Raw genomic sequence first — 112,760 nt, 5'->3', positions numbered from 1 at the left:
AGTGGCATGACGTGTTGAGAACTTCGATTGCGGCGCGGGCAATTCGGCGTAGCCGATGCCTTGCGGGCCATGGGTCTCCTCGGTCGTCATCAGTGGCGCCAGCAGTGGCACCTCGGCGCCCAAGGCCACCTCGATGCCACTGCGTCCGCACAATTCCAGCCAGGCGAGATTATTGATCCCCACCTGCCGGGCTGGAACATTGCCGGCGGTGCAACTGATGCCCAGGATCTCGGCGTCTTCGCTCGCCAGCAGGTAGATCAAGGCCAGGGAATCGTCGATTCCAGTGTCCACGTCCATCAACAACGGTGTTGTGGAAGTGGCGGCGCGGGTGAATGTCATGCTTCAGTTCTAGCAGGCCGCGGACGCTCAGGCCTGCTCGTTGCCCTGGGCCTGCTTCGCTGCGGAGTAATCGGGGAGCTCCTGCAGGGCCCAGCTATTGCCATCCGGGTCGGAGAAGTAGATGAATCGTCCCCAGTCCATATCGATGATCTCGCTGGTCTCTACGCCGCGGCTGCGCAGATCGGCGAAGGTCTCCTCGACGCTGTCGATCACCATCATGACGCCCTTCTGGGTTCCCGGAGGCATCTCGACGACACCCTCACCGAGCACGATGGAACAGGCCGACCCAGGGGGAGTGAGCTGCACGAAGCGAAGCTGATCGTTCACCCGATGGTCGTGATCGGCGATGAAACCGACCTGATCAACATAAAAAGCTTTCGCTCGATCCACGTCAGTGACCGGGATCGGAACAACTTCGATTTTCATTGTCAGTGCCATGAGAGGCTGCCTTTCTTAGTTGGTACTCCCAGCTTAAAATCCATTCCGGCCAGTTTCTGACCTAAAGAAAAATAATCAGGACAATTTTCTGGACAGGTCATCTTCCGGTCAAAATCGCGCCACAGAGTTCATCGCGTTACGGTAGATACATGCCTTCCGAAGCCTATGGCGATACCGGTTTGTCCGGCCAAGCCAATCCACTGACCTCCCCTTTGCCCCGCATTCGAAATGTGCCCGCGGATATTGCCCGCTCCTGGCTGCTGGTCCCAGCGACTCAGCCCGAGACCTTCGATGCGGCGCTCACCTCGCGCGCTGATGCCGTGGTGCTCGACATCGAGGACGCCGTTGACCCCTCGCATAAGTCGTCAGCGCGTCACGACGTGCTGAGCTGGTTGCATCGCGGTGGCCGGGCATGGGTGCGGATCAACGATGTGAGCAGTGAGTTCTGGGCTGAGGACGTCGCGGAACTGCGCAACACTCCCGGCTTGCTCGGCGTCATGCTGGCCAAGACCGAGAGCGCTGAACAGGTCAAGGAGACCTACCACCGGTTGGATGGCAACACCAAGGTGCTGGCACTGGTGGAATCAGCGGTGGGAATCGAGGAAGCGAATAATATCGCCCGGGCTGAAGGGGTCTTCCGCTTAGCGTTCGGGTCCGGTGACTTCCGCCGGGACACCGGTATGTCGGCGGATCGTGAAGCGATGGCCTATCCCCGCGCCAAGCTCGTGGTGGCCAGCCGGGTGGGCAATCTACCCGGGCCGATCGACGGTCCGACGGTGGGCACCAATCATCCGGTGCTGCGTGAGCAGTCGGCGGTGACCGTCTCCATGGGGATGACCGGCAAGCTCTGCCTGCAAGCGGATCAAGCCACGGTGATCAACGAAGTCATCTCACCGGCTCCCTCCGATGTCGCCTGGGCCACCGATTTCATGGCGGACTTCGATGCTCGTGGTGGCGTGATCAGGGATGGTTCTGACCTGCCTCGTCTGGGCCGGGCACAGAAGATCATGAAGCTCGCGGTGGCTTTCGGCGTGCAGCCCGCCAGCTAATGCTGGTGCGCGGCGTCGACTGGAGTTCTGGTCGGCCGTTTTTGCGAGGTGCGGAGGGCGAAAGCTCTCTCGAGCCGGGAACCACTCTTCGCTTCCGGGTACTTGACGGGCGGCGTCATTGCCTGGGGTTCTCTCGGATCGAGATCTCTGTGAAGAACTCGAGTGGGCCGGCCGCTCCAGCTCCGGGCCCGACCTCTGCTCAGCAGATCCCCTGCCCGCAGGGAGCGCTCGCCGAGCGCGGGTATCAGTGCGGCTCTTGCTTCTCGCGCGATGACTTTCGCTTCATGCATGATTTCCACCGCAGCGGGACCGCGCCGGAGGGGCTGCGGATTTATCTGTCGCAACCCCACTGGCTCTACATCGCGAGTTTCGCCAACGGGGCCTCTAAAGTGGGCACCGCTTCGCAGCTGCGCAAGGCGATCAGGCTCTCCGAGCAGGGCGCGGTGGCCGCGCAGTATGTGGCGCACGCCGATGACGGTCGCATTGTGCGAATCCTTGAGGATTCGGTGAGCGAGGGCCTGGGCCTAGCTCAGCTGGTGCGTTCGGCCAATAAACTCGGTTCGCTCACTGAGGCCTGGTCTTTCGACGCCGTCAGCCGCGCCAATCGAGAACTCGCCGATCAAGTGCGCGAGTATTTGAGCGCGATCACCATCGATGGCTTCCGAGTGGTCCAGCAGGACTGGCAACTGCCCGCCCCCTCCGCTGCTTTTCTGCCGGGCCCGTCGGATTCCGCTCCGCAGAGCTACCCGCTGCCGCTCGATTCGGGAGAGCACGGTCTGCCGATCACCGCCGTCCTCGGCTCTTTTGCGTTGCTCGAGCTGGAAGGTCAGCGCTTCGTCGCTCATCTGGGCGAGCTGAAGGGCAAGCTGATTGAGCTCGGAGACTTCAGCAGCGAACTCCCGGCGCTGCAGAATTCGCTGTTCTAACGCCGCTGCTCTGCCGCTCCGGTGCGGGGCAGTCGCGGCAGCCACTAAACTTGGACCGTGCTCAATGAATTCTGGGAATCCTCCGGCCTGGCCTACCGGGTCATCGTCTTTTCTGCGATGGGTCTGCTCGCGGTCGGCCTGCTGCTGACGATTCTCGGCGCGAACCTCGGCAATTCCGGCCTGATGTGGGCCGGAATGCCCTTCCTGGGGCTGGGTGCTCTGCTGCACGTCGTCGGCATTGGAGTGCGTGGCCGCGAAGTGCGCCGCAGGGTCAAAGCAGCCCAGCCCAAGAAGGGCTGAACGAAGGGGTCGCCTCCAAGAGCAGGCGGCGCAGCGGGCTCAGCCGATTTTCGCACGACGCAGCGTGAACACCGCGAGTACCGCTGCGGCGAGCATCAGAACACCGCCGACGACGGCGATCACCGAGGCACCGTGATCAAAGGCCGCCATGGCGGAATTCCGCAGCGCCTCGGCTGAGCCATCCCCCATTTTTCCAGCTATTTCAAGGGCTCCGCCTAAGGTGCCCTCGGCTTTGTGCTGTGCTTCGGTTGCCAGGCCTGCCGGTAATTGCAGATTCTGGCGGTAGACCGCGGCGAGAATCGAACCCAGGATGGCGGTGCCCAGCACCGAGCCCAGTTCATAAGCCGTTTCGGAGATCGCTGAGGCGGCTCCCGCCTTATTCGCTGGAGCCGAGCTGAGGATCAGATCGTTGGAGATGGTCTCGGCGGCACCGATACCAGCCCCCAGAATGGCGAAGGCCAGCAGCACCACCGTGATGGGTGGTGGGTCGATCAGCGCTACCAGGCCGTAGCCGAGGGCGTTCAGCAGCAGTCCAGCGGTCACCAGCCATACCGGTCTGACCCGCCGGGCGAGTGGCACCACGGCGAGACCCGCGAGTACGGTCACCGCGAGACCCGGCAGCAGAGCCAAACCGGCCTGTGGCGGAGTCAGCCCCTCAACCAATTGCAGGTGTTGTGAAATGAAGAACAAGAACCCGACGAGTGAGAAGACGCTCAGCAGATTCGCCAATACGGCTCCGGTGAAAACCGGATTCTTGAAGAGTTGCACTTCCAGCATGGGGTCTTTTCGGCGCAGCTGACGCCGCACGAACAGCCAGGCGCTGAGCAAGCCAATAGTGGCCGGAGCGATTGAGGCGATGCCAAAACCTTCGGTGGCATAAGACTTGATCCCGAAGACCAGGGGAACCATCGCGGTGAAGGAGAGTGCAATGCTCACCGGATCGACGCGGCCGGGCTTGGGGTCGCGGGACTCAGGGATGAAGATCGGCCCGAAGACGAGTAACGGGATCAGCACCGGAACGGCGAGTAGGAAGACTGACCCCCACCAGAAGTGCTCCAGCAAGAAGCCGCCGACAATCGGTCCGAGTGCCGCACCTCCGGAGAAACCGGCCGCCCAGATCGCGATCGCTGTCCTGCGTTGCCGTGGGTCCAGGAAGATATTGCGGATCAGGGACAGCGTGGAGGGCATTAACATAGCGCCGAAGAAACCCAGCAGAGCCCGGGCAGCGATCAACCAGGCCGCGTTCGGCGCGAAGGCCGCGAGAGCTGAAACCACAGTAAAACCGGCGCCGCCGATGAGCAGCAGGCGCTTACGGCCGATCCGATCGGCGAAGGACCCCATGGAGACCAAGAGCCCAGCCAGGACGAGCGGGTAGATATCAACGATCCAGAGCAGTTCCGGAGCGGACGGCGAAAGGCTGGTGGAGATTTCTGGGATGGCAAAGGAAAGCACCGTGTTGTCAACCGCGACCAGTAAGACGGGAAGCATCAGCACGGTGAGCGCGAACCAGTGACGGGCTGTGGCGCGAGGCTGCTGTGCTGCGCCGGAAAGCTGGGGAGAGGGTGCTGAAGCGGACATCAAGAGCTCCTGGTAGGGTTCAGATAAGATTACTATACCGTCCAGACGGTACAGTAATCAACTGAGGTTGAAATCCTCTAGTGTTCTGTTCAGGAATTTGGCTGAGGAGCTGGTGTCTGTGGTTGAGTCGCGGAAGGGAGAGAATGGAACAATGTCCCGAACATCTACCGTCAAGGATCGAGTCCTGCATGCCTTTGAGACCCTGATTCTCAGGGACGGTGAGCGAGCGGCGACCCTTGAAGCGGTTGCCGCGGAGGCCGGAGTCTCAAAAGGCGGTTTGCTCTACCATTTCGGCAGCCGTGAAGCACTCGGTGAGGGGCTGATCGAGCGCCTGAAGACCCTGGCTCAGGAAGATCTGGAGTTGATGGCTCAAGCCTCTGAGGGAGCGGCCCAGTACTACGTGAGAACGTCCGGGCAAGCCGATATGGAACTGGATCGCACCATCGTCGCGGCGCTCAGATTAGCTCACGGGCAGGAAGCGCGGGTGCGCACGGTCTTTGCCGAAATTCAGCTCCGCTGGTTCGAGCTGATCCGCGAAGAAGTCGGTGATCCGGCGATTGCGCAGACCATTATCTTGATCGGTGATGGCCTGTACTATAACTCCTCGCTGCATGGGCAGGGCCTGGGGGTGGCGGACACTGCTTACCCGGAGAGACTGGAATCCTTGCAGCGGGTGGTGGAGGGGCTCAAGGGATTAGCTCAAAGCAAGCTCGGCGCAGGTAAATAGCGGAGGGTCAGAGGAATCTCCCTGAAGCTATCCCCGCTGAATCCCGGTTCTGCTGGGCAGGGCTGACTTATCCCACTGAAACCCGCTTTCAGTGGGGAATAGTGCAGTTCGCTCGGGGCCCCTCGGGCTATAGCGCCTATCCTCCTCCCAACAAACGCTGGCGCGTTTGCCGGGTCCCTCGGAGGATAACGCCTCTAGCCCTCCCCACCCTCACAAGTTCGGTTGGGGCCCCTCGGGCTATAGGCTTAGACATATCGTTGTCTTTGTCTAGGAGAACCATGTCCCTCAATCCTGATCTGCTGGGCCGGGTCTATCCGGCGGCAGCAGTTTATGACGTCGGCCGGGAGAAAATCCGTGAGTTCGCCGCAGCGGTCAAGGCGAGCCATCCCGCCCATTACGACGTCGCAGCAGCTCAAGCGCTAGGCTATTCCGATCTCCTGGCACCAGCGACCTTCGCCATCATCGTGGCCCAGAAGGCGGATTCCCAATTGATCCTGGATCCGGATTCCGGAATCGACTTTTCCCGTGTGGTGCATGCCGAGCAGCGCTTTACCCACCACCGGCCGATCGTCGCCGGGGACGCCTTAGTCGCCGAACTTCACGTCGATTCGGTCCGCGCCATGGGCGGTGGCGCGATGATCAGCACTCGGGCTGAAATCACCACCACGGACGGCGAAGCGGTAGCGACCACTCGCTCCGCGATCCTGGTGCGCGGTCAAGAGGAGGATGCTGAATGAGTGCCGATTTTTCCGAACTCAGTGTCGGCCACCAGATCGGTGAGCGCAGCATAGAGGTGAGTCGGGCCGATCTGGTTCGCTATGCGGGTGCTTCGGGCGACTTCAACCCAATTCACTGGAACGAGCGCTTCGCACGTGAAGTTGAGTTGCCCGGCGTGATTGCGCACGGCATGTTCACCATGGGCTCGGCGGTTCAGCTGGTTTCCGATTGGGCCGGAGACCCCGGTGCGATCATCGACTATCAGACCCGTTTCACCAAGCCGGTTCCGGTCCCGGATGACGAGGCCGGAGCGGTCATTGAAGTGATCGGTGTGGTGGGTGCCCTGGATCAGGACGCTCGCACGGCACGTATTGACCTGACTGTGAGTACCGGAGGACAGAAGGTGCTGGTCAAAGCGCAAGTGCTAGTTCAAATGAAGTGACTGAATCCCCAGAGCAGCGGGCCGCCCGGCTCAGGCAATGGCGCAACGGCGTCATGCTCGCCTACTTTATGTCCGGAGTGGGTGCTGCTTCCTGGGTCGGTCGGATTCCAGCGATCCGTGATGGTCTCTCGCTCACCCCGGCGTCGATCGGCGGGTTGCTGCTCTGCCTCAGCGCTGGTTCTTTCATCTCGGTTTCCCTCTCCGGTCTGGTGGTCGCCAGGCTGGGACCCCGCCGTTCCACCATTCTCGGCTCGCTGCTGATGTCACTCGGACTCGTGGTGACCGGGCTCGGTGTAACAGCTTTCCAAAGCCCGCTGCTGACCGGCATCGGACTCGCCACCATCGGAATCGGCGTCTCACCGTGGAACACCGCCTCCAATGTTGAAGGGGCCTCTTTAGAACGAGCCCTTGACCGGCATATCATGCCCAGACTGCACGGCGGCTTCAGCGCCGGGACGGTCGTCGGTGCCGCGCTCAGCGCCGTGGCGGCGGGAGTGCGGCTGCCGGTGCTCTGGCATCTATCGGTCACCGCGGTTTTGGTGGCCAGTTTGGTGTGGTGGGCAACCCGAAGCTTCCAGGCCGGGATAATTCACCCGGCTCCGGTCTCCAGCAGCCGGACGATCGAGCTCACCAGGGATCCGGTGACCGGCCCCATTCCGGTGGTGCAGCCCGGTCAGAAACTTGATGCGAAGAGCCAGGTCGGCGCTGCCTGGCGGGAACCACGGACGTTACTGATCGGCGTTCTCGTGCTCGGGCTGGCGCTTGCCGAAGGAGCGGCGGGGGACTGGGTGCCCCTGGCGCTAGCCGATGGCTACGGACTCAATAACGCAATGGGTGCGCTCGGCTACGGGGTCTTCGTGACCGCGATGACGATCGGTCGATTCAGCGGCACCTTGCTCCTGGATCGTTGGGGTCGCGTGGTGGTGCTGCGGATCTGCGCCACTGCCGCCGCAGCGGGGCTGCTGCTCTTCGTCTTTGCACCAGCCCCGGCCTGGGCCTTTGCCGGCTTGGTGCTCTGGGGCCTGGGCTCTTCACTGGGATTCCCGGTGGGCATGTCAGCGGCGGCAGACGATCCGGTGCGCGCAGCCGCCCGGGTATCCGTGGTGTCCACCATCGGCTACGGTGCTTTTCTCGCCGGGCCCCCACTGCTCGGTCTGCTCGCCGAGCACATTGGCATCCTGCACTCCTTGCTCGCCGTTCTGGTCCTGATCGTAGTGAGTTTCGTGCTCACACCGGTCACCCGCAAGCCGGGCGCTGCTGTGCGCGAGGTGTAGCCATGGCTCCCTTCTGGCGGAGTGAGGGGCCGCCGTCGAGTCACCACCCCGCTCCCGTCCCTTCCTTTTCCAGCCGTCCCATCGAATGTTGACGGTGTGAAGGGTGTGACCGTTGTAGAGATACTTCCGCCTCATCAGTAACACTCAGTGGGACGGCTGGAAAAAATAGAGGGCCCCTCGGGAAGTAGGATTGAGCCTATGAGATTGGCAGAATTGACCACTTCGGGGGTCGGCGGCGAAGCCGGGGAATTCATCCGGGCGGAGTCTGAGGCGGAGCTGATTGAAGCAGTCCAAGCCACGGATGCCGCGGGAGAGGAGCTGCTCATCATCGGTGGCGGTTCCAATCTCCTGGTGGCCGATCAAGGCTTCCACGGCACCGTGCTGCAGATCGCCTCTCAGGGATACACCGTCTCTTCGCAAGATCGCTGCGGCGGTGCCTCCGTCGTCGTGCAGGCCGGCCATCCCTGGGACGAGTTAGTGAAAGAAACCGTGCTGCACGCCTGGAGCGGCCTCGAAGCTCTTTCCGGTATTCCCGGTCTGACCGGTGCGACGCCGGTGCAGAACGTGGGAGCCTACGGTGCCGAGGTGGCGCAGACCATTGCGGCTATCCGAGTCTGGGACCGTCAGCTCGGTCGGATCACCACCTTCAGCCACTCCGAGATCGGCTTCGCGTACCGGGATTCCCTGTTGAAGAGGGCCACCACCGGCGGATCGCCGCGCTATGTCGTGCTCACCGTCGAATTTCAGCTGGCTTTGGGGCGGATGAGCGCTCCGGTGCGTTACGCCGAGCTTGCCGGTAAGCTCGGCGTCGCCATCGGTGAACGGGCGTATGCGACAGATGTGCGCAAGGCGGTGCTGGAGTTGCGTGCCGCCAAGGGTATGGTGCTTGACCCGGAGGATCGGGACACCTATTCAACGGGCTCGTTCTTCACCAACCCGATTGTGCCGCGCGCCTGGGGTGAGAAATTGCCCGCCGCGGCTCCGAGGTACCCGGTGGAGAACCCCGGAGGTGAGGGAGTGGTGAAGCTCAGCGCTGCCTGGCTCATTTCACACTCCGGCTTCGACAAAGGGTTCGGAAGCGAGCTGACCGAGGGGCGGGCCAGTCTGTCCACCAAACATTCCCTTGCCGTGACGAACCGCGGAGCCGCCCGGACCGAAGATCTGCTCGCCGTGGCTCGTGCGGTTCGGGACGGGGTGCAGCGAGAATTCGGCATCACCCTGGAACCGGAACCCCTGCTGATTGGCTGTGCGCTCTAACCCCGGTTGAGGAATTCAGTGGTATTCGGTTTGCTCGACTCTGCGATAACCGAGCACGGCGACCGTTCCGCAGATCAGGAAATAGCAGCCCAGGATGATCATCGCTGCAATATTTAGCGAACCCGTCAACGCCGTCCCAATCAGGTCCGTCCAGGCTCCTGTCGGACTGAAAGTATGCAGAAATTGCAGAGGTCCGAGGTGCACAGGGCCGAAGAGCCCGCCCACGAAGGACAAGGGGAAATAGATCAGATTGGTGATCGGCACAGCTCCCTTGACCGGTAGCCAATACCCTAGAGCCAAGCCCAGGCAGCCATGGACGATGCCGCCGAGCAGCAGGGCTAAACCACCGAAGCCAAGCTCGCCAGCACTCGCGGAGAACAGCGCCCCATTGATCAAGCCGATGAGCAGCAAGGGCAGGGCGAAGACCACGGAGAAGATCAAGGCCGTGAGCAATTGCGCCAGAATGCGCAGCCGCGAACTGGCCGAAAGAGTCAATAGATAGAGGTTCCAGGGCTCATTCCGGTTGGCCGCAATGCCCACTCCGAATTGGAACATCACGGTGCCCAGCATGGCGAAAGCCAAATAGTTGAAAAGCGCCTGAGCCGGGGGTAGATCGCTGTGCGAACCGGCCATCAGGTAGAACAGAGCCGGCAACGCAGCCAGCGGTAAGAAGAAAGCGGGCAACCGGAACAGTTCCAGGAACTGGATCCGAATGTACTCGAAAAGGTATTTCACTTCTGCTCTCCGTTCAGCAGAACGCTCACGGCGTCCTCGAGTGAGGCCTTCACGATTTGCAATTGCGGGTCAGCGATCGTCTCGACGATCAGTCGCCCGGCGCGATCCGGCTGCGGCGTCACGAGCCGGTACCTTCCGTGACCGAGTGGCTGCAGCGTACCGAAGTTCTTCAGCCCTGATGGAGGGCCGTCCGCGCTGAAGAAGCTGAGATAGTGGGTGTTCAAGGTGCTGCGAATAGCCTCCGTGCTATCGCTGAGCAGAGCACTGCCGTCCTTGATCAGCGTGACGGTATCCGCAGTGGCTTCGATCTCGCCGTAATCGTGGGAAGCCATAATGACGCAACGGCCCTGCTGTTTGAGGTCCAGCAGTAAAGCGCGCACCTGGGCGCGGCCATCGATATCCAGCCCAGCCAGTGGTTCATCGAGAACCAGCACCGGAGCGTTCGACATCAGGGCTGCCGCGATGCCTAAGCGGCGCAACTGACCGCCGGAGAGGCTGCCGCACTGGGTCTTCCGGATTCCGCGCAGTTGCAGCTTTTCCTCGACCACGGAAAAATCCAGAGGTTCTGGGTAATGAATGGCGATGAACCTCAGCACTTCAGCCACCGTGAGGGTAGGTGGGAAGGACAGCGCCTGGGGCACGCAGCCCAGTAAGCTGGCCTGCGGCCCGCCGCGCCGAACTCGCTGGCCGAGCACGGTGACCTCACCGGAACTGGCGGTGCGGACGCCGCACAGAATATTCAAGGCCGTCGACTTACCCGCCCCGTTCGCGCCCAGCAGGCAGTGCACCCCGGCGCCGAGGTCGAGGGAAAAATCCTGGAGCGCGGTTTTGCGGGGATAGCGTTTGGTGACCCGCTGCCAGGAAACGATTGCTTCGCTCATGCGGCAGTCCTTCCGGGAAAGTCCGGCTGGCCGAAAGCAACGCTGTAGAGCACGGACTGTTCGACGCCGTCCAAGCAGAGCAGATCATCGATCTTCTGATCGATGAAACCACCCACCGCGCAACTGGCCAGCCCGCTTTCCTGGGCGCACATGATCATGGCCTGAGCCAGATGACCGGTCTCAATCAGGGCGAAACGATACGAACGCTGCCCGTACTTGACACGCAACCGCGGCATCGAGGCGATGAAGAACACATGGAAGGCGGAATGCTCGGCGAGATTCTGGAAGACCAGGGATTCCTGGAGGAACTTTCGGGGATCCTGTTCGAGCGGTAAGCGGTGAACCTCCGCCGTGGCGGGGGCCAGAGCATAGAAACCTTTCGGCAGCCCCTGCACGTTATTGACGCAGAGGTAGCAGTCAATCGGGTAGAGACCTCCAGCCGAGGGCGCACCGCGACCGTAGCTCGTGGTGACGCACGCCGATTCCCGCAGCACGGTGCTGAAGTCCTGGAAGCTCACCGGTGCATCGGAGAACGACGGCGCGGAATGTCGGTTACGCAGCACCTCGGAGACCCTCGACCCCCACCGCGAGCTGCCCAGAGCATACCGTTCAATGCCCGGATAATTGGCGCTGGGAACGCCGAAACTCGCCAGCGCTTCAGGATCGTTGATCAAATCGTGGGCGTACATCGCCGAGGACGAATCACTGATCCAGCGGTACAGCTTCGAGGCCAGATGAAAGTTCTCAGCCGGATCGTCTAAAGACATCCAGGGCAGGATCTTTTCCGATGACGCGCTCATGCTTTTCCTACTTTCAGAGAAGTTTCAGGGAAAGGGGTGGGGATGATGATGCCGGGCAGCAGGGTGCTGACCGAGGTGTGGCTGATTGACATCGAGGGTGGCTGCTTGAGGGCTCAGTGCCCGAATCACATGCCAGCCATTGGCGGCGACGTCGGAAGAGCGCAGATCAGCCAGGAAGATCTCCCAGCCGGCCCGCTCAGCAGCGGCCAAGGCCTCGGGCAGGCCCATTTCGCCATTGCGAACGAACTCTGATTCACTCACCCTGGGGCCGGAGTCCAGGAACAGGTTGAATTCGCGATTGACCAGTTGGGCGTGGAAGCCGATGTGCTCTTCCAGGGTCTGCACCGAACTGGCCGGGAGCGGGCGTTGCGGGATCTGGCGTGCCCAATTATGGGTATGCACCGATTCAATGAAGGCCGCCACCATGGCCTCCTTGATACTGGCCTTGGCAGAGCATCCTACGGCCAGGCCCACTTCGGCAGAACGCGCGCAGGAGAGCACTACCGGGGTGCCCCCGACGCCGCTCAACCGCACCAGGGTGACTTTCACTCCGAGGATCGTGAGCTGCCGGCAGATGCCTCTGAGTTCTGGGGAGAAATGCTGTGGGATGTTCTCCGGGATCTCCAGGCATTCACCCTGGATTTCCTGGTACCAGGAGCGCATGAAGGCATCTCGTTCAATGAGTTCGAAGACGGCGGCTCGAGCCGCCATGCCATAGTTCCGCCCCGAGGCCAAGCCGCTTGAGGTGATGGTGCACCAGGGGATCTCGCCACTCGGGCTGAGATAGACCAGGTCTGCGGGCACCGCGACCGCGGAGTTATCAGTGCTGCGGTAGGCGGTGACATAGCGCAGTTCTTCCAGGGAATCGGGGTGAACATAGGGGAAGTCCGGCGATGCGTATTGGGCTTCGCTGAATTGCCTGAATTCTCGGGCCGGGATGCGCGCTGAGCTCGGCGGATCGTCGTGGTATTCGGGGGCCACCCCGGCTGAGTACCTTTCGATGAACTCTCCGGTGGCGGAGCCGAAGAGCTTGGCGGAACCCAGGCCGAAACCGGTCGATGACTGATCCGGTAAGCGGATCCTCATGAAGCTCGGTAGGTGCGGTTGATGAATCACCAAGGCCGGTGCATTGATCGCACCGGGGCGGACCCTGACCGCCTGGACCGCGGGAACCAGGCCGACGTCGGGCCCGATCAGCCCGCTGCGGAGTGGATTGGGCTGAGCCATGGATAGCTGGTCGACAACTTCCCGTATTTTGAACATGTCGGGCAACGCGGAACACTCCAAACTCTTGAGCTGTAGGTGGTGAGGGACGCGGGATCGAAAATCGTGCACGCCCCAATGAGCTCACCGCGTTGCTGGTAAAAAGCTCCAAGGGCCAGGCGCACCGCCAGGTTGAGGCCCAGGGCGAGGTCGGCCGGGTTGAATTCTCCCGCGGAACTGCTGCTGTGAAAACGCAGATATTCATCTGGCCAGTCGGTGAGCGCGGCCTTTCGGGCGATCAGACATTCGAAACAAGCGGTGAGGCCCGGGACGACGGCGGGCCCGATGATGATTTTCTCGCCGTCGGAAGGAACCACTGGCACGAAGCAGGTTCCCGAATCGAAGAGCTCCCGGCACTCGCGAATCATCTCCGGAACTGTGCTCCTGACCAGGATTACCGGGCTCAGCCTCCGCGCGTCGGCGGTACTCAGCCGGATCACCTCCGGGAAATTCGCGGCCGCTGCCCTCACCTGAGCTTCCTGGCTTTCCGGAGTATCGAAGCACAGTCGCTGCGGGGCCCCTGCTAACTCTTTCAAACCGTCAATTTCTCCCAAAAGACCCGAGGAGCGCCGGACCACTCCAGCCGCGGTCAGAGCACCCAGCAGGTGTTCCGGATCTTTCAGACCCGGAACACCCAAGGCCACCTCCTCGGCCGTGCGGTGCTGGCGCAGGAAGCCGAAGAGCAGCTTTGCAAACTCCTGATTCTCGCGGAACCGCACGATCGAGCTTCCGCACACCAGCACGAAGGAGTCTTCGAAATCTGATAGCTGAGTTCCCTCGGTGAGCAGATAGGTGGTGGTGCTCATGGCTACGGCTTCAGTGGCTTCTGCCAGGCGGTGCAGGAAGAGGACAGCGTGATGGTGGTGTCGCCGTCACCCATGGTCGCCGGGGTGACTGCGGGGCCGCTGAGCTGGAAGTCGAGCTCGATCAGCGCCTCAGGCATGATCTTGCCGGGCTGAGTTTCCATTACTTCTGGCATTGCGAGCGAGTTATTCATGGTGCTCCTTATCTACATCGGGTGTTCCGGCGGCTGCCGGAAGTCTTCGCTGCTGAAGACTTGGGTTGAGCGTAAATAGGTAACCGACGGAGTGTCAATCGGTGATATACGAAATGTGGATAAGGGAATGAGTTCGCTGGTTCAGCGAGCTCATCGGCGATATTTCAGGGTTCCGCTGAATCCCGGAAGGAATCGGCGATATTTCTAGATTTGATGCAGTAATAGTGGATCCAGGTCTGACTGCTTTGGCCGCCGCGGTGGTAGACGCCGGGGAGCCGCACCATGGGTATCGGAGCTATTTCCACGACCTCGTTGAGCCACGACCTCGTTGAGCCACGACCTCGTTGAGCCATGACCCCGTTGGGCCAGCGCAGCGGTGGAATCACCGCACCCTACCCCGGTAGGGGGTGGAACGGTTCCCACGGGGGATGCATCCCCTCAAACCAGCCGGTTAGCTTGAAAGCCTCCACACATAAAGCGGAAGGCTTCAATTCATGTCCACGGCAGCGTTAGACCGGGATTCACGTCCCCACCGGAATCGGCAAGCGACCGAGTTTATCGAGCTTGCAGATCAGGTCCGTGCCGCGGGGCTGATGGAGCGAGATATCGCCTGGTACATCGGCCGGATGATTCGGCTGGGGCTGGGCTTTGCAGCAACAGGAGTGATGTTATGGTCCTTTGGCGAGTCATGGTGGCAGTTATTGACAGCTGTCGTCTTCAGTTTCTTCTGCGCGCAGGCCGGGTTCCTGGCGCACGACGCCGCACATCGCCAGATCTTCGCCTCCGCTAAGGCGAATGAATGGACCGGCCGCGTGGTCGGCAACCTCTTTGTCGGCTTGAGCTACGGCTGGTGGATGTATAAGCACGGCAAGCACCACGCCAATCCGAACAAGATCGGCGTGGACCTGGATATCGCCGCGGGCACAGTGGTCTTCGATCCGGACGACGCACTCAAGCGCACCGGCCTGGCGCGCTGGTTCGCGGCACGTCAAGGGTATTTCTTCTTCCCCTTGCTCACCCTGGTCGGCCTGGGTCTGCACGTTGACGCCATTAAGCGGATCTTCGACAGGCGGGAGATTGTGCCGCAGCGACGCTGGGAAATCATCTTCCTGATGGTCCGGCTGCTCGGCGTGCCACTCGCCGTCGGGTTGGTCTGCGGGCCCTGGATCGCGCTGGCCTTCATGGGCGTTCACCTGGCGACTTTCGGCCTCTACATGGGCGGTTCCTTTGCGCCGAACCACAAGGGGATGCCCTTGGTGCCCAAGGACGTCAAAATAGATTTTCTCCGCAGACAGACCCTGATGAGTCGCAATATCTCCGGCGGCTGGTGGGTCGACGCCGGAATGGGCGGTTTGAATTACCAGATCGAGCATCACCTCTTCCCCACCATGTCCTCGCGAAATCTGCGCAAGGTCCAGCCGATCGTCAGGGCTTTCTGCGCCGAGCGGAAGATCACCTATACCGAGACCACGCTCGGGCGCTCCTACTTGATCGTGATGAAGTACCTGAACCGGGTCGGCCTGGGCCAGCGAGACCCCTTCGAATGCCCGGTCACCGCGCAACTGCGCAGCGCCCGCTAGCGGGAATCCGCTGCCCCTTCCTCTCGCGGGCTCGAGGTGGGGGCCCCTGCGGATTCCCTTATTCCCGTAGGGGTTTTTGTGGGAGGGTTCTTTCGGTTCGGCTGTCCCTTTCTCTCGCGGGCTCGAGGTGGGGGCCCCTGCGGATTCCCTTATTCCCGTAGGGGTTTTTGTGGGAGGGTTCTTTCGGTTCGGCTGTCCCTTTCTCTCGCGGGCTCGAGGTGGGGGCCCCTGCGGATTCCCTTATTCCCGTAGGGGTTTTTGTGGGAGGGTTCTTTCGGTTCGGCTGCCCCTTCCTCTCGCGGGCTCGAGGTGGGGGCCGCTGCGGATTCCCCTATTCTGTTTAACCCATCCCCACTGAATCATGGGTTTCGCTGGGCTAAGCTAGCTCTCCCCAGTCAAACCTGTGATTCGGTGGGGGTGGATTCGGCCAGTACTTCGAAGGGGGATTCCACGTCTCCGCGCCAGGCTTCGATACCTTCGCGAACGGCCAGCGCGGCCACGATCAGTGCGGCCACCGAGTCGGCCCAGCCCCAGCCGAAGAGCGAGTTCAGCAGCAGCCCGATCAGTACGGTACCGGAGAGGTAGCTGCACAGCACGAGTTGCTTGGCATCCGCTTGCACGCTCTTGGAGCCGAGTTCCTTTCCGGTGCGGAATTCGAACCAGGCGAGTGCCGGCATCACAATCAGGCTGAGCGCAGCGATCGCTATTCCGAGCGGGCTGCGCTCAGCTTCTTGAAGGCCGCCGAGAGCGAGCGCGGCATTGATGATCACGTACAGCGCGAGCGCGAAGAAGGCGATACTGATCGCTCGTACCGTTGGCTTCTCCCAGCGCTCCGGATCTCGTCGACTGAATTGCCAGGCGATCGCCGCAGCGGATAGCACTTCGATGATCGAGTCCAGTCCGAAGCCGATTAGCGCGGCAGAGGAAGCCAGTGTGCCCGCGGTGACCGCGATGATCGCCTCAAGCACGTTGTAAGCGATGGTGAATCCGACGATGAACCTGACTCTCCGGTGAAGCCGACGCCGCCGAGCTTGGCTGAGCGTCGCGCTCATCGGGCGTCCGAATCGCAGCAACCGGGTATCGGGCAGCTCGGGTCCAGGCACGCCGTGTTTTCGTCCACAGCCAGCGTCACCTCGACCAAGGCGGTCAGCGCCCGCGACAGATGGGGGTCGGAGATCTCGTAACGGGTCTGACGCCCTTCCGGTTCGGCGACGACAATCCCGCAATCGCGTAAGCAGCTCAGGTGGTTCGACACATTGGATCTGGTGAGTTCGAGTTTTCTGGCGAGAACCGCCGGATAGCTCGGTCCCTCAAGCAGTTCCATCAGAATCCTGGAACGAGTGGGGTCGGCCATTGCCCTGCCTAATCGGTTCATCACATCGAGTCGAGAAGTAATGGTCAGCATGTACTGACCATACAGTGAATGCTGACCATTTGAAAGAGGGGGAAGCGGATTCTCTCGGTCTCCCAACGAACGGGTGATTCAATAGGGTGATGAAGGCTCCGACGTCGTCGCTCGCCCGACTGCGCCTGCTCAGCCAGGCCCTGTTGGCCAGCTCCCTGAGCAGCCCCGTCGAGGCCGTGCGCTGGATGCTCGCCCTGCAGGCCCAGGATCTGCCGGGGGCGCTGTATTCAATCGGCCTGCGAATGCCGCGCCCGGCGCTCTCACAGGTCAGGGCGGCTCTTGATACGGGGGAAGTGGTCCGGTCCTGGCCGATGCGCGGTACGCTGCATCTATGCGCTGCCGAAGACCTCGGCTGGATGCTGTCTCTGACCGGGCCGCGAGTGATTGCCTCGATGGCAAGCCGGAATCGGCAACTGGGGATTTCGGACGCCGACCTTGGCCAGGTTCGTGATCTGGCGTTGGCCGCCGTCACCGGTGGTGGTGCAAGCAGAGAAGAGCTGCTGGCCGCGTTCAGCGCTGCCGGCCAACCGGTAGAGCAGCAACGCGGGATTCACCTGATCGGTGTGCTCTGCATGCAAGGTCATTTGGTCCAAGGGCCGATGAGAGGGGCCAAGCAACTCTTCATGGCCAGCCAGGAGTGGATTTCCCAACCCAGGGAACTGGATCGGGAGGAAGCGCTCACGGAGTATGTGCGCAGGTATTTTCGCTCGCACGGCCCGGCCACTGTGAAAGACTTTTGCTGGTGGAGCAAACTGCCGCTGCGGGACGCTCGCCTAGGCCTCGCTGCGGTGCGGCAGGAACTCGCGGTTCTCGACGTCGACAGTGAGGAGCGCTTCCTGGCCCCCGAGACTCTCGAACTGCCGCCCGCCAGTGCGAGGAGTCTGCTGCTCCTGCCCGGGTTCGACGAGTTCTTACTGGGTTACGCGGATCGCTCGCATACCCTCGCCGTCGAGCACGCATCGCGCATCGTGCCGGGCAATAATGGCATGTTCATGCCGACCATCGTCTACGGCGGTCGAGTGGTGGGTACCTGGCGGAAACCGAGCAGCCCCAAGGGGCGGGTCGAGTTGCTGCCTTTCGAGCCGCTGAGCCCCGCCGTTCAGCGTTCAGCCGAGATCGCCGCGGAACGATACCAGCGGTTTCTACGAGGATGAGTGTTGAGTAGTCCGCCCCACTGAATCCAGAGCTTGGGTGGGGAGGGATAGCTTGCCCCACTGAATCACCGATTCGCTGGGACGGGGTGCGTGAGGCAGAGCCCGGCAGCGGGAACTAGAGCTCGCCGATGGCGATCTTGAGCATCCGGCGCAAGGGCTCGGCAGCGCCCCAGAGCAGCTGATCGCCAACCGTGAAGGCGCTGAGGTATTCCGGACCCATTTCCAGGGTACGAAGTCGTCCCACCGGAATGCTGAGCTGCCCCGAGGCGGCTACCGGAGTCAGTGTCGACATCGAGGCTTCCTTGGTATTGGGTACCACCGTGGCCCATTCATTGTCTGCGTCGATGAGCCGTTCGATCTCGGCGATCGGCAGTTCCTCTTTGAGCTTCATGGTCAGCGCCTGAGAATGCGCGCGCATGGCACCGATCCGGACGCACAATCCGTCCATGGTGACCCGCTCAGAGCCCGAAAAGCCGAGGATTTTATTCGTTTCGGCGCCGTTCTTCCATTCTTCCTTGGACTGTCCATTGCCCAGGTCGGCATCGATCCAGGGGATCAGCGAACCGCCCAGAGGGGCGCCGAACTGGCTGGCATCTACCTCGTGCTGCGCGGACAGTACGCTCCGGTCGATGTTCAGAATAGCCGAGGAGGGATCCGCCAGTTCGGTGGCGACCGCACCGTGGATCTCGCCGAACTGCGTGAGCAGTTCGCGCATATGCTTCGCCCCGCCGCCGGAGGCCGCCTGGTAAGTCATGGAAGTGGCCCATTCGACCAGGCCGTTGCGGAAGAGACCTCCCAGGCCCATCAGCATGCAGGAAACCGTGCAATTGCCACCGATGAAATCTTTGACGCCGGAGGCCAGGGCTTGATCGATCACTGCACGGTTCACCGGGTCCAGCACGATCACTGAATCGTCGTTCATCCGCAATGTTGAGGCGGCATCGATCCACAGCCCGTTCCAGCCGCGAGCCCTCAGCTGGGGGTGCACTTTTGAGGTGTAGTCCCCGCCCTGAGCGGTCACGATAATGGGGAGTTTCTCCAGAGAGTCCAGGTCATGAGCATCGGCCAGCAGACCCGGATCGCCCTCGGCGAATTGCGGGGCGGCGCCTCCGGCGTTCGAGGTGGAGAAGAAGACCGGGGAGATTTTCGAGAAATCACCTTCCTGCTGCATCCGTTGCAGCAGAACCGAACCGACCATGCCCCGCCAACCAACGAAGCCCACACTGTGCACGGAAGAACTCATTTCTCCATGGTACGGGGCGATGAAGCTCAGGAAAATTTCATGACTGGCCGCTTCGGTGGTTGCTTGAGCAGGGGATCTGGGGATCGGGGTGCGTCAGCGAGTCCACCAGGTGAAACGGTAATCTGCTCCGGACCGGGACGTGGACCAGCCCTCTAATGGTTCGGTTCTGCCCAGGACCCACTCTGGTCCGAGTTCAGGAGCATAGGTGTCGCCCTCCACCGCAAGGTCGATTATGGTGATCACCGCGAGATCAGCGAGGGGGAGCGCCTGCGCATAGACCTGCCCGCCACCCACGATCCAGATCTCTTCGCTTCCGGCGGCGCTGGAAGCGGCTCGCAGCGCCTCTTCCAGCGTGGCCACTGCTATCGCACCGCTGGCCTCCGACGTCCTAGACCACGCTGGATCCGAGGTCAGTACGATATTGGTCCGGTCCGGTAGCGGGCGGTACTTCGCCGGGAAAGAGAGCCAGGTGCGCCGCCCCATGATCACCGGATGACCGGAGGTCACCTCTCTGAAATGGGCCATATCCTCCGGCACATGCCAGGGCATCGTCCCCGCAGAACCGATCACGCCGCTCGGAGTCTGCGCCCAGATCAAGCCGATCGCCGGGTTCGCTTCGCTGCCCGGCGTCGTCCCTGTCCTTTCGCTCATACCGCGACAGTGGCCTTGATCGTGGGGTGGTGCTGGTAGTTGACGACCTCGAAGTCCTCGAAATTGTAATCGAAGATGGACTCCGGTTTCCGCGTGATCCGCAGCTGCGGGTAAGGGTAGGGTGCCCGGCTGAGCTGCTCTTCGACCTGTTCCAGGTGGTCATCGTAGATATGCACATCACCACCGGTCCAGACGAACTCCCCGGGTTCCAGCCCCACTTGCTGGGCGATCATCAGGGTTAGCAGCGCATAGGAGGCGATATTGAAGGGCACGCCGAGGAACATATCCGCGCTGCGCTGGTACAACTGGCAGGAGAGTTTTCCATCGGCTACGTAGAACTGGAAGAAGGTGTGGCACGGTGGCAGCGCCATCTTGGAGATCTCTGCGACGTTCCAGGCCGAGACCAGGTGCCGGCGTGAGTCCGGATTGCTCTTGAGACCCTCCATGAGCTGGGCGATCTGGTCGATGTGCTGCCCATCTGGGGTGGGCCAAGAGCGCCACTGCACGCCGTAGACCGGGCCGAGCTCGCCGTCTTCATCGGCCCATTCGTTCCAGATTCGAACGCCGTTCTCCTGCAACCAGCGGACATTCGAATCCCCGCGCAAGAACCAGAGCAGTTCCATCGCCACTGATTTGAAATGCACTCGCTTGGTGGTGATCAGCGGAAAGGAATCCGCCAGATCAAAGCGAATCTGCCGCCCGAAGACGCTGCGCGTGCCGGTGCCGGTGCGGTCGGATTTCGAAGTGCCATGAGCGAGCACTTCACGTAATAAATCCTCGTAGGGAGTCACCGGAGGTGCCTGATCCGCGGATGCTGCTGAGGGCAGAACTTCATTGGAGGCGGTGGAGATGCTCATAACCCCATCGTAGCGCGCGCCAACGACAGCGGAGCGGGCAGCATCAGTACCATGTTGCGGGTAGTTTCCTGGTCAGTCCTCAAAGGGCCTGAACTGCTCGACGGAAACCACGCGTTCTCCGGAGACCTGGCAGACCAGAATCTCACCGGCCGCCAAATAGGGATCCTCGGTTGGCAAGGTAGTCCTCAACCGGGAACTCATATGGCTGGCGAGCTGTTTGAAGGCCGAGGGCAGAATGGGACGATGAGTGCAGAGCACCACTGAACGTCCCTTATCGAAAAGTCCCTCAACTGTGCTCTGGGAGCGTCTCGGCTTCCGTTCGTGGCTCGCCTCGGTGAGTGACTCCGAAAGCTTGACCTTGGCCTTGGTGGCTTTGACGTAAGGGGAGACCGTTGCCAGGCAGCGCGCCCACGGGCTGCTCACCACCCGGTCCGGACGCCAGGCCATCAGCAGTCGTTTCACGGCTGCGGCCTGTCGCTGTCCGGTGGCGGCCAGCGGACGGTCTCCTTCGGCACGGGTCCAGGAAGAGCGCGGCTTGGCTTTGGCATGCCGCAGCACCAGCAGCGCCCAGGTGCGCAGTTCCTTGCGCCGATGGGCCTCGATCAGGGCGTCCAGAGGCTCGACGTCGGAGGGGTTGCTCAGCAACTCGCGCGCCTGTTCCGCGGTGCACCAGAGCACTTCATCCACTTCTTTGCCGTCTGGCCGGGGCTTTTGCTCCTCCAACTCGGCAGCCCAGTAGTACACCCGTTTCAGTCCCGAGGAAATGCGGTAGTCAAGGGTGGGCAGCGGAATCCCTAATGAAACCGTGACGCCGATTTCCTCACGGACTTCGCGCACCGCCGTTTCCGGAATGGTCTCACCCGGATCTTGTTTTCCTTTAGGCCAAGACCAGTCGTCGTAGCGAGGGCGGTGAATCAAAAGAACCCATAGCTGTTTCTTCCTGACCCGCCAGCACAGCGCGCCAGCGGCTAGCACCCTGGGAACCGGGGTCGGGGCGGCTGTGCTGGAGGCTTCGCGCTGCTCTGCCGAAACAGGGAGCTCCGTCATCACCGGTTAGAAGCCGATCGCTGGCGGGAACGGCTTGCCAAGAGCCAGGACTGGACGTCGGAGAGTTCTGAACCGTCCTCGGCGAGGTGATGACGAGTCCAGATGCCCTCATTATTCAGATGCCAGCTTGAGGTACCGCTATCCACATAGCGTTCCAGCAGGGAAACCACGGTGCTGATGTCCTCCTGATTCGACAACTGCACCAACGCTTCGACCCGGCGATCCAGATTGCGATGCATCATATCGGCGGAACCGATGTAGACCACGGGATCTCCACCATTGGCGAAGCTGAACACCCGGGAGTGCTCCAAGAATCTGCCCAGAATGGAGCGTACCGTGATGTTCTCGCTGAGTCCCGGCACCCCAGGGCGCAGCGAGCAGATGCCACGGACGATCACATCGACCTTCACCCCGGCCTGGGAAGCCCGGTACAGCGAATCGATGATGGCTTCGTCGACGATCGAGTTGACCTTGATCTGAACCCTGGCGGCCAGACCGGCCCTGGCGTTCGAGATCTCCCTCTCAATCCGGTCGATCAGCCCGGAGCGCACCGAACGCGGTGCCACCAGCAAGCGCTTGAAGGTTGACTTGGGAGCATAGCCGGAGAGCTGGTTGAACAGCCTGGTGAGATCCTCGCCGACCTTGTCATCAGCGGTGAGTAGTCCGAGATCCTCGTAGTACCGTGCGGTCCGCGGGTGGTAGTTCCCGGTGCCGATATGGCAGTAACGGCGCAGGCCGTCCTGCTCCTGCCTGACCACCAGAGAGAGCTTGCAGTGCGTTTTCAGGCCGACGATGCCGTAGACCACGTGCACTCCGGCCTGCTCCAGCTTGCGAGCCCAGGAGATGTTCGCCTGTTCGTCGAAGCGCGCCTTGATCTCCACCAGCGCGAGCACTTGCTTGCCCGCTTCGGCGGCATCCACCAGGGCATCCACGATGGGTGAGTCGCCTGAGGTGCGGTACAGCGTCTGCTTGATCGCCTGTACCTTCGGATCGGCCGCAGCCTGCTCCAGAAAGGCCTGCACCGAAGTCGAGAACGAGTCGTAAGGGTGGTGCAGCAAGATGTCCCGGCGCCGCATCGCGGCGAACACGTTGGCGGCCTTGGAGGTCTCCGACTCGTTCAAGAAGCGTGAGGTGTGCGGCACTCGTTTGGGATAATGCAGATCGGCCCGGTCGATATTGCCGATCACGCTCAGGCCGCGCAGGTCCAGCGGAGCCGGGACGGCGTAAACCTCCGACTCCTCAACGTCCAGTTCACGAACCAGTAACGCCCGGATATTCGGATTGATATCGGTGGTCACTTCGAGCCGCACCGGCGGTCCGAAACGACGGCGCAGCAGCTCCTTTTCGAGAGCTTGCAGGAGGTTCTCGGCGTCGTCCTCTTCGACTTCCAGATCCTCATTACGGGTGACTCGGAAGGTGTGGTGCTCCAGCACCTCCATACCCGGGAAGAGCTGGTCCAAGTGCTGAGCGATCACTTCTTCGAGTGGGATGAAGCGAGCGACTCGGCCGGGGACCGATCCAGCGCGCGGGCCGTCCACCGAGACCATGCGCGGCAACTGATCGGGAACTTTGACGCGAGCGAACAGTTCTTTATCGCTCACCGGGTTGCGCACCACGACGGCGAGATTGAGTGATAGTCCGGAGATGTAAGGGAAGGGGTGGGCAGGGTCCACGGCGAGCGGGGTCAGAATCGGGAAGACCTTCTCGGCGAACATCTTGCTCAATTGCGTTTTAGCTGTTTCGTCCAGTTCGTCCCAGCGCACCAGGTGAATGTGCTCATAAGCCAGTGCGGGGCGGATCTGATCGGCGAAAGTGTGAGCGTGCCGGGCTTGCAGGCGATGCGCCTCCTCGCTGATCTGCTCCAGCACTTCAATCGGGCTCAGACCGGCCGGTGAGGGCACCGCCAGGCCGGTGGCGATCCGGCGCTTCAGGCCGGCGACCCGGACCATGAAGAACTCGTCAAGGTTGGAGGCGAAGATGGAGAGAAAGTTCACCCGCTCCAGCAGATGAAGCTCCGGGTCCTCGGCCAATTCGAGAACACGAGCGTTGAAGGCCAGCCAGCTCAGTTCGCGGTCTAGGAACCGATCCGGGCTGATCTCGCCGTCCGGAATCAGATTCGGTGCGAACTCCGGGATGTCAATGCGATCCTGGGTGGCTCTGGCAGCCGGGACTTCGGAACTGGCGAAACGGTCGACCTTGCCCACCGTACCCGTTGATTCAGTCTGCATCTCTGAACTGCCTCCTTCTCCCGTAGCTCAGTTGCTCTGGATCAAGCCTACAAGTCGCGCGGGCACTATTTCACCGTTTTGCGGTGGCAGCTCCCCGGAAGGTGTACATCACATCGGTGTCCCATACCGTGAAACCCAATTTTCGGTAGAGCGAGACGGCCGCGGTATTGTCGGCGTCGACGTAGAGCATGATCGTCTCGAGACCCTTTTGGCGCAGATATTCGATGCCGGCCTGGGTTAGTGCCTTACCCAGGCCCAGGCCCTGGGCGCGCGGGGCGATGCCGACGGCGTAGACCTCACCCAGGTCACCTGGTTCGTTCGATTCATTGAGTTCGCTTCGCTGCGCTGAACCGCTGCCTTCGACGGCTCGGTGGATCTTGGTCCAGTGGAAGCCGGCAATCCGGTCTTGGGTGTCCACGGCGAGCAAGAAGCCGCTGGGGTCGAACCAATCCTCGGAGATCCTGGCCTGTAAATCCGCCATCGTCATATTCCCCTGTTCCGGATGGTGCTCAAAAGCAGCCGCGTTGACCTCCAGCCAGCCGGCTTCGTCCTGACCGGGCAGGAAGGAACGCAAACGGAGGCCTTCGGGAAGCGTGAGCTCCACCGCAGCTCCGCCCTGGGTTTTGGTTTCCAGCCGCATTTGCCACAGTTCACGGCTGACCGCGAAACGATAGCGATCAGCCAATTCGACGGCGGCCGGGTGATTGCCGTGCGACCAAGCCTGCAATTTATCGAATTCAAGCTGACCAAGAGCCTGTTCGATGAGGCCAACCAGCGAAATGCCCGCGCCTTGAGCGCGGTAAACCGGGTCAACCACGAGTTCCAGGAGGGAATGCTCCTGGTTCGGAATGACGACGGCGGCCCCCGCCAGTGCGACGTCGTTCGGGTTCAGTTCGCTGGTGCTGGAGTCGGGCTTGAAATCATTGGTTGAGAGCCGAGCGGCAAAAACTCGAGGGGTGATCGCATTGCTTCCTGTGACGGCATCGTTGGCAGTGGCAGTGGCAGTGGCAGTGGCAGTGGCAGTGGCAGTGGCAGTGCGTAGCTCGACCCAGCTCTGGTCGGAGAAAGGCGGATGCTGGTCTGCTTGCTCGGCGGTTTCGGCAAGGCGGCCGAGCCGAGAGAGTAGCTCCTGACTCAGCGGAAGTTCGACTAACTGCAAGGATTCCCAACCGCTTTCCGTCGATTCGCTCATGATCCAAGCGTATCCTTGTGGCTCCAAGACCCGGCACCCTTTCCCACTGAATCCAGCTTTCGATGGGGAGGGGTTAGCTTAGCCCACTCAAACCTCGTTTCAGTGGGCAGGGGCATTGGCAGGGCGGACCAAGTACAGGGAAGTGAGTCGGCAGGGTAGGGCGCCAGTAGTGAAGAGTGTTAGTGGGTCCATAGCACTTCCAGGTAGGGATAACCGATTTCAGCTTCCGCTCCGAACCGGGTAGAGTTATATCCCGGCCCAAGAGGGTCATAAGGGGGATGCACCAGTGGGGTGCCCACGATACGTTCGACCCGTATGTCCTCCACCAAAGCGAGGGGAACCCAATCCGCAGATTGGGTTCCCCTCGCTTTAACGTTCTCCCCGCTCTGCTGCCGCTCCGCCGAGGCTGCCGCTAACCCTCGAATTCGTTGCTAAGTCTCGAATTCGCTGGTAATACCCTACGAATCCGAGACTAAACCGCGAACTCGCACAGTGGTGCGGTTTTGTGGCAGTGGGTTTTATGCAATGAGTAGGTTTGTGCAGGGGTGCAAGCTGGCCCTAAAAGTCGCTGAGCTCCTCATTGGGCAGCCGGATCGGCGTTAGCCGGTACCCGACATTGCGCACCGTGCCGATCAGATTCTCGTGGTCCGAACCGAGCTTGGCGCGCAATCGTCGAACATGTACATCGACGGTGCGAGTGCCCCCGTAGTAGTCGTAGCCCCAGACCTCGTGCAGCAGCTGAGCGCGGGTGAAGACCCTTCCCGGGTGCTGCGCCAGGTACTTGAGCAACTCGAATTCCTTGTAGGTCAGGTTGAGCGCGTCACCATTGACCCGCGCCGTATAAGAGGTCTCATCGATCACTACGCCTGCGGCGCGGATCTCACTGACCACTTCGGTCTCCTCGTCCTGAGTGCGAGCCAATGAGAGTCTCAGTCGAGCCTCCACCTCGGCCGGACCAGCGGTGTTGAGCACGATGTCATCAGCCGCCCAATGCGCCGAAATGGCCGCCATGCCGCCCTCGGTGAGCACCAGGATGAGCGGTGCCCCGGCCCCGGTGGCGCGGAGCAGTTGGGTGAGCGAGCGTGCTCCGACGAGATCTTTGCGGGCGTCAAGAAGAATGATGTCTGCCGGGCCCGCATTCACCAGGGCTGAGGGCTCAGCCGGAAGAATATGCACTCGGTGGTTGAGCAACTCGAGGGCGGGCAGAATATCCACCGATGAATCGGCGCTATTGGTTAATATCAGAATGTGTGACATCAGTTCCTCCAAGGTGCTGAGGATGCACATCTTCGGGCGTCCACCGGAGCGAGTTACCGTTGTCAGCCTCAAACCGGTTGGATAGAAGTATAGCCGAAGGCGGATCTCTGCCCGATGGGCGGATGGCGCGGGGCACACTCAGCGACGGCTAATCGGGCTTTTCCTCCGCCGATGAGGCAGGATAAGTATGTGAAAAGTTGGAGCGTCGGGCTGACCGGGCTACTTGGCCTCGTGGCGATCCTGGCTGTCTCCTACGCGGATTCGGGCCTGGAAGTAGCGGTCGGTATCGTGATCGCCGCGCTGTTCGGGTTCGGCTGGCCGCATTATCTGGCTATCCCCGCTAGGAAGACCCTAGGGCTGGTGATCTCGATCGCGGGGGCGCTCTCCGCGATCGCCGCGAATTTCAGCAACGGGCCCAGTTACTTACTCTGGCTGGCCCCCATCATCGCTGTCGGGGTGGGAGCCATCTTCGCGGTTCAGCTGATCCGCGGCACCGGGCAGAGTCATCGTCTCGAATCAACCTTCGGCGGCGTCGTCGGGGTGCTCATCTCCGCCGTCGGTTCCGGCTGGATCGCGGCTCATCGCTTCACCGGCGACGGCGCGCTGACACTGATCACCGGAGCCAGCGCCGTCGTCGTACTGCTCCTGGGCATGATCCGCTGGCCGGATCGCATCATCGCCCCGCTCGGGCTCGTGCTGGGCGCTTTGGCGGGACCCTTGGTGGCCATCGCCTTCTCGGATTTGCATATCCTGCCCGCCGCGGTGATCGGCGTCGTGGTGGCCGCCATTCTGCTGAGCTTCCGTCGGCTGAACAGCATCGTCCCGGCGCTGCACAGCATCCCCGGCGGCATAGCAATGGGCTTGGCTCCGGTGCTCTCACTCGGCGGAGTGGTCTATTTCATCGATAAGATGCTGATCTTCTAGCACCCCTCAAGCCGCGATAGGATAAAACCATGTCGACACTCGGTCTGGAAATTTTCTTCATTGTCTTGCTGGTGGTTGCCGGCCTTTCAATGGCCTGGTTCGCTGGGCTCGTGGTCTGGCGGTTGTTCAAAGGCCAGAAGTAAACCGTGCCTATTGACATCCCTACCGACCTGACCCCTGAACTGGTGCCGCTGTCCTGGTTGATCGGCGAATGGGAGGGCCGGGGGCGGCTAGGCACCGGCGAATCCGATTCCGAGCATTTCTCTCAGCACGTCAGCTTCGTCTCCAACGGCCTGCCGTATTTGCAATACGTCGCGCAGAGCTGGCTGACGGATGAGGACGGGCAGAAGCTGCGTCCGCTCAGCATCGAACTGGGCTTCTGGGCGCTGGACCGCAAACTCGGCGACGCCGACGGCGGGCCCGGGCTGATCCCCGCCGATATCGTCCCGGCTTTGCGGGACGCCGACGCCGTCGAGGAACTTCGAAACGATACCGGTGGCTTCGATATCACCGCCACCATCGTGCACCCCGGAGGAATTTCCGAGCTCTACTACGGCACCATCAAAGGCCCGCAGATCCAGCTTTCCACGGATGCCGTGATGCGGGGCGCCGGGTCGAAGGACTACACCGCAGCAACCCGCATTTTCGGCCTGGTCAACGGTGATCTTTTCTGGCGCTGGGATGTGGCCGCCGAGGGGAATTCGTTGGAAGCCCACGCTTCAGCGATCCTCAAGAAACTGACTCCGGCTGAACCTTCGGAATAGCCGCGCTCCAGCCTCCGTTGGGATTGATATGACGCCGTTCCGCAGTTCCCTGTTATCCCGAGCCGGTGCCGTTGAAGCCAGCGGCTTGGACGCCGGAGTCGCTGCGCACTATGGCGACCCCTTCCGTGAGCAGCGGTCCTTGGCGGCTGGCGAGGCTTTTGTCGATCAGTCGCAGCGCGGTGTGGTGACGGTGAGCGGGCCGGATCGGCTGAGCTGGCTCACCACATTGTCTTCACAGGACGTCTCGCGTCTCAGCCCCGGAGATTCCGCTGAATTGCTGCTGCTCAGTGTGCAAGGGCGCATTGAATACGACGCGCACATCGCTGATGACGGCGAAATCGCCTGGCTGATCGTGGAGGCTCCCGAAGCGGCTTCGCTCGCCGAATGGCTCAATTCCATGAAGTTCATGTTGCGGGTCGACGTCAGCGACGTGAGCGCTGACTGGGGTGTTCTGGCGGCCGCCGTCCCCTTGCAGATCACCGAACCGCGAGCGCGCTGGCAGGATCCTTGGCCCGGAGTGGTGCCGGGAGGCTTCGCTTATTCGGACTCACAGGGCCATCCAGGCGCTGAGCGACCCTGGTTCGAGTATCTGGTGCCGATCACTGAGCTGGAAGCCATCAGCGCTGAACTCTCTACCGACGGGATGACCCTGGCGGGCAGCCTGGCCGCAGAAGCCCTCCGAATAGCTGCCTGGCGGCCGCGCTGGGGAGCGGAAACGGATGAGAAGACCATTCCGCATGAACTGGATTTGATCCGCACCGCGGTGCACCTCTCAAAGGGTTGTTATAAGGGTCAGGAGACAGTAGCTCGGGTGCACAATTTGGGGCACCCTCCGCGACGTCTGGTGTTTTTGCAGCTGGACGGCTCACAGCACACGCTGCCCGCCGCTGGTTCAGCCGTTTTGCTGGGGGAGCGCCAGATTGGCATCCTCACCTCGGTGGCCCAGCACTACGAGGCCGGGCCGATCGGCCTGGCCGTGGTGAAGCGGAACGTCGATCCTGAGGCTGATCTCACCGTGCAAGACGGTGACGAGGCCTATGTAGCGGCCCAGGAGATCATTGTGGCCACCGATGCAGGACAAGTGGTGGGTCGGCAGAGCGGCTTTCTCAAGCCCTCTCGTTCCTAAACCTCGCCGAGTGTGCAGATCTACACCTTTTGAGCCTGGTTTAAGGTGCAGATCTGCACACTCGGTGGCTAGTTTTTAGCCAAAGAGGATCGCGGCCTCGTCGTAACGACTCTGCGGAACTGTTTTCAGATTGCCTAGTGCCGCTTCAAAGGGGACGTGCACGATCTCGGTGCCGGAGAGCGCCACCATGGTTCCCCAGGTTCCCTCCACCACGGAGTCAATCGCTGCCATGCCCAGTCGAGTGGCGAGCACCCGATCATAGGCGGTGGGCACACCGCCGCGCTGGATGTGGCCCAGGATCGTCGCCCGGGTCTCGATGCCGGTGATCTCCTCGATCTGAGCGCACAGCTGTTCACCGATACCGCCGAGTCTGGGGCGACCGAAAGTGTCCAGCCCGCGCTCCGAATGCGGGGTTTCCAGATGTTCTGGAACAAAGCCTTCGGCCACCACGACGAGTGGAGCCCGACCCCGCTCGTGAGCGTCGCTGACCCATTCGGCGATCTGCTCGACGCTGACCTTCTGCTCTGGAATCAGAATGGCGTGCGCACCGGAGGCCATTCCGGCGTGCAGGGCGATCCAGCCGACGTGCCGGCCCATCACCTCGGCGATCATGCAGCGGTGATGGGATTCGCCGGTGGTGCGCAGCCTGTCAATGGCCTCGGTGGCGATCTCCACTGCGGTATCGAAGCCGAAGGTGTAGTCAGTGGCATCCAGATCGTTGTCCACCGTCTTGGGAACACCGACGATCTTCAGACCGACGTCGGTCAGCCGCTTGGCAGCAGCCAGCGTGCCTTCGCCGCCGATCGCGATGATCGCATCGATGCCGAGGCGATCCATATGAGCCTTGATGACTTCGGGGCCGCCGCCGTCGAAGGGGTTGGTCCGAGAGGTGCCCAGAATGGTGCCGCCCTGCTTGGAGATACCGCGCACGCTCTGCCGAGGCAGTTCTATGATGTCGCCCTCGACGACTCCACGCCAGCCATCTCGGAACCCGACGAACTCCTGACCGTGGATTTTGATGCCCTTCAGCACAGCGCCTCTAATAACGGCGTTGAGTCCGGGGCAATCGCCACCGCTGGTCAGGATTCCGATCTTCATGCAGGCTCAATCCTTGGAATAAATGTTGTTGGACGAGCGCCCCGTCGAGCTCTGAATAGATTCTAGACAATTCTGCAGCAGAATGTGACCTGAGCAACTTGATGACGGTCTGCAGGCCGGGACTGCTCAGACCTTTCGCTTACTGAGTAGCTGCTCCAGCACGATCGTGCCGCTCTGGTCCGGCACGATCAACCAGGCCGCCAGATAGCAGAAGAAGGCGGGGCCTGGCAGCAGGCAGAACACCAGATAACCGATCCGAACCCAGGCCACGTCGATCTTGAAACCCGCCGCAATACCGCCGAGCACCCCGCCGAACCAGCGCTCAGGGCCCCGGCGCCAGGGGATCTTCCGCATCGTCCGATAGAAACCGTTCATGCTTCCACCGTATCCGCTGATTCACGACGTTTCTTCCTGGCCCGGCCCAAGGCCGAAACAACGCCGCCGATCAGCAGGGCGATCCCGGCCAGTAGGAGGATGCCGATCACGACTGCTCGCGGGTCGAGCCGAACAGCTGTCAGCTGGGCCACCGAGAGCAGTACGCCGATCAGGATGAGCACCGACCCCCAGACCAGGGTGCCGATCCGGACAGCCGGTCTTTGCACTGGATTGCGATCGTTGATGTTCACTTATTCTCCTCGCGATAGCTGATGACGCTGAGCTTTCCCAGCCCGCTGACTTTGATAATGAGAGCCGGGCCGCTGGCCCCGGAATTCAGCTGATAAGCCTGGTTGCCGTACGCCATTTTGTGCTTATTAGCCTGAGTTCCGTCTGACGCGGCGTCCCATGACTCGACGTCGCCCGCCAGCATGTCGTTCTCGATCCGTACCGGCAGGCTCTTCGGAACCGAGATCTCCACCGAGCCTGCATTGATCAGCACCGGGACGGTCACGCTTTGCTGGGGCGCTCTGAGCTGCCGCACATCGATGAGGCCAGATCCTGCGGTGACGACAAAGCCCTGCTGAATCTCCGAGGCATCGTTCGCGGTCCAGCTGGCGGTGCGGGCGAAGGTCCAGGCGGCATTCGACGGAATGCTCGGCACCATCGCCATCACCGCGGCCACTAGTAAAGAACAGACAGCGAAGAAACCCAGTCCGCCGGAACGACGACCACGCAATGCGGCCACCACAATGCCGATTCCGCAGACCACCCCGGCAGCAGACCAGGCCACCACGGCGATCGGGCCATGGATGAATCCCAGGAGCTCTGCCAGGAAGAGGCCGCCGGCCAGCAGGATCGCCAGGCCGAGCGTGATGCAGAGGATGATCGGGCCGGCACCGGGGGAGCGCGGCACTCGCGGCTGCCGGGCAAAATCAGCCATCGAGAAGGGAGCCGTTGACAGCGGTTGCGTGGAGGGGGGCGAAACCGAAGAGGAGAAGGCAGGCTGTGCTTCGGTGACAGCTGATTCGCCGAGGCTCTGAGCAGCCGATGATTGAGTGAAGCTCTGATAGGGCTGGGTCGGCCCGGTAGCCGTGCTCCCGTTAGCCGCTTGCCCAGTGGTGGCCGTGGGTCGGTAGGGCGTGGGTCGGTAGGTGTCGGACTGCGATGAGCGGGGGCGCGAGGTCTTGCCACGGTTCACCGCCCAGATGATGACGCCGACTATGCCAGCTAACCAGATCAGCGGCCAGGGAAACCACCAACCGGAATCGAAGATGTTGAAGAAGATCAGGCCGCGCCAGAACGGCAGAATGCCGAGCAGCGCGAAGATCGTCGCCCCGGTCATTCCGCTGCTCCAGGTTCCCTTACCGACTTCCTGAACGTGGATCCGGCCATCCGGTTCCGGAAGCAGGGCCCAGGCGAGACCATAAGCGAGCAGTCCGATGCCGAAGAAGATCGAGGCCACCACGATGATGCCTCGGACGATGATCGGATCGATGCCCCAACGAGCGGCCACACCGCTGGCTACCCCGCCGATCCAGCGATCACTGCCTCGCACGATGCCCAGGCTGCGAAGCCAGCCGAAGAAGTTATTCGCCGCAGCGGCCGTTCCGCCCGGTGATGCGGTGCGGCTCGTGAAGCCAGAGGAATCAGCACCGGGGCCCGGTGAGGAGGATTCATCGGATTTATCGGGTTGCGGATAGGGATTGGTTGGTGTTTCGCTCATGCTTCAATCCTTCCGCCGATCCTGCCGACACACTATCGGGTGTTCCCCTGAATGAACCCTGATTCAACCCCTACTGAGCCGAATCGGGACCCTGAACGTGCTTGAATCGATGCATGAGTCCAAGACCTCCGCTGATTCGCAGCACCGATCGGGTGATTGCCGGTGTGTGCTCTGGGCTGGCGGAACACCTCGGCTGGCCGGTGTCGACCGTGCGGTTGGTGATGGCGCTTTCCAGTTTTCTCTTCGGCTCAGGCCTGTTGCTCTACTTCTGGCTCTGGGCTCTGGTCCCGGAGGCTTCGGCCACTCAGCGCACTGCCTCAGGGCCCGCTCAGCTATTGGACAGTGGCCGGGAACTCTGGCGCCGCCGTGGGGTCAAAGAAGCCATCATCGGCATCGTCCTAGTGCTTGCCGCTGTGTTCTTCCTGGCTCAGTCCCTCGGGGCGAATCTGCAACTGGGGGCGGTGGGCCCGTTCCTGGTGATCGGTGCGGGCGCGGTGCTGGTCTGGATGCAACTGGATGCCAGCAGGCGTGCCGCGCTGCTCAATTCGGTGCTTCCGGAACGGGATCAGCAGCGCAGTCCGCTGGGGATTTTCCGCTTGGTGGCCGGGCTGGTGCTGGTGGCCCTGGGCGTTATCGTCTTGGTGACCGGGGGAGGTGGCTGGGACCGGGTGCTGCCGGCGATCATTGCGGCCTTCGCCGTATTGGCGGGTGTCGGGCTGGTGCTCACGCCGTGGGCGCTGCGGCTCTGGCGTGATCTGCAAGAAGAACGTGCCGCCCGGGTCCGCGAGACCGAGCGGGCCGAGATTGCCGCTCACCTGCACGACTCGGTGCTGCAGACCCTCGCTCTGATCCAACGAAAAGCCGGTTCCGAACAGGAAGTGCTCACTCTAGCCCGGGCGCAGGAGAGAGAATTGCGCGACTGGATCTATCAGGATGCCAGCCGCAATCCTCAGAATCTCACGGCGCGTTTGAAGAGCACAGCAGCCGAGCTGGAAGCCACTCATGGAGTGGCGGTGGAACTCATTGCGGTGGGCGACGCCGTGATGGATTCGAGCGTTGAGGCTCTCGTGCAGGCGAGCAGAGAGGCAATTCTGAACTCGGTGCGCCACGCCGGAACAGCCGTTTCGGTGTACCTTGAGGCGACGGCCGAATTGGCTGAGGTCTTTGTGCGCGATCGAGGTCCCGGATTCGAGCTCAGCGCCGTCTCCGCGGATCGGCTCGGCGTGCGGGAATCCATTATCGGCAGGATGTCCCGGCACGGCGGCACCGCGAGTATTCGGTCCTCTGAGGAGGGCACCGAGGTGCACCTCAGCATGCCACTGCGTGCCGCTGAAATGCCCGGCGAAGGAAGGGAAAGTCAAGGATGACCAAGGTCGTGGTGGTCGACGACCACGCTATTTTCCGTTCAGGATTGCGCAGCGATCTGGAGTCCGACATCGTCGTACTGGCTGAAGCCGCCACCGTTGATCAGGCGATCGCAATGATCATGGAGCATCGGCCAGAGGTGGTGCTGCTCGATGTTCATCTCCCCGGCGGCCTGGGCGGTGGCGGGCGGGAGGTCATCGAGCGCTGCTCGGCGCTGCTCGCGGAGGTTCGATTTCTGGCACTGAGCGTTTCCGATGCCGCCGAAGACGTGGTCTCGGTGATTCGCGCAGGAGCTCGCGGCTACGTCACCAAGGCTAGCTCGGGGCAGGAGATCTCAGCAGCGGTGCGAGCCGTCGCTGAGGGGGACGCCGTCTTCTCGCCTCGCCTGGCGGGTTTCGTGCTGGATGCCTTCGGCACCGCGGGTGTCGCGGTCGACGACGAGCTGGACCGGTTATCCGCCCGGGAAGGCGAGGTGATGCGGCTGATCGCGCGCGGTTACAGCTATAAGGAGACGGCCAAACAGCTGTTCATCTCGGTGAAAACGGTAGAGACCCACGTCTCAGCTGTGCTGCGGAAGCTGCAGCTCTCCTCCCGGCACGAGCTGACCCGCTGGGCGGTCAATAAGAAGCTGATCTAGGCGGTCACTCTAGACGGTGACTGAACTGATTTACCCCAGGAACTCCTGCAGCCGCCGAACGCCCTCGGCCAGATCGTCGTCGCCGAGGGCGTAGGAAAGCCGCAAGTAACCACTGGGGCCGAAGGCTTCACCGGGAACCACCGCAACCTCGACTTTGTCCAGGATCAGCGAGGCCAGCTCCGCTGAACTCGCCAGCTGCAGCCGTTCCAGCACACCGGTGACATCGGCGTAGGCGTAGAAAGCACCGTGCGGAGTGGGGCAGTCCACTCCTTCAATCGCATTCAGCCCGGCAACGATGTTCCGACGACGCCGGTCGAAGGCCACCCCCATCTCACGAACCGCGTTCAGCGGGCCGGAGACAGCGGCCAGCGCGGCTCGCTGCGAGACATTCGAGACGTTGGAGGTGGCATGGGACTGCAAATTGGTGGCCGCCTTGATCACGTCTTGCGGGCCGACCATCCAGCCCACCCGCCAACCGGTCATCGCGTAGGTCTTCGCTACGCCATTGACCAGCACCACCCGATCTGCGAGTTCCGGGGCCGCCGCAGCGATCGAGGTGAAGGGCACGCCGTCGTAGGTCAGATGCTGATAGATCTCGTCGCTGACCACCCAGAGTCCTTTAGCTGCGGCCCACTGGCCGATCTCGCGGGTCTGCTCAGCTGAGTACACTGCTCCGGTCGGGTTCGAAGGGGAGACGAAGAGCAGGATCTTGGTGCGCGGGGTGATCGCGGCTTCAAGCTGTTCAAGGGTCACCAGGTAGCCTTGATCCGCGCCAGCGAAGACCTCCACTGGAATCCCTCCGGCGAGCCGGATGGCCTCCGGATAGGTGGTCCAGAACGGGGTGGGAACCAGCACTTCATCGCCCGGATCCAGCAGAGTCGCGAAGGTCTGGTAAACCGCTTGCTTGCCGCCATTGGTCACCAGCACCTGGGAGGCCTCAACCGAGTAGGCGCTGTCGCGTAGGGTCTGGGCGGCTATTGCCTCGCGCAGTTCAGGCAGCCCAGCTGCGGGGGAGTAACGGTGGTTCTTGGGATCCCGGGCGGCGGCAACCGCCGCTTCCACGATGTAATCGGGGGTGGGGAAGTCCGGTTCGCCCGCCCCGAAGCTGATCACCGGCCGACCGGCTGCCTTGAGCGCCTTAGCCTTGGCATCGACCGCTAAAGTCGCTGATTCAGCGATTGATCCGACGAGGTGCGAGATGCGGCTGGAGGTCATGACGAGTCCTTCGGTATCGGGGGATTCTATCGAGGAGCCAGTACAGCAGGGCGAGCCTCCTCACCCTTTACTTTAGGGGTTTCCCGGGGTGAGTTCGACGTTGTGCGATAGATTGCGTAGACTTGACTCCGGTGTTGAAATCACCATGATGGTTCGCGCCTTCATGGCCTCGCAAGAGCGGGGATCGAAGTCAACATCCCAACCTAGGGTAGTGGCGCAATTGGTAGCGCAGCGGTCTCCAAAACCGCAGGTTGCAGGTTCGAGTCCTGTCTGCCCTGCGCACGATCCACCAGTAAATCGACGAGTAAGGCAGAGCAGAAGTTGACTGAAACAGCTGCCAGCAGCTCCCCTGATCGCCCCGCAAAGAAGTCTCGCAAGGACGCCGCGGGCGGTCAATCCGGAAAGCTCGGCTTCTTTGGACGCATTGCGCTTTTTGTCCGCCAGATCATTGGCGAGCTTCGCAAGGTCGTCACCCCGACTCGCAAAGAGTTGATCAACTACACCTTGGTGGTGCTGGTATTCGTGATCATCATGATCGGCATCACCACCGTGTTGGACCTCGCTTTCGGAGCGGGCGTCGGTTGGGTCTTCGGCGGTAGCGGGCCCGTCGAGAAGTAAACCGAGAATCAACAGAGCGTCTCGGAACGCAGGCCGGTGGCCAGCCTCCGGATCAATGAACTACGAAAGCAGGAAGCAAAGTGTCTGAGCAGGAGCTCGAGATTACCGAAGAGAGCATCCCCGACGAGGTTGCAGCGAGCGAAGAGCTCACCTCCGAGCAGGATGCCGCCCAGGTTGAGGACGCTGAACCGGCAGAGCAGGCTGAGGCCGCCCCGGTTGATCCCGCTGAGGAGTTCAAGGCCAAGCTGCGCCGCCAAGAGGGCGATTGGTACGTCATCCATTCTTACGCCGGTTATGAAAACCGAGTGAAGGCGAATCTGGAAACCCGGATTCAGTCGCTCAATATGGAAGAGCACATCTTCGAGATCCAGGTCCCCATGGAAGAGGTCGTGGAGATCAAGAACGCGCAGCGCAAGGTGGTGAACCGAGTCCGGATTCCGGGCTACGTGCTGGTGCGGATGGAGCTCACCGACGCTTCCTGGGGCGTTGTCCGCCATACCCCGGGTGTCACCGGCTTCGTGGGCAATGCCCATAACCCGGTGCCGCTGCGGCTCGACGAAGTTTTCTCGATGCTCGCACCGGTCTTCGAAGAAGAGCAGGCTGAGGGCGCCGCGAAGGGTTCGGCTACCAAGGCTGCGCAGGCACCCATTGCTGTCGACTTCGAAATCGGCGAGTCCGTGATCGTCAAGGAAGGTCCTTTCGAGACCCTTCCGGCCACGATTTCCGAGATCAAGCCCGAGTCTCAGACCCTGGTCGTGCTGGTCTCGCTCTTCGAGCGTGAGACCCCGGTCAGCTTGTCATTTAGCCAAGTCACCAAGATCTAGTAGACTTAGTAGGCCAACGTAACGATTGGCCAGTAAAGACTTAGTCGTCCTTCAGCTTGCTTGGTTGAGGGACGACGTCGGTCGTCTTGCCATGACGGCCACCCCCTCAGATGCGCTCCGGCAGCTGAGGAAACATGTACAAGAGAAGGACCTGAAGTGGCTCCCAAAAAGAAAGTCACCGGCCTCATCAAGTTGCAGATCCAGGCAGGCGCCGCTAACCCGGCTCCGCCTATCGGTCCCGCACTTGGTCAGCACGGTGTCAACATCATGGAATTCTGCAAGGCGTACAACGCTGCGACGGAATCCCAGCGTGGAAACGTCATCCCGGTGGAAATCACGGTTTACGAAGACCGTTCATTCACCTTCATCACCAAGACCCCTCCGGCAGCCGAGCTGATCAAGAAGGCAGCTGGCGTCGCCAAGGGTTCAGCTACCCCGCACACCGTCAAGGTCGCCAAACTGACCAAGGCTCAGGTGAACGAGATCGCCACCCAGAAGCTGGTCGATCTGAACGCCAACGATGTCGAGGCTGCTGCCAAGATCATCGCCGGTACCGCCCGCTCGATGGGCATCACCGTAGAAGGTTAATTCCTTTCACGGACCACAAATTACATCTAAGCCGTCCACCGAGGCGGCCGTGGCAGGGCCCAGCGCGGTCCGACAGACCACAACTGCACAAGGAGAAAAAGCAGCATGGCAAAGCGCAGCAAAGCATATGAGGCGGCAGTAGCCAAGATCGAAGAGGGCAAGCAGTACGCCCCCGCCGAGGCCGTCAAACTGGCGAAGGATACCAACCCGTCGAAATTCGACGCCACCGTTGAGGTCGCCTTCCGTTTGGGTGTTGACCCCCGTAAAGCGGACCAGATGGTCCGTGGCACCGTCAACCTGCCTCACGGCACCGGTAAGACCGCTCGCGTTCTGGTTTTCGCGACCGGTGACCGGGCCGAGGCCGCTATTGCGGCCGGTGCCGACTTCGTCGGCTCCGACGACCTGATCGAGAAGATCGCCGGTGGCTGGACCGACTTCGACGCCGCCGTGGCGACCCCGGATCTGATGGGCAAGGTCGGCCGTTTGGGCAAGGTTCTCGGCCCGCGTAACCTGATGCCGAACCCGAAGACCGGCACCGTGACGGTCGACGTCGCCAAGGCCGTTGAAGAGATCAAGGGTGGAAAGATCGACTTCCGCGTCGACAAGCACTCGAACCTGCACTTCATCATCGGCAAGGTGTCCTTCGACGCCAACCAGCTCGCTGAGAACTACGCAGCGGCGCTCGAAGAGGTACTTCGTCTGAAGCCGTCCACCTCAAAGGGACGTTATGTTCAGAAGGCCACTGTGACCACGACCTTCGGTCCTGGTATCAGCGTTGACCCGAACGTGACCAAGGTTTTGACCGAAGCCTAAATCATTCGACGTGAGGGCCGAGAAGCAACTGCTTCTCGGCCCTCACTCGTTTAAGCACTCTCACTCCGAGCGATGCAGATCCCCTCTGCTCCGTTGCCCGCCTGTTATTTCCGGTATTTCCGGCAAAGCCGTGCTCGGGTTCGATAGAGTCGGCGAATGGTTGAATTCCGTCGCGCTGTTCTGGTTGATCGTGATGCCCTGGTCGAACTCGCTGCCTTGAGTTTTCCGCACTCAGCGCCGCCGGGAACGGACCCGGTGAATCTGCAACATCATATCGATCAGCAACTCAACGCCGAGAAGTTCGCCTGGTATCTGTGCCACCCCGAGGTGACAGTGCTGGTGGCTGAGGAGGATGGCGCGCTGCTCGGTTATAGCGTCACTGTTGCTGCGCCGTCGCAGGACTCTGAGGTGGTGGCCGCTTTGAGCCTCACTCCGGCAGTGGAGCTCAGCAAGTTCTTTGTCCATCCAGAACGATTTGGTGCTGGAATTGCCGCTGGGCTGATGAAGACCACTTTGCAAGAGGCTGCTGGCAGCGGAGCTCAGGGCATCTGGCTCGGTGTGAGCAGCGTCAACGAACGAGCGATTCGTTTCTACCAGAAGAACGGCTTCAGCCGGGTCGGAATGAAGTCCTTTCTCTTCGGCACGGTGCTGGAAAGAGATTTTGTGATGCAGCGCTCATTACCGTAAGTCCCTCCCGGACAAATGCCATAATGGGGGTTGATCCAATGGCGGCTATGGGAGGAACCTGATGGAACAGCTTTATTCTGCGAGTCGGAAACTGTGGTGGCTAGTCCTCATTCGAGGTATTTTCGCAGTTCTGCTCGGCGCGATCGCGCTGTTCTCCCCGCAGACCACCCTGGTGGCTTTTGTGCTGGTCTTCGGCGCCTATGCAATTGTCGATGGCATCTCCGCCGTGGTGATGGCCATTGGTTCCCGCAAAGAGCAGCGGCTCTGGGGCTGGCTCGTGGTCGAAGGCATCATCTCGGTGCTCGCGGGCCTCCTGGCAATAGCCTGGCCCGGACTGACCGCCTTGGCTGTCGGCTTCATCATCGGTTTCTGGGCCGTGCTGCTCGGGGTTATTCAGATAGTCCAGGCTTTCGCGCTCAAGCGGGAGCTGAGCGGCGTCTGGGGCTGGTTGCTAGCCTCTGGCATCATCAGCCTGCTCTGGGGTGTTTTCGTCTTGGCCGTTCCCGGCATTGGCATACTCACGGTGCTCTGGGTGTTCGGTATCTTCGCGCTGCTGTTCGGCATCTGGACCATCGTCATGTCGCTGCGGATTCGCTCGGCGGTCAGGCAAGTTCTCTCCGACTAAGCAGGGGCTGATGACGGCGGCTGGCGCGTACGGTTCCTGTTGCTTAGGCTGAGAATCATGGCATTGATCACCGTTCGAACGATAAAAGCCAGCGATCGGCAAGAGCTACTGGCTGTGCTCGCCCGTTGCGGCCGGCACAGCGGTTACTTTGCCGACGCCGACGGTGAACTGGTGCCCCATGCCGAGGCATCGCTCTTCGACGAGCGATTCAGCACCGCCTGGGTAGCCGAAGTGTCCGGCCGGGTGGTCGGTCATATTGCGGTGATGCCGTTACTGCTCAACGAAGATGTTGAATCCATTCCGCTCTGGACGGCGGCCACCGGGCAAACGACGGATCAGCACACCTTGATCAAGCGGCTCTTCGTCGACCCCGCGGCGCAAGGCACTGGTATAGCTCAAGCCCTGATGGCACAAGCAATGGAGCAGATTGACAGCACCGGGCAGATCGGCGTCCTCGATACCATCTCTATTGCTCAGGCCGCGATGAGGCTCTATCAGCGACTCGGCTGGCGGGAAGTGGCTAGGACCAAGCCGTACTGGACTGATGAGCCCTTTGATCTAGTGCTTTTTGTGGCCCCTGGGCACTGAGCAGGCTGAGTTGCCGCTCGGAATAGTGGATGGAGCCATGGCGAGCGTTTGAGATCGAGGATAGATTGAAACGATGGAAGACAAATTGCGGATCGCGCCGCTCACTTTGCCTGAGAGCTTAGCGGCCCCGGACGCTGCTGAGTTTCTGGAAGTCAGTCAGCTGGTGGACACCATCAAGCTAGCGATCTGGGGCAACGCCGACAGACTGTCGGATGCCCGCAGTCGTTTGGTGTCCTGGCGAGATAACGACTACGACAGCCTGCAGATCTTCTTGGGCAGGCTCGAAGGGAAGATGGTGGGCCTGTCCTGGACTCAATTGCCGCTGAAAGATAATCTGCACGCTGCGGTGGTGCACGCCGCAGTGCTCCCTGAGTATCGCAGGCAAGGTTATGGGCGTGCCTTGCTTGAGGTGGCTGAGGACTATGCCCAAAAGCAAGGCCGCAAGGTCTTGATAGCCGGTACTGAGCACTCGGCGGACTTCGATCCGGAGGGCTCGGATCTGCTGGCACCGAACTCTGGAACCGGCGCCATCCCAGCCGGTGCCTCAGGAACGCGTTTCGCGCTTCAGCTCGGCTATCGTCTCGAACAGGTGGAACGATTCAGCAGCTTGTCGCTGCCGGTGCCCGCGGAGAAACTCGATTCTCTGCGTAATTCCGCTGAATTCAAGGCTGGTCCGGACTACACCTTGGTCTTCTGGCAGGATCACTGCCCGGACGAGTTGGCGGAGAGTTTCGCCCAGGCGAACAGCCGAATGAGCACCGATGTGCCCACTGCAGGTTTGGAGATCGAACCGGAGGTCTGGAGCGTCTCCAGGCTCCGTCAGCACGAGACGCAGAGCGTAGAATCCGGCCATCGAATCGATGTCTGTGCCGCTTTGCATCTGCCCAGCGGAGAGATCGCCGCCTATACCTATTTCGATTTCAACCCCAGAAAGCCGACGCTGATTCATCAGGAAGATACTTTAGTCATCTCGGAACACCGTGGAAGGAGGCTCGGCATGCTGATCAAAGCCGCCAATCTGCAACGCATTCAGCAAGAATTACCGCAGTTACGCAAGGCAATCACCTGGAATGCGGCGGAAAACGATCATATGCTGGACATCAATATCGAGCTCGGCTTCACTCCGGCAGGCTATGACGGCGAGTGGCAGAAATCTCCGACGTCATGAGCGGTCATTTCAACGTCCAGCAGCTTCAGATCCCGTCAGAGCTGGAGTCCCGGGATGCCGCTGACTTCTTGGCTGCGATCGACATCGATCGCCAGGCAATGCTGCGGCAGTGGGGCAACGATGACCTCGCGTATACGCCACAAGAAGTTCTCGCCAGCGCCCAAGACCGCTATGAGCGACATCGTCATCTGATCGTCAAAGACGCCGGAGAGGTGCTCGGGCACTGCCAGCTGATCATGCCGGTCGAGGACAATCAACATCTGCTCTGGCTGAGTCTCGCGGTGAAGAGTTCCGCTGAAGGGCGCGGAATCGGCCAGAAGCTGTTAGCCGCGGCTGAAGAGCTGGCCCGCGCTGAAGGACGGCGGACAATAACCTTTCAAACCTCGCATCCGGTGCAAAGCGTGCGGGGAGAACTGGTGGAGCCCGTGTCTGGAATCGGCAGACTTCCGCGGGAGAGCCGAGAGGTGCAGTTCGCACAGCGGGCAGGCTACGTCTTGGAGCAGGTGGAGAGATTCAGCCTTTGCCAGCTTCCGCTTGCTTCGGAGCTGCTGATCGAGCAAGCCGCTATCGCTCAGGCTGCCGCAGGCGAAAACTACCGGCTAGTCCAATGGACGGATCATTGCCCGGAGCAGTGGCTGGATGACTTCGCCTGGCTGCAGTCCAGGATGAGCACTGATGCTCCGCGTGCTGGACTCGTTCGTGAAGAGGAACCCTGGGATGCGCATCGCGCGCGGGAAGGGGAGGCACTGGCGCTGGCGCTTGGCCGGACAACTCTGGTGGCCGCCGTCGAGCATCTGCCCAGCGGAAAGCTCGTTGGCTTCACTGTCCTCACCGTGCCGGCGCATCGTCAGGACATGATCTTCCAAGACAATACTCTGGTGGTCCGTGAGCACCGTGGCCATAAACTCGGGCTGCTGGTGAAGGTCGCCAATCTGATCCGACTGACCGAAGAGCGTCCGGCGGTAAGGCGCATCTATACCTGGAATGCCGCTGAAAACGAATATATGCTCGCGGTCAATGTGGCTCTGGGATTCAGACCAGCTGGCTATACGGGTGAATGGCAGAAGGTGCTGGGGTGAGCTTTTTCGAATTGTCCGAGTCCTCAGCACCGGAAGACTTTGAAGCCTGGATCGATCTGAAGAATCTGGCGGTTTTCACGCTGGCCGGAAACCACGACGAAGATTGGCAGCCAGATGATCCTGCCGCCCATTTCCAGAGCAATGAGTTCCGGGAGTACAGGGTTTTCGGCCTCGGCCCTGCGAACAGGCCTGACGGTGTGGCGGAGATGTCCCTGCCGCTGAAAGACAATCGCTCGCTCAGCTTCATCAACATCGTGATCAGGCCGGGAATCCGAGTCGGCGCGAAGCTGCTGACCGAAGCGCTGTCCCGAGTCATCGCGGCGGGTCGGAGCCAGGTTCAAACTTTCGCCAATAGTCGAGATGAGATACTGCTGAAGCTGCTCCAGGAATCCGGATTCGCGGAGGTGCAGCGGGCCACTATCAGCGTCTTGTCAACCGCGGATATCAATGAAGAGCTCTGGTCCGAGGCCGAGATCGCGTCTCGGGATTACGAGCTGATTCAATGGCGGAATCGTTGCCCCGAGGAGTTAGTCGAGCCCTTTGCCGCACTGTGCGGTTTGATGAGCACCGATGCGCCTCAAGGCGGAGCGGTCGCTGAGAAGCAGGTCTGGGATGCCGCCCGGGTCAGACATGGAGAGGCTGCTCGCGCTCAGCAAGGGCTTGATTCGCAACTCAGTGTGGCACGCCATCGGGATACCGGCGGATTGGCGGGGTACACCGCTCTCGAGTGGAACCCCAAGCGTCCAGTGGTCGGCATGCAGGGGGACACCCTGGTGGCCGCGGTGCATCGCGGCCACCGGCTTGGCCTCTGGCTGAAACTCGAGAATCTTCGGGCGGCCGGTCAGTACTGGCCTGAGTTGCAGCGGGTCTATACGGGGAATGCCGAAGAGAATCAGCCGATGCTGAGAATCAATCGAGCACTCGGCTTCGCACCTGACAAGACCTTCATCACCTATCGCAAGGAACTCTGAGTCCGGCCCCTGTTCGAGAGTCCGCGGGCAGGGTCTGCGCGTTTTGCCCTGCGGACGGCAATGACGTATCCTTGAAGGACCAAAGACCGCCGGTCGGTCATGCGTTCCTCAGAATAATTGTTCTGTTGAGTGCTGACCCGAAAGTTTCTTCAAGGAACGGCCTGCGCAGGTGAACGAAGCGAAGCTCTTCGGTGGGTCATGACCCGCTGGATTGAGCGAAGCCCCGCGCATCTGCACGGGGCATTTTTTGTGTGAGGCCCGAGCACCGGCATTGAATTCCCGGAAGGAGGGTTATGGCAACGCCAAACAAGGTGGCCGCAGTAGAAGAGATCACCACTGATTTCAAAGAATCTACCGCTGCAGTCCTAACCGAATACCGTGGGCTCACCGTTGCGAAGCTCAAAGAGCTGCGTGTGTCTCTTGGCCTCGAGACCAAGTTCTCGGTCGTCAAGAACACCCTGACCGCTATTGCTGCGAAGGAAGCGGGTGTTGACGCTTTCGAAGGTCAGCTTGCCGGTCCGACCGCAATCGCGTTCATCAAGGGCGACGCTGTCGCTGCAGCCAAGAGCCTGACGGACTTTGCCAAGGCCAACAAGGAACTGGTCATCAAGACCGGTATCTTCGAGGGCAAGGCACTGAATGCCTCCGAGGTTGCCGCACTGGCAGCTCTCGAATCTCGCGAACTGCAACTCACCAAGGTTGCCAGCATCCTCAAGGCTCCGATCGCTGCTGCTGCTCGTAGCATCGACGCACTGCGCCTGAAGCTTGAATCAGAGCAGGGCGCCCCGGCTGCCCCCGCCGCTGAGGAAGCAGCTCCCGCTGAAGAGGCTCCGGCCGCTGAAGTTGAAGCTCCCGCTGAGGAAGCCGTTGAAGCGCCAGCTGCTGAAGCTGCTGCTGAGACCACTGAGGCCTAGTCCTACAAAGCAATGCACCGGGCGGCTGTCCTGTTCAGCAGGATTCGCCTGGACCCACATAGACCCGGCCAACCGGCCAACAAGAAAGAAGGAGCGCCACTCATGGCTAAGCTCACCAACGACGAGCTCATTGAAGCTTTCAAGGAATTGACCATCATCGAGCTCTCTGAGTTCGTCAAGCAGTTCGAGGAGACCTTCGAGGTCACCGCTGCTGCTGTTGCAGTTGCCGGCCCCGCTGCCGGTGGCGGCGACGCCGCTGCCGAGGAAGAGAAGGATTCCTTCGACGTCATCCTCGAGTCCGCTGGCGACAAGAAGATTGCAGTCATCAAGGAGGTGCGCGCACTGACCTCCCTCGGCCTCAAGGAAGCCAAGGACCTGGTTGATGGCGCTCCCAAGCCGATCCTCGAAGGCGCCAATAAGGAAGCCGCCGAGAAGGCCAAGGCTCAGCTCGAAGAAGCTGGCGCTACCGTTACCCTCAAGTAACTCAACGCCTCTTCACAGAAGGGCCCGACTCGTTCATCGAGCCGGGCCCTTCTGCTTTAACTTCCCGTCGCTGAGTGTGCAGATCTACACGTTATGAGGGCTTCAAAAGATGTAGATCTGCACACTCGCTGAAGGATTTTGGACGGCGAATCAGAGTTGGTAGCTCGCGGTCGCGGCGGTCGATCGGCCGCCGTCTTTGGCGATGGCGACTAACTCAAAGTTCAGCTTCCGGTCGCTGGGCAGCGCCGTCTTCGCGACGAAGAAGCAATCCCGATGGCAGCGCCCCAGCCAGCTCCGCTTCGAACCATTCACCGCGAAAATATCGTAGGCGTAACCATCGGCCGCTTTGGTCCAATCCAGGAAGGCGCTTGCGCCGCCGCTGATAGCACTGGCCGAGGAGACCGTGAGACCGCTCGGCGTCGTCGGGGTTGCCGAACCGGCGGCGAGCCTGAACTGACCCAGATTCAGGTTGATCGCGCTGGTTCCGGAGAACTTCACACTGATCCGGGCAATAGCACCGCTGATCGTGCCCAGAGCCGCGCTCAGCGTGCTCCAGCCGTTCACCGCTGAACCACTGGCCGCCAGCGGAATTGTCAGCGGAGAGCCCGGGGTTGCTTTCGGCGTCAGCACCACCGAGATCGTGGGCAGTGTTCCGCTGCTTTTCACCTTGATGCTCGCGGTGCTCTGAGCGGTCACCATCAGATCGGTTTTGAACAGGTGGACGATAAATTCCGGTGCGGCGCCCGCTGTGCTCTGCACTTTGAGCGAATGCGAACCTTCCCAGGCCACCGTTTCGTCCAGTGCGACAGTGCTCTTAGTGCTCCCGGTATTCTCAGTCCAGTACTGCCAACTGAGCACCGGATCGGCGATTCCCGCGTTGTTCCACCCCGCGGTCGAGGCGGAGACCCCGTTCAGATTGAAATAGGACCCCACCCCGATGGTGAAATTCGTGTAGATCGGCAGCGCGGAATACGGTGACTTCTCCACGATGGAATGCGCGACGCCGTCAAAGCCATCGGTGTTCCAGACATTCTTCCGATAAGGCGAGGTGGGCTGCGAAATCCGCCCGCTCAAGGATGGATCGCCCTTCGGCCCGGACCAGAACTTCTGTTCCAGCCCGCGGTAGAGGGAACGACCGTAAACGGTGCGGGTGGTGCCGTCGTCGCAACCCTTGTTCCAGAACTCGCTGGGCACGAACATCCCCCAGCTCACCGGCGGTTTCTTGCCAGGGGCTGCCAGATCACCGAAGATCTCCGAGGGGTTGAAGATGCCCTGCTGGAACTCTGTGGTGCCGAAGGCGACCTTCTTGGCATCGAAGCCCCGGTCGGTGACCGTCTTGGCGCTCTTGCTCAACGTCGGGTCAGGCCCTGCGGTACCGGTGGTGCCCCAGCCGCGCAGCCAGCCGTAATTCATGAAGATGGAGTCCATCAGGGGTTTCTGCGGGGTGCCGAGCCAGCCGACATTGCTGCTGTTGATCATGTTCTGGTACGACAGGCTGCCGTTTTCCAGCATGGCATCGTAGTACTGCAGGTAGCACTGCGGATCCTTGGCTTTCAGATACTGCATCATGGCTTTGAAGGCCGCCGCATTTGCCGAGGAGACCGAGGCCTCTTGGTTCAGGAAGTAGCCGTCGAAGCCGAAATACTTCCGGATCTCGATCATCTTGTCCGCCACTGGATAGCTGCCGTCCGAGTTCTTCTTCACGAAGTCCGCGAAAACTGCTCCATCGCGTGGCCAGAACCAGCAGCTGATCGACATCGCGCCGTTCTTGTGCGCGGCCTCGGTCCAACCCGCATTGGGGATTTCCAGCACCCCGTAGCTTCGCCCGCTCGCGGTTCTATCCACCACGGTGGCATTGGGCACCTGAGGGGTCAACTGACCATGCCAGCTGGAGAAGATATCCAGGTACTGCCAGTACCGGAAGCTGTAGACATAGGGCTCGTCGCCGATCGCCCGGGCCCGCTCATCGTAGATGCTGCCCCGGTAGTCGCCGTCGATAGCCAGCAGCTGGGTCGCCGGGTCGAGCGTGGGGTGGGCTTGGGTCGCCGCGAACGGAGCGATTCGGGTAGCCCGGGGGATATGGCAGACGAAGTGCTTCGCTTGGGGGTCCTTCGACGGCGTCCAGGAGGTGATGTCGGCAGCCAGGAAACCGTAGGACGCCGGCCCCGCCGGGATCCCTCCGCTGCGATTAGAAGGCAGTATCGCACCTGGGGCCTGGGGGTCCTTGGGCTGTGGGACATCCGCGGCGAAGGCCGAGGACGCCGTCCCGCTCAGCAGAGCTGGCGCGGCGACGGCTGCTGCGGCGCCCAGCGCACCATAGCGGATGAACATCGCCCGGCTCAGGCTCCCTGGCTCACTGACGTTCTGGATCGCTATTCGTTTTTTCCTTGTCATGACACTCCTTAGTGGTGAGAAGAGATACCCGGATCGGGCTGAACTGGACCGGTTTTGACCGTGCTAACCCTTGACCGCCCCCTCGCCGACGCCGCGGAAGAACCAGCGCTGGACCAGGACGAAGACGATGGCGATCGGAATGAAGGCGATCATCGCCCCGGCAGCGATCAGCCGGGGATCGTTGCTGAAGGTTCCCTTGAGATATTGCAGCCCAATGGTGAGGGTGAAATTATCCGGGGTGGTCAATGCGATCAGCGGCCAGAGGAAGTCGTCCCAGGCTCCGATGAAGGCGAAGATCACTACGATGGCGAGGGTGCCTTTGACCGCGGGGAGGCCGATATAGCGGATCCGCTGCCAGACATTGGCGCCGTCCACAATGGCCGCTTGATCGATTTCCTCCGGGATGCCGCGGAAGGCGTTCCACATCAAGAGAACGTTGATCATGCCGAGCATGCCGGGCAGCGCTACCCCGAGCAAGGTATCTGCCAGCCCGACCTGTTTGACCGTGACGTACTGCGCGATGATGGTCGCCTCACCGGGCAGCACCATGGTCGCCAGAATCATTGCGATTACCAGGTTGCGACCGCGGAATTTCAAGCGTGCTAAGGCGAAGCCCGCCATCGTACAGCCGACCAGATTGCCGAGCACCACCAGCGCCGCGACGATCACCGAGTTTCCGATGTACTTAAACACCGGGATGGCATCGTTGACCCGGCCGAAGTTCTCTGCCGTGGGATTCTGCGGGATGAGTCCGCTGGCGGCACCGTAGATGTCTTCTGAGGGGGACTTCAAAGCAGTGGAAAGCTGCCAGAGGAAGGGCCCAACGCTGATCGCCAGCACGATGAAAAGTAATAGGTAGCGAATCACCAGTTCTCGGGGTGAGGAGCTATTGAAACCGCGGCTTTTGGGCCGCCTCGCCTTGGATTGCTCGGAGTCTGCATCCCGCCGAGCCTTGCGGGTTTTCGTCACGGGGACGGCGGACATCTCAGCTCTCCTTCCGGTTCTGCCGGGCCAAGATCAGCATCGGGATCAGGCAGATGAAGAACAGCACCACCGACAGCGCCGAGGCATAGCCGAGGTTGCCGCGCAAACCGCGGGCATACTGCTGAATGATCATCACAAAGCTCGAGGCGAAGCCGCCGGGGCCGCCGGTGGTTCCGGTGAGGAAATAGGGCTCGGTGAAGATCCGCAGCGCGGAGACGCAGATCATAATGGCCACCAGAATCATCGCGCCGCGCACGCCGGGCACGGTGACCGACCAGAACCGCCGCCACGCACCTGCGCCGTCGATAGCCGCCGCTTCGTGCAGATCTTTGGAGACATTTCCCAGGGCGGCGATGTAGATCACCATGTAATAGCCGAGGCCTTTCCACACCGTGAGGCTGATCGAGCTGAACACCACGAGCCATCGGTCGGTGAGGAAAGGGATGGGGCCTTGCACCCATTTGAGGGACTGCGCAAGGTTGTTGACCACACCGCCGTCGTCCAACACCAGATTCCAGAGCAGCGCGACCACCACGGCGCTGGCGATCACCGGAAGGTAGAACGAGGTTCGGAAGAACGTGATGCCGGGGATCTTCTTCTCCACCAGCAGGGCGATGCCCAGCGGGAGCAGAGTCAGCAGCGGTAAGCACACCGCCATATAGACCACCGAGTTCAGCAGCGCATTGCCGACCTGCGGGTCACTGAACAGATTGCTGTAGTTCTGCACTCCCACCCAGCGTTCGTTTCCGCCGAGCGGCTTGGCATTGGTGAAGGACATTCTTACGGTATTGACGGCGGGCCAGAAGCTGAAGGCGGCCAGCCAGAGCAGGGCGGGTGTCACCAAGAGCCAGGGGGTGAACCAACGATGTGAACGCATGGTCGAACTTCCTCGCTTGTTTCGGGGCGGAGCGATGCTGCTCAATGGACAGTGCGGGCGGCCGGATAAGGGCCGCCCGCACTGGGTCTATTGGTTCGCTAGCAGTTTGTCGATCTGTGTTGCGGCGTCGTCGAGCGCCTTCTTCGGTGCGACATCGCCTTTCATGGCGAGGGACACCTGCTGGTTCAGGATCTTGTTCATCGCGTCATTGAACTCGAGCGGGGAGAGCACCTTGGCCTTTTGCAGCGAGTTGAAGGCGAGTACCTTGGCATCTCCCGCGGGCGTGCCATCGCTTTTGCTCAGCGAAGGGTCGCTCGCCGAGGCGATCGTGCTCGGGAAGGTGTTGGTCAGATTGCCGAACTCCAGCTGATTCTCCGGGCTGAGCAGCCATTTGGTGAAGGCTAGGGCGGTGGTCTGGTTTTTGCTCTGCTTGGAGATCGCCAGGCCTTGCACATAGAGCGGAGGCTGGTCGTTGAGGGCCGGGCCCATCACGATGCTCTTGGTCAGACTCGGATTGTCCCGGGTGAAATCCTTATAGGCCGGGCCGCCGCCGCTGCTGAAGGCCACCTGGCCCTTGGTGAACAGCTGGGAGTTGCCGAGGTAGTCATCGTTGAGCACCGACGAGGGGTAGTAACCGGCATGATAGGCGTCGACGTACTTCTGCAGCAGCGTCGCAGCCTGGTCGGTGTTGAAGGCGGACTTCGTGCCGTCTTCGTTCAGGATCGGCACTCCGGCACGCGCGAAGTCGGTCACCGTGGGCTTCGAACTCATCAGGAAGTACTTGCCGCCCGAATTGTCGTGCATGATCTTCGCCTGGGCGATCTGCTCATCCACGGTGGTGGGTAGCTTCTTCGGATCGAGGCCGGAAGCTGACATCTGGGTGCCATTCCAGTAACTGATATCGGTGTTCAGATACCAGGGCAGTCCGAAGGTGCCGTCCAGGCCTCGGTATTTAAAAGCGTCCAGAGCTCCGGCGATATAGGTTTTATCGAGGTCCTTGTCCACACTCGCCACGTCCAGCAATGCGCCGGACTTCGCGAGTGCCACGCCGAAATCCGGCGGGATATTGACGACGTCGGGAAGGCTATTGGTGCTCGCCTGAGAGACGATTTTATCTGAGTAACCGTCACCGGGCTGGTCCAGGAGTTTCACCGTGGTGCCGGGGTATTTGTCCTGGAAGCCTTTGATGACTTTGTCGAGGTAGGGCTGGAACTTCGGGGTCAGCGCCCAGGTCTGTACGGTGATCTCACCTTTGATGTCACCGGCCGCCGGACTATCCGAGGTTCCGCCACCACCGGAGCAGCCGGTCAGTGCGAGCGCCGCGACAGCAAATGCTGCGGCGGCGGGGATGAGTTTAGGCATGTACTCTCCTTAGGCCGACGGCTCCGGCTCCCGGTTCCGTCGTTGGTAAACCGGTATAGTGATTGCTAATCAATCATGAGCTTGCAATGCCTGTCAAGGCTTGCCCAGGCTGCCTCTCCTCCTTCAGCTTTTCAGCGAAGCCAGCTTTTCCCGAACACCGCGGCTATTTCGGAACCCCGTGTCGCAAAGCTGGTTTCTAGCAGAATAGCCGAATTTATGTCATGAAAGATTAGCTACATAAATGCCGAATTAGCTGAGGCATTGCTAGGGTGGATACATCTTTGGAGGGAAACAATGCAAAAAAAGGCACGGCCCAATATCGGTGATATCGCCGCTAAAGCTGGGGTATCCAAGGGGGCTGTCTCTTTTGCGCTCAATGACCGCCCCGGGGTGAGCGAAGAGACCAGGGCGCGGATTCTCCAGGTCGCGGAAGAACTGAACTGGCGTCCGCACAGCGCGGCCCGGGCGCTCAGTGGTTCAAGGACCGATGTGGTCGGTCTCGTGCTGGCGCGACCCGCGCGCACTTTGGGTATTGAGCCGTTCTTCTCCAATTTGATCTCGGGCTTGCAGGCGGGGCTATCGGCTCGCGGTCTGGCGCTACAGATGCGCATTGTCGAAGACACCGCGGCAGAAATTGATGTCTACCGCCAATGGTGGAACGAGCATCGAGTGGACGCCGTGATTCTGGTCGATCTGCAGGAGGATGACGAGCGACTGGCTCATTTAGAGGAGCTGGGATTGCCGGCTGTGGTGATCGGCGGGCCGGTGTCTTACGGCAGCGTTTCGAGCATTTGGGCCGATGACAGTGAAGCGATGACCAGCATCGTGGAATATCTGGCGGCCCTAGGCCATCGACGCATCGGGCACGTCGGCGGCATGCCCAACTTTCTGCACACCCGGCGGCGAGTAGCGGCTCTCGCTTCCTCGGCGGAGCGGCTCGGACTGGAGTGGGTGGAATCTCTTTTCACCGATTTCAGTGATAGTCAGGGTGCTGCCACGACCAGGCGTTTGCTGGCTCGAGAGCAGCGGCCGACGGCGGTGATCTACGACTCGGATGTGATGGCTCTAGCCGGTCTGAGCGTCGCCATGGAGATGAATATCGACGTGCCGCGACGTCTGTCGATCGTGGCCTTTGATGACTCTCCGCTGACTCAGTTGACCCATCCGGCGATGACCGCGCTCAGTCGCGATACCTTCAACTACGGCGAGCAGGCTGCCGCGGTAGTCATGCGACTGCTCGCCGAGCCGAATAGTCAGATCGACCAGCACGCTCAGACGCCGGTTCTCACGGTGCGGGCCAGTACTGCTCCGCCACCGGCTGAGCAACAGAAATAAAACGATTTTGGGATGCTCTTGACAGTTCAGGGTAAAACTTACTAAAACGGATTAGTTGAAAGAATCGACGGAACGGGTTTACCGTTCATCCCTCACGACGAATGGGTACCTGTGGCAAATCGAGGCGATGGAGCCGTGCGGTTCGGCGTGAATTACACCCCGAGTGCTGGCTGGTTCCACCATTGGCTGGATTTTGATTTGGACGTCGTCCACCGCGACTTCGATTCCATCGCCTCGCTCGGCGCGGATCACGTCCGGATCTTCCCGCTGTGGTCGATCTTTCAGCCCAATCGCACCTTGATCCGCCCTCAGGCCCTGAAGGATCTCGGCGCGCTCGTTGACGCTGCCGCGGAACACGGTCTTGAGGTCTCGGTTGATGCTTTACAGGGGCATTTATCCAGCTTTGATTTCCTCCCTGCTTGGGTCACCTCCTGGCATCGGGCCAATCTATTCAGTGATCCGCTGGTGAAACGTGGACAGCTCGCCTATCTGAAAGAACTCGCGGCCTCACTCGCCGGGAAATCCAATGTGCTCGGGCTCAGCCTGGGCAACGAGTTCAGCCAGTTTGCTTCCGCTGAGCACCCCGATGTCCAAGCGGTGAGCCCTGCGGAAGCAGAGAACTGGCTGATTGAGCTGCTTGGCGCAGTGCAGCAGGAGTTCCCCGAAGGGCAGCACTGCCATGCTGAATACGACTCCGCTTTTTTCGATCCCCGGCACCCCTTCACCCCAGCCGGTACAGCACGGCATGGAGCGATGAGCACGGTGCACTCCTGGGTCTTCAACCAGACCGCGCAACGCTACGGCGGGATGAGTCCGGAGAGTCTGAGGCTGGCCGAGTATCTGACTGAATTGGCCCGGGCCTGGGCGAAGGACCCGTTGCGGCCGATCTGGCTGCAGGAGATCGGTGCGCCTTCACCGCATGTGGCCGCCGAATTCGCCGGGGAATTCACCCGGGAAGCGCTGCGGAACGTGCTGGATTGCGAAGGGCTCTGGGGAGTCACCTGGTGGTGCTCACACGACGTCGACCGGGCGCTCGCTGATTTCCCGGAACTCGAATATGACCTGGGGCTTTTCCGCACCGATCAGACGCTCAAGGATCAGGGAAGGGCGTTTCAGGAGATCGCTGCCGACGCACCAGCGACTGCGGAGCGACGTTCGACGTCGTTAGTGCTCGATGTGGGGGACGAAGCCACCGCGCCAGGCCGAGCGCAATGCGCACCGGGTGGGGCTTTCTTCGAATCCTGGATGGAACTGGCGAAGGCCGGAGCGCGGCCCGGCGTAGTGCTGGCCTCGCATCGGGAGGACAGCACTTATCTACAAGCTCGGGGTATTGAGCAACTGGTGGAAATCGACGATACTCGGGCGCTCAGCTACTAATCGGTTCGCCCCTGCCCTTGAATGGAGCCTTGCAATGCACAGTGATCGGAAGCTGATTGAAGATCGAGTGGCACGCACCCTGCACGAGCGCTTGCGCAGGGAGATCCACACCCCGGTGGCTGCTTTGGAACTCAGCGTCTGGCACGTCGACGGCGGATTGGTGGACGCCGAGCACGGCGAACCGGTCAGCCCGCAGCATGCGCTCGCGCAAGAGTATCTGCCCAGCCGGGTCGGGGATGCCTGGGGGCCCGCGTGGGGGACCAGCTGGTTTCACCTCGTCGGAGAGATCCCCGAGTCTGCCTCGACTGAGCGACTCGAGGTCATTTTCAATCTGGGCTTCGGCGATATCGACCCTGGCTTTCACGCCGAAGGGATGGTCTATCTGCCTGATGGCACTGTACTCAAAGGGCTCAACCCCAAGAACCAGTGGATTCCGGTGGATTCTCGGACCGCACCGGAGGGCCGTTTCGAGGTCTATGTAGAAGCCGCCGCGAATCCGCGGATCGCGAGCCCGGAAGGCTATCTGCCCACTCTGATCGGTGATAAATTGACCTCGGGCGCCGAGCCTTTGTACCGCATCAGTCGTGCGGATATCAATCTTTTCGACGCCGAGCTCTGGGAACTCTGTCAGGACTTAGAGACACTCAGCGAGCTGAGCCGGGAACTCGCCGATTCCGATGCCCGGCGTTACCAGATACTGCGAGCCATCGAGCGATCCCTCGACGTCATCGATCTGCAGAAGGTGCACGCAACGGCGTCACTAGCCCGAGCCGAGCTCACCGAGATATTGGCCAGCCCAGCGGCGTCGAGCGCCCATCGGATCAGCGCGATAGGCCATGCGCATATTGACTCCGCCTGGCTCTGGCCATTGCGCGAGACTGTCCGTAAAGTCGGTCGGACCAGCGCTAATGTGGTGAACTTACTGGAGCACAACAATCTCAGCGGAGCAGCCGACTTCAAGTTCGCGATGAGCCAGGCTCAGCAGCTGGCTTGGCTCAAGGATTACCGCCCCGAACTCTTCGAACGGGTCAAGGAGCTGATCCGGCAGGGCCGCTTCATCCCGGTCGGCGGCATGTGGGTGGAACCCGATACCAATATGCCGGGCAGCGAGGCGATGGCCCGGCAGTTCGTCTACGGCAAGCGCTTCTTCCTCGAGGAATTCGGCGTCGAAACCGAAGAGGTCTGGCTACCGGACACCTTCGGCTACTCCGCTGCGCTACCGCAGATTGTGAAGGCCGCCGGAGCGAAGTGGTTCCTCACGCAGAAGATCTCCTGGAACACGGTCAATAAGTTCCCCCACCACACCTTCAACTGGGAAGGCATCGACGGTACGCGGATCTTCACCCACTTCCCGCCGGTGGACACTTACAGCTCCGATTTATCCGGTGGTCAGCTGGCCCACGCGGCGCGGAACTTCCAGGAGAAGGGCGCGGCAAGCCATTCGCTCGCCCCCTTCGGGTGGGGCGACGGCGGAGGCGGCCCCACCCGGGAGATGCTCGCTCGTTCCGTGCGGAACAAGAATCTGGAGGGCGCTCCTCGGCTGAGTATCGAGAGTCCTGCGGACTTCTTCCGGGCTGCGGAGGCCGAATACCAGAATCCGCCGGTCTGGGCGGGGGAGCTGTATCTCGAATTCCACCGGGGCACTTACACTACGCAAGCCAAGAATAAGCAGGGTAACCGGCGCAGCGAGCACTTGCTCTATGAGGCTGAGCTCTGGTCGACGACGGCTGCGCTCACCGCGGGTTTCGAATACCCCTACGAGGCGTTGGATCAGATCTGGAAACAGGTGCTGCTGCTGCAATTCCACGATATTCTGCCCGGCACCTCGATCGCCTGGGTGCATCGTGAGGCGGCCGAGAGCTACGCTGAGATCGCCGCGCAACTCGAGGAGATCATCACAGCAGCGCAGCACGCGCTGGCTCAGGGCAGTGAGGAACCCGCGACGTTGCTGGTGTTCAATTCCGCTCCGCATCAGCGGGCTGGTGTTCCGGCACGTTCGGCTCGGCCGATAGCAAGCGAGCCGGATATCGAGACTCTTCGTTCTGAGGCGGAAGGCTGGTTGCTGGAGAACGAGCACCTGCGGGTTGCGGTAGATGCGCAGGGTCTGTTCAGCTCGGTGTACGACCGCGACCAAGAGCGCGAAGTGCTCTCCGGGCCGGGGAACCTGTTCCAGCTTCACCCGGACTTCCCGAACGATTGGGATGCCTGGGATATCGACGAGTTTTACCGGAACACCGCTGTGAACCTGGTGGAGCTGGAGTGGATGCGGGCTGATGGGCCTCAGGCCCTGCTCATGCGGCGTGGCTTCGGGGAGTCCTGGATCGAGCAACGGATCCGGCTGGCACCTGGTTCTAAGCAACTCGAACTCAGCGTGACCGTGGGTTGGTATGAAAAGGAGAAACTTCTCAAATTGGCCTTCCCTTTGGATATCCAGGCGGAGCGCAGCTCTTCGGAGATCCAGTTCGGCTATCTGCAGCGACCCACCCACGCCAATACCTCTTGGGACGCCGCGAAGTTCGAGATCTGCGCGCATCGCTGGGTGCATGTCGAGGAGCCTGGTTACGGGGTGGCACTGATCAATAACGGAACCTATGGTTATGACGTGAGCCGTCAGCTAGCTGCCGGAGCGAAGCCCGGTCAGCCCGCTGGCGCCACGATCCGCGCTTCGATACTTCGGGCTCCGAGATTCCCTGACCCGCAAACAGATCAGGGAGTGCACCGGATGGAGTTCGCGCTGCTAGCGGGGAGCGATGTGCTCGATGCGGTGCGGGCTGGGTATCAGCTCAATCTTCCGGAGCGTCGGGTGTCCGGGGCTGCTTCGGTGGAGCCGCTGGTCGCCCTGGACAATGACGCCGTGGTGGTCAGTGCGGTCAAACTCGCGGACGACCGGAGCGGAGACCTGGTGGTGCGGCTCTACGAAGCCACCGGTGGTCGTGCTCGGGCGAAGCTCAGCACGGCTTTTGGCTTCGTAGAGGTCCTGGAGACCGATCTGCTGGAACGACCGGTGGCCGCCAAAGCCTTGGCGCAGACTGAGGGTGCACTCGAGCTTCAGCTGCGGCCTTTCCAATTGGTCACGCTGAGATTCCGTGGGGCGGGGTGCTAGATTCCTTGAAATCGGTTTACAGCGGTTCGCTGATATCCGCGGTAACCGCTTGATAGGCCGAGATCAGTTCATCGGCGTCCAGGAAGGCACTGTAGCCATGGGCGCCGGCACCCATGGAGATCCGTTTTCCGCGGATTGACTCATCGGCATAGACCGGCCAGTTCCCTTCGGCGCCAACCGGAGTGATGGTCCCTCTTTCGTAACCGGTGGCTTGCAGAGCAATGCCGGCGGCCGGCATAGAGAGCTTGTTGACGCCGACCAGCTCCCGGAGCTTAGGCCAGGAAATCTGCCGGTTACCGGGGATCAGCGCAAAGAGGAAGGTTCCGTTCTTGTGCTTGACCACGAGGGATTTGACGATATCCGAGGGCTGAATCCGCAGGATGCTGGCGGCTTCCTCGAGACTGTTTGCCGCGCTGCGTTCGACGAGTTCTACGCTGAGTCCCTTGGTCTGAGCGGCTTCGAGGAAACGTTCGGTGCTCATCTTGGGTCCTTAGTCTTTGTAGAGCAGCAGCGCTTCGCCCTGACCGCCACCGCCGCACAGGGCGACAGCTGATTTACCGCTGCCGCGACGGTTCAGTTCCAGAGCCGCGTGCAGCGCCAAGCGCGCTCCTGAAGCACCGATCGGGTGGCCCACAGCGATGGCGCCGCCATGGATATTAGTCTTCTCGAGCGGATAGTCCAGGTCCTTGAGGGACTGCACAGCCACTGAACCGAAGGCCTCGTTGATCTCGATGAAATCCAGGTCCTGGGCCGTCCAGCCGGCACGATCGAGCGCCTGCTTGATGGCATTAGAGGGCTGCGAATGTAAGGAGGTATCCGGCCCCGCGACCTGCCCGGGCTTGCCGACGACGGCGATCCAGTTCAGTCCCAGCTCTTCTGCCTTGGCGCGCGTAGTCAGCACGAGTGCGGCGGCGCCGTCGGAAAGCGGAGAGGAGTTGCCCGCCGTGATGGTGCCTTCTTTGGCGAAGGCCGGGCGCAGACCGCTCAGGGTCTCGACAGTGGTGGTCGCGCGGACTCCTTCGTCCTGGCTGACCAGTAGGGGATCGCCCTTGCGCTGCGGAACGCTGACCGGAACGATTTCCTGATCGAAGACCCCTTCGGACTGAGCTTTTGCAGCTCGCTGATGCGAGGCGGCAGCCACCTCGTCCTGCTCGGTGCGCCCGATAGCGAGTTCAGTATTCTTGCGCTCTGTGGAAGAGCCCATGGATTCGCCGTCGAAGGCGTCGGTCAGGCCATCATTGGCCACCGAGTCAATCGCGGTGAAACTGCCATAGTTCCAGCCGTTCCGGGATCCGGGCAGCAGATGGGGAGCATTGGTCATCGATTCCTGGCCACCGGCGACCACGATGCTGGCCTCGCCGCTGCGGATCAAGCGGGCTGCATCGGTGATGGCTGCCAAGCCGGAAAGGCAGACTTTATTGATCGTCACGGTGGGGGTGTTCCAGCCGAGGCCTGCTTTGATCGCGGATTGCCGAGCTGGATTCTGACCGCAGCCAGCCTGAACCACATGACCCATGATCACGGCGTCCACTTGCTCTGCGGTGACTCCGGCTTTCTCCAAGGCTCCCTTGATGGCAAAGCCACCGAGCTCGACGGCCTGGAAGCTGGCGAGGGCGCCTTTCAACTTGCCGAGCGGAGTGCGTGCTCCGGACAGAATGACCACATCTTCGGGGTGGGGCATCAGGATTCCTCTGCTTCAGGCGATGAATTCAGTTAATGAACTGTAACTTAAAACGTATTCTAGTGGCTGCTTGTTCCCGGTCCAAGGGGATGTTGATCGTCTAAATCAAATGGTGAGGACGATCTGCTGATGAGAGAAGTGAGCGGCTGACTCATTAAATGAGGAAGTGTCCCCGCCATTATGGCGGGGACACTTCCTCTAACCTTTAGTCATTCAAGGCCTGGTTCAGCCAATAGAAACTGATTCCAGGGTTACGGGGCCGGGGTAGCCCAGGTTTCTCCGATGCTCCAAGAAGTCATTTCGTTGAAGGTCGTGGGAGAATCCGCTCCGGAGATGCTTCCACCGCTCGTTCCCGCGTAGAGCAGACCTGAGTTGTGGCGAAGGACCCGAGTGGGGTTCGCGTACCACTGCAGCTGAACGGTATTGACTCCGACCTTGCCGGTTCGTGCGCACCAGGTTGCGGCGGCATCGGTGGGGTTGGCTGGAACGGTTAAAGCAACCTTCGCGGTGGAGACATTCGCCGTAAGGTATTTACCGGGGAAGTTCAGCGACTCGAAGCTGTAGCACTTCGGGTCAGCCAGGCCCTTGACGATCTTCCATGAGGCATCCTGGCGCAGGGTGGCGGCTGAGGCCGAGGTCACCTTGGCGATTTGGCCTTCGCCATTGATATGACGAACCGATGATCCCGCTGAAGCTGCCGGTGCAACCGCCTGGATTGACTTGAAGCTGCCGATCGGCGCGAGGTCGTAATTGGCTTGGGTGAAGACGGAAACCGTCCATTGCTGCTTCGTCCTATTGGAAAGCGTTCGAAGGCTCAGTTTTTCATCGGTCCCTTGCGTAACACCATTCGCATCGATGTAGAACCCTGAACCAACGTTCTGCAGCAGGTACTTATCGCCGCCAACGGAGACGGTCTTCCATTGCTGGAATTTATTGCCTGGCTGGCAGGTCACCTGGCCGACAGTGGCGAACTCAATCGTGCTGTTGGAAACAGCACCCAGGCAGAGCTTGGCAAATTCACCCTTAAGTTCGTAAACAGCTGGGGAGACTTCAGTCACTTCCCACCATTGGCGGGTGGTCTGGCCACAGACGGTTGCCTGCTGCTGAACATTCTGAGCCGAGGTGAAGTTCGGCAGACCCAAGCAGGCATTTGCAATGCCGTTGTTCTTGAACTGGATGATCGCGCCACTAGCCACACCGGGGAGTTTATTGGCGTTGGTAATGGTGGTCTGGATCCAGGGGGTGATGTCGTCGATCCGGCTGGCGAAGGCTCCGTCCTGGGTTTGGGTTGAACCGATGCAGTTCTTCTGCCAGGACCGGGAATTCAGGGCAAGGATCTCTTGCCCTTCGGCAGTGGTGCGGATCGCGGGTGCGCCGGAATCGCCGAGGCAGAGACTAGCGTCGACGGGGTTATTACCGACGACGGTGATTTCTTTAGCATTTACGGCCGTGGTGTTGAAGGATGCTTTATGCGAAACCGCAGGCACCCATTCAGTTTTGGTTCGTCCCCAGCCGATGAAATCAAGTTTTTCGTCCACAGCTGGTGCGGTGGTGGCGAGTTTGAACGGAGTGGTATTGATCGCCGGGCTGGAGAGCTTGATCAGGGCCAGGTCACGGCCGTCAGCGCCTGTGTACGGCTGAAGGTCTTCTACCGCGATCCCGGTGTTATCACGAGAGGCTGCATCGACGCCGAACAGAACTTTGGCTGGCAAAGCAGGCTTGCCGGCTTTGAGCTGGCTGAAGTTCGCCGGGTTCTGGCTGAAGCACGAAGCCACGGTGGCAACCCAGGAGGGATCGATCAACGCGCCCGTGCAGGTGCCATATCCGGTGGCGACCTTGACGACATTCGGATTTTCATTATTCGGCACATCGGTACCGTTGGACAGCGCTGAGGCCGGAATCGCACCCAGCCCCGCGAGGGTGAGCGCGGTGATCGTGATCAGCCCTGCGGTACGGGCCTTTCGCGCTTTGAAAAGCTTTGACATGGTGTCTCTTTCTACAAATATTAACAATGAGCTATGGCAGGGAAGTCGAGAGGGGTTATTTCACTCGAAGCTCAAGCAAGGTGACTTCGGTGCTATCAGAAGGATCAATACCTAGACGCCCATTCGCAGGAATGACTTGCTGTTCCGGAGCGTCGCCGGCCTCGCTGGTCGTGATCGTGAGATCCTTGGTAGCGGCCCGGACGCCGAAAGAGCCAGGGATCTCCATCTTCAGCCATCCCGTTGGAGCGCTGATATCAAAGCAGACCGGTAGGTTAGGACGCAGATTGGTCTCGACCCTGATTTGCTTCGGGCCATCATTGAGGCTCCGGCACTGAGCGTAGATGATGCTTCCGTTCCCCTCTTTGAGTAAAATATTCGTCTGAGCCGCGATCTGATCGGCGTTCGGATGAATATAGTTCTCCACCGTGAACCCCGGCTCTAAAGGAGTCCCTACCGGTTCCACGGTAAATCCAGGCTCATCACCATCAGCTGCAACAGCGCCCGAAGCGCCCATCAGAGTCAGTGCCGAAGCGGCAACCAATCCGACTGCAAGCGTTCCTCGTAACCAAGGCCGAGAGCCAGATTTCCTAAGTTTGTTCATACTTATCTCCTTTGCGATGGCATGGACCATCGAGGCGAGTTAATCAATCGACGAAAATTAAGACGCGATCCGGACTGGATCGGCATCTCCAAAGACGAACCTAACAGCCACCACTGACAGCCATAGCGGGTGGTGCTCCGTTACAGGACGGAGCCTCGTCAGGCTTCAGCGGACCTAAGATCCCTTATTCATCAAAATTACCTGGTGAATTCATTGCCTCTGCACAGTTTTATTGGAAGTTTTCTTGGAAGTGATTGGAAGTTTCAGTGCGAAGTCAATTTTTCCGGCCTTCTTGTCGGAGACGGCTGTTAGATTCTTGGAGATTGCTATGTGAGGGCTGTGCAGGGAAGCACCTATTCAGCCTTACAGCCAGCTTGATACCCGTCCTCAAACGTTGAAGGAATTCATTCATGAGTCACCGACTGTCCTGGTTTGCCCCTCCACCCCTTTTGACCTCCACTGCACGGCTGTTCTTAAGCGTCGTCGTTGCGCTGGCTTTGGTGATTGGCTTTGTTCCAGCTCTCTCCTACGCTCCCCTCGCTGCTGCAGCAGAAACATCGAGCGGTACTCTACTTAAGCCTGCGACTGATCGCGCGGGAGTTGTCCAACTATGGGTTAATGGCGGGGCAGCGACAAAAGCTGCTGCAAAGGATGCGCTACTTGGCGATGACGCTTCGCTTCAAGCTTTCATTAGCACCGGTCAGTTCGTGGCAATTGCGGCTGATTATCGAACGATCGTGGTCCAGCTAGCGCTGATGGGCGGGTCATCGACGCGTACAGCTGCTGAGACGGCCCTAAACGACGATTCGTTGCAAGCCATGCAGACTTTTCTTTCCACTGGGCTGAAAACTGCCTGGCTCGAGGATGATCGAAAGACAACCTATACAGCCACCGTCGAAGGCGGAAATACCGTCAAGAAAGCTGCTCAAGCCGCGTTGGACGCCGGTGACGTTGCAGTCCAGCAGTTCGTCAATTCCGGAATGGCTGTTGCAGAGAGCACGGACCAGCGCAAAGCTGTCTATAATCTTCTGAGCTCTTCACCCAGTGTGGTCGCTGGTGCTAACGCCGCGCTTGACTCTGATGTCCCTACTGCCGTTGCAGACTTCCTGCGGTATGGGCAGTTCGTGGCGGCGGCACACGATGCTGAGACGGCTACTGTCACTCAATTAGCCGCTCAGGCGAAGAGCGCCTCGCAGCAGGCGATTATGTTGACCAAGAAAGCCAAGAACGCTTCGGCCCAGGCAGTGAAGGCCGCGCAGCTGGCCAAGCAGGCTGCGCAGCAGGCTGCCAATGAAGCGAAAGCATCTGCTGGTTCGGCGAGGAAAGCCAGTGCGGCTGCTGCGCGCGCTGCCTCTTTGGCTAATCAGGCGCTGAAAGCCACTCAGATTGCAATCAGTGCCGCTCAGCAAGCCCGAGAGGCGCTAGCTCAGGCGGCTAATGCGGCGGCTAATGCGGCTTCTGCAGCAGTGCGTACCGAGCAAGCCGCTGCTTCAGCGCAGTGGGCTGCTGCCGCAGCGGCGACGGATGCTAGTAAGGCTGCAGCGGCGAGAGCCGCAGCTACGAATGCTCGCTCTGCTGCGGCTGGCGCTTCTAGCGCTGCCGCGGCTGCGGCAGACGCCGCCAATGCTGTTGACGCTTCAAAGTCTGCCGCTGCCTCTGCAGCCAGCGCGGGGCAGAACGCGGCTGGTGCTGCTTCTGCCGCTGCTTCTGCAGCTGGTGAAGCTGGCGTTTCCGGTGAGCAAGCTGCTCTAGCGAATGCCGCTGCTCAGAGGGCGAATGCCGCTGCAAACCGGGCGGCTGCCGCAGCTGCAGCGGTGAATTCTCTGGCAGATCAGGCAAGCACTCAAGCAAATATCGCCAAGACGGCTGCTCAAGATGCGGTAGCTCATGCCAATGCTGCAGCCACTGCTGCGGATACCGCTGCTGCTCAGGCTGGGAATGCTGCCGCTGCTGCAACAAAGTCCACGGAATATGCCAATGCTGCGACCACGGCAGCGAATATCGCTACCGCTGCTGTTGATAAGGCCAGGGTGGTCCAGGCTCTTGCTCGGAAGGCTGACGCAGATCGACTGGCTGCCGAGAAGGAATTCCAGATGGCGCAGGCGAGCGAAGATGCGCAACTGGCTACGGAGCAGCAAAAAGCACAAGATGAAGAGATCGCTCAAGCCAGTGCCGCAGCGGCGACCACAAAAGAACTGTTGACTAAACTCACTGCCCCTGGCGCAGATCTTGATAGCCAGTTGGGCGATGTGAAGAAGGCTGTTTTCGGTGTGATGGAGACCGCTGGTCCTTGGGCAGTGGCTTCCGCACAGCAGGCTATCGGTAGTTCACCGGAAATGATGAAGGAATTCATTGTGCACGGCTTTCAGATTGCCGGTGGGCAGGATGAATGGGATCAGGCGTACGAGCTAGCTCATGTGGGGCGGGATGTGCTCAAAGCTCCGGCAAAGAATGTGCTGACGCAGGATGCAGCCGCTATTCATCAGTTCCTCACGGTTGATCGTTGGAAGCTCACCGAGACTGAGGATCGCAAGCAGGTCTATAAGTTACTGGAAACCGGTGGTAGCGAGGTGAAGAAGGCTGCTCAAGCAGCCCTTGACGCGGATACTTTGGAAGCAACTCGAACCTTCCTTCAGAAAGATCAGTACGCTGCTGCTCAGCTGGATGATCGTAAGACGGTCTATAACATGCTCGCTACTGTTGGGCCTGAGACAAAGGCAGCTGCTGAGGTGGCGCTTGAAGGACCTCAGAGTTACGTATCGAGTTTTCTCGCTTCCGGCCAGTTTGAGGCTGCGGTTCGGGATCAGCAGACTGCAGCACATGTGGCGAGCATTAACGGTTTGATTGAGAAAGCCGATGCCGATGCAGCCACCGCCAGGGCGAATGCTGCCACCGCGCAGCAAGTGGCTGCTACTGCGCGTAAGGCGGCGGCGGACGCGCAAAAATATGCCGCCGATGCAGCAAAGTATGCAGGACAAGCGAAGACTTTCGCTGATAATGCAGTCAAGTCAGCTAACCAGGCACAGCAGTCAGCAAATCTTGCCAATGCCACAGCGGTTACTGCGAATAATGCGGCGATTTCGGCCAGAGCTGCGGCCAATCAAGCAAGCTTAGAAGCGAAAACCGCATATGGATCATCCATGTGGGCGCAGGGCTCATCAGGTCTGGCTGCACAAGCAGCGAGCGCCGCTAGTTCGGCAGCGATAAAGGCAGGTGCCGATGCGAATTCGGCCGCGCAAAGTGCAAGTTCTGCCATCAGTCTCGCCGCTACCCAACAACGTCTGGAGAGCTCTATAAACGTGAGAGAGAATAGTCGGAGCCAATTAAAGTCAACATTGAATTTGAGTGCGTCGAAGCTTGAGCTCGTTGATGCTCAATCCACAAAGCTAGTTCCCAACTGTGTCGGCCGCAACCGGGTATGGGCTGATGGTTGGGGTACACATGTGGAGATGAATAGCTGTTTGGCTACGCTCGTGTCTGGTGCGTATGGAGTAATGGCAGGTTACTTAGGGTGGGCAGCTTTGTTTTTAGCGGAGATCCCTCCTCTCGGGGCAGTCCTGGGAGCCTTGGCTGGAGTCTTTGCCATAGAAGCTGGATTCATTACTATGTGCAACGCCCTAGGCACGGGTGTTACATTACACTTTATTTGGTTCGTTACGGTTCCGTGGTGTGGGCCTCAGGAGTGAGATAACAATGCGTATTAAAGCCGAATTCTTCAGAATTGCTGCTATGGCTGTTTTCATAGTTTCGATCATATTTTTATTTTTAGGTATGGTTGCGCTAAATAATTCTATTCTGGAAATCGGAATAGGGATGGTTTTTATTGGCATAATACTTCTTGGGATTTTCTTTTTGTTAAAAATTCGCACAAGACGTGGGGTTGATCGGTAGATTCAATCTATATTCTTGGTTTGAAATCGATGAGGGGGAGCTAGCGTCCCAGCTTAGGTATTGAAATATATAGAGAAAACTTCGGCTAATAGTAAGTACGGTCGGCGGGTTTGGGTGTTTCGTTATTCCGAGTTCTATTCATAGTATAGATTCTTGCCTAGGTGAGCTTTTTATTGGAAGTTTTGTTGGAAGTGATTGGAAGTTTTGCCGATGAGCCGAAAACCCCTCTTTTTACGCTTATTGAACTGATAAATTCTGAGGAAAGTTGATGCCAATAGGTATCGATCCTTACGCAAATGGCTCTCTCTGCGGGCTTCTTATTGAATCCGCAGAGAGAGCCATCCGATGAAATTCAGGAGTGAGATGCAGGAGCGTGTTTCTCGGCTGGTGCTGACTCCCTCTCAGGCTCCCGCCACGCCCAGGGAAGGTGCAGAGCGTCTTAGCTGGACCACCCAATCTTCGGACCAGGCCGCCCTCGTGTTGCAATATATTCTCAGCCAGTGCCTCGAACAGGTGGGGCCTGATCGGCTGAATAACTTCGTGCTGGACATCGCCGATCTGCTGCGCTCCTTTGGCATGCATGCCTCAGTAGCCGAACTGAATCAGGCGGATCTGGGGCCGCTCGCCCTGGAGTTCCTGGAGTCAATTCCGGTTGAGCTGGCCACTTTAAGAAGTCTCTTTGCTCGTAGTGTCAGTTTTATCCTCACCTCGAAGGATGCACCTTTGAAGGCCCGATATGCCTCCCGGCATCCTGAGCTTTCTTCTGGGGTTCTTGACGCTTTGGCGGGTACGACCTCGGCGCCTGAGGTGGATCGGTCAGTCGCCGAACTCGGCTGATTCCGTTAAATCTCCTACGCGCTCTGAAGCATTGCATCACGCAGCATCACCGCATAGATAAGTCAATATTGAAATAAGCCTGAAACCTCCGGTAGCTTTTCCCTTGACTGGTCAAGGCCAAGCGCTTGTTAAGCCATCGGAGGTTTGCATGATCAAGGTGATTGGATCGGCGCTTCTCGGAGCCGGGATGGCCGCCCTGCTGGTTAGCTTCCTGGTGCCCATCTGGTGGTTGATTGCGATTGGCGTGGCCGGGCTAGTGCTGGGATTCCTCCTGCTGATTCTCCAAGGAGTGGCGCGGAGCGTGCTCGGCGGCTTCCGAGGAGATCCCAGGGAATTCCGAGAAGTGACCAGCAATGGCGAACTCGCCTGGGCTGAGGTGCTCACGGTGAGCCGTACCGGGCTGATCATCAATGATTCGCAGCACGGATTCCAGCTAGGACTAGTGGTGCATCCCTATGGTGGGTTCCCCTTTAAAACCACCGCCAGAACTCTGGTTTCAATTCTGGAAATGGCGCGATTCCAGCCCGGTTCGCGAATCGTAGTTCGGATCTCCGCTAAATATCAGGGCGTAGTGGCGGTGGAAAAGAATCCGCCAGCAGATTTCACTCGAAATGCTCCGCGTGTGGGTGCTTCTTCCTATGCCGGGATGCCCGAGTACTCCGGAGAGATTCCAAAGACTAAGGCCAGAGTGGGGGTGGGCCTCCAGCTGGTGGCTTTTATTGTCGCGGTAGCCGCAGTGGTGGTGCCGTTCAGAGAGCCGGTGCTGTCCTTTTTTCAAGGCAATGCGGATCGGTTCGCCGGAGTCAATGCACTGACCGAAGAACATGGCCAGCTGATTATTCAAGAGCTGGAAAAAGCTACCGGGGGCAGCCAGTTCACCAGCATCGTCTTTTACCCAGGCCGGGTGCGGGCTGAGGCTCCCACTGCGCCGGGATCAACGAAAATCGATGAGTTCGGCTACAACGCCGGCGGCGCTACCCGCGAAGGGCCCGCCTCGATTCAACCGCAGGACTTCAGCGAAGAGGTTTTCGACGTCGCCAAGCTGAGCTTCGCGAACCTGCAGAGTTATATCGACAAGGCACCGGAGCTGACCAAGGTGACAGGGGGCCAGGTCAGCCATGTTCAGTTGTCCCGCATCCTCGGCAAACCTGCGCAATTCAATATCTATGTCTCCGGTGATTACGGTGACGGTGTGGTGACGGTCTCTTCGACCGGGGTCGGGCTCTCAGTGAACACCGAGGACCACCAGGAGGTTATTCTTCACTCATTGCTCGATCCGGCGAATCTGCCCACTGCTCTGAACGGACTGAAGGCCGCTTTGAAAAATCAACAGATCACCCAGCTCACGGTGACCGATCAGACTTTGGAAGCTCAGGTCGACGCGGGGGACGGCGCCAAGGGTACGGGCATCTGGAGTTACCAGGAAGGCGGCGCTACCTTCAACAAACAGGGTTCGATAGGAGGCATCGGCTCTGCCGCTGAACGGTCCTTTCCGCTGCCGCAACTGAACCCGAAACAGGTGCAGGCGGGCTTTGCCTTGCTCAAGGGCAAGGATTCGCGCAGATTGACGATCACTCGTCAGGTGAGTCTCTCCATCTCAGGAGGAGCTGAGTGGAAAGGGGGTGAGCTGGTTTTCACATACTCCTCACAGCTCGGCGAGGAACCTGCTCAGCTCGTGGCAACCAATGCTCAAGGGGTGCGCAGGCGCTAAAACTCGGAAAGATTACCGTGGGAATCAGCGCACATTTTCCGCAAGACCCTTGCCTTCTGCCGGTTGATGGGCGTACTCTGACAGGCTGGACTTATTTGGTCCGATGAGGTAGATTAGAGATTCGCGTCTTTCCTGTTTACCCTCAGCCTTCATATAGCGGTGGGCTCGCCATGTTCTCGAGTAGTGGAGCAATGGTAGCGGTAGTGATCGAAAAGATCTTAGGAGAGTCGCAGTAGCCTGAAGGTCTGTGGAAGGATCCCTCTTGGTCGCCTCAAGCGCCTCTAATAATCAAACCGCTAACAACGACGCCAACAGCACTGACGGTGCAACCCGGCGTATTTCATTCGCTAAGATTCACGAACCGCTTGATGTTCCGAATCTGCTCGCGCTGCAAACCGAAAGCTTTGACTGGCTGGTCGGTAATGAGCGCTGGCAGGGTCGGATGCAAAAAGCCGTGGACTCCGGAGACGAAAGCGTAGCCACCACTTCCGGTCTGGCTGACATTTTCGAAGAGATCTCTCCGATCGAGGATTTCCAGGGCACCATGTCCCTGAGCTTCTCCGAGCCCGAGTTCGCTGATCCGAAGTACACCATGGATGAGTGCAAGGATCGCGACGCGACCTATGCTGCTCCGCTGTACGTCAAAGCCGAGTTCATGAACAACAACACCGGCGAGATCAAGCAGCAGACCGTGTTCATGGGCGACTTCCCGCTGATGACGGAGAAGGGCACCTTCGTGATCAACGGCACCGAGCGTGTCGTGGTCTCCCAGCTGGTTCGTTCACCCGGTGCTTATTTCGAGCGCACCGCGGATAAGACCAGCGATAAGGACATCTTCACCGCGAAGATCATCCCCTCACGTGGTGCCTGGTTCGAACTCGAGATCGATAAGCGCGATCAGGTCGGCGTCCGCCTCGACCGCAAGCGCAAGCAGTCCGTCACCGTGCTGCTCAAGGCGCTCGGCTGGACCGAGAGCCAGATCCTCGAGGAGTTCGGCGAGTTCGACTCGATCCGCGCCACCTTGGAGAAGGACGGCACCGCGACCCGCGAGGACGCTCTGCTGGATATCTACCGTAAGCTGCGCCCGGGCGAGCCGCCGACCGTTGAGGCCGCCCAGACCTTGTTGGAGAACTTGTACTTCAACCCGAAGCGTTACGATCTGGCCAAAGTCGGCCGTTACAAGATCAACCGCAAGCTGGGCATCGACAAGTCCCTGGCAGCTCCGAACGCTTCGGTGCTCGACATCGATGACATCGTCGCGATGATCAAGTTCCTGGTCACCCTGCACGCCGGCGGTAAGACCCTGACCGCTAAGCGTGAGGGCAAGGACGTCGAGATCCGGGTTGAGATCGACGATATCGATCACTTCGGTAACCGTCGTATCCGCGCTGTGGGCGAGCTGATCGAGAACCAGGTCCGCACCGGTCTTTCCCGGATGGAGCGCGTCGTCCGCGAGCGGATGACCACTCAGGACGTCGAGGCGATCACCCCGCAGACCCTGATCAACATCCGCCCCGTGGTGGCCGCGATCAAGGAGTTCTTCGGTACTTCTCAGCTTTCGCAGTTCATGGATCAGAACAACCCGCTGGCCGGTCTGACGCACAAGCGTCGTCTTTCCGCGCTGGGCCCGGGCGGTCTGTCCCGTGACCGCGCAGGCATGGAAGTCCGTGACGTGCACCCCTCGCACTACGGCCGGATGTGCCCGATTGAAACCCCTGAAGGCCCGAACATCGGTCTGATCGGTTCCTTGGCCTCCTACGGCCGGATCAACCCCTTCGGCTTCATCGAAACCCCGTACCGCAAGGTCTCCAAGGGTAAGGTCTCCGACGACGTTGATTACCTGACCGCGGATGACGAGGTCGAGGTAGTGATCGCTCAGGCGAACGCTCCGCTGGATGCCAACGGCAAGTTCGTCGAAGACACCGTGCTGGTTCGCCAGCGTGGCGGTGGCGGCGAGCCCGTGCTGATCCCGGCTGACGAAGTCGAGTACATGGACGTCTCCCCGCGCCAGATGGTGTCGGTCGCTACCGCGCTGATCCCCTTCCTGGAGCACGACGACGCCAACCGCGCTCTGATGGGTGCGAACATGCAGCGTCAGGCTGTGCCGTTGGTCCGTTCCGAGGCCCCCGTGGTGGGCACCGGTATGGAGCGCGCCGCAGCGGTAGACGCCGGCGACGTCGTGATCGCCAAGAAGGCCGGTGTAGTCAGCGAAGTTTCCGCCGATCTGGTGATCGTGCTGAACGACGACGGCACCGAGACCAACTACCGGATCGCCAAGTACAACCGCTCTAACCAGGGCACCGCTTATAACCAGCGTGTTCTGGTCTCCGAAGGTCAGCGGCTGGAAGTCGGCGGCATTATCGCCGACGGCCCGGCCACCGATCAGGGCGAACTGGCGCTCGGCAAGAACCTGCTGGTCGCCTTCATGTCCTGGGAAGGCCACAACTTCGAGGATGCGATCATCCTCTCGCAGCGCCTGGTCGCCGAAGACGTGCTCTCCTCGATCCACATCGAAGAGCATGAGATCGACGCTCGCGACACCAAGCTGGGTGCCGAAGAGATCACTCGGGACATCCCGAACGTCTCCGAGGAGATCCTGGCTGGGCTGGACGAGCGCGGCATCATCCACATCGGTGCCGAAGTCGACGCCGGCGATATCCTGGTCGGCAAGGTCACCCCTAAGGGCGAGACCGAGCTGACTCCGGAAGAGCGCCTGCTGCGCGCCATCTTCGGTGAGAAGAGCCGTGAAGTCCGCGATACCTCGCTCAAGGTGCCGCACGGCGAGTCCGGCACCGTAATCGGCGTCCGGGTCTTCGACCGGGACAACGACGACGAGCTGCCCCCAGGCGTGAACCAGTTGGTCCGCGTCTACGTGGCCGCCAAGCGTAAGATTACCGACGGCGACAAGCTGGCTGGACGTCACGGAAACAAGGGTGTTATCTCCAAGATCCTGCCGATCGAGGACATGCCGTTCTTGGCTGACGGAACTCCGGTTGATGTAGTGTTGAATCCGTTGGGTGTGCCCGGTCGTATGAACGTCGGACAGGTGCTCGAACTTCACCTGGGTTGGATCGCCAAAACCGGTTGGAAGGTCGAAGGCGAACCCGAGTGGATCAAGAATCTGCCGAACATGCCTCGCGAGACCGCTGCGAACCAGACGCTGGCCACCCCGGTCTTCGACGGTGCGCGTGAAGAGGAGATCTCCGGCCTGCTGGACTCCACCAACGTGACCCGCGACGGCGACCGGCTGATCGATCGTTCCGGTAAGACCCGGTTGTTCGACGGCCGCTCCGGCGAGCCGTTCCCGGACCCGATCTCGGTCGGCTACATGTACATCTTGAAGCTGCACCACTTGGTGGACGACAAGATTCACGCTCGCTCCACCGGACCGTACTCGATGATCACCCAGCAGCCGCTGGGCGGTAAGGCGCAGTTCGGCGGACAGCGCTTCGGTGAAATGGAAGTGTGGGCGCTGGAAGCTTATGGCGCCGCATACACCCTGCAGGAACTGCTGACCATCAAGTCTGACGACATTCACGGACGTGTGAAGGTCTACGAGGCGATCGTCAAGGGTGAGAACATCCCGGAGCCGGGCATCCCCGAATCCTTCAAGGTTCTGATCAAGGAAATGCAGTCGCTCTGCCTCAACGTGGAAGTTCTTTCCACCGAGGGCAACACGATTGAAATGCGTGACTCGGATGAAGAAGTCTTCCGGGCCGCGGAGGAACTCGGCATCGACCTCTCCAGGGCCGAGCCGAACTCCGTCGAAGAAGTGTAACTAGCTGCTGAGGATCGGAAATGCTCCGGCGCCTGCTTCGCTTGACGGCGCTCTCCGCAATTCCGACTCCTCAGCAAAAAGTGGTTCTCATCACTGCGGGAGGGAATTTCGAGAAAGGCAAGCGTTAAGCGAAGCAGCTGCCGTTCGAAATTCCCTCCCGCACCGGGAACTGTCACAGACTTTCGTAAGACTTCAGAATTAGAGATTGAGAGATAAGGACCCACATGTCCAGCGAATCTACTTTCGGGCTGATGCAAATCGGCCTGGCCACTGCGGACGATATCCGCGACTGGTCCTTCGGCGAGGTCAAGAAGCCGGAAACCATCAACTACCGTACCCTCAAGCCGGAGAAGGACGGGCTCTTCTGTGAGAAGATCTTCGGACCCTCCCGTGACTGGGAATGCTACTGCGGCAAGTACAAGCGCGTGCGCTTCAAGGGCATCATCTGTGAGCGCTGCGGCGTCGAGGTGACCCGTGCCAAGGTGCGTCGTGAGCGGATGGGCCACATTGAACTGGCCGCTCCGGTCACCCACATCTGGTACTTCAAGGGCGTTCCCTCGCGCTTGGGCTACTTGCTGGATCTGGCCCCGAAGGACCTGGAGAAGGTCATCTACTTCGCGGCCTACATGATCACCAGCGTTGACGAGGAAGCTCGTCACGCCGAACTGCCCAACCTGCAGGCAGAGCACGACCTGGAGAAGAAGCAGCTCGAAGACACCCGTGACTCCGATATCGCGGCTATCGCCCGTGACCTCGAAGGCGAGCTGACCAAGCTCGAAGGCGAAGGTGCCAAGGCAGCCGATAAGAAGAAGGCCCGCGATTCGGCGGACCGTCAGATGGCCAATGTGCGCAAGCGCGCAGAAGCCGATATCGAGCGCCTGGTGCAGGTCTGGGAGCGTTTCAAGAACCTCAAGGTCGCTGACCTGGAAGGTGACGAAGGGCTCTACCGCGAGCTGCGCGACCGTTACGGTCTGTACTTCGAAGGCTCGATGGGCGCCGAGGCGATCAAAAAGCGTCTGGAGAACTTCGACATGGAAGGCGAGTCCGAGTCCCTCCGCGACATCATCCAGAACGGCAAGGGTCAGCGTAAGACCCGTGCCCTGAAGCGGCTCAAGGTGGTCAACGCGTTCCTGACCACTAAGAACAGCCCGCTCGGCATGGTGCTGGACGCCGTCCCGGTGATCCCGCCGGAACTGCGCCCGATGGTGCAGCTCGACGGTGGCCGTTTCGCCACCTCGGACCTGAACGATCTCTACCGTCGCGTGATCAACCGCAACAACCGGCTCAAGCGTCTGCTTGACCTGGGTGCCCCGGAGATCATCGTGAACAACGAGAAGCGCATGCTGCAGGAAGCTGTGGACTCGCTCTTCGACAACGGACGTCGTGGCCGTCCGGTCACCGGACCGGGCAACCGCCCCTTGAAGTCACTGAGCGATATGCTCAAGGGCAAGCAGGGTCGTTTCCGTCAGAACCTCTTGGGTAAGCGCGTCGACTACTCTGGCCGTTCGGTCATCGTGGTTGGTCCGCAGCTCAAGCTGCACCAGTGTGGTCTGCCCAAGCAGATGGCCCTGGAGCTGTTCAAGCCCTTCGTGATGAAGCGCCTGGTCGATTTGAACCACGCGCAGAACATCAAGAGCGCCAAGCGGATGGTCGAGCGCTACCGGCCTCAGGTCTGGGACGTGCTCGAAGAGATCATCACCGAGCACCCCGTGCTGCTCAACCGTGCACCAACCCTGCACCGTTTGGGCATCCAGGCCTTCGAACCGCAGTTGGTTGAAGGCAAGGCCATTCAGCTTCACCCGCTGGTCTGTGGTGCGTTCAACGCTGACTTCGACGGCGACCAGATGGCTGTTCACCTGCCGCTGAGCCCTGAGGCCCAGGCCGAGGCGCGCATCCTGATGCTCTCCTCGAACAACATCCTGAAGCCTTCCGATGGCCGCCCGGTCACCCTGCCTTCGCAGGATATGATCATCGGCCTGTACCACTTGACCACCAAGCGGGTCGGTTCAGCCGGTGAAGGCCGGATCTTCACCTCGCAGTCCGAGGCGATCATGGCGCACGACGCCGGTGAGCTGCACTTGAACTCGACGGTCAAGATCCGCCTGGACAACTTCGTGCCCTACGCCGGATGGGAGGCTCCTGAAGGATGGGAAGCCGGTCAGCCGGTGCTGGTGGAGACTTCGCTCGGACAGGTCATCTTCAATGACACGCTGCCCGCGGACTACCCTTGGGTTTCCCAGGTCGCCGATAAGGGCCAGCTCTCCGAGATCGTCAACGATCTGGCTGAGCGGTACCCGAAGGTCGTCGTGGCGGCAACGCTGGACAACCTGAAGGACGCCGGCTTCTACTGGGCCACTCGCTCGGGTGTGACCGTTGCGATCTCCGATATCGAGGTGCCTGCTTCCAAGCCGGAGATCCTCGAAGGTTACGAGACCAAGGCCGCTAAGGTGCAGTCCCAGTTCGAGAAGGGCCTGATCGCTGACGACGAGCGTCGTCAGGAGCTCATCGACATCTGGAACCAGGCGACCAACGATGTGGCCGATGCGATGCGCAAGAGCCTGTCGGCGTCCAACACGATCAACCGGATGGTTTCCTCCGGTGCTCGTGGCAACTGGATGCAGGTTCGTCAGATCGCGGGTATCCGTGGTCTGGTGGCCAATCCCAAGGGCGAGATCATCCCGCGTCCGATCAAGTCCTCCTACCGTGAGGGCCTGTCGGTGCTGGAATACTTCATCGCGACCCACGGTGCTCGTAAGGGTCTGGCCGATACCGCACTGCGTACCGCCAACTCGGGTTACTTGACCCGTCGTCTGGTGGACGTCTCGCAGGACGTGATCGTTCGCGAAGACGACTGCGGCACCGAGCGCGGCCTGACGCTGCCGATCGCCGTGGCTGACGCCAACGGCGAACTGGTGATGCACGAGGAGGTCGAGAACAGCGTTTACGCCCGTACTTTGGCCACCGAAGTGGTCGACTCCAAGGGTAAGGTGCTGGCCGAGGCCGGCGCCGACGTCGGAGACGTGCTGATCGCGGAGCTCTTCAACGCCGGGGTCACCGAGGTCAAGGTGCGTTCCGTACTGACCTGTGAGTCCGCCGTCGGGACCTGCGCGCAGTGCTATGGCCGTTCACTGGCCACCGGCAAGCTGGTTGATATCGGTGAGGCTGTCGGCATCATCGCTGCTCAGTCCATCGGTGAGCCCGGTACCCAGCTGACCATGCGTACCTTCCACACCGGTGGTGCTGTTTCCGCCAGCCGTGGCGAGGACATCACCCAGGGTCTGCCCCGTATCCAGGAGCTCTTCGAAGCGCGTACCCCCAAGGGTGTTGCGCCGATCGCTGAAGCCGCTGGCCGGATCACCATCGAAGAGACCGAGCGTCAGATGCGTATGGTGCTCACCCCGGACGATGGCACCGAAGAGATCGCTTACCCGATCTTGCGTCGTGCTCGTCTGCTGGTCGCTGACGGTGACCGGGTTGAGGTGGGCCAGAAGCTGGTCGTCGGTGCTGTCGATCCCAAGCAGGTGCTTCGTATCCTCGGCCCGCGTGCCGCGCAGAAGCACTTGGTGGAGGAAGTCCAGGGCGTGTACCGCAGCCAGGGTGTGGGGATCCACGACAAGCACGTCGAGGTGATCGTCCGCCAGATGCTGCGTCGCGTCACGGTGATCGAGTCCGGTGAATCGGATCTGCTGCCCGGCGAGCTCGCCGAGCGCGGCCGCTTCGAGGCCGAGAACCGTCGGGTCGTCTCGGAAGGCAAGAAGCCTGCTTCTGGCCGTAACGAGCTGATGGGCATCACCAAGGCCTCGCTGGCTACCGAGTCGTGGCTCTCCGCCGCATCCTTCCAGGAAACCACCCGGGTGCTCACCCAGGCGGCGATGGAAGGCAAGTCGGATCCGTTGCTGGGTCTGAAGGAGAACGTCATCATCGGTAAGCTGATCCCGGCCGGTACCGGTCTGCCGCGCTACACCGATATCACGGTGGAGCCGACAGAAGAGGCCAAGGCCAATCTGTTCACCGCGCCGAGCGCTTTCAGCGACTTCGACTATGCCGGAGTCGGTGGAGACCTCACTCCTGAGTTCCACGCCATCCCCCTGGATGACTACGACCTGGGCAGCGACTTCCGCTGACGATTGAATAGCTGTAGTTCTTAAGCTCAGCAAAGGGCCCCTGGGGTTCATACCGTGAGGTATGAACCCCAGGGGCCCTTTCGTTTCTCACTTTGATTAATCGCGGCGCTGATATCGAAAAGTTACTTCATACGCCTATTCTAGGAATAGTTTTTCCGTATGATGTAGATAATTATTCGCCTGGGGAGGAAAGTATGAGCAATAACTCCGTGCCACCATATGGTGAGCAGCCAAAACCGCAGTACACGCCGACCTCAGCTGGCCCCTATGGGTCACCTAGTCAGCCGCAGTCTCCTCCTTCTCAGGATCAGGCTTCTCAGTATCAGCCCGGGCAAGCTCCTGTTCCTCCGCAGCAATGGCAGACGCCCTATGGCTCCCCTGACTCGCAGCAGCAGTACGCTCAGCAGCCAGCGAGCCCTTTTCAAGCTCCGCCGCGGAAGAATCGTCGGGGCTTGCTCATCGGCTTGCTCTCCGGAGGGCTGGCCTTGGTGCTGGTACTAGTGATTGGTGGGATCTGGTTCGCTAACGCTTCGAGTCAGAACGCCCCGGAGCAGCAGGTCAAGGCTTTTTTGCAGGCCTTGGTAGACGGTAAAGCCGAGCAGGCGATGAAATTGAGTCACACCGAGCTGAGTGAAGCTGATCGACTACTGGTCAACGACGAGGTGTACTCCGCCGCGCAGAGCAGGATCACCGATTATTCGATTGGCAAAGTGGTTGTGAAAGACGGCAAGGCCACTGTCTCCGCCGAGTATTCCCAGGCCGGTAAAACCACGCTTAAAGATTTCACGCTGAGCTCCGCGGGTAAGGATTTCCTGGTGGATAAATGGCAGTTGGATCCGATTGACCTGCCCAGCGTCAAGGTCAAGCTCGCTGGCCCGGTGAGCAGTGGTTTGAGCCTTGGCGGTGTCGGCCTGAGTCCGGAGCTGGTTGCCGGAACCGGGCCGAAGCCAGCCATTTTGAGTGCGATGACGGTGAAGGCTCTGCCCGGCGATTATCGCTTGGCCCCCAAGAATCAGGACCCCGCAGTCACTGTTGAAGAGCAGACGGTTAAAGTACGGGGATTCGATGAGGAGCCCGGAAGCTATACCTTGAAGAGTGTCTTGACCGCCGCCGGAAAAGCTGCAATCACCGCCGCTGTGAGCAAATACCTCGATGACTGCGCGGCGCAAAACGCCCTGGTCCCTAAAGGCTGTCCTTTTAGCGGGAAGCTGACGGGGCAACTGGTCGACTTCAAGGCCGACTCGGTGCGCTGGTCGCTCACCGCGAAGCCTACCTTGAAGATTGGTGAGTGGTCAGAACTCCTTGGCTGGACCGTGTTGAGCAACAAAGACGGAAACGTCAACGGAACGGTCCATGTTTCAAATGGCAGCGTCAGCGGTAACGCGAGTATCAAGGATCTGAAGTTCGGCGTGATAGGGACCGTGGCTGAGATCAAGGACGGTCAAGCGAAATTTAACCGGGTCTTCTTCTAGATCCCTGCCATGCCGAGGGGCCGGTCAAAGGCCGCCCCTCGGTATGAGCTAGTTCGGCATGAGCTGGTGAGAAATCAGGGCTTGCCGGTGCTCGGCGAAGAATTGCTGAGCAGGGCAGGAACCTCGGCCACGCTGTTCAGAATGTGATGCGGTTGGTATGGCCGAAAAGCCGCGGCATCGAGTTGGCCGCTCAGTACCGCGCAGGTGAGGGTTCCGGCATTCAACCCGGCTTGTACGTCCACAATGGTGTCGCCCGCGCTCAGCACTCTTCGGACGTCGACCACGCCGAGCTTTTCCATGGCGTGATGAATCATATAGGGGGCGGGTCGTCCGGATGGCACCTCAGAGGTGGTGACCATGGCGTCCACGGTGTGGTCGGCTCCCTCGCCGACGCTCCAGTTCAGGGATTCCAATAAAGGGCTGACGACGTCGTCATCGAAACCGGTGGTGAGGGCGACCTTCACCCCCTGGGTGCGCAGTTTCTGCAGAGTCTCTGGCACGCCGGGCAAGGGGATGGGCGGTTGATCTCGGTAGCTTTGCGCCAAGATCTGATGAAATCTGCTGAAGGCCGCCTGCACCTGTTCTCCGCTCGGTTCAATGCCCGCCGCCCGCATCAAGCCGTCGATAGCGGTCACCTTATCGGTGCCCATCCAGAGCTGCAGATTCTCCGGGCTGACTGGAACACCGGTCTCTTCGACGCACCTCGCCAGAGCTCGGTAGACCAGGCCGTGATCGTCGATCGTGGTACCGGCCATATCGAAGACCGCTAGGCAGAAAGGCTGCGAATGAGACATGATTCTCCGATGCTTGGATGGTGTCGATGGACTAGACGAGTGCCGCGCGTGAATCGAGACTCACTCGATTCAGAGCAGTGCGCTGGGGGAGCGTGTTGTCGATAGCGAAACTGGCGAGCTCTGGGCGGTAGCGGTCCTCGGCGTACTCCAAGGGACGCCCGGTGGAGGAGGAGGTGATGCGCCGCTCTCGGAGCAGCGGGGCTCCTGCCGGGACACCGAGATATTGGGCGTCCTTGGGGGCTGCGGCTACCGCGTCGATCACATGGTGGCCAGAGTAAAGGTCGACTCCGGCGTCTTGCAGGTAGTGGAAAATCGATCCGCCGTCGGTATCGAAGTCGAAGAGCAAGCGGCCCACTTCTGCAACGAAGTACGACAACTCCAGCATCGTCGGTTCGTCGTTCAGTAGCCGCAGCCTCGAGATCGAGACGACGGGCTCTCCTTCCGCTATTCCCAGCTTCGCTGCGACTTCGACGGGAGCGGGGCGTCGTGAGATCTCCAGGGTCTTTTGCCCGGGTGTCATATTCAGGCTTTGCGCCCACTCGGTGAACGACATGAAGGTGCTGAATGACTGCGAGGGAGTGCCTGACTGGACGATCGGCTGCCGGCCTCGCCCTCCGATGATTAGCCCTTCAGCCTTGAGCGCGGCGAGGGCCTGGCGTACCGGGCCACGCGAGATGCCGAACTCCTCGCAGAGAGCTGCTTCGCTGGGCAGCGCTGAACCTTCAGCCCAGTCGCCGCTGTGAATCCGAGACCTAAATTCCTCGCTGAGACGCTGATGAAGCGGAGTTGTCATTACTTAAGTGTAGAAGGCGTACAGCTTAGATCTCCTTTAATTTCGGTGATTCCTGCTGAATTTTGAGTTAACGAGACATGTTAAAGGTAAACAAAGATAAAACATGTATATACAAGTTGTGAGAAGGGGTCTTTTTTGCTTGTCAGCGCCCGTCCAGGCGGGGCAGAGTTCTACTCGTGAATCAAGAACAGCAGCAAGACCGAGTGGATCTGCTGATCGTCGGCGCCGGCATTATCGGGCTCAGTCATGCTTTCCACGCTCGGCGGCGCGGGCTCAAAGTCGTTGTCGTTGATCGGGACCACCGGGCAGTCGGTGCTTCGGTAAGGAACTTCGGGCACTGTTGCATCACCGCGCAAAGCGGAGAGTTGCTTGAGCTGGCTCAGACAGGTCGGTCATTCTGGTTGGAGGCGAGTGCACAGGCCGGATTCTTCTCCAGCACCGCCGGAGCGCTTGCGGTGGCACGCAGTGAGCTCGAATTCGAGATATTGCAGGAACTGTCAGCGAATCGGCCGTTCGGGCAGGTCCAATTGCTGGATCGGGCCGAAGTGGCTGCTCGGCTCTCCGGCTACGCGAGCCCCGACATCATCGGCGGAGCCCTGCTGCGTGACGATTTACGGGTCGACCCCAGGGAAGCGGTGGGCAAATTGGCGAACTGGCTGGCCGATCAGGGAGTGAGCTTTCACTGGGGAACCAGTTTTTTCTCGGCCGAGGACGGCATCGTTCACACCAGTCGAGGTTCCTTCGAGGCCACTCAGGTGCTGGTCTGCGTGGGGCACGATCTCGACCTGCTCTACCCCGAGACCGCCGAAACCAGCCAGATCAGCCGTTGCGGACTGCAAATGGCCAGGGTCGCTGCCCCCGAGGGACTGGCACTCGACTCCGCGGTCCTGAGTGGAACCTCCATGCTGCGTTATCCTGCGTTCTCTGAAACCAGTGCAGCGGCGGGCCTCCGCCAGGAAATCGCCGAGCACGACGCCGAAGCACTCGCCATTGACGCGAACATCATGTTCACCCAACGCCCCGACGGAACCATGATCGTGGGTGATAGTCACCGTCTGGCAGAGACCATGGATCCTTTCCTCACGGAATCTGTGTCGACCGCGCTGCTGCACCGAGTGGCCGGTCTGCTCGGCGTCCCGCAGCTCGACGTTCTCGAGCGCTGGCAGGGGATCTACGCCAGCAGCCCGCTGCGTCCCTATCTGATTTCTGCGGTCTCTCCCGGCGTCACCGCGGTGAGTGTGACCAGCGGGGTCGGTATGACGATTTCTTTCGGCCTGGCTCAAAGAGTCCTGGCTCAGCTCGATTTCCACTAGAACCTCTTCACCCTAGGAGCAGCTATGTCATTCCCCTCAAAGCCCGCCCGGGTACTCGGAGCCCTTGCTCTCATGACGGTAACCGCACTGACCTTGGCTGCTTGTGGAGGTACCGGTTCAGCCACTGATTCTTCGGCAAACGAAGTCACCCTGTACTCCGCCGACGGTCTCGCTGATTGGTACAAGAGCACTTTCGACGCCTTCACCAAGGAAACCGGTATCAAGGTCAACTACGTCGAGGCCGGATCCGGGGAGGTCGTCTCGCGGGTGGAGAAGGAGAAATCTAACCCGCAGGCTGATCTGCTGGTCACCCTGCCGCCTTTTATCCAGCAAGCCAAAAAACAGGGAACTCTGCAGCAGAATACCGCGGATACCGGCCAGATTCCGGCGGTGGACAAAGACCCGGAGGGGCAGTTCGTCTCGCTCGCGAACAATTACCTCGTGATGATCCGCAATAACGCACTTCCGGTAAAACCTGAGAGCTGGAAAGATCTGCTCGATCCGACATACAAGCAGAAGATTCAGTACTCCACTCCAGGGCAGGCCGGGGATGGAACCGCGATGTTGATCCTGCTGGAGAAGCTGATGGGGGATCAGGGCGCCTTGGACTACCTCAAGAACCTGCAGATCAATAATGTCGGACCCAGTTCTTCGACCGGCAAGCTCGGACCCCTGGTGGCCAAGGGTCAGCTTTCGGTTGCCAACAGCGATCTGCAGATGGCGATGCAGTCGATTCAAGCCGATCAATCCGCGTATCAAGTCTTCTTCCCTCAGGACGAGAAGGGGGAGCGGGTGACACTGCCGGTTCCCTATGTGATGGGGCTGGTCAAAGGTGCGCCGCACAGTGCGAACGGCAATAAGCTGATGAGCTACCTGCTCAGCGCTCAGGTGCAGGAGACCCTTTCAGCCACCGCTTTCGGGCTGCCAAGCAATAGCTCGGTCAAGCCGGGCGATGCGAACTACCAATCACTGCAGGGCGTGCTCAAAGGTGTGAAGATCTATCAGCCTGACTGGAACTCGGTGCTCGAGGCGATGGACACGAAGATCAAGGCCTACAACGACGCGACCGGTCAATGAGCGCCGATTTGCCGCCGGCCGCCGTCGAACTCAGAGCGGTCACGGTGAGGTACCGAGACACGGTGGCTCTTTCCGAACTCAGCCTCAGTGTGCAGCTCGGCCGTACCGTGGCGCTTTTGGGGCCTTCCGGTTCAGGAAAATCCACCGCGTTGAAAGTGATTGCGGGCTTTGAACGTCCGGCGGCTGGCAGGGTCTTCCTGGCTGGCAGGGACGTCACCGCACTGTCTCCTGCTCAGCGCGGAATCGGGGTTGTAGTGCAGTCCTATGCGCTTTTCCCGCACCTGAGCATCCAACAGAATGTCGCCTTCGGGCTGAAGGGCAGAGGGCTGAGTAAAAAACAGCTCATTGAGCGAGTCAGCGAATCCCTCCGAGTGGTCCATATGGAGCAGTACGCCCGGCGTTACCCCGCGGAGCTCTCCGGTGGTCAGCAACAGCGCATTGCGATTGCCAGGGCGCTGGCCATCAAACCGCCCGTTTTGCTCCTCGATGAGCCGCTTTCGGCCCTGGATGCTCAGTTGCGCCAGGAGATGCTGGCGGAATTGCAGCAACTTCGCCGGGAACTGCCGGAGACGGCGATGATCTATGTGACGCACGATCAGCAGGAAGCACTAGCACTGGCCGATGAGATCGCGGTGATGCGGGACGCCCGATTGGTCGATATGGATACCACTAAGAAACTCTATGATCAGCCGCCCAGCGGATATACCGCCTCGTTCCTGGGAGGCGCGAATCTGCTCTCGGCCGTCGTGGATTCTTTCAAAGCGAGCGACGACGGCGTCTCCACGGTGCGGATAGGCGAGCAGCAGTTCCGGTTTCGGGCGCCATTCCAAGCCTCCTCGGGAGACCAGGTCTTGGTGGCCATCAGGCCCTACGCCTTCAGTCTGGCCGCTCCTGAGGAGAGGGAGAACGTCTTCGAAGCCAAGCTGCAATCCTTGCAGTGGAGAGGTGCCAACTTCCGTGCGATAGCCCGATTGCTCAGCACTGATGAGCAGATCAGCCTTGACTTGCCAGCGCTCGCCGAGCTTCCCGAGATCGATTCTACGGTGAGGTTACGGGTGCGCTCGGAGGACGCTGTGCTGGTGCCCGCCGAGGCTGGGGGCGCGCGATGACCAACGCTCTTCACACTGCTCACACCGCTCCGCCCAGCGAGGGAGCCGGTGCCGGTTCCTCAACCGCTCTCGGCCGAGAGCGTCGCTATGGTTGGCTTTGGGCACTCGTTCCGCTGATGTTCTTGCTGAGCTTCTTCCTCTACCCGCTGAGCCAGATCGCGGCGCAGTCCTTCTCCGACGGCCAGGGGCAATACATCGGCTTGGCGAACTGGGCCGAAGTACTCAGCTCAGCGGCCAGCTGGAACGCCTTGCTCACCACCTTGGAAGTCGCAGCGCTTTCCACCCTCGGGTGCCTGGTGATCGGCACCTTCCTCGCCATGGTGCTGTGCTTCCTGCCTTTCCCCGGTAGCCGGGCCGTGACCAGGCTGATTGAACTCGTGGTCTGCTTCCCTTCTTTCTTGATTCCCCTGGCGTTCGGTATTTTGTACGGTGGTAGTGGCGTGATTAATAGCCTGCTCTCCGGAATCAGCGGTACTCAGGCACCCGCGGTGAACTTCGTCAGCGAATTACCGGGTGTGGTACTGGCCGAAATAGCCTTTTACACGCCCTTCGTGGTGCGCCCCTTACTCGCTGCTTTTTCGCAGTTCCCCGGTGAGCAGCTGGACGTCGCGGCAAGCCTCGGATGCGGCCCCTTCAAGATCTTCGGCAGGGTGATTCTGCCCGAGGTCTTGCCGACGCTGCTTGCCGCAGGAGGGCTGACTTTCCTGCTCACCATGAATGAGTTCGGCATTGTGCTCTTCACCGGGGCCAAGTCAGTGGTCACCTTACCGATGCTGATCTACACCAAGAGCATCGTCACCTTCGATTTCTCCTCGGCTGCGGTGATCGCTTGCCTTCAAGTGGTGATTTCACTGAGCATCTACGCTGCCTATCGCTGGGCTTTCAAAGGCCTCACGTCTTCACTGAGGAGGAGTTGACGAATGCTTAGGTTCTCCACTCCGGTTAAGGTAGTGCTCTGGCTGATCGCCGCACTGCTCGTCATCTTCTTGGTGATAGCGCCGCTCCTGGTCACCGTGCTGGCTAGTTTTGCCGATAGCTGGAACAGCGTCCTGCCCACCGGCTTCACCCTGGATCATCTGCGTGATTCACTGGCCTCGGAGAATCTGAGCAGCATCTCGGTCAGCCTGCAGACAGCAGTGCTGGCCAGCTTGCTCGCTGTCTGCTTGGGGAGCTGGGCAGCGATAGCGGCTTATTCTGCACCGCCGATGGTGGCCAGGGCGCTCAACATCGCCTTCCACCTGCCGGTAGCCGTGCCATCGGTGGTGATTGGCCTGGCTTTGTTGATCGCTTTCAGCCACGGCACGGTCCTGCTCAATGGCACGGTGATCATCGTGGTGCTCGCGCAGACCCTGCTGGTGCTCTCCTTCGCCTTCAGCTCGGTTTCCTCCGCGCTCGCCGGCCTCAATCCGATGCTGGATTCGGTGGCTTCCAGCCTGGGAGCGAGTGGCGCGCGGATCCTCTTCCGCATCAAATTGCCGCTGCTCACTCCTGCTATTGCCGCCGCTGCCGGGCTCGCGCTAGCACTCTGCCTCGGTGAGCTGGGGGCCACCATTATGGTTTATCCGCCGAGCTGGCGGACCCTGCCGGTGAGTATCTTCGGCTATGCCGATCGGGGCAATATCTTCATGGCGGCCGCCAACACGCTACTGCTGGTGCTCACCGCCTTTGTGGTGCTCACCGCCCTCGGCCGGGTAAGAGGTCGGACGGCGGTGCGCTGAGTAGCGCTCCGCCGTCCTGAGCCCGCTCGCCCGGAATCCGGGGTTTCTGCTTGGATTCGTTGGTGATTGGCGAATCCGGGACTTAGCAGTGAACTCGCGGAGGGGCTTAGGCTGCGCCCCAGATCGCGGTGGCCCACTCCGGATGGTCGATGAATGGATTGCGGTTCTTCTGCCATTTGGTGAAGATCACGTCGTTGCGTTTTTTCTCGAAGGCATCCGGTGGGTCCTGCGCGCTCCACTTGAGCAGGACCGAGAGCTTCCCCATATAAGGACTGGTGCCATTATTCGTGCTCTCGTTGAGTTCCAGATTGGCGAAGTCATCTCCGCCTTCGTAGCGAATCGCCATATACATCAGCATCCGGGCGATATCGCCCTTGACGGCGTTACGCGGCTCCCAGGAATCGGCGTCGGTGAAGTTTCCCGGCGCTTCGGCCACCGGCTGGCCGCCGTTGTCGAAATCCTTATTGCCGCGGGCTGAGTTCACCGTGACGTCGGTAGGGCGCAAGTGGTGGACGTCGGTGCCCGGTCCGGTGGTGGTGCCGAAGTCACCGTGCGATTTGGCAAAGACGTGCTCCCGGTTCCAGTCGTCTACGCCGCCACCGTGCTGGCTCTTCGGCAGCGACTTGCCGGTGTACAGATCGATCACGTTATTGCTGTTCGCCGGGTCCTGATCGGTGTCTTGCAGGGCGTTCCAGACGGTGTCGTAGTTGATCTTTGTCATCGTGCTGATGATGCTGTGCAGTGAAGTGCGCAGCGCGGCCCCGGTTTTGCCCACCGCGTTTTTGTAATAGGTCGTATCGTAGTCCGAGCTGGTGGGCGGGGTGACCGGAGGATCTGTCGGGTCGGTGGGGTCGCTAGGCGAGCCGCCTTTGCTGAAGGCCGTGCTATTGGTCAGACCGGGGTGTGAAAAGTACGCGCTAGTAGTACCGGTGATGGTGAGCTGGCTGCCCTTGAGCCACGGATTGCTCTTCAGTCCGAAGCCCGCACGGAAGCTGCTGGGGATCTGTACGTAAAGCATTTTGCTGGTGCTGCTCTCCGCAGCGGAGTCGGCCAAGGCCAGCGCATAGTCGTTCGGATAGCTTGAGGTCACCACGGTATTGCTCGCTGTGGGTTGCCCGACGACGTAGCCAGTGACGGTCTGGCTGCTGCCGTTCTGCTGAGAGATGGCTGCCGAAACGGTGAGCGCCTGGACGGCCTGGGCTGGGAGCCCGGTGCCCAGTTGCAGAGCGGCAAGAGCGGTTAGAATGAGAAGGGTTAGTGGGCTTCGCAGCCTGGAGGTTTTCAAGCGGACCTTGGACATCAGAACTCCTACTCAGGGGACTGGGTGCGCTCTGGACGTTACCCAGCGAGGGCGGGAAAACCCTGTATCCAGCCTGGATGTTAGTTGTGTATTGGCTATGACCGCTCAGTCTCTGCTATGCTGGGTGCAATTGTTTGTGGCAGTGGATTAGCGCCTTCTTGAGTTTTTGAATGGTCGCAGTTCCGGGTTGCAGGGTCCTTGTGCAACGAATGCCACATTTTTGCATGCCTGGACGGAATTTTTGAAACTCGCGTTTCGTTGTCGCCTATGGCTACGCGTAAAAAGCAGAGAAAATCGCCGAACTCAAGAAGTACTGGAGAATAAGTGCCTACGATCAACCAGCTGGTCCGGAAGGGCCGCTCGCCCAAGGTCTCTAAGACCAAGGCTCCCGCGCTGAAGAACAACCCGATGCGCCGCGGTGTCTGCACTCGTGTGTACACCACCACCCCGAAGAAGCCGAACTCGGCTCTGCGTAAAGTCGCCCGTGTGCGTTTGACCGGTGGCATCGAAGTAACCGCCTACATCCCCGGTGTAGGCCACAACTTGCAGGAACACTCCATTGTGCTGGTGCGCGGCGGTCGTGTGAAGGATCTGCCAGGTGTGCGTTACAAGATTGTCCGTGGCGCTCTCGACACCCAAGGTGTGAAGAACCGCAAGCAGGCCCGTAGCAAGTACGGCGCGAAGATGGAGAAGAAGTAATATGCCTCGCAAGGGTCCGGCCCCGAAGCGGCCGCTCGTCATTGATCCGGTTTACGGATCCCCGCTGGTCACCCAGCTGATCAACAAGATCTTGGTGGATGGCAAGAAGTCCACCGCTGAGCGCATTGTCTATGGAGCACTTCAGGGTGCCCAGGAGAAGACCGGTGGCGATCCCGTTGCCGCTCTGAAAAAGGCAATGGACAACATCAAGCCCAGCCTCGAGGTCAAGTCCCGCCGCGTCGGCGGCGCCACCTACCAGGTTCCGGTCGAGGTCAAGCCGGGCCGCGCAACCGCACTCGCACTGCGCTGGTTGGTCGGTTACTCCAAGGCTCGCCGGGAGAAGACCATGACCGAGCGCTTGCGCAATGAAATCCTGGATGCTTCTAACGGCTTGGGTGCTGCTGTGAAGCGTCGCGAAGATACCCACAAGATGGCAGAAGCCAACCGGGCCTTCGCTCACTACCGCTGGTAGTCCCCTTCCCGCAGCCCTAAAACGCTTCGCGTTTTAGGGAACCCTGCGGGCGGGGGAGCCCAGCCGGTTTCAGTCCTCAGTGGACTGAAATCTAGAGTTCCATTCTTTCTGCAATAATGACGACGGCGGATCGCGCCGTATCGGTGATCGAACCGCCGTCGTCAGCTTGCTTAGCACCACTACTTATTTACCTTGAATTAGGGAGACACTGTGGCACAGGACGTGCTGACCGACCTCACCAAGGTCCGCAATATCGGCATCATGGCGCACATCGATGCCGGTAAGACCACTACTACCGAGCGCATCCTGTTCTATACGGGTGTGAACCATAAGATCGGCGAAACCCACGACGGTGCTTCGACGACTGACTGGATGGAGCAGGAAAAGGAACGCGGCATCACCATTACGAGTGCTGCTGTGACCTGCTTCTGGAACAAGAACCAGATCAACATCATTGACACTCCCGGACACGTTGACTTCACCGTCGAGGTGGAGCGTTCGCTGCGCGTGCTCGACGGCGCCGTCGCTGTTTTCGACGGCAAGGAAGGCGTGGAGCCGCAGTCTGAGACTGTTTGGCGTCAGGCTGACAAGTACAACGTGCCGCGTATCTGCTTCGTCAACAAGATGGACAAGCTGGGTGCTGACTTCTACTTCACGGTAGACACCATCATCAGCCGCTTGGGTGCCAAGCCGCTCGTCATGCAGTTGCCGATCGGTGCTGAGAACGACTTCGTCGGCGTTGTCGACTTGCTTGAGATGCGCGCACTGGTCTGGCCCGGCGACGCCAAGGGCGATGTGACCATGGGTGCTGCCTACGAAGTCCAGGAGATTCCCGCGGATCTGCAGGCTAAGGCCGAGGAATACCGCGCGCAGCTCGTGGAGACCGTGGCTGAATCCAGCGAAGAGCTGATGGAGAAGTACCTCGAGGGCGAAGAGATCTCGATCGACGAGCTCAAGGCCGGCATCCGTAAGATGACGATCAACTCTGAGCTCTACCCGGTGTTCTGCGGTTCAGCGTTCAAGAACCGTGGTGTGCAGCCCATGCTCGACGCCGTGATCGACTTCCTGCCGTCTCCGCTGGACGTTCCTCCGATGATCGGTCACGATCCTAAGGACTCCGAGGTTGAACTGACCCGTAAGCCGAGCACCGAAGAGCCCTTCTCGGCTCTCGCGTTCAAGGTGGCGACTCACCCGTTCTTCGGTCAGCTGATCTTCATCCGGGTGTACTCCGGTGAAATCACTTCCGGTACCCAGGTGCTCAACTCGACCAAGGGTAAGAAAGAGCGTGTTGGCAAGCTCTTCCAGATGCACGCCAATAAGGAAATGCCGGTTGAAGATGCACATGCCGGCCATATCTACGCGGCTATCGGTCTGAAGGACACCACCACCGGTGACACCCTTTCCGATCTGGGAGCGCCGATCGTTCTTGAATCGATGACCTTCCCGGAGCCCGTGATCTCGGTGGCTATTGAGCCGAAGACCAAGGGCGACCAGGAGAAGCTCTCCACCGCCATTCAGAAGCTCTCTGCCGAGGATCCGACCTTCCGGGTCAACCTCGACGAGGACACCGGTCAGACCATCATCGCCGGCATGGGCGAGCTCCACCTGGACATCCTGGTGGACCGTATGCGCCGCGAATTCCGGGTGGAAGCCAATGTGGGTAAGCCACAGGTCGCCTACCGTGAGACGATTCGTCGCAAGGTGGAGAAGCACGACTACACCCACAAGAAGCAGACCGGTGGATCTGGCCAGTTCGCTAAGATCCAGATCGCGATTGAACCGCTGGATACCGCCGAAGGCGCGCTCTACGAGTTCGATAATAAAGTCACTGGTGGTCGTGTTCCTCGTGAATACATCCCCAGCGTTGATGCGGGTATTCAGGATGCGCTCACCGATGGTGTGCTCGCCGGTTACCCGGTCGTCGGCATCAAGGCCACGCTGCTTGACGGCGCGTACCACGACGTCGACTCCTCCGAAATGGCCTTCAAGATCGCCGGTCGTATGGCGTTCAAGGAAGCCGCTCGGAAGGCTGATCCGGTGCTGCTCGAACCCATGATGGAAGTTGAAGTCCGTACGCCCGAGGATTACATGGGCGATGTTATCGGTGACCTCAACTCTCGTCGTGGCCAGATGCAGTCGATGGAAGATGCCACTGGCGTCAAGGTCATTCGTGCCTTGGTTCCGTTGTCCGGCATGTTCGGTTACATCGGTGATCTGCGGTCGAAGACCCAGGGTCGTGCGGTGTACTCGATGCAGTTCGACAGCTACGCCGAGGTCCCGAAGGCTGTTGCCGACGAGATCATCCAGAAGGCTCGTGGCGAGTAAGCTAGAGGCTTACTCACCCTGCGCTAACCCGTAATTTCAACAAATCATTGACCACCAGTAGACTTGATTAGGTTTCAGTGACGAAAAGCGTCCTGATAGCAAGTTTTCTGAATAAACGTTCTAGGAGGAACCTGTGGCGAAGGCAAAGTTCGAGCGGACTAAGCCGCACGTTAACATCGGCACCATCGGTCACGTTGACCATGGCAAGACCACGTTGACGGCTGCCATTTCCAAGGTGCTTGCAGACAAGTACCCGGATCTCAACGAGCAGCGGGACTTCGGTTCCATTGACGCGGCGCCGGAAGAGCGCCAGCGCGGTATCACCATCAACATCGCGCACATCGAGTACCAGACCGAAAAGCGTCACTACGCACACGTCGATGCTCCCGGTCACGCTGACTACATCAAGAACATGATCACCGGTGCTGCTCAGATGGACGGTGCGATCCTCGTGGTTGCCGCCACTGACGGCCCGATGGCTCAGACCCGTGAGCACGTTCTGCTCGCCCGCCAGGTTGGTGTTCCCTACCTGCTGGTCGCGCTGAACAAGTCGGACATGGTTGACGACGAAGAACTGCTCGACTTGGTCGAGATGGAAGTTCGTGAGCTCTTGAGCTCGCAGGACTTCGATGGCGATAACGCTCCGGTTGTTCGCGTTTCCGGCCTGAAGGCCCTGGAAGGCGATCCGCAGTGGGTCAAGTCCGTTGAGGAATTGATGGAAGCTGTCGACGAGAGCGTTCCGGACCCGATCCGGGACAAGGACAAGCCGTTCTTGATGCCGATCGAAGACGTGTTCACCATCACCGGTCGTGGCACCGTGGTGACCGGTCGCGCCGAGCGTGGCACCCTTGCTATCAACTCCGAGGTTGAGATCGTCGGCATCCGCCCGGTCCAGAAGACCACGGTGACCGGTATCGAGATGTTCCACAAGCAGCTCGACGAAGCCTGGGCAGGCGAGAACTGTGGTCTGCTGCTGCGCGGTATCAAGCGTGAAGACGTCGAGCGTGGCCAGGTTGTCGTGAAGCCGGGTTCCATCACCCCGCACACCGACTTCGAGGCCAACGTCTACATCCTGTCCAAGGATGAAGGCGGACGTCACAACCCGTTCTACTCGAACTACCGTCCGCAGTTCTACTTCCGCACCACCGACGTGACCGGCGTCATCACCCTCCCCGAGGGCACTGAAATGGTCATGCCTGGCGATAACACTGAGATGACCGTTGAGCTCATCCAGCCGATCGCTATGGAAGAGGGCCTCGGCTTCGCTATCCGCGAAGGCGGCCGTACCGTTGGTTCGGGCCGTGTCACCAAGATCATCAAGTAATTGCTGATCTAAGTTCTTCTGAGAAAGCCCCGTCCGGTTCTCCGGGCGGGGCTTTCTTGTGCTCGATCGGTCTTCTTCTATAACAATTCGCTCTCGAGCGAAGTGGAGTCTAGGTAGATTAGAAATAGTTTTATACACTAAATGTATAAAACTATTGAAGAATTAGCCGAGGGCTGCCTTCAGTGGTGGGTTTCGCGGTTCAGGACGCCGCACGCTGAACGGAGGAACTGAGATGGCACATCAGGGGCCAAACCCGGTCGGGTATCAAGACGCCTATCAACGCGGCTACCTGGAGGGGCACCGAGCCGGTTGGGATCAGGCGATGCGGACAGCCGGTCTTCCTCCGAGCAGCAGTTCTTCTGCTCAACAGATGCCGGTTCAGCGGCAAACTCAGGTTCAATATCCTCAGGCACCCCAACCCCCGGTGCAACAACCTGCCACTCAGCAGTATCCGTCGTTGCAGCAGCCGCCATTCCCGCAGGCGGTAAACCAGCAAACTCCGGCCCAACAGCCGCTAGCTCAGTACCTCCCCGCCCGGACGCTGGGCGCCCAGCAGCCTTTCTACTCTGCAGCGCCCGTGGGCCAACCCCTGGCTCAGCCAAGGATTCCCGCCGCGTCAGGGCAGCACTTGGCTCCGCAGTTCGCTATGCCGCAGCCGCTGGATCAGGAACAACTCGCCCGCCTCGCTGCGGAGCGTAAGGCAAAGCGAGAACGAGTCAATATCAACGTGACGCTCTATGCGGCCAGCCTGCTGATCCTGGGATCGGCAGCCCTCGGCTTGAGCTTGGATATTCCGCCGGTGTTCAGGCTCGTCGGTCTCTGGGTGGTTACTGCACTGTTCTATCTGGCAGGGCTCGTCTTGCATACGAAAACCCCGAGGCTGCGGCCCGCCGCCCTGGCCTTCACCGGAACCGGACTGGCTCTGGTGCCGGTGGCCGGCGTCGCTAGTTACCTCCTGGCGATTCCGAACGCGGCTCTGTGCTGGCTGCTCACCTCGTTGACCGGCACGATTGCTTATCTTTTTGCGGCGCTTCGACTCAATAGCAAGGTCGTGGCCTGGCTGTCACTGAGTTTTCTGATTTCCAGTAGCTGGGCGGGATTGGCGCTCGTCGGCAGTGCTCTGATCTGGTACTTCGTGGCCATGATGTTGTTAGCTGCCTTGCTGACCGCGCTCCGCAAGCTGAGGCCGAACTGGGTTCTGCCGCTTTACCTCCGTCCTTTGCATCAACTGGAAAGCTTTCTAGTGCCGGGCATCATGGTGGTGTCGGTGCTGTTCCTGGCGGGGCTCAATGCAACGGAACACACTTTGGTACTGGCCTGCGCTTCGCTCTACTATCTCGTTCTGTTGCTGGTCTCCGGCACTGAGCGGCGCTGGTCGAGCTATCTAGGCTTGCGCGCCGCCCTCACTCTGACCGCTGCTTACGGTGCATGGTGGCTCAGTGGCCATCTAGAACAGTTCCTTGCCGCCTTGGTGCTGCTCACCTCGATTCAGCTGGTTCTGGATAGCTTCGCCGCGGAGCGGGTGCGAGCTTGGCTGGGCGGTTCAATAGGCCGAACAGTTGGCGGACTCGATCGACTCGACGCCGTTTTCTACGCCACCTTCGGGCTCGGTCAGCTGGCTGCCTTGCTCTGGTCAGGTAGCCTGATGATCACTGAGCGCGGTGCTGATCGGTTGCTTCCAAGCCTGCTGGCCTTGCTCACCAGTTGCATTTTTGCCCTGGGCAGGCGTCGGGCAGATTTCTGGTTGCCGTTGGTGCCCGTTGTCTTGGCCTTATTGCTCTTCCCTTGGCTGGGGGCGTGGCGGGCCGAGGTGCTCCTGACGGTCAGCCTGGCTTATACGGTTTATCGGTGGCTTGGCGGGTATCGGCGGAATCGCGAACAGGATCAAGCCACTTACTTACTGTCTTCACGGATTCTGCTGATTGTGATGGTACCGGTGGGTGCGATGGCGCTCCTCGAGCTTCCAGCGCTGCAAGGCGTCAAGGATGCATGGCTGCTCATTCCACTGCTCTTGACCTTCATGCTGTGCCTGCAGCTGCTCTTGGAAGGCCTACTCATCTTCATCGGCAGGCCCGGTCGGGGTGCCGAGCCATTGACCTGGTGCTGGGCTGCTTTAGCTTTTCTGACGACCTTTGGCTTGAGCTTGAGAGACAACTCCTCGCCAACCGACTTCTCCCTCTCAGCAGTGTGGCTCTCCAGTGCGATGCTCGGGATCGCCGCGGTGGTGAGCGCGCTGCTCAGCCGGAGGCGCTGGCAGCATTCTCGCAGCCTAGAATTCTTGGCACCGGCTGTCTTGGCAGCGCTGGCTCTGCTGCGTTGCAGTCATGGGATCGAACTCGCGGCATTCAGTGCGGTTCTGGGCGGGTACGCGCTTCTACTGCGGATCGGCGATCAACGTCAGCGCTTCCGCGCTGGTTACCTCCTGCTGAGCAGAGTTGCACTCAGCATTGCGGTGCTCGCAGCAGGTTGGGATTTGAGTCGAAACCGTGAGTTCCTCTGGCTGCTGCTCACCGCGGTCTTGCTCGGCCAATTGTTGCTGAGCTGGTTGTTCCGCAGCGAACCCTGGCAGCAGGCCACTGCCTCGCTCATTCTCGCACTGATGCTGCTCAACCCGCTGTGCTATGCCGCGGGAACGCTACTAGCGGGCGAGAGCATTGAGCGCTGGGTCTTGCTGATCGCCATCTTCGGCCTTGCGGCTGGGGCAGCAGTGGCTCAATGGCCGCTCAAGCTCGACGGTGCCGTCTATCTAGTAGCGGTGGCGGTGGCTGGACTGGTGTTCTTCGCCGGAGCGGGCCTCTCATTGCGGGGTGGCAGTTTCCTTGCCGAACCGATTCTCAGCAAGGATGCTCAGGGTCTGAGCTACGCTTTGCTCGCTCTACTCGCGATTCTCCTGAGCTGGGGATTGCGGGTTTCGCTTTCTGGTGCGCTCCGCTGGGCTTGGCCGGCTTCGGCCGGGTTGTTCCTCAGCATAGGTTTCGCGCTTTCCGGAAATTATCAATCCAGCTGGGTGCTGACCGGATTGGTGGCTGTGGCTACGGTTTCCTGTTTCACCTTCTCTGCTGTGCAGAACCAGGCTTGGGCATTTGCCGGTGGGGCGGTCACCGTCGTCCTACTGAGCGTCCGGCTCGCCACGGAACTTAACCAGGTGTTCGAACTGGCCGTCGCCTGGCGGGCTTTGATCGCTCTCTGGCTGAGTCTGCTGGTGCTTTACGGACTCCGTTTGATAGTGCGGGGGAGACTCGATCCGGTGCGACGCTGGTCTGTGCTCAGCGTGCTCGGCATCTTCGCCCTGATCGCCCTGAGCGTTGCCTTCAGTTTTGATGGCACCGCCTTGGCCGCCGCGCTGAGCTTGCTGTGCTGTCTCGGTTTGGGTTGCAGAGAAACTGCTCCGAAGTGGCGGCCGGTGGCCATCCAGATTTCGGTGCCAATCGCCTCACTCGGTTTATTGCGGGGGATCTTCGCCAGTGTCGAGGTTCCAGGACCATTCTGGATTCTGCTCTGGTGGGCTGTCACTGCGGCGCTGGTCGCCGGATATCATCAGCTGGCCAAGACCTGGAATCAGGGCCAGTGGTGGTTCGGGACAGCCGCCGGCTTCCTGAGCCTCGCCGCCCTGAGCACTACTGCGAGTGGTGACGTCGGGCAGCAGATCGCTGCTCTGATCGGCTTCGCTGTGCTGCTGGCCGCAGGCTTGGTACTCAGCCAGCGGCTGGGTACCATCTGGGGTGCAGTGGGCATTCTGGCTGCCACCCTGTGGTGGTTGCGCGGCCTGACTTTCCTCTTGCTTGCGACGATCGCCGTCGTCCTGATAGCGCTAGTGATCTGGCGGCTGCTGCGCAGTGCACCCCGAGCAGGGGATAGGCTGGAGGCTGAGCAGACTGAAAACAGCACAAACTGAGGTGGGAGCGGGCAATGGGTTGGTGGATCTTCTTGATCGTCGTCGTCGTGGTGGTGGTAGCCGTGGGGTTCACCTTGCGCAAGACCTTCAGCCGTGAGATCGATAGGTTCAAGCGGATTCGTCGCTCCAATCGCGGCGAGTAGCAAGGCTATCTGCTCGCGGCAATCAGTCGGCGGTACCAGTCGTAGGATTTCTTAGGCGTACGAGTTAGGGTCTCGAAGTCCACATAGACCAGGCCGAACCGTTGCGAATACCCTGCCGCCCATTCGAAATTATCCAGCAGGCTCCAGCAGTAGTAACCGCGGAGATCCATCGCTGAGGCCGGTCCTCCGGGAGCGGTGGCTTCGAAGGCCGCAGCCAGATGTCCCGCGAGATAGTCGATCCGCGCCTGATCAGCTACTTCACCGTCCGCTAACTGATCGAAGCAACTGGTGCCGTTCTCAGTGATGTAAACCGGCGGCAGCGCCTGACCATAGCGCTCGACCTGCTCGGTCAGAGCGACGCCGAAGTACTCAGGCACCACCGGCCAATCGAAGGCGGTCACCGGGTGATCCGGCCAGGATTCAAGGCGGAACGGCAATCCCGACATCGCGGCAGCTTCCTCGCTATTGCCGGTGGCAATACCACCTCCGGCGGCGATCTTCGCCGGTGCATAGTAGTTCAGACCATAGAAATCCAGCGGCTGATGGATGATCGCCAGATCTTCGGCGGACTGCTCCGAGAGCGCAGCAAAGATCTCCGCCAGGGGCCCCGAAACTTCAGGATAGTGACCCAGCAGTACCGGATCCGCGTAGATCCGGTTCTGTAGCAGATCGAAAAGCTGTGCGAAGAGCGCATCCTCCGCGGAATCGCTGGCCGGGACTACCGGCATATGCACATTAGTCACCCCGATCCCGCCTTTGACGCCGGCTGCTCGGAGTGCTTGAGCGGCCAGGCCATGGGCCAGCAACTGGTGGTGAGCACTCGGCAGGCCGTCGAAGAGCAGGGCTTTACCCGGCGCGTGAACACCCAGACCATAGCCGAGCAGCGTCACCGTGGCGGGCTCATTGAGCGTGATCCACTGATCCACGCGGTCTCCCAGCGCGCTACCCAGCACCGAGGCGTATTCCGCCAAGCGTTCCGCGGTGTTCCGGTTCAGCCAGCCGCCGGCCTGCTCAAGTGGCAGTGGAGTATCCCAGTGATAGAGCGTTGCGGTCGGGGAGATCCCGGCTTCCAGTAGCTGATCGACCAGCCGATCATAGAAGGCGAGACCCGCAGCGTTGACCCGATGGCCTCCGTCAGGGATCACTCGCGGCCAGGAGATCGAGAAACGGTAGGCATCCACGCCGAGTCGCTTCATCAGCGTTAGATCCTCGGCGACTCGATGGTAATGGTCGTCTGCTGTATCGGCGGTGTCTCCGTTCAGGATTCTGCCGGGCTGCCGGGTAAAGTCATCCCAGCCACTGAGGCCTCGGCCATCTTCTCTGACTGCGCCTTCGATCTGGAAGGCGGCGGTGGCCACCCCGAATCGGAACCCCTTCGGCACTCGCAGGGCTAGTTCTTCGGCTTCCATCAACGGACCTCCTTGACTTTCAGAACGGTAAGCGCGCCCGCGAGGGCGAAGAGCGAGGAGAGGATGAACAGGCCGGTGAAGCCGCCGACGGCACTGATCACCCAGGCACCGAGCAACGGGGCAGCCGCCTGGGGCACGGTGAGCGCGATGTTCATAATGCCCAGATCCTTACCCCGGGAGGCCGGATCCGGCAGCACCTGAGTGGCCAGAGCCTGATCGACCGAGAGAAAGCAGCCATAACCCGCTCCGAGTAGGGCAGCAGCAAAGAGTGCTGAGCTGAAATCCGGGTTCAGAATGAGCAATACGGCCGCGAGTGATTGCAGCAGCGAGGAGATGATGACAAAGATCTTCCGACGGCCGAGCCGGTCGGAAAGACCGCCGAGCAAGAGCGAAGCCACAATCACCAACACCATGTAGACGGCAGTGAGCAGGATCAAATCATCCTCGGCGTGCTGACGATGCAGCCCGAACTGCAGGAAGTAGAGCAATAGTGAGGTGCCCAAAGCATTGCCCAGGTTGGTGAGCACTCTGCTCAGGAGTGTCCAGCCGAAATCAGGGAACTGCCGGGGACTGATCCAGAAACCCTCGATCAGAGTGCGGAGATTCAACTTCGGAAGGCTGCCCCGAGGAAGCGGGGCATCTGGAATCAACAGCAGGAAAGGTAGCGCGCAGAGCACGAGTAGCGCTCCGAGCAGGGCATAGCCCAGCAGCGCTCCGGTTTCCAACACCGTGACCAGCACCAGCCCAATGATGATTCCAAGTGCTTGGGGAGCTGACATCCACCCCGAGACCAGACCGCGTTGCCCCACCGGCACCTGATCTGAGATGGTGGCGGTCAGGGCCGCGGTGAGCAAGCAGAATCCGATCATCGCCAGGCACCAGAACACTCCGATGCCCCAGAGCGATTCTTGGCAGCCGAGACCGAGCAGCGAAAGCGCGAAAACCAGGCTACCGGCCAGGATCCAGGGACGACGTCGGCCCCAGCGACCAGTGGTGCGGTCCGAGAGTGCACCGGTGAGCGGGTAAGCGATCAGTGCGCATACCGCAGCAAGACCGGAGATCATTCCGAAGCCCTGCACATTGGCCAGCCAGTCGCTCGTGTTGAGCCGGGCTTCGACCTGCGCGGGAAGCAATAACTGCACCGGGGTCAGTTGCGCCATCCAGATGCCGAACCAGGCCAATGCAAAGGAGCCCACCCAGCGTGTTCTCACACGCAGAGTGGGCTCCTTCAAGGCAGCCGGACTTGAATCCGGGGCTGACGCTGTTGTCATGGGCAACAGCTTCTCATGTCGATGATGGTTGTGGGAGTAGATCCGAGGATAAATCTATTGAGCTCTCGGATCGGTCTGCCAATACCCTAAATGCAGTAATTGGCTGAGACGCTGCTTGAACCGCCGGCTCCATTGAAAGAGATCAACGGTGGTCCGCTAGTGGGGCCTGTGGTTACTCCCCAGGTGGGCGTCATCAGAATGACAGTGCCCGCAGGAATGGTGGTGACAGCGTTGAAGACGAAGCTACTGCCCGACCCTGGCGCGCCAGCCAAATAGGGCGAATTCGAAGTACCAGATAGGTAGAGGAAAGTTTGGTATTGGCTGATCGTGAGGTTGAAGGTCGTTCCCTGGGGAATCGCCTGATTTGCGGCCACGATGAACTTCAGCCTCCCCAATTCGCAGCTTGGCACGATATTAGCGGTAGCCACCTGGGCCACGGATTGCGAAGGGATCGTTAGTGCATTGGCTGGGCTTGCGGATCCTAAGGACAGTGCGCTTAAGCCAAGGACCGAGATCAAGGCTAGTTTTGAACGGTATTTCATGAGGTCTCCTGAGGGATGTCTTGATTGTCAATGCTGACGTAGATTTGCCGCTCTTATTAGTTGCCGAAGATAGTTGCCTGAGTCCAACTAATTCTTGACGCACTGGACAGAAGAGAGAGCTTCCCATCTGTCGGAGATACCGGTGGGACCGAGAAAGTGTGCTTTTCTCCATATTTCTATGCATTGGCCGGAATAGCCGTTACGGATGGCCTCTGACACAGCGTACTGTTGCGCAAGATGCAAGGTGAAGTCCTTGCCGAGGCTCGTTGCCTGGCCGGTGAAGATCCCCGGGCCGGTGGGCGGGGTGGGGCTGGGTGGGGGAACCTGGCTCCAGGGCGGTGCGCTTCCATTCGATATGGCCGCTTGTGCTGGCAGGGCCGAAGCGCTGAGGCCCAGTGCTATCAAGGGGATCGCGATGAAAGATTTCCAACGTTTTGTCATGAGAATGCTCCTTTTCGACGGATCGATCGATTCTTGATGTTTTTCAAAGCATCTTCCTGGTCTAGCCTTGGTCCCTAGCTCATGCTGTGCAGGTCAGCTCTACATCGGCCTCGTAGAAGTTGCCTCCTGTATTGACCACCTTCTTCTTCGTGACGGCGCAGTCGGTGTATCCGGCGCGATGCGCGGCATCCAGGGCGTCGTTCTGAGCGGCCTGAGCCGCTAAACCTGGATTATGGCTTGCTCCGTAGCCGGAGAACACCTGAGTGCTTGCTGCCTGAGCTGGAAGTGCGCTGAGCAATAAACCTGCGGCTATCACTGGGATGGTCAACACTGCTTTCCGTAAAGCTCTTGCCATGGTGGCCCCTTTCCTAGATGCGGTGGATAAAACGACTCTAAAGGGCGGGAAAATAATTTGCAATATATTATTTCAAAAAGGTTTGACGAATTTAGCGCTCCCCGTGATCCCGTTGCCCGAGCGCTGCGAATGAGTTACTTTTGAAGCGGTCGACCCAACTTAGAGTGGCTGTGCGTCGGAGTCTTACCTCTGCGCGAGTCTCGATTCTGGCGAAAGTCGGAGCCCGGGGCCCGTCTCACATCAGAGCCAGTTGGCATTTTCCCCGGAAATCCGGCATACTAGACAAGTTGTTCAAGCGCTTCTTCGCGTCCCCGTCCGGATAATGCCGGGTGTGAGGGTCCAAGCTGAAGCCCAAACATAACCCACCAACTTTTGTTGCTCGGCTGAGTATGCGTGAAAAACGCGACACGCCCGAGCGCGGGGGTCGGTGATCCGAGGTATTGAGGAACCCGGTATTGCTCCGGATTCAGTACCTGCGGAACGCGCTGCAGATATGCAGCACAGGCAAGTCAACAGAGCAGCAAGAGCTTCAAGTTCTATACAGAGAAGAGAGCCCAAGCCATGGCGGGACAAAAAATCCGCATCCGGCTGAAGTCGTATGACCACGAGGTCATTGACGTTTCAGCCCGGAAGATCGTCGAGACGGTCACACGCGCTGGCGCAACGGTAGTCGGCCCCGTGCCGCTGCCGACGGAGAAGAACGTCTATTGCGTTATCCGTTCGCCGCACAAGTACAAGGACAGCCGCGAGCACTTTGAAATGCGCACGCACAAGCGTCTGATCGACATCATTGACCCCACGCCGAAGGCCGTAGATTCGCTCATGCGTCTCGATCTGCCCGCTGACGTGAACATCGAAATCAAACTTTAAGGGAGGTGCTGAGAAAACTATGACCGTGATCCGTAATGTAAAAGGAATCCTGGGCACGAAGCTCGGCATGACCCAGGTCTGGGACGAGAACAACAAGCTTGTTCCGGTTACTGTCGTCCAGGCCGACTCCAATGTCGTCACCCAGCTGCGTGACGCCGCCAAGGACGGTTACACCGCTGTGCAGATCGGCTACGGCCAGATCGACCCGCGCAAGGTGACCAAGCCACTTGCCGGCCACTTCGAGGCCGCCGGGGTTACCCCGCGCCGCCACGTCGTCGAGCTGCGCACCGCTGATGCTGACTCCTACTCGCTGGGCCAAGAGCTCTCCGTGGAGATCTTCGAAGCCGGCCAGAAGGTCGACGTCGTGGGAACCTCCAAGGGTAAGGGCTTCGCCGGTGTGATGAAGCGTCACGGCTTCCACGGCGTCGGCGCATCCCACGGTGCCCATAAGAACCACCGCAAGCCCGGCTCGATCGGTGGCGCGTCCACTCCGAGCCGTGTCTTCAAGGGTGTTCGGATGGCAGGCCGGATGGGCGCTGAGCGTCACACCACCATGAACCTGACTGTCCACGCTATCGACGCTGAGAAGTCGCTGCTGCTCATCAAGGGCGCCGTTCCCGGTGCTCGCGGCCAGGTCGTCTTAGTCCGCAGCGCGGTTAAATCCAGCGTGAAGGGAGCCTAAGACCATGGCTACGAAAACTGTAAAGGTCACCCTGCCCGCCGAGATCTTCGACGTACAGACCAATGTGCCGCTGCTGCACCAGGTCGTCGTCGCTCAGCTCGCCGCGGCTCGCCAGGGTACCCATAAGACCAAGACCCGCGCAGAGGTCTCCGGCGCAGGCCGCAAGCCGTTCAAGCAGAAGGGCACCGGCCGGGCTCGTCAGGGCTCCATTCGTGCTCCTCACATGACCGGTGGCGGCATCGTGCACGGACCGACTCCGCGTGACTACAGCCAGCGCACCCCCAAGAAGATGAAGGCTGCCGCTCTGCGCGGTGCCCTCTCTGACCGGGCACGCAATGGCCGGATTCACGTCGTCGCTGAACTGGTGGCCGGTACCAAGCCGTCCGTCAAGGAAGCACTGGCGACTCTGCGCAGCGTCTCCGATCGGAAGAACCTGCTGGTCGTCATCGAGCGCGCCAACGACGTTGCTGCGTTGTCGGTTCGCAATCTGGCTGAAGTCCACGTGCTGTACGCGGATCAGCTGAACACCTACGACGTCTTGGTTTCCGATGACGTCGTGTTCACCAAGGCTGCCTACGAGGCATTCGTTTCCGGCAAGGCCGCTAATGATGCTTTCGGTGCTGGTGCTCCGGTGGAAGAGGTCGAGGAACTCTCCGAGACCGTCGAAACCACCGAGGCTCCTGAAGCCAAGTACGCGGGCTCTCATGCTCCTCTCGCCGATGCCAAGAAGGCCCCCAAGGGCTTTGACATCAAGGGCAACGAGGACTCCATGAAGTACCACGTCCCCGGTTCACGCTGGTACGACAACACCGTGGCTGAGATCTGGTTCGCTTCGGTTGAAGACGCCGAAGCTGCTGGCTTTGTGCCTGCCGGTGGCAAATCGGCTCAGGCTGAAGGCCAAGACGCTGAAGAGGAGGACGCCAAGTGACGAACTCGGCTATCCACACCAAAGATCCCCGCGACGTAGTGCTTGCACCTGTCGTTTCGGAGAAGAGCTACGGCTTGATCGACGAAGGTAAATACACCTTCTTGGTCGACCCGCGCTCAAACAAGACCGAGATCAAGTTCGCCGTGGAGAAGATCTTCTCCGTCAAGGTGGACTCGATCAACACCATCAACCGTGCCGGTAAGCGCAAGCGAACCAAATTCGGATGGGGGCAGCGCAAGAACACCAAGCGCGCAATTGTCACCCTGAAGGAAGGCACAATTGACATCTTCGGCGGTCCGCTCGCGTAGCGGAGACCACTTTAACGAGGAATAATAATGGGAATCCGTAAATACAAGCCGACAACCCCGGGCCGTCGTGGCTCGAGCGTTGCCGACTTCGCAGAAATCACGCGGTCGACGCCGGAGAAGTCTCTGGTCCGTCCGCTGCCCAAATCGGGCGGCCGCAACAACACCGGTAAGATCACCACCCGTCACAAGGGTGGTGGACACAAGCGCCAGTACCGTCTGATCGACTTCCGTCGTCATGACAAGGACGGCGTCAACGCCAAGGTTGCGGAGATCGAATACGATCCGAACCGTACCGCTCGCATTGCGCTATTGCACTATGTTGATGGCACCAAGCGCTACATCATCGCTCCGAATAAGCTCAAGCAGGGTGACTTCGTCGAGGCTGGTCCGTCCGCGGATATCAAGCCCGGCAACAACCTGCCGCTGCGCAATATCCCGGTGGGTACCACTATCCACGCCGTGGAATTGCGTCCCGGTGGCGGTGCCAAGATGGCTCGTTCAGCTGGCGCTTCGGTGCAGCTGGTAGCCAAGGAAGGCCGCTTCGCTCAGCTGCGTCTGCCCTCCGGTGAAATCCGCAACGTCGACGTGCGCTGCCGCGCTACCGTCGGCGAGGTCGGCAACGCCGAGCAGTCGAACATCAACTGGGGTAAAGCAGGCCGTAACCGCTGGCGCGGTATCCGTCCGACCGTTCGTGGCGTTGCCATGAACCCGGTGGATCACCCGCACGGTGGTGGTGAAGGTAAGACTTCTGGTGGTCGTCACCCGGTCAATCCGAATGGTAAGCGTGAAGGCCGCACCCGCCGCCCGAACAAAGAGAGCGACAAGCTTATTGTGCGTCGCCGTCGTACTGGCAAGAACAAGCGATAGGAGCCTGGACAGATGCCACGCAGCCTGAAAAAAGGTCCCTTCGTTGACCAGCACCTCTTTGTGAAGGTAGCAAACGAAAACGAAAAAGGTACCAAGAATGTCATTAAGACTTGGTCCCGCCGGTCCATGATCGTTCCCGATATGCTCGGGCACACGATCGCCGTGCACGACGGCCGCAAGCACATCCCGGTGTTCGTCACCGAGTCGATGGTCGGGCACAAACTGGGCGAATTCGCTCCAACGCGGACTTTCCGCGGCCATGTGAAGGACGACCGTAAGGGCAAGCGCCGCTAGGCGCTTGGCTTGACGGCTAAGACGAGAGAAGGAAAGCAATGGAAGCCAAGGCCATTGCGCGGCACATCCGCGTAACGCCTATGAAGGCCCGGCGCGTCGTCAACCTGATTCGTGGCAAGCAAGCGAATGAGGCCCTGGCGATTCTGAAGTTTGCCCCGCAGGCAGCTTCGGAGCCGGTATTCAAAGTACTCCAGTCCGCAGTAGCTAACGCTCGCGTGCTGGCCGATCGGGACAGCGTTGCCTTCGATGAGGGCGATCTCTACATCAGCGAGGCTTTCGTTGATGAGGGTCCCACCATGAAGCGGTTCCAGCCGCGTGCCCAAGGCCGCGCCTACCGCATCAAGAAGCGCACCAGCCACATCACTGTGGTCGTTGCCACCCCGAGTGAGGAGGAGAACTAAGTGGGACAGAAAGTAAACCCGCACGGGTTCCGCCTCGGTATCACCACTAACCATGTCTCGCATTGGTTCGCCGACTCCAACAAGGCCGGCCAGCGCTACAAGGATTTCGTCCGTGAGGACGTCAAGATCCGTCAGCTCATGTCCACGGGCATGGAGCGCGCCGGCATCGCCAAGGTTGAAATCGAGCGCACCCGCGATCGCGTCCGCGTCGACATCCACACCGCCCGTCCGGGTATTGTGATCGGTCGTCGTGGCGCCGAAGCAGACCGCATCCGCGGCGAGCTGGAGAAGCTCACCGGGAAGCAGGTTCAGCTGAACATCCTCGAGGTGAAGAACCCCGAGATCGAAGCTCAGCTGGTTGCTCAGGGCATCGCCGAGCAGCTCTCTTCACGTGTGGCTTTCCGCCGTGCCATGAAGAAGGCCATGCAGTCCGCGCAGCGCGCCGGTGCCAAGGGCATCCGGGTGCAGTGCTCGGGCCGCTTGGGTGGCGCTGAAATGAGCCGTTCCGAGTTCTACCGCGAAGGTCGTGTGCCGCTGCACACCCTGCGTGCGCAGATCGATTACGGCTTCTTCGAAGCGAAGACCACCTTCGGCCGGATCGGCGTGAAGGTCTGGATCTACAAGGGCGACGTGACCGCAAAGGAATTGGCGCAGCAAGCTGCTACCGCTCCTTCCCGTGGCCGTGGCCCGCGTCCTGAGGGCGATCGTGGCCCTCGCGGTCCTCGTCGTGACGGCGATCGTCGTCGCGGGGGCCGTGATGGAAACTCAGATAACTCAACTAACACCGCGACTGAGGCTGCTCCGGCTGCCGCAGCTGTGGCTACAGAGGGGAGTGAGGCTTAAATGCTGATCCCACGTCGAGTCAAGCACCGCAAGCAGCACCACCCGGGCCGTTCCGGGCAGGCTACCGGCGGCACCAAGGTCAACTTCGGTGAATTCGGTATCCAGGCGCTCAGCCCGGCTTATGTGACCAACCGTCAGATCGAGTCCGCTCGTATCGCGATGACCCGTCATATCAAGCGCGGTGGCAAGGTTTGGATCAATATCTATCCGGACCGCCCGATCACCAAGAAGCCCGCTGAAACCCGTATGGGTTCCGGTAAGGGTTCCCCCGAGTGGTGGGTCGCCAACGTCAAGCCGGGTCGGGTTCTCTTCGAACTCTCCGGTGTCAGTGAAGAAGTAGCTCGCGAGGCTCTGCGCCTGGCAATCCACAAGCTGCCCCTCCGGGCACGCATTGTGCGTCGTGAAGGTGGTGAATAGAAATGGCAGTTGGAACCAAGGATTTGGCCACTGAGAAGCTTGACGGCTTCGACGGTGCACGTTTGCTGGATGAACTCCGCAAGGCCAAGGAAGAACTGTTCAACCTGCGTTTCCAGTCGGCCACCGGCCAGTTGGAGAACCATGGTCGGCTTCGTGCTGTGAAGCGCGATATCGCCCGGATCTACACCGTGCTGCGCGAACGCGAGCTGGGCATTCGTGCCGAGGTCGTCGCCGCAGTGGTGGAGGACAAGGCTGAAGCCAAGGCCAAGAAGAAGTCTTCTAAGAAGGCTGAAGCGAAGGTCGAAGAGACTGAAGCAGAAGCTACTGAGGAGGCTGCCAAGTGAGTGAAGAGAACAAAGAGGCAACCGTGACCGCTGAAACTGTTGAGACCGAGGCTTCCTCGGCCCGCGGCTACCGTAAGACCCGCCGTGGCTACGTCGTTTCGGACAAGATGCAGAAGACCATCGTTGTCGAGGTGGAGGCTCGTGTGAAGCACGCCCTCTACGGCAAGGTGCTGCGTCAGACCTCCAAAGTCAAGGTGCACGACGAAGAGAACTCCGCAGGCATCGGCGATTTGGTGCTGATCAGCGAGACTCGTCCGCTGTCCGCTACCAAGCGCTGGCGCCTCGTCGAGATCCTCGAAAAGGCTAAATAAGCCCATTCAGCTAAATCAGCTGGTCCAGAGGGCCGATACTCCGCAAGGGGTGTCGGCCCTCTGGCGTTTAAGCTCTGAATGCCGTTCGTACTGAATTCGTGCTCGGGTCTCGGATCGGCGGGTGGTGCTCCGCGAGTGCGTGAACGACCTACCAACTCGCAGCTGCCATGACCGAGCTTTTCTTGACAGTTGTATAAATTAACCTCAGAGTTTGTTCAGTCGATGTGGTCAGACCGGCTACTGGCGATCAGGCTGCGGCATTGATCTGCGCGCGGTAGGTGAAAGGAGGAACAGCCATGAACGGGTCCGAGATGGTACAGCCGGAGGTCAGTCCACTGGAAAAGCCGCGAGGCGATAAGTTCGAAGATCGCCGGGGTGAACTTGCAGACGCCACCTTGCAGACTCTTTCGGAACTCGGCTATGCCAGAACCAGCCTGCGCGAAATCGCCCAGCATTCGAAGTTCTCCCATGGAGTGCTGCACTACTACTTCACCGATAAGGTCGAGCTGATCAGCTATTGCGTTCAGCGATATAAGGTCTCCTGTGTTGCTCGCTACGACCAGATCGTCAGTCAGGCGCAGGGCTCGGAGGAACTACGTCACGGCTTTGCCGAGGCCTTGACACTGACGCTGCTCGAAGACACCATGATGCACCGGCTCTGGTACGACCTGCGGGGGCAGAGCCTTTTCGAAACTGCCTTTCGGGAGGATGTTGCGGCGATCGATCTCAGCCTGGAGAACCTGATCTATCGCATTGTCGGTCACTATGCAGATCTGAACGCCAGCCAATGCGCCTTCGACTCGGCCACCACCTATGCCATGCTCGACGGTCTGTTCCAGCAGGCTCTGCTCAAGCATCTCTATGGCTATGAACCCGCAGCCGTTGAGTTGCGCGCCGCTGTCGAGGAACTGCTTCCACGATTGCTGATCCGGTAGCCGGCGGCGAAATTCGAGGCCTAAATGTGCTAAGATATTGAGTTTGTGTGGCCTAACTCTTAGGTTGCGCGACCTCGTAAACTTTCGTGCCAGTGCATACTGCTGTTCGATACTCCTCGGAGTGAATGGTTCAAGTGCTCCTGGCACGGTGGTTTAGGCCTGTTCTGGCAAAATCCAGACAAGCTCAGAGACACCCCCGATCAACTGTTCCGCAAGGCTCATTCTGTAGGCGTGATTTCAGTCTGAGAACCGGCGAGACGACAGGAGTAACTAGTGATTCAGCAAGAGTCGCGACTCAAGGTTGCCGATAACACGGGTGCTAAGGAAATCCTTACCATTCGCGTTCTCGGTGGCTCTGGCCGTCGCTACGCAGGTATTGGCGACGTCATCGTCGCAACCGTCAAGGATGCAATTCCGGGCGGCAACGTCAAGAAGGGCGATGTGGTCAAGGCCGTCATCGTCCGGACCAAGAAGGAACGCCGTCGTGCAGATGGCTCCTACATCAAATTCGATGAGAACGCAGCGGTTATTTTGAAGGCCGATGGCGATCCTCGTGGCACCCGTATCTTCGGCCCGGTCGGCCGCGAACTTCGCGATAAGAAGTTCATGAAGATCATCTCGCTTGCACCGGAGGTGTTGTAATTCATGGCGAAGCTCAAGATCAAGAAGGGTGACCTGGTTCAGGTCATCACCGGCGCCAAGCAGGAGCGCGGCGGAGACCGGGGCAAGCAGGGCAAGGTTCTGCGTGTTTTCCCGGAGACCAACCGAGTTCTCGTTGAGGGCATCAACCGCGTGACCAAGCACACCAAGGTCGGACAGTCGCAGCGCGGCACCAAGACCGGTGGCATTGAGACCGTGGAAGCCCCCATCCATATCTCCAATGTGGCGATCGTGGATCCCTCCACCAAGAAGCCGACCAGGGTTGGCTACCGCCTCGAGACCGTTGAGCGCGATGGTCGCGAACGCGTTACCCGCGTCCGCGTCGCAAAGAGCTCCGGAAAGGACCTGGCATGAGCGCTGAGACTGTAGAAAACGCGCCGGCTACGGCTAATGAAACCGTGAAGGTCACTCCCCGTCTGAAGACCCGCTACGCGGATCAGATCAAGACCGAACTGCAGAGCGAGTTCAACTACTCGAACGTCAACCAGGTTCCGCGCCTGGTGAAGGTCGTTGTGAACATGGGTGTCGGCGAGGCTGCTCGCGACTCCAAGGTGATCGACGGCGCCGTTCGCGATTTGACTCTCATCACCGGCCAGAAGCCGATGGTCACCAAGGCCCGCAAGTCGATCGCGCAGTTCAAACTGCGTGAAGGCATGCCGATTGGCGCGCACGCTACTTTGCGCGGCGACCGGATGTGGGAATTCCTGGACCGTCTGGTCACCCTGGCACTGCCCCGTATCCGCGATTTCCGTGGACTCTCAGGTAAGCAGTTCGACGGTAATGGCAACTACACCTTCGGTCTGACCGAACAGGTGATGTTCCACGAAATCGACCAGGACGCCATCGATAAGGTGCGCGGCATGGACATCACCGTGGTCACCACCGCTAAGACCGATGACGAAGGCCGCGCGCTGCTCAAGGCGCTTGGCTTCCCGTTCAAATCCGAAGACTAATTACTACGTAGCAGGTCCCGCTTCCTAGGAACGCGGGAAACCACTTCGAGAGAGGGCAAAAGCCCAGATGACTATGACAGATCCTGTCGCAGATATGCTTACGCGTCTGCGCAACGCAAATTCGGCTTACCACGATTCCGTGACCATGCCGTACAGCAAACTCAAGGGCCACGTGGCCGACATCCTGAAGGCCGAAGGTTACATCTCGGCATGGAAGGTTGAGGACGCCGAGGTTGGCAAGAAGCTGACCATCGACCTCAAGTTCGGCCCGGAGCGTCAGCGTTCCATCGCTGGAATCCGCCGGATCTCCAAGCCGGGTCTTCGTGTTTATGCGAAGTCCACCAACTTGCCGAAGGTTTTGGGTGGCCTGGGGATCGCGATCCTCTCGACCTCCTCGGGTCTGCTGACCGACCGTCAGGCTGAAAAGAAGGGCGTGGGTGGGGAAGTCCTCGCCTACGTCTGGTAGAAGGAAGGGAGTAAAGACTTATGTCACGTATTGGACGTCTCCCAATCTCCGTGCCTGCTGGTGTCGAGGTTAAAATCGACGGTTCGCTGGTTTCGGTCAAAGGCCCCAAAGGCGCTTTGACTCACAACGTTCCGAACCCGATCGCAGTTGCTCTGGAGGACGGCACCCTGACGGTGTCCCGCCCGAACGACGAGCGCGATTCACGTGCTCTGCACGGTCTGACCCGGACCCTGATCTCTAACCTGATCACCGGTGTCACCGAAGGCTACGAGAAGAAGCTTGAAATCGTCGGTACCGGTTACCGTGTGCAGGCCAAGGGCTCGGACCTCGAGTTCGCCCTGGGCTACAGCCACCCGGTTGCTGTGAAGGCCCCCGAGGGCATCACCCTGACCGTTGAGGGCCCCACCAAGCTCTCTGTATCAGGGATCAATAAGCAGCAGGTGGGCGAAGTTGCTGCCAACATTCGCAAGCTGCGGAAGCCAGACCCGTATAAGGGCAAGGGCATCCGCTACGCGGGCGAAGTTATCCGCCGCAAGGTCGGAAAGGCTGGTAAGTAATCATGGCGCTGACCATTAATAAGAAGCGCAACGGAAAGTCGAAGGCCGATGCACGCGGCCGTCGTCACCTGCGCGTTCGTAAGCGGATCTCCGGCACCGAGGCTCGTCCCCGGCTGGTCGTGAACCGTTCATCCCGGCATATGTTCGTCCAGGTCGTCGATGACACCAAGGGCGTGACGGTTGCCTCCGCTTCCACCATGGAAGCTGATTTGCGCACCTTCGAGGGTGATAAAACCGCGAAGGCTAAGCGAGTTGGCAAACTGGTTGCAGAGCGGGCCAAGAAAGCTGGCATCGAAGCCGTCGTATTTGACCGTGGTGGCAATAAGTACCACGGCCGGGTTGCGGCCGTGGCTGATGGTGCACGCGAAGGTGGTCTGGCCCTGTGAGCGAGAATACAAACCAAGAAAACGCAGGAGCCATTGTGTCCGAAGAGACAACAACTGCAGCAACTGAGACCGCTACCGGTACCACTGAGGACCGCCGCGGTGGACGTCGTGGCGAGCGTGACGGACGAGGCGGTGGCCGTGATGGCGGTCGCGGCGGACGTGACGGCGGCCGTGGTGGCCGTGACGGTGGACGCGACGCTGAGAAGAATCAGTACGTTGAAAAGCTCGTCACCATCAACCGTGTCGCCAAGGTCGTCAAGGGTGGTCGTCGCTTCAGCTTCACCGCTCTGATGGTCGTCGGCGATGGCAACGGCTTGGTCGGCGTCGGTTACGGCAAGGCCAAGGAAGTTCCCGCAGCGATCGCCAAGGGCGTCGAGGAAGCGAAGAAGTCCTTCTTCCGCGTTCCTCGCGTTGGCGGCACCATCCCTCACCGGGTTCAGGGCGAGGCCGCTGCCGGCGTCGTGCTGTTGCGTCCGGCTACCCCGGGTACCGGCGTTATCGCCGGCGGTCCGGTGCGTGCCGTACTCGAGTGCGCCGGTGTTCATGACGTGCTGTCCAAGTCGCTCGGATCTTCCAATGCGATCAATATCGTGCACGCCACGGTAGCCGCCCTGCAGCAGCTCGAAGAGCCTGCCGCTGTGGCTGCCCGCCGTGGTCTGCCGATGGACGAGGTCGTTCCTGGCCCGCTGCTGCGCAACATCCAAGAGCATGCACAAGCAGCGAAGGCAGGTGCCTAATGACCACCCCGAAGAATGTTCAGGTGTCTGAGAAGACCCTGGAGATCACTCAGATCAAGTCCGTCATTGGCGGCAAGCAGAACCAGCGAGACACGCTGCGTTCACTCGGGCTCAAGCGCATCGGTCACACCGTTGTGCGTAAAGCCGACGCAGTGACCGTAGGCATGATCAATACGGTTCCGCACCTGTTGAAGGTAGAGGAGGCGACACATCATGGCTGAGAGCACTACTACAAAGTCGAAAGCTGCTAAGGCATCCGCCGAAAAGGCAGAAACCGTTGAAAAGCAGAACGCGCTCAAGGTACACCACCTGCGTCCCGCTCCGGGAGCCAAGACCGCTAAGACCCGTGTGGGCCGTGGCGAAGGCTCCAAGGGTAAGACCGCTGGTCGTGGCACCAAGGGTACCAAGGCTCGCTACCAGGTGAAGGCAGGCTTTGCCGGCGGTCAGTTGCCGCTGCACATGCGTCTGCCCAAGCTGCGCGGCTTCAAGAACCCCTTCCGGGTGGAATTCCAGGTGGTCAACCTGGATAAGCTCTCCGAGCTTTACCCGGACGGCGGTCAGGTGACCGTTGAGAACCTCGTTGAGAAGGGTGCCGTTCGCAAGAACCAGCCCGTTAAGGTGCTTGGCACCGGTGAACTGACCGTCAAGGTCGACGTCACCGTCAACGCCTTCTCCTCCAGCGCTGCTGAGAAGATTGCAGCCGCCGGCGGTACCGCAACGGAACTCTAATCCCCATGCCCTCCCATAGCTCGTACCTCGCTATGGGGCCCTCGGGCATGTGGGCCCACCCGATGCCCTCCCTTAGCTTGTACCTGACTATGGGTCCCTCGGGCATGTGGGCCCAGTTGTTCACATACGAGTAGGCTCTTGGCGAGCGGGCGAATATTTTCCCCGTTCGCCAAGAGCTTTTCGTTTTCTCTAAGCTTTACCCACTAGACTCGGTTGTTGGGCCATCAGGGCCCAACACTTTTCGTTCCTACACATCAGGAGGACGCTTGCTTTCCGCAATTGGCCGCGCCTTTCGGACGCCTGACCTGCGACGCAAGTTGTTGTTCACGCTGGGCATCATCGCCATCTTCCGGCTCGGGGCTTTCATCCCCTCCCCAGGCATCAACTACACGAACGTCCAAGCTTGTCTAGCCCCGGGTGGCGGTGACACCAGCGGAGGCATCTACCAGTTGGTGAATCTGTTCAGCGGTGGCGCTTTGCTTCAGGTGTCGATCTTCGCGCTTGGCATCATGCCCTACATCACGGCGAGCATCATCATCCAGCTGCTTCGGGTGGTCATTCCCCGTTTCCAGGAGCTCCACCTCGAAGGTGGGCAAGGGCAGAGCAAGCTGACTCAGTACACTCGCTACCTGACCATCGCGCTCGGTCTGCTGAACGCTACGACTCTGGTGTCGTTGGCTCGTTCCGGCAACCTGCTCGGTGGCTGTGGCGCCGATGGTTCACCCGGTGCCATCGTCCCGGATAGCTCGATTGTCGCTACCATCCTGATCATCATCACCTTGACCGCAGGCACCGGTCTGATCATGTGGATGGGCGAACTCGTCACCGAGAAGGGCGTCGGCAACGGTATGTCGCTGTTGATCTTCACCTCGATCGTGGCGCAGTTCCCGGTTTCCCTGGGCCAGATCTGGACCACCAAGGGTCCGGGCACCTTCTTCATGGTGATCGCTTTGGGCATTATCGTGGTCGCTCTGGTGGTCTTCGTGGAGCAGTCGCAGCGCCGGATTCCGGTGCAGTACGCCAAGCGGATGATCGGACGTCGCACCGTGGGCGGCACGAACACCTACATCCCGATCAAGGTCAATATGGCCGGCGTCGTGCCCGTCATCTTTGCTTCTTCTTTGCTTTACCTGCCTTCCTTGATCGCGCAGTTCGCGATCAATGGAAACGCGGCTAATGCACCCGCCTGGGCGGTCTGGATCAATGACAATCTGACCAAGGGCGATCACCCGATCTATATGGTGATGTACTTCCTGATGATCGTCTTCTTCACGTACTTCTATGTCGCGATCACCTTCAACCCTGAAGAGGTCTCCGACAACATGAAGAAGTACGGCGGCTTCATCCCGGGCATCCGGGCTGGCAAGCCGACCGCTGACTACCTGCAGTACGTGCTCTCCAGGATCACTCTGCCGGGTGCTCTGTACCTCGGCCTGGTTGCCTTGATCCCCTTGATCGCTCTCGTGCTGATCAATGCCAACCAGAACTTCCCCTTCGGTGGAACCTCACTGCTCATCATGGTCGGCGTCGGTCTGGAGACCGTCAAGCAGATTGACGCTCAGCTGCAGCAACGTCATTACGAAGGACTGTTGCGATGACCAGAATGCTCATCGTTGGGCCTCCTGGATCAGGCAAAGGCACTCAGGCGGAACGGATTTCCGGCCGACTTGGCATCGTGGCGATCTCCACAGGAGACATCTTCCGTGCCAATGTGAAGGGTGAGACTCCGCTCGGTCTGGAAGCTAAGAAGTACCTCGACGCGGGAGACTTCGTTCCGGACACTGTGACTAATAAGATGGTCCGCGATCGTCTTCAGCAGGAGGATGTCAGAGATGGCTTCCTGCTGGACGGTTATCCGCGGACCTCGGCCCAGGTGGACGAGCTGGCAGATATTCTCTCCGTTGAAGGCCACGAGCTGAATGTGGTCTTGCAGCTGGTGGCTGACGATGAAGAGCTGGTCACCCGTTTGCTGGGCCGGGCACAGGAGATGGGACGCAGCGATGACGATGAGAAAGTCATCCGTCACCGCTTGCATCTGTATCACACGCAGACCGAGGCCGTGGTGAGCCGCTACGCTGAGCAGGGCATCCTTGCAAAGGTCGATGGCATCGGCGCGATCGATGAAGTGACTGATCGCATCATGGCCGCGATTGACGGCTTCAACACCAAATAATTGAGAGTGAAACGATGGAGGGTCAGGCAGTTGTGCCTGGCCCTCCATCGGCCTTTCTGGGCTTTTCCGCTCGTGGCGATTGTTCGGGGTTTGTTCTGGAATGAGGCGGATCTTGCCCGCAGATAAGCCGACGGTCTGCCACCATCCAGCACGAGTGAGTATCCGAGAGCAGTTGCCCCGGTGAACCAGCAAACCCCTAGCGGCGCTAGCAGACCGAAGAATCGTAAGGCGCTGATCATCCGCGCGGCCGGCACCCTTTTCTATCAACGTGGTTATGCCGCCGTGGGGATGAGCGAGATCGCAGCTTCGGTGGGCATTGCCCCGTCAGCCTTGTATCGTCATTTCCGGGGCAAGGAAGAACTACTCAAGGCTGTGATCGAGAACAGTCTTTCCCAGATCATCACCCCGATCGAGCAACTCAAAAGCAACCCTGAAGCAGATTCGCCCGAGATCTGGGCCAGCTACTTTGCTGAGGTCGCTTTGAACTCGCGTGAGGCCGGAGTTCTGTGGCGACGGGAATCGAGGCGGCTGCCCGCTGAGGAGCTAGAGCTGTTGCAGGCTCGGATCAGTTTTATGCAACATGAATTAGCCGCAAAAGTGCGCTCTTTCCGCGCCGAAGCCGGGGGATGGGCCGAACTCCTCGCCCGAGCTCAGCTCTCGGTCTTTGCCAGTATCTCCTTTCATCGAACGAACCTCCGCAGGGATCTGTTCAGTGCCTTATTGGCTGATATCGTGCTTTCAGTTTTAAAGATCAAACTGCCGGAAAATTCATTCTTGACCACAGAGACAGAGCGCCGGCCCACCGACTCGGTGCTCTCCACCAGGGAGCAGCTCTTGGCGGTCGGGGCGGAGCTCTTCGCTGAAAGGGGTTTCGCGGCCGTCAGCACGGGTGAGGTCGCTGCCGCCGTCGGTATCGCCGGGCCGAGCATCTATCACCATTTCAGCAGTAAATCCGAGATCCTCTTCCTCTCCTTGGAACGCGCTGGGGCGAGATTGCGGAGCAAACTCGAGGAAGTGCTGGCCACAGCCGCGGATGCTTCAGAAGCGCTCAACGCGCTGATGCGCAGTTATCTGAAGATGATTCTGGAAGAACCCCATCTGATCATTTTGCTGATCACTGAACTCGACCATCTCAGCCAGGACTCCAAAGAAGTGATCCGGGCTGAACAACGTGATTATGTCAGCCGCTGGGTCGGTCTACTGCGTGAACTTCATCCTGAGTTGGACGAAGAATCCGCCTGGATCAGGGCACACGCCAGTATCACGGTGATCAACCAACGGCTCGGCGGGCGCCGGGAGGCTCTACGCAGCGGCGAACTGGCCGGCATCACCTCGATCTGTCAGGCCATTCTGCGCTTGACGTGAACCAGCGGTCTGTGGTGCCGGGAGGCCACGAAATCCTGTCTACCATAGTAGGGACGACGAAGGCTCCGGGCATCCAGCTTCAGCCCAACCAGTCAGCACAAGAGAGAAGGTAATCAA

111 protein-coding genes and 1 tRNA gene (2 of these 112 running past the window's edge) are annotated in these 112,760 nt (G+C 60.2%); 74 read left to right on the top strand and 38 right to left on the bottom strand.

What is annotated here, in order from left to right:
• Positions 1–339, bottom strand: partial view of a nucleoside hydrolase gene (locus ABDK06_RS05340; protein WP_394939660.1) — the 5' portion only. The gene continues 720 nt to the left of window position 1, outside the view; the window shows 339 of its 1,059 coding nt (coding positions 1–339); it begins with the start codon at positions 337–339; the stop codon falls past the left edge of the window.
• Between the two features lie 27 nt (positions 340–366).
• Entirely contained in the window at positions 367–765 is a 399-nt protein-coding gene (locus ABDK06_RS05335; RefSeq protein ID WP_394939658.1) for a glyoxalase superfamily protein, read from the bottom strand.
• A 161-nt stretch (positions 766–926) separates the two neighbouring features.
• On the opposite strand from ABDK06_RS05335, the gene ABDK06_RS05330 reads away from it, so the two are divergent.
• The 3 genes from ABDK06_RS05330 to ABDK06_RS05320 are packed head-to-tail and all read left to right on the top strand — an operon-like array spanning position 927 to position 3,052.
• Positions 927–1,826 carry an HpcH/HpaI aldolase/citrate lyase family protein gene (locus ABDK06_RS05330; protein WP_394939656.1) on the top strand — a complete coding sequence of 300 codons (900 nt, stop codon included), beginning with the start codon at positions 927–929 and terminating at the stop codon, positions 1,824–1,826.
• Positions 1,826–2,752: a DUF2797 domain-containing protein gene (locus ABDK06_RS05325; protein WP_394939654.1), complete on the top strand. Its 927-nt coding sequence runs from the start codon at positions 1,826–1,828 to the stop codon at positions 2,750–2,752. Before ABDK06_RS05330 ends, ABDK06_RS05325 begins: the two co-directional genes overlap by 1 nt.
• A gap of 57 nt (positions 2,753–2,809) precedes the next feature.
• Positions 2,810–3,052 carry a DUF3188 domain-containing protein gene (locus ABDK06_RS05320; RefSeq protein WP_394939652.1) on the top strand — a complete coding sequence of 81 codons (243 nt, stop codon included), beginning with the start codon at positions 2,810–2,812 and terminating at the stop codon, positions 3,050–3,052.
• Positions 3,053–3,091: 39 nt separating this feature from the next.
• On the opposite strand, the gene ABDK06_RS05315 is transcribed toward ABDK06_RS05320, so the two are convergent.
• Positions 3,092–4,630, bottom strand: a complete 1,539-nt coding sequence (locus ABDK06_RS05315; protein ID WP_394939650.1) for an MFS transporter — start codon at positions 4,628–4,630, stop codon at positions 3,092–3,094.
• 151 nt (positions 4,631–4,781) lie between these two features.
• Between ABDK06_RS05315 and ABDK06_RS05310 the strand changes: the two genes are divergently transcribed.
• The 5 genes from ABDK06_RS05310 (at position 4,782) to ABDK06_RS05290 (ending at position 9,047) form a co-directional block, all read left to right on the top strand.
• Positions 4,782–5,357, top strand: coding sequence for a TetR/AcrR family transcriptional regulator (locus ABDK06_RS05310; protein ID WP_394939648.1), 576 nt, complete (start codon positions 4,782–4,784; stop codon positions 5,355–5,357).
• Positions 5,358–5,635: 278 nt separating this feature from the next.
• Positions 5,636–6,094, top strand: a complete 459-nt coding sequence (locus tag ABDK06_RS05305; RefSeq protein WP_394939646.1) for an FAS1-like dehydratase domain-containing protein — start codon at positions 5,636–5,638, stop codon at positions 6,092–6,094.
• On the top strand, positions 6,091–6,516 hold the full coding sequence (locus ABDK06_RS05300) for a MaoC family dehydratase (protein ID WP_394939644.1): 426 nt from the start codon (positions 6,091–6,093) through the stop codon (positions 6,514–6,516). The genes ABDK06_RS05305 and ABDK06_RS05300 overlap by 4 nt, the downstream gene beginning before the upstream one ends.
• Positions 6,513–7,790: an MFS transporter gene (locus ABDK06_RS05295; RefSeq protein ID WP_394939642.1), complete on the top strand. Its 1,278-nt coding sequence runs from the start codon at positions 6,513–6,515 to the stop codon at positions 7,788–7,790. Before ABDK06_RS05300 ends, ABDK06_RS05295 begins: the two co-directional genes overlap by 4 nt.
• 198 nt (positions 7,791–7,988) lie before the next feature.
• Positions 7,989–9,047, top strand: a complete 1,059-nt coding sequence (locus ABDK06_RS05290; protein ID WP_394939640.1) for a UDP-N-acetylmuramate dehydrogenase — start codon at positions 7,989–7,991, stop codon at positions 9,045–9,047.
• Positions 9,048–9,062: 15 nt separating this feature from the next.
• Here the strand turns inward: ABDK06_RS05290 and ABDK06_RS05285 are convergent, their stop codons facing one another.
• The 6 genes from ABDK06_RS05285 to ABDK06_RS05260 are packed head-to-tail and all read right to left on the bottom strand — an operon-like array spanning position 9,063 to position 13,723.
• Positions 9,063–9,782: a hypothetical protein gene (locus tag ABDK06_RS05285; RefSeq protein WP_394939638.1), complete on the bottom strand. Its 720-nt coding sequence runs from the start codon at positions 9,780–9,782 to the stop codon at positions 9,063–9,065.
• Complete coding sequence (locus tag ABDK06_RS05280; protein ID WP_394939636.1) at positions 9,779–10,663, bottom strand: ABC transporter ATP-binding protein; 885 nt, start codon at positions 10,661–10,663, stop codon at positions 9,779–9,781. Before ABDK06_RS05280 ends, ABDK06_RS05285 begins: the two co-directional genes overlap by 4 nt.
• Positions 10,660–11,463, bottom strand: coding sequence for a SagB/ThcOx family dehydrogenase (locus ABDK06_RS05275; RefSeq protein WP_394939634.1), 804 nt, complete (start codon positions 11,461–11,463; stop codon positions 10,660–10,662). The genes ABDK06_RS05280 and ABDK06_RS05275 overlap by 4 nt, the downstream gene beginning before the upstream one ends.
• A 24-nt stretch (positions 11,464–11,487) precedes the next feature.
• Positions 11,488–12,690, bottom strand: coding sequence for a YcaO-like family protein (locus ABDK06_RS05270; RefSeq protein ID WP_394939632.1), 1,203 nt, complete (start codon positions 12,688–12,690; stop codon positions 11,488–11,490).
• Positions 12,657–13,532, bottom strand: coding sequence for a TOMM precursor leader peptide-binding protein (locus tag ABDK06_RS05265; RefSeq protein ID WP_394939630.1), 876 nt, complete (start codon positions 13,530–13,532; stop codon positions 12,657–12,659). The genes ABDK06_RS05270 and ABDK06_RS05265 overlap by 34 nt, the downstream gene beginning before the upstream one ends.
• Before the next feature lie 2 nt (positions 13,533–13,534).
• Positions 13,535–13,723, bottom strand: coding sequence for a hypothetical protein (locus ABDK06_RS05260; protein ID WP_394939628.1), 189 nt, complete (start codon positions 13,721–13,723; stop codon positions 13,535–13,537).
• A 494-nt stretch (positions 13,724–14,217) separates the two neighbouring features.
• Between ABDK06_RS05260 and ABDK06_RS05255 the strand changes: the two genes are divergently transcribed.
• Positions 14,218–15,303: a fatty acid desaturase family protein gene (locus ABDK06_RS05255; RefSeq protein ID WP_394939626.1), complete on the top strand. Its 1,086-nt coding sequence runs from the start codon at positions 14,218–14,220 to the stop codon at positions 15,301–15,303.
• 395 nt (positions 15,304–15,698) lie between these two features.
• Here the strand turns inward: ABDK06_RS05255 and ABDK06_RS05250 are convergent, their stop codons facing one another.
• Both ABDK06_RS05250 and cmtR read right to left on the bottom strand, forming a co-directional pair.
• The gene (locus ABDK06_RS05250) at positions 15,699–16,355 is read right to left on the bottom strand and encodes a cation efflux transmembrane domain-containing protein (RefSeq protein ID WP_394939624.1); all 657 of its coding nucleotides are present in this window, start codon (positions 16,353–16,355) and stop codon (positions 15,699–15,701) included.
• The gene (gene cmtR, locus ABDK06_RS05245; RefSeq protein WP_394939622.1) at positions 16,352–16,708 is read right to left on the bottom strand and encodes a Cd(II)/Pb(II)-sensing metalloregulatory transcriptional regulator CmtR; all 357 of its coding nucleotides are present in this window, start codon (positions 16,706–16,708) and stop codon (positions 16,352–16,354) included. The genes ABDK06_RS05250 and cmtR overlap by 4 nt, the downstream gene beginning before the upstream one ends.
• An 89-nt stretch (positions 16,709–16,797) precedes the next feature.
• On the opposite strand from cmtR, the gene ABDK06_RS05240 reads away from it, so the two are divergent.
• Positions 16,798–17,862 carry a winged helix DNA-binding domain-containing protein gene (locus tag ABDK06_RS05240; protein ID WP_394939620.1) on the top strand — a complete coding sequence of 355 codons (1,065 nt, stop codon included), beginning with the start codon at positions 16,798–16,800 and terminating at the stop codon, positions 17,860–17,862.
• A 115-nt stretch (positions 17,863–17,977) separates the two neighbouring features.
• On the opposite strand, the gene asd is transcribed toward ABDK06_RS05240, so the two are convergent.
• The 7 genes from asd to ABDK06_RS05205 form a co-directional block, all read right to left on the bottom strand.
• Positions 17,978–19,105 (bottom strand): aspartate-semialdehyde dehydrogenase, encoded by a 1,128-nt coding sequence (gene asd, locus ABDK06_RS05235; RefSeq protein WP_394939618.1) that lies wholly within the window; start codon positions 19,103–19,105, stop codon positions 17,978–17,980.
• A 93-nt stretch (positions 19,106–19,198) separates the two neighbouring features.
• Complete coding sequence (locus tag ABDK06_RS05230; protein ID WP_394939616.1) at positions 19,199–19,756, bottom strand: dihydrofolate reductase; 558 nt, start codon at positions 19,754–19,756, stop codon at positions 19,199–19,201.
• A complete protein-coding gene (locus tag ABDK06_RS05225; protein WP_394939614.1) occupies positions 19,753–20,613 on the bottom strand; it encodes a thymidylate synthase in 861 nt (286 codons plus the stop codon). Before ABDK06_RS05225 ends, ABDK06_RS05230 begins: the two co-directional genes overlap by 4 nt.
• 72 nt (positions 20,614–20,685) lie before the next feature.
• Entirely contained in the window at positions 20,686–21,660 is a 975-nt protein-coding gene (locus ABDK06_RS05220; RefSeq protein WP_394939612.1) for an NUDIX hydrolase, read from the bottom strand.
• Positions 21,660–23,888 carry an RNA degradosome polyphosphate kinase gene (locus tag ABDK06_RS05215; protein WP_394939610.1) on the bottom strand — a complete coding sequence of 743 codons (2,229 nt, stop codon included), beginning with the start codon at positions 23,886–23,888 and terminating at the stop codon, positions 21,660–21,662. The genes ABDK06_RS05220 and ABDK06_RS05215 overlap by 1 nt, the downstream gene beginning before the upstream one ends.
• Positions 23,889–23,958: 70 nt before the next feature.
• On the bottom strand, positions 23,959–25,080 hold the full coding sequence (gene mshD / locus ABDK06_RS05210) for a mycothiol synthase (protein ID WP_394939608.1): 1,122 nt from the start codon (positions 25,078–25,080) through the stop codon (positions 23,959–23,961).
• A gap of 558 nt (positions 25,081–25,638) precedes the next feature.
• Positions 25,639–26,337, bottom strand: coding sequence for a winged helix-turn-helix transcriptional regulator (locus ABDK06_RS05205; protein WP_394939606.1), 699 nt, complete (start codon positions 26,335–26,337; stop codon positions 25,639–25,641).
• 189 nt (positions 26,338–26,526) lie between these two features.
• On the opposite strand from ABDK06_RS05205, the gene ABDK06_RS05200 reads away from it, so the two are divergent.
• The 3 genes from ABDK06_RS05200 (at position 26,527) to ygfZ (ending at position 29,151) form a co-directional block, all read left to right on the top strand.
• The gene (locus tag ABDK06_RS05200) at positions 26,527–27,261 is read left to right on the top strand and encodes a permease (protein WP_394939604.1); all 735 of its coding nucleotides are present in this window, start codon (positions 26,527–26,529) and stop codon (positions 27,259–27,261) included.
• Positions 27,262–27,407: 146 nt separating this feature from the next.
• Positions 27,408–28,025 carry a heme-binding beta-barrel domain-containing protein gene (locus ABDK06_RS05195; RefSeq protein ID WP_394939602.1) on the top strand — a complete coding sequence of 206 codons (618 nt, stop codon included), beginning with the start codon at positions 27,408–27,410 and terminating at the stop codon, positions 28,023–28,025.
• A 28-nt stretch (positions 28,026–28,053) separates the two neighbouring features.
• On the top strand, positions 28,054–29,151 hold the full coding sequence (gene ygfZ / locus ABDK06_RS05190) for a CAF17-like 4Fe-4S cluster assembly/insertion protein YgfZ (protein WP_394939600.1): 1,098 nt from the start codon (positions 28,054–28,056) through the stop codon (positions 29,149–29,151).
• Between the two features lie 75 nt (positions 29,152–29,226).
• Here the strand turns inward: ygfZ and ABDK06_RS05185 are convergent, their stop codons facing one another.
• The 4 genes from ABDK06_RS05185 to ABDK06_RS05170 form a co-directional block, all read right to left on the bottom strand.
• Positions 29,227–30,249: a 6-phosphofructokinase gene (locus ABDK06_RS05185; RefSeq protein ID WP_394939598.1), complete on the bottom strand. Its 1,023-nt coding sequence runs from the start codon at positions 30,247–30,249 to the stop codon at positions 29,227–29,229.
• A 126-nt stretch (positions 30,250–30,375) separates the two neighbouring features.
• The gene (locus ABDK06_RS05180) at positions 30,376–30,624 is read right to left on the bottom strand and encodes a PspC domain-containing protein (protein WP_394939596.1); all 249 of its coding nucleotides are present in this window, start codon (positions 30,622–30,624) and stop codon (positions 30,376–30,378) included.
• Positions 30,621–30,875 (bottom strand): hypothetical protein, encoded by a 255-nt coding sequence (locus tag ABDK06_RS05175; protein ID WP_394939594.1) that lies wholly within the window; start codon positions 30,873–30,875, stop codon positions 30,621–30,623. The genes ABDK06_RS05180 and ABDK06_RS05175 overlap by 4 nt, the downstream gene beginning before the upstream one ends.
• The gene (locus tag ABDK06_RS05170) at positions 30,872–32,350 is read right to left on the bottom strand and encodes a PspC domain-containing protein (protein ID WP_394939592.1); all 1,479 of its coding nucleotides are present in this window, start codon (positions 32,348–32,350) and stop codon (positions 30,872–30,874) included. The genes ABDK06_RS05175 and ABDK06_RS05170 overlap by 4 nt, the downstream gene beginning before the upstream one ends.
• A 113-nt stretch (positions 32,351–32,463) precedes the next feature.
• On the opposite strand from ABDK06_RS05170, the gene ABDK06_RS05165 reads away from it, so the two are divergent.
• Together ABDK06_RS05165 and ABDK06_RS05160 are read left to right on the top strand one after the other, a co-directional pair.
• Positions 32,464–33,717: a PspC domain-containing protein gene (locus tag ABDK06_RS05165; protein WP_394939590.1), complete on the top strand. Its 1,254-nt coding sequence runs from the start codon at positions 32,464–32,466 to the stop codon at positions 33,715–33,717.
• Positions 33,714–34,352: a response regulator gene (locus ABDK06_RS05160; protein WP_394939588.1), complete on the top strand. Its 639-nt coding sequence runs from the start codon at positions 33,714–33,716 to the stop codon at positions 34,350–34,352. Before ABDK06_RS05165 ends, ABDK06_RS05160 begins: the two co-directional genes overlap by 4 nt.
• A gap of 30 nt (positions 34,353–34,382) precedes the next feature.
• On the opposite strand, the gene ABDK06_RS05155 is transcribed toward ABDK06_RS05160, so the two are convergent.
• Complete coding sequence (locus ABDK06_RS05155; RefSeq protein ID WP_394939586.1) at positions 34,383–35,567, bottom strand: pyridoxal phosphate-dependent aminotransferase; 1,185 nt, start codon at positions 35,565–35,567, stop codon at positions 34,383–34,385.
• Positions 35,568–35,772: 205 nt separating this feature from the next.
• Here ABDK06_RS05155 and ABDK06_RS05150 point away from each other — a divergent pair.
• From ABDK06_RS05150 to rplL, 13 genes are all read left to right on the top strand, one after another.
• Positions 35,773–35,845: transfer RNA gene (locus ABDK06_RS05150), tRNA-Trp, on the top strand.
• Between the two features lie 43 nt (positions 35,846–35,888).
• Positions 35,889–36,185, top strand: coding sequence for a preprotein translocase subunit SecE (gene secE / locus ABDK06_RS05145; RefSeq protein WP_394939584.1), 297 nt, complete (start codon positions 35,889–35,891; stop codon positions 36,183–36,185).
• A gap of 80 nt (positions 36,186–36,265) precedes the next feature.
• A complete protein-coding gene (nusG, locus tag ABDK06_RS05140; RefSeq protein ID WP_394939582.1) occupies positions 36,266–37,009 on the top strand; it encodes a transcription termination/antitermination protein NusG in 744 nt (247 codons plus the stop codon).
• 156 nt (positions 37,010–37,165) lie between these two features.
• A complete protein-coding gene (rplK, locus tag ABDK06_RS05135; RefSeq protein ID WP_179388955.1) occupies positions 37,166–37,597 on the top strand; it encodes a 50S ribosomal protein L11 in 432 nt (143 codons plus the stop codon).
• 105 nt (positions 37,598–37,702) lie between these two features.
• Positions 37,703–38,410, top strand: a complete 708-nt coding sequence (gene rplA / locus ABDK06_RS05130) for a 50S ribosomal protein L1 (RefSeq protein ID WP_394939579.1) — start codon at positions 37,703–37,705, stop codon at positions 38,408–38,410.
• A 156-nt stretch (positions 38,411–38,566) separates the two neighbouring features.
• A complete protein-coding gene (locus ABDK06_RS05125; protein ID WP_394939577.1) occupies positions 38,567–39,097 on the top strand; it encodes a GNAT family N-acetyltransferase in 531 nt (176 codons plus the stop codon).
• 61 nt (positions 39,098–39,158) lie between these two features.
• Positions 39,159–39,722, top strand: coding sequence for an HdeD family acid-resistance protein (locus ABDK06_RS05120; RefSeq protein ID WP_394939575.1), 564 nt, complete (start codon positions 39,159–39,161; stop codon positions 39,720–39,722).
• A gap of 57 nt (positions 39,723–39,779) precedes the next feature.
• A complete protein-coding gene (locus tag ABDK06_RS05115) occupies positions 39,780–40,310 on the top strand; it encodes a GNAT family N-acetyltransferase (RefSeq protein WP_394939573.1) in 531 nt (176 codons plus the stop codon).
• A 73-nt stretch (positions 40,311–40,383) separates the two neighbouring features.
• Positions 40,384–41,478: a GNAT family N-acetyltransferase gene (locus tag ABDK06_RS05110; protein WP_394939571.1), complete on the top strand. Its 1,095-nt coding sequence runs from the start codon at positions 40,384–40,386 to the stop codon at positions 41,476–41,478.
• Positions 41,454–42,557: a GNAT family N-acetyltransferase gene (locus tag ABDK06_RS05105; RefSeq protein WP_394939569.1), complete on the top strand. Its 1,104-nt coding sequence runs from the start codon at positions 41,454–41,456 to the stop codon at positions 42,555–42,557. Before ABDK06_RS05110 ends, ABDK06_RS05105 begins: the two co-directional genes overlap by 25 nt.
• Entirely contained in the window at positions 42,554–43,528 is a 975-nt protein-coding gene (locus ABDK06_RS05100) for a hypothetical protein (protein ID WP_394939567.1), read from the top strand. The genes ABDK06_RS05105 and ABDK06_RS05100 overlap by 4 nt, the downstream gene beginning before the upstream one ends.
• Before the next feature lie 293 nt (positions 43,529–43,821).
• A complete protein-coding gene (gene rplJ / locus ABDK06_RS05095) occupies positions 43,822–44,442 on the top strand; it encodes a 50S ribosomal protein L10 (protein ID WP_394939565.1) in 621 nt (206 codons plus the stop codon).
• A gap of 102 nt (positions 44,443–44,544) precedes the next feature.
• Positions 44,545–44,925: a 50S ribosomal protein L7/L12 gene (gene rplL / locus ABDK06_RS05090; RefSeq protein WP_045075331.1), complete on the top strand. Its 381-nt coding sequence runs from the start codon at positions 44,545–44,547 to the stop codon at positions 44,923–44,925.
• A gap of 150 nt (positions 44,926–45,075) precedes the next feature.
• Here the strand turns inward: rplL and ABDK06_RS05085 are convergent, their stop codons facing one another.
• From ABDK06_RS05085 to ABDK06_RS05070, 4 genes are all read right to left on the bottom strand, one after another.
• Positions 45,076–47,319, bottom strand: a complete 2,244-nt coding sequence (locus ABDK06_RS05085; RefSeq protein ID WP_394939562.1) for an endo-beta-N-acetylglucosaminidase — start codon at positions 47,317–47,319, stop codon at positions 45,076–45,078.
• Positions 47,320–47,382: 63 nt separating this feature from the next.
• A complete protein-coding gene (locus tag ABDK06_RS05080; RefSeq protein ID WP_394939560.1) occupies positions 47,383–48,303 on the bottom strand; it encodes a carbohydrate ABC transporter permease in 921 nt (306 codons plus the stop codon).
• 1 nt (position 48,304) lies between these two features.
• Entirely contained in the window at positions 48,305–49,180 is an 876-nt protein-coding gene (locus ABDK06_RS05075) for a carbohydrate ABC transporter permease (RefSeq protein ID WP_394939558.1), read from the bottom strand.
• 87 nt (positions 49,181–49,267) lie between these two features.
• Positions 49,268–50,542 carry an extracellular solute-binding protein gene (locus ABDK06_RS05070; RefSeq protein WP_394939556.1) on the bottom strand — a complete coding sequence of 425 codons (1,275 nt, stop codon included), beginning with the start codon at positions 50,540–50,542 and terminating at the stop codon, positions 49,268–49,270.
• Between the two features lie 294 nt (positions 50,543–50,836).
• Here ABDK06_RS05070 and ABDK06_RS05065 point away from each other — a divergent pair, with 294 nt between their 5' ends.
• The 3 genes from ABDK06_RS05065 (at position 50,837) to ABDK06_RS05055 (ending at position 56,357) form a co-directional block, all read left to right on the top strand.
• Positions 50,837–51,877, top strand: a complete 1,041-nt coding sequence (locus ABDK06_RS05065) for a LacI family DNA-binding transcriptional regulator (RefSeq protein ID WP_394939554.1) — start codon at positions 50,837–50,839, stop codon at positions 51,875–51,877.
• 111 nt (positions 51,878–51,988) lie between these two features.
• Positions 51,989–53,254: a glycoside hydrolase 5 family protein gene (locus ABDK06_RS05060; RefSeq protein WP_394939552.1), complete on the top strand. Its 1,266-nt coding sequence runs from the start codon at positions 51,989–51,991 to the stop codon at positions 53,252–53,254.
• 34 nt (positions 53,255–53,288) lie between these two features.
• On the top strand, positions 53,289–56,357 hold the full coding sequence (locus tag ABDK06_RS05055; protein ID WP_394939550.1) for an alpha-mannosidase: 3,069 nt from the start codon (positions 53,289–53,291) through the stop codon (positions 56,355–56,357).
• A 16-nt stretch (positions 56,358–56,373) separates the two neighbouring features.
• On the opposite strand, the gene ABDK06_RS05050 is transcribed toward ABDK06_RS05055, so the two are convergent.
• From ABDK06_RS05050 to ABDK06_RS05035, 4 genes are all read right to left on the bottom strand, one after another.
• On the bottom strand, positions 56,374–56,838 hold the full coding sequence (locus ABDK06_RS05050; RefSeq protein ID WP_394939548.1) for an aminoacyl-tRNA deacylase: 465 nt from the start codon (positions 56,836–56,838) through the stop codon (positions 56,374–56,376).
• Between the two features lie 9 nt (positions 56,839–56,847).
• Positions 56,848–58,038 (bottom strand): acetyl-CoA C-acetyltransferase, encoded by a 1,191-nt coding sequence (locus ABDK06_RS05045; protein ID WP_394939546.1) that lies wholly within the window; start codon positions 58,036–58,038, stop codon positions 56,848–56,850.
• A 251-nt stretch (positions 58,039–58,289) separates the two neighbouring features.
• Entirely contained in the window at positions 58,290–60,023 is a 1,734-nt protein-coding gene (locus ABDK06_RS05040; protein ID WP_394939544.1) for an AbfB domain-containing protein, read from the bottom strand.
• Positions 60,024–60,078: 55 nt separating this feature from the next.
• Complete coding sequence (locus ABDK06_RS05035) at positions 60,079–60,624, bottom strand: hypothetical protein (protein ID WP_394939542.1); 546 nt, start codon at positions 60,622–60,624, stop codon at positions 60,079–60,081.
• 410 nt (positions 60,625–61,034) lie between these two features.
• Between ABDK06_RS05035 and ABDK06_RS05030 the strand changes: the two genes are divergently transcribed.
• The 7 genes from ABDK06_RS05030 to ABDK06_RS05000 all read left to right on the top strand — a co-directional run bounded on the left by ABDK06_RS05030 (position 61,035) and on the right by ABDK06_RS05000 (position 76,437).
• Entirely contained in the window at positions 61,035–64,310 is a 3,276-nt protein-coding gene (locus ABDK06_RS05030; protein WP_394939540.1) for an ALF repeat-containing protein, read from the top strand.
• A gap of 7 nt (positions 64,311–64,317) precedes the next feature.
• A complete protein-coding gene (locus tag ABDK06_RS05025) occupies positions 64,318–64,515 on the top strand; it encodes a hypothetical protein (RefSeq protein WP_394939538.1) in 198 nt (65 codons plus the stop codon).
• 363 nt (positions 64,516–64,878) lie between these two features.
• Complete coding sequence (locus ABDK06_RS05020; RefSeq protein ID WP_394939536.1) at positions 64,879–65,352, top strand: hypothetical protein; 474 nt, start codon at positions 64,879–64,881, stop codon at positions 65,350–65,352.
• 148 nt (positions 65,353–65,500) lie between these two features.
• Positions 65,501–67,063 (top strand): hypothetical protein, encoded by a 1,563-nt coding sequence (locus ABDK06_RS05015; RefSeq protein ID WP_394939534.1) that lies wholly within the window; start codon positions 65,501–65,503, stop codon positions 67,061–67,063.
• 262 nt (positions 67,064–67,325) lie between these two features.
• A complete protein-coding gene (rpoB, locus tag ABDK06_RS05010; RefSeq protein ID WP_394939532.1) occupies positions 67,326–70,841 on the top strand; it encodes a DNA-directed RNA polymerase subunit beta in 3,516 nt (1,171 codons plus the stop codon).
• Positions 70,842–71,065: 224 nt separating this feature from the next.
• The gene (locus ABDK06_RS05005; RefSeq protein WP_394939530.1) at positions 71,066–74,965 is read left to right on the top strand and encodes a DNA-directed RNA polymerase subunit beta'; all 3,900 of its coding nucleotides are present in this window, start codon (positions 71,066–71,068) and stop codon (positions 74,963–74,965) included.
• A gap of 194 nt (positions 74,966–75,159) precedes the next feature.
• Complete coding sequence (locus tag ABDK06_RS05000; protein ID WP_394939528.1) at positions 75,160–76,437, top strand: hypothetical protein; 1,278 nt, start codon at positions 75,160–75,162, stop codon at positions 76,435–76,437.
• A gap of 74 nt (positions 76,438–76,511) precedes the next feature.
• Here the strand turns inward: ABDK06_RS05000 and ABDK06_RS04995 are convergent, their stop codons facing one another.
• Together ABDK06_RS04995 and ABDK06_RS04990 are read right to left on the bottom strand one after the other, a co-directional pair.
• On the bottom strand, positions 76,512–77,231 hold the full coding sequence (locus ABDK06_RS04995) for a phosphonatase-like hydrolase (RefSeq protein ID WP_394939526.1): 720 nt from the start codon (positions 77,229–77,231) through the stop codon (positions 76,512–76,514).
• A 31-nt stretch (positions 77,232–77,262) separates the two neighbouring features.
• Entirely contained in the window at positions 77,263–78,024 is a 762-nt protein-coding gene (locus tag ABDK06_RS04990; protein WP_394939524.1) for a GntR family transcriptional regulator, read from the bottom strand.
• Positions 78,025–78,200: 176 nt separating this feature from the next.
• Here ABDK06_RS04990 and ABDK06_RS04985 point away from each other — a divergent pair, with 176 nt between their 5' ends.
• The 5 genes from ABDK06_RS04985 to ABDK06_RS04965 are packed head-to-tail and all read left to right on the top strand — an operon-like array spanning position 78,201 to position 83,241.
• A complete protein-coding gene (locus tag ABDK06_RS04985; protein WP_394939522.1) occupies positions 78,201–79,337 on the top strand; it encodes a TIGR03364 family FAD-dependent oxidoreductase in 1,137 nt (378 codons plus the stop codon).
• Positions 79,338–79,361: 24 nt separating this feature from the next.
• Complete coding sequence (locus ABDK06_RS04980) at positions 79,362–80,414, top strand: 2-aminoethylphosphonate ABC transporter substrate-binding protein (protein WP_394939520.1); 1,053 nt, start codon at positions 79,362–79,364, stop codon at positions 80,412–80,414.
• Positions 80,411–81,523, top strand: a complete 1,113-nt coding sequence (locus ABDK06_RS04975) for an ABC transporter ATP-binding protein (RefSeq protein WP_394939518.1) — start codon at positions 80,411–80,413, stop codon at positions 81,521–81,523. Before ABDK06_RS04980 ends, ABDK06_RS04975 begins: the two co-directional genes overlap by 4 nt.
• Positions 81,520–82,440: a 2-aminoethylphosphonate ABC transporter permease subunit gene (locus tag ABDK06_RS04970; protein WP_394939516.1), complete on the top strand. Its 921-nt coding sequence runs from the start codon at positions 81,520–81,522 to the stop codon at positions 82,438–82,440. The genes ABDK06_RS04975 and ABDK06_RS04970 overlap by 4 nt, the downstream gene beginning before the upstream one ends.
• Before the next feature lie 3 nt (positions 82,441–82,443).
• Positions 82,444–83,241 carry an ABC transporter permease gene (locus tag ABDK06_RS04965; RefSeq protein WP_394939514.1) on the top strand — a complete coding sequence of 266 codons (798 nt, stop codon included), beginning with the start codon at positions 82,444–82,446 and terminating at the stop codon, positions 83,239–83,241.
• A 106-nt stretch (positions 83,242–83,347) separates the two neighbouring features.
• Here the strand turns inward: ABDK06_RS04965 and ABDK06_RS04960 are convergent, their stop codons facing one another.
• Entirely contained in the window at positions 83,348–84,541 is a 1,194-nt protein-coding gene (locus ABDK06_RS04960) for an endonuclease (protein WP_394939512.1), read from the bottom strand.
• A gap of 324 nt (positions 84,542–84,865) precedes the next feature.
• Between ABDK06_RS04960 and rpsL the strand changes: the two genes are divergently transcribed.
• From rpsL to ABDK06_RS04930, 6 genes are all read left to right on the top strand, one after another.
• Positions 84,866–85,240: a 30S ribosomal protein S12 gene (gene rpsL, locus ABDK06_RS04955; RefSeq protein WP_045075289.1), complete on the top strand. Its 375-nt coding sequence runs from the start codon at positions 84,866–84,868 to the stop codon at positions 85,238–85,240.
• 1 nt (position 85,241) lies between these two features.
• Complete coding sequence (gene rpsG / locus ABDK06_RS04950) at positions 85,242–85,712, top strand: 30S ribosomal protein S7 (protein WP_045075287.1); 471 nt, start codon at positions 85,242–85,244, stop codon at positions 85,710–85,712.
• A 210-nt stretch (positions 85,713–85,922) separates the two neighbouring features.
• On the top strand, positions 85,923–88,037 hold the full coding sequence (fusA, locus tag ABDK06_RS04945) for an elongation factor G (RefSeq protein WP_394939508.1): 2,115 nt from the start codon (positions 85,923–85,925) through the stop codon (positions 88,035–88,037).
• Positions 88,038–88,170: 133 nt separating this feature from the next.
• On the top strand, positions 88,171–89,361 hold the full coding sequence (gene tuf, locus ABDK06_RS04940) for an elongation factor Tu (protein WP_394939506.1): 1,191 nt from the start codon (positions 88,171–88,173) through the stop codon (positions 89,359–89,361).
• 232 nt (positions 89,362–89,593) lie between these two features.
• Positions 89,594–93,256, top strand: coding sequence for a hypothetical protein (locus tag ABDK06_RS04935; protein ID WP_394939504.1), 3,663 nt, complete (start codon positions 89,594–89,596; stop codon positions 93,254–93,256).
• A 14-nt stretch (positions 93,257–93,270) separates the two neighbouring features.
• Complete coding sequence (locus ABDK06_RS04930; RefSeq protein WP_394939502.1) at positions 93,271–93,399, top strand: hypothetical protein; 129 nt, start codon at positions 93,271–93,273, stop codon at positions 93,397–93,399.
• 5 nt (positions 93,400–93,404) lie between these two features.
• Here ABDK06_RS04930 and ABDK06_RS04925 read toward each other — a convergent pair whose 3' ends face one another.
• From ABDK06_RS04925 to ABDK06_RS04910, 4 genes are all read right to left on the bottom strand, one after another.
• On the bottom strand, positions 93,405–94,808 hold the full coding sequence (locus tag ABDK06_RS04925) for a GH1 family beta-glucosidase (protein WP_394939500.1): 1,404 nt from the start codon (positions 94,806–94,808) through the stop codon (positions 93,405–93,407).
• Positions 94,808–96,019: an MFS transporter gene (locus ABDK06_RS04920; RefSeq protein WP_394939498.1), complete on the bottom strand. Its 1,212-nt coding sequence runs from the start codon at positions 96,017–96,019 to the stop codon at positions 94,808–94,810. Before ABDK06_RS04920 ends, ABDK06_RS04925 begins: the two co-directional genes overlap by 1 nt.
• 146 nt (positions 96,020–96,165) lie before the next feature.
• Positions 96,166–96,621 (bottom strand): hypothetical protein, encoded by a 456-nt coding sequence (locus ABDK06_RS04915; RefSeq protein ID WP_394939496.1) that lies wholly within the window; start codon positions 96,619–96,621, stop codon positions 96,166–96,168.
• Positions 96,622–97,141: 520 nt separating this feature from the next.
• Positions 97,142–97,417, bottom strand: a complete 276-nt coding sequence (locus tag ABDK06_RS04910; RefSeq protein ID WP_394939494.1) for a hypothetical protein — start codon at positions 97,415–97,417, stop codon at positions 97,142–97,144.
• A 561-nt stretch (positions 97,418–97,978) separates the two neighbouring features.
• On the opposite strand from ABDK06_RS04910, the gene rpsJ reads away from it, so the two are divergent.
• The 25 genes from rpsJ to map all read left to right on the top strand — a co-directional run.
• Positions 97,979–98,287, top strand: coding sequence for a 30S ribosomal protein S10 (rpsJ, locus tag ABDK06_RS04905; protein WP_003803825.1), 309 nt, complete (start codon positions 97,979–97,981; stop codon positions 98,285–98,287).
• Between the two features lie 19 nt (positions 98,288–98,306).
• Positions 98,307–98,969 (top strand): 50S ribosomal protein L3, encoded by a 663-nt coding sequence (gene rplC, locus ABDK06_RS04900; RefSeq protein ID WP_394939487.1) that lies wholly within the window; start codon positions 98,307–98,309, stop codon positions 98,967–98,969.
• A gap of 4 nt (positions 98,970–98,973) precedes the next feature.
• Positions 98,974–99,897: a 50S ribosomal protein L4, sunset domain variant gene (gene rplD, locus ABDK06_RS04895; RefSeq protein ID WP_463401501.1), complete on the top strand. Its 924-nt coding sequence runs from the start codon at positions 98,974–98,976 to the stop codon at positions 99,895–99,897.
• A gap of 11 nt (positions 99,898–99,908) precedes the next feature.
• Entirely contained in the window at positions 99,909–100,205 is a 297-nt protein-coding gene (gene rplW / locus ABDK06_RS04890; RefSeq protein ID WP_179389180.1) for a 50S ribosomal protein L23, read from the top strand.
• Positions 100,206–100,232: 27 nt separating this feature from the next.
• On the top strand, positions 100,233–101,072 hold the full coding sequence (rplB, locus tag ABDK06_RS04885; protein WP_394939485.1) for a 50S ribosomal protein L2: 840 nt from the start codon (positions 100,233–100,235) through the stop codon (positions 101,070–101,072).
• A 12-nt stretch (positions 101,073–101,084) separates the two neighbouring features.
• Positions 101,085–101,366, top strand: coding sequence for a 30S ribosomal protein S19 (gene rpsS, locus ABDK06_RS04880; protein WP_045075261.1), 282 nt, complete (start codon positions 101,085–101,087; stop codon positions 101,364–101,366).
• A 38-nt stretch (positions 101,367–101,404) separates the two neighbouring features.
• Entirely contained in the window at positions 101,405–101,767 is a 363-nt protein-coding gene (rplV, locus tag ABDK06_RS04875) for a 50S ribosomal protein L22 (RefSeq protein WP_179388929.1), read from the top strand.
• Complete coding sequence (gene rpsC, locus ABDK06_RS04870; RefSeq protein WP_394939482.1) at positions 101,768–102,610, top strand: 30S ribosomal protein S3; 843 nt, start codon at positions 101,768–101,770, stop codon at positions 102,608–102,610. It begins immediately after the preceding gene.
• Complete coding sequence (gene rplP / locus ABDK06_RS04865; RefSeq protein ID WP_394939480.1) at positions 102,611–103,027, top strand: 50S ribosomal protein L16; 417 nt, start codon at positions 102,611–102,613, stop codon at positions 103,025–103,027.
• 2 nt (positions 103,028–103,029) lie between these two features.
• The gene (gene rpmC, locus ABDK06_RS04860; RefSeq protein WP_394939478.1) at positions 103,030–103,371 is read left to right on the top strand and encodes a 50S ribosomal protein L29; all 342 of its coding nucleotides are present in this window, start codon (positions 103,030–103,032) and stop codon (positions 103,369–103,371) included.
• The gene (gene rpsQ / locus ABDK06_RS04855) at positions 103,368–103,682 is read left to right on the top strand and encodes a 30S ribosomal protein S17 (protein WP_394939476.1); all 315 of its coding nucleotides are present in this window, start codon (positions 103,368–103,370) and stop codon (positions 103,680–103,682) included. The genes rpmC and rpsQ overlap by 4 nt, the downstream gene beginning before the upstream one ends.
• Positions 103,683–103,978: 296 nt before the next feature.
• Positions 103,979–104,617 (top strand): TetR/AcrR family transcriptional regulator, encoded by a 639-nt coding sequence (locus tag ABDK06_RS04850; RefSeq protein ID WP_394939474.1) that lies wholly within the window; start codon positions 103,979–103,981, stop codon positions 104,615–104,617.
• A 273-nt stretch (positions 104,618–104,890) separates the two neighbouring features.
• A complete protein-coding gene (gene rplN / locus ABDK06_RS04845; protein ID WP_045075241.1) occupies positions 104,891–105,259 on the top strand; it encodes a 50S ribosomal protein L14 in 369 nt (122 codons plus the stop codon).
• Positions 105,260–105,262: 3 nt separating this feature from the next.
• Positions 105,263–105,631 carry a 50S ribosomal protein L24 gene (gene rplX / locus ABDK06_RS04840; protein ID WP_394939471.1) on the top strand — a complete coding sequence of 123 codons (369 nt, stop codon included), beginning with the start codon at positions 105,263–105,265 and terminating at the stop codon, positions 105,629–105,631.
• Complete coding sequence (gene rplE, locus ABDK06_RS04835) at positions 105,628–106,230, top strand: 50S ribosomal protein L5 (RefSeq protein ID WP_394939469.1); 603 nt, start codon at positions 105,628–105,630, stop codon at positions 106,228–106,230. Before rplX ends, rplE begins: the two co-directional genes overlap by 4 nt.
• 67 nt (positions 106,231–106,297) lie before the next feature.
• Positions 106,298–106,696: a 30S ribosomal protein S8 gene (gene rpsH / locus ABDK06_RS04830; protein ID WP_394939467.1), complete on the top strand. Its 399-nt coding sequence runs from the start codon at positions 106,298–106,300 to the stop codon at positions 106,694–106,696.
• Positions 106,697–106,716: 20 nt separating this feature from the next.
• The gene (rplF, locus tag ABDK06_RS04825; protein WP_394939465.1) at positions 106,717–107,253 is read left to right on the top strand and encodes a 50S ribosomal protein L6; all 537 of its coding nucleotides are present in this window, start codon (positions 106,717–106,719) and stop codon (positions 107,251–107,253) included.
• 2 nt (positions 107,254–107,255) lie between these two features.
• Positions 107,256–107,639 carry a 50S ribosomal protein L18 gene (gene rplR, locus ABDK06_RS04820; RefSeq protein ID WP_394939463.1) on the top strand — a complete coding sequence of 128 codons (384 nt, stop codon included), beginning with the start codon at positions 107,256–107,258 and terminating at the stop codon, positions 107,637–107,639.
• A gap of 35 nt (positions 107,640–107,674) precedes the next feature.
• On the top strand, positions 107,675–108,376 hold the full coding sequence (gene rpsE / locus ABDK06_RS04815; RefSeq protein WP_394939461.1) for a 30S ribosomal protein S5: 702 nt from the start codon (positions 107,675–107,677) through the stop codon (positions 108,374–108,376).
• The gene (gene rpmD, locus ABDK06_RS04810) at positions 108,376–108,597 is read left to right on the top strand and encodes a 50S ribosomal protein L30 (RefSeq protein WP_394939459.1); all 222 of its coding nucleotides are present in this window, start codon (positions 108,376–108,378) and stop codon (positions 108,595–108,597) included. Before rpsE ends, rpmD begins: the two co-directional genes overlap by 1 nt.
• Positions 108,590–109,105, top strand: a complete 516-nt coding sequence (rplO, locus tag ABDK06_RS04805; RefSeq protein ID WP_394939457.1) for a 50S ribosomal protein L15 — start codon at positions 108,590–108,592, stop codon at positions 109,103–109,105. Before rpmD ends, rplO begins: the two co-directional genes overlap by 8 nt.
• Before the next feature lie 266 nt (positions 109,106–109,371).
• Entirely contained in the window at positions 109,372–110,703 is a 1,332-nt protein-coding gene (gene secY, locus ABDK06_RS04800) for a preprotein translocase subunit SecY (protein WP_394939455.1), read from the top strand.
• Positions 110,700–111,278: an adenylate kinase gene (locus ABDK06_RS04795; RefSeq protein ID WP_394939453.1), complete on the top strand. Its 579-nt coding sequence runs from the start codon at positions 110,700–110,702 to the stop codon at positions 111,276–111,278. Before secY ends, ABDK06_RS04795 begins: the two co-directional genes overlap by 4 nt.
• 180 nt (positions 111,279–111,458) lie before the next feature.
• Complete coding sequence (locus ABDK06_RS04790) at positions 111,459–112,643, top strand: TetR/AcrR family transcriptional regulator (RefSeq protein WP_394939451.1); 1,185 nt, start codon at positions 111,459–111,461, stop codon at positions 112,641–112,643.
• A gap of 116 nt (positions 112,644–112,759) precedes the next feature.
• Position 112,760 carries a 1-nt sliver of a type I methionyl aminopeptidase gene (gene map, locus ABDK06_RS04785; RefSeq protein ID WP_394939449.1) on the top strand. 830 nt of this gene lie beyond the right edge of the window, so a 1-nt sliver of its 831-nt coding sequence is all that appears in the window; the start codon is cut by the window's right edge — 1 of its three bases falls inside, at position 112,760; its stop codon lies off the right edge, out of view.

The sequence above is a fragment of the Psychromicrobium ferritrahens genome, from assembly GCF_043789415.1.
GTDB lineage: Bacteria > Actinomycetota > Actinomycetes > Actinomycetales > Micrococcaceae > Renibacterium.
This window is presented reverse-complemented; position numbering and strand designations above follow the sequence as displayed.

Excerpts from the sequence above, each read along its gene's own strand:
- rpsG (WP_045075287.1), top strand. The coding sequence starts at position 85,242 with ATGCCTCGCAAGGGTCCGGCCCCGAAGCGGCCGCTCGTCATTGATCCG.
- ABDK06_RS05050 (WP_394939548.1), bottom strand. The coding sequence starts at position 56,838 with ATGAGCACCGAACGTTTCCTCGAAGCCGCTCAGACCAAGGGACTCAGC.
- ABDK06_RS04935 (WP_394939504.1), top strand. The coding sequence starts at position 89,594 with ATGGCACATCAGGGGCCAAACCCGGTCGGGTATCAAGACGCCTATCAA.
- rplF (WP_394939465.1), top strand. The coding sequence starts at position 106,717 with ATGTCACGTATTGGACGTCTCCCAATCTCCGTGCCTGCTGGTGTCGAG.
- ABDK06_RS05205 (WP_394939606.1), bottom strand. The coding sequence starts at position 26,337 with ATGTCACACATTCTGATATTAACCAATAGCGCCGATTCATCGGTGGAT.
- ABDK06_RS05120 (WP_394939575.1), top strand. The coding sequence starts at position 39,159 with ATGGAACAGCTTTATTCTGCGAGTCGGAAACTGTGGTGGCTAGTCCTC.
- ABDK06_RS04910 (WP_394939494.1), bottom strand. The coding sequence starts at position 97,417 with ATGGCAAGAGCTTTACGGAAAGCAGTGTTGACCATCCCAGTGATAGCC.
- ABDK06_RS05115 (WP_394939573.1), top strand. The coding sequence starts at position 39,780 with ATGGCATTGATCACCGTTCGAACGATAAAAGCCAGCGATCGGCAAGAG.
- rplC (WP_394939487.1), top strand. The coding sequence starts at position 98,307 with ATGACCGTGATCCGTAATGTAAAAGGAATCCTGGGCACGAAGCTCGGC.
- rpsS (WP_045075261.1), top strand. The coding sequence starts at position 101,085 with ATGCCACGCAGCCTGAAAAAAGGTCCCTTCGTTGACCAGCACCTCTTT.
- ABDK06_RS05170 (WP_394939592.1), bottom strand. The coding sequence starts at position 32,350 with ATGAGCGAAACACCAACCAATCCCTATCCGCAACCCGATAAATCCGAT.
- ABDK06_RS04930 (WP_394939502.1), top strand. The coding sequence starts at position 93,271 with ATGGGTTGGTGGATCTTCTTGATCGTCGTCGTCGTGGTGGTGGTAGCC.
- ABDK06_RS05260 (WP_394939628.1), bottom strand. The coding sequence starts at position 13,723 with ATGAATAACTCGCTCGCAATGCCAGAAGTAATGGAAACTCAGCCCGGC.
- mshD (WP_394939608.1), bottom strand. The coding sequence starts at position 25,080 with ATGAGCGAATCGACGGAAAGCGGTTGGGAATCCTTGCAGTTAGTCGAA.
- rplV (WP_179388929.1), top strand. The coding sequence starts at position 101,405 with ATGGAAGCCAAGGCCATTGCGCGGCACATCCGCGTAACGCCTATGAAG.
- ABDK06_RS05250 (WP_394939624.1), bottom strand. The coding sequence starts at position 16,355 with ATGAGCGCGACGCTCAGCCAAGCTCGGCGGCGTCGGCTTCACCGGAGA.
- ABDK06_RS04850 (WP_394939474.1), top strand. The coding sequence starts at position 103,979 with ATGAACGGGTCCGAGATGGTACAGCCGGAGGTCAGTCCACTGGAAAAG.
- ABDK06_RS05065 (WP_394939554.1), top strand. The coding sequence starts at position 50,837 with ATGCAAAAAAAGGCACGGCCCAATATCGGTGATATCGCCGCTAAAGCT.
- ABDK06_RS05310 (WP_394939648.1), top strand. The coding sequence starts at position 4,782 with ATGTCCCGAACATCTACCGTCAAGGATCGAGTCCTGCATGCCTTTGAG.
- ABDK06_RS05275 (WP_394939634.1), bottom strand. The coding sequence starts at position 11,463 with ATGAGCGCGTCATCGGAAAAGATCCTGCCCTGGATGTCTTTAGACGAT.
- ABDK06_RS05240 (WP_394939620.1), top strand. The coding sequence starts at position 16,798 with ATGAAGGCTCCGACGTCGTCGCTCGCCCGACTGCGCCTGCTCAGCCAG.
- ABDK06_RS05030 (WP_394939540.1), top strand. The coding sequence starts at position 61,035 with ATGAGTCACCGACTGTCCTGGTTTGCCCCTCCACCCCTTTTGACCTCC.
- ABDK06_RS04990 (WP_394939524.1), bottom strand. The coding sequence starts at position 78,024 with ATGACAACTCCGCTTCATCAGCGTCTCAGCGAGGAATTTAGGTCTCGG.
- ygfZ (WP_394939600.1), top strand. The coding sequence starts at position 28,054 with ATGACGCCGTTCCGCAGTTCCCTGTTATCCCGAGCCGGTGCCGTTGAA.
- ABDK06_RS05280 (WP_394939636.1), bottom strand. The coding sequence starts at position 10,663 with ATGAGCGAAGCAATCGTTTCCTGGCAGCGGGTCACCAAACGCTATCCC.
- ABDK06_RS05035 (WP_394939542.1), bottom strand. The coding sequence starts at position 60,624 with ATGAACAAACTTAGGAAATCTGGCTCTCGGCCTTGGTTACGAGGAACG.
- ABDK06_RS05110 (WP_394939571.1), top strand. The coding sequence starts at position 40,384 with ATGGAAGACAAATTGCGGATCGCGCCGCTCACTTTGCCTGAGAGCTTA.
- ABDK06_RS04980 (WP_394939520.1), top strand. The coding sequence starts at position 79,362 with ATGTCATTCCCCTCAAAGCCCGCCCGGGTACTCGGAGCCCTTGCTCTC.
- ABDK06_RS05075 (WP_394939558.1), bottom strand. The coding sequence starts at position 49,180 with ATGCGTTCACATCGTTGGTTCACCCCCTGGCTCTTGGTGACACCCGCC.
- ABDK06_RS05025 (WP_394939538.1), top strand. The coding sequence starts at position 64,318 with ATGCGTATTAAAGCCGAATTCTTCAGAATTGCTGCTATGGCTGTTTTC.
- ABDK06_RS05070 (WP_394939556.1), bottom strand. The coding sequence starts at position 50,542 with ATGCCTAAACTCATCCCCGCCGCCGCAGCATTTGCTGTCGCGGCGCTC.
- ABDK06_RS05220 (WP_394939612.1), bottom strand. The coding sequence starts at position 21,660 with ATGACGGAGCTCCCTGTTTCGGCAGAGCAGCGCGAAGCCTCCAGCACA.
- rplA (WP_394939579.1), top strand. The coding sequence starts at position 37,703 with ATGGCAAAGCGCAGCAAAGCATATGAGGCGGCAGTAGCCAAGATCGAA.
- ABDK06_RS04995 (WP_394939526.1), bottom strand. The coding sequence starts at position 77,231 with ATGTCTCATTCGCAGCCTTTCTGCCTAGCGGTCTTCGATATGGCCGGT.
- ABDK06_RS05020 (WP_394939536.1), top strand. The coding sequence starts at position 64,879 with ATGCAGGAGCGTGTTTCTCGGCTGGTGCTGACTCCCTCTCAGGCTCCC.
- rpsJ (WP_003803825.1), top strand. The coding sequence starts at position 97,979 with ATGGCGGGACAAAAAATCCGCATCCGGCTGAAGTCGTATGACCACGAG.
- ABDK06_RS05255 (WP_394939626.1), top strand. The coding sequence starts at position 14,218 with ATGTCCACGGCAGCGTTAGACCGGGATTCACGTCCCCACCGGAATCGG.
- ABDK06_RS05330 (WP_394939656.1), top strand. The coding sequence starts at position 927 with ATGCCTTCCGAAGCCTATGGCGATACCGGTTTGTCCGGCCAAGCCAAT.
- rpmD (WP_394939459.1), top strand. The coding sequence starts at position 108,376 with ATGACCACCCCGAAGAATGTTCAGGTGTCTGAGAAGACCCTGGAGATC.
- ABDK06_RS05180 (WP_394939596.1), bottom strand. The coding sequence starts at position 30,624 with ATGAACGGTTTCTATCGGACGATGCGGAAGATCCCCTGGCGCCGGGGC.
- ABDK06_RS05270 (WP_394939632.1), bottom strand. The coding sequence starts at position 12,690 with ATGGCTCAGCCCAATCCACTCCGCAGCGGGCTGATCGGGCCCGACGTC.
- rplX (WP_394939471.1), top strand. The coding sequence starts at position 105,263 with ATGGCGAAGCTCAAGATCAAGAAGGGTGACCTGGTTCAGGTCATCACC.
- rpmC (WP_394939478.1), top strand. The coding sequence starts at position 103,030 with ATGGCAGTTGGAACCAAGGATTTGGCCACTGAGAAGCTTGACGGCTTC.
- rplL (WP_045075331.1), top strand. The coding sequence starts at position 44,545 with ATGGCTAAGCTCACCAACGACGAGCTCATTGAAGCTTTCAAGGAATTG.
- rplD (WP_463401501.1), top strand. The coding sequence starts at position 98,974 with ATGGCTACGAAAACTGTAAAGGTCACCCTGCCCGCCGAGATCTTCGAC.
- ABDK06_RS05085 (WP_394939562.1), bottom strand. The coding sequence starts at position 47,319 with ATGACAAGGAAAAAACGAATAGCGATCCAGAACGTCAGTGAGCCAGGG.
- rplR (WP_394939463.1), top strand. The coding sequence starts at position 107,256 with ATGGCGCTGACCATTAATAAGAAGCGCAACGGAAAGTCGAAGGCCGAT.
- ABDK06_RS05165 (WP_394939590.1), top strand. The coding sequence starts at position 32,464 with ATGAGTCCAAGACCTCCGCTGATTCGCAGCACCGATCGGGTGATTGCC.
- rplJ (WP_394939565.1), top strand. The coding sequence starts at position 43,822 with ATGGCAACGCCAAACAAGGTGGCCGCAGTAGAAGAGATCACCACTGAT.
- ABDK06_RS05000 (WP_394939528.1), top strand. The coding sequence starts at position 75,160 with ATGAGCAATAACTCCGTGCCACCATATGGTGAGCAGCCAAAACCGCAG.
- ABDK06_RS04795 (WP_394939453.1), top strand. The coding sequence starts at position 110,700 with ATGACCAGAATGCTCATCGTTGGGCCTCCTGGATCAGGCAAAGGCACT.
- ABDK06_RS05160 (WP_394939588.1), top strand. The coding sequence starts at position 33,714 with ATGACCAAGGTCGTGGTGGTCGACGACCACGCTATTTTCCGTTCAGGA.
- rplB (WP_394939485.1), top strand. The coding sequence starts at position 100,233 with ATGGGAATCCGTAAATACAAGCCGACAACCCCGGGCCGTCGTGGCTCG.
- ABDK06_RS05300 (WP_394939644.1), top strand. The coding sequence starts at position 6,091 with ATGAGTGCCGATTTTTCCGAACTCAGTGTCGGCCACCAGATCGGTGAG.
- ABDK06_RS04970 (WP_394939516.1), top strand. The coding sequence starts at position 81,520 with ATGACCAACGCTCTTCACACTGCTCACACCGCTCCGCCCAGCGAGGGA.
- ABDK06_RS05080 (WP_394939560.1), bottom strand. The coding sequence starts at position 48,303 with ATGTCCGCCGTCCCCGTGACGAAAACCCGCAAGGCTCGGCGGGATGCA.
- cmtR (WP_394939622.1), bottom strand. The coding sequence starts at position 16,708 with ATGCTGACCATTACTTCTCGACTCGATGTGATGAACCGATTAGGCAGG.
- ABDK06_RS05215 (WP_394939610.1), bottom strand. The coding sequence starts at position 23,888 with ATGCAGACTGAATCAACGGGTACGGTGGGCAAGGTCGACCGTTTCGCC.
- ABDK06_RS04925 (WP_394939500.1), bottom strand. The coding sequence starts at position 94,808 with ATGGAAGCCGAAGAACTAGCCCTGCGAGTGCCGAAGGGGTTCCGATTC.
- ABDK06_RS04965 (WP_394939514.1), top strand. The coding sequence starts at position 82,444 with ATGCTTAGGTTCTCCACTCCGGTTAAGGTAGTGCTCTGGCTGATCGCC.
- rpsH (WP_394939467.1), top strand. The coding sequence starts at position 106,298 with ATGACTATGACAGATCCTGTCGCAGATATGCTTACGCGTCTGCGCAAC.
- rplE (WP_394939469.1), top strand. The coding sequence starts at position 105,628 with ATGAGCGCTGAGACTGTAGAAAACGCGCCGGCTACGGCTAATGAAACC.
- ABDK06_RS05125 (WP_394939577.1), top strand. The coding sequence starts at position 38,567 with ATGGTTGAATTCCGTCGCGCTGTTCTGGTTGATCGTGATGCCCTGGTC.
- ABDK06_RS05040 (WP_394939544.1), bottom strand. The coding sequence starts at position 60,023 with ATGTCAAAGCTTTTCAAAGCGCGAAAGGCCCGTACCGCAGGGCTGATC.
- ABDK06_RS05185 (WP_394939598.1), bottom strand. The coding sequence starts at position 30,249 with ATGAAGATCGGAATCCTGACCAGCGGTGGCGATTGCCCCGGACTCAAC.
- ABDK06_RS05265 (WP_394939630.1), bottom strand. The coding sequence starts at position 13,532 with ATGAGCACCACCACCTATCTGCTCACCGAGGGAACTCAGCTATCAGAT.
- ABDK06_RS04915 (WP_394939496.1), bottom strand. The coding sequence starts at position 96,621 with ATGAAATACCGTTCAAAACTAGCCTTGATCTCGGTCCTTGGCTTAAGC.
- ABDK06_RS05325 (WP_394939654.1), top strand. The coding sequence starts at position 1,826 with ATGCTGGTGCGCGGCGTCGACTGGAGTTCTGGTCGGCCGTTTTTGCGA.
- ABDK06_RS05290 (WP_394939640.1), top strand. The coding sequence starts at position 7,989 with ATGAGATTGGCAGAATTGACCACTTCGGGGGTCGGCGGCGAAGCCGGG.
- ABDK06_RS05335 (WP_394939658.1), bottom strand. The coding sequence starts at position 765 with ATGAAAATCGAAGTTGTTCCGATCCCGGTCACTGACGTGGATCGAGCG.
- ABDK06_RS05005 (WP_394939530.1), top strand. The coding sequence starts at position 71,066 with ATGTCCAGCGAATCTACTTTCGGGCTGATGCAAATCGGCCTGGCCACT.
- ABDK06_RS05225 (WP_394939614.1), bottom strand. The coding sequence starts at position 20,613 with ATGAGCATCTCCACCGCCTCCAATGAAGTTCTGCCCTCAGCAGCATCC.
- ABDK06_RS05155 (WP_394939586.1), bottom strand. The coding sequence starts at position 35,567 with ATGACCTCCAGCCGCATCTCGCACCTCGTCGGATCAATCGCTGAATCA.
- ABDK06_RS05055 (WP_394939550.1), top strand. The coding sequence starts at position 53,289 with ATGCACAGTGATCGGAAGCTGATTGAAGATCGAGTGGCACGCACCCTG.
- ABDK06_RS04960 (WP_394939512.1), bottom strand. The coding sequence starts at position 84,541 with ATGTCCAAGGTCCGCTTGAAAACCTCCAGGCTGCGAAGCCCACTAACC.
- ABDK06_RS04975 (WP_394939518.1), top strand. The coding sequence starts at position 80,411 with ATGAGCGCCGATTTGCCGCCGGCCGCCGTCGAACTCAGAGCGGTCACG.
- ABDK06_RS05305 (WP_394939646.1), top strand. The coding sequence starts at position 5,636 with ATGTCCCTCAATCCTGATCTGCTGGGCCGGGTCTATCCGGCGGCAGCA.
- rplP (WP_394939480.1), top strand. The coding sequence starts at position 102,611 with ATGCTGATCCCACGTCGAGTCAAGCACCGCAAGCAGCACCACCCGGGC.
- ABDK06_RS05315 (WP_394939650.1), bottom strand. The coding sequence starts at position 4,630 with ATGTCCGCTTCAGCACCCTCTCCCCAGCTTTCCGGCGCAGCACAGCAG.
- ABDK06_RS05230 (WP_394939616.1), bottom strand. The coding sequence starts at position 19,756 with ATGAGCGAAAGGACAGGGACGACGCCGGGCAGCGAAGCGAACCCGGCG.
- ABDK06_RS05015 (WP_394939534.1), top strand. The coding sequence starts at position 65,501 with ATGATCAAGGTGATTGGATCGGCGCTTCTCGGAGCCGGGATGGCCGCC.
- ABDK06_RS05045 (WP_394939546.1), bottom strand. The coding sequence starts at position 58,038 with ATGCCCCACCCCGAAGATGTGGTCATTCTGTCCGGAGCACGCACTCCG.
- rplO (WP_394939457.1), top strand. The coding sequence starts at position 108,590 with ATGGCTGAGAGCACTACTACAAAGTCGAAAGCTGCTAAGGCATCCGCC.
- asd (WP_394939618.1), bottom strand. The coding sequence starts at position 19,105 with ATGAGTTCTTCCGTGCACAGTGTGGGCTTCGTTGGTTGGCGGGGCATG.